The 84,566-nt window shown below is 52.7% G+C and carries 73 protein-coding genes, 4 tRNA genes, 1 other RNA gene and 2 riboswitches; of the genes, 24 read left to right on the forward strand and 54 right to left on the reverse strand.

The features are described from left to right. Positions 1-179: 179 nt before the first annotated feature. The 25 genes from AC52W5_RS01900 to AC52W5_RS02020 all read right to left on the reverse strand — a co-directional run bounded on the left by AC52W5_RS01900 (position 180) and on the right by AC52W5_RS02020 (position 28,178). On the reverse strand, positions 180-1,016 hold the full coding sequence (locus AC52W5_RS01900) for a WecB/TagA/CpsF family glycosyltransferase (protein ID WP_495669761.1): 837 nt from the start codon (positions 1,014-1,016) through the stop codon (positions 180-182). A 4-nt stretch (positions 1,017-1,020) separates the two neighbouring features. Continuing rightward, complete coding sequence (locus AC52W5_RS01905; RefSeq protein ID WP_495669814.1) at positions 1,021-2,274, reverse strand: glycosyltransferase; 1,254 nt, start codon at positions 2,272-2,274, stop codon at positions 1,021-1,023. 115 nt (positions 2,275-2,389) lie between these two features. Then, on the reverse strand, positions 2,390-4,618 hold the full coding sequence (locus tag AC52W5_RS01910) for a beta-galactosidase (RefSeq protein WP_495669762.1): 2,229 nt from the start codon (positions 4,616-4,618) through the stop codon (positions 2,390-2,392). Between the two features lie 133 nt (positions 4,619-4,751). Continuing rightward, positions 4,752-5,978, reverse strand: a complete 1,227-nt coding sequence (locus AC52W5_RS01915) for a polysaccharide pyruvyl transferase family protein (protein ID WP_495669763.1) — start codon at positions 5,976-5,978, stop codon at positions 4,752-4,754. Between the two features lie 72 nt (positions 5,979-6,050). Then, entirely contained in the window at positions 6,051-7,322 is a 1,272-nt protein-coding gene (locus AC52W5_RS01920) for a hypothetical protein (RefSeq protein WP_495669764.1), read from the reverse strand. Positions 7,323-7,343: 21 nt separating this feature from the next. After that, positions 7,344-8,891, reverse strand: coding sequence for a lipopolysaccharide biosynthesis protein (locus tag AC52W5_RS01925; protein WP_495669765.1), 1,548 nt, complete (start codon positions 8,889-8,891; stop codon positions 7,344-7,346). Positions 8,892-9,012: 121 nt separating this feature from the next. Beyond that, positions 9,013-10,455, reverse strand: a complete 1,443-nt coding sequence (locus AC52W5_RS01930) for a hypothetical protein (RefSeq protein ID WP_495669766.1) — start codon at positions 10,453-10,455, stop codon at positions 9,013-9,015. 205 nt (positions 10,456-10,660) lie between these two features. Then, on the reverse strand, positions 10,661-11,668 hold the full coding sequence (locus AC52W5_RS01935; RefSeq protein WP_495669767.1) for a GDP-L-fucose synthase family protein: 1,008 nt from the start codon (positions 11,666-11,668) through the stop codon (positions 10,661-10,663). A gap of 7 nt (positions 11,669-11,675) precedes the next feature. After that, entirely contained in the window at positions 11,676-12,779 is a 1,104-nt protein-coding gene (gmd, locus tag AC52W5_RS01940) for a GDP-mannose 4,6-dehydratase (protein ID WP_495669815.1), read from the reverse strand. Between the two features lie 4 nt (positions 12,780-12,783). Beyond that, positions 12,784-13,470, reverse strand: a complete 687-nt coding sequence (epsI, locus tag AC52W5_RS01945; RefSeq protein ID WP_495669768.1) for an exosortase-associated protein EpsI, B-type — start codon at positions 13,468-13,470, stop codon at positions 12,784-12,786. Then, positions 13,467-14,387, reverse strand: coding sequence for an exosortase B (xrtB, locus tag AC52W5_RS01950; RefSeq protein ID WP_495669769.1), 921 nt, complete (start codon positions 14,385-14,387; stop codon positions 13,467-13,469). Before xrtB ends, epsI begins: the two co-directional genes overlap by 4 nt. A 257-nt stretch (positions 14,388-14,644) precedes the next feature. Further along, positions 14,645-15,502: a chain length determinant protein tyrosine kinase EpsG gene (gene epsG, locus AC52W5_RS01955; protein ID WP_495669770.1), complete on the reverse strand. Its 858-nt coding sequence runs from the start codon at positions 15,500-15,502 to the stop codon at positions 14,645-14,647. 90 nt (positions 15,503-15,592) lie between these two features. Further along, positions 15,593-16,981 carry a chain length determinant protein EpsF gene (gene epsF, locus AC52W5_RS01960; RefSeq protein WP_495669771.1) on the reverse strand — a complete coding sequence of 463 codons (1,389 nt, stop codon included), beginning with the start codon at positions 16,979-16,981 and terminating at the stop codon, positions 15,593-15,595. 12 nt (positions 16,982-16,993) lie between these two features. After that, positions 16,994-17,794, reverse strand: a complete 801-nt coding sequence (gene epsE, locus AC52W5_RS01965; protein ID WP_495669772.1) for a polysaccharide export protein EpsE — start codon at positions 17,792-17,794, stop codon at positions 16,994-16,996. Positions 17,795-17,822: 28 nt separating this feature from the next. Next, the gene (locus tag AC52W5_RS01970) at positions 17,823-18,794 is read right to left on the reverse strand and encodes an EpsD family peptidyl-prolyl cis-trans isomerase (RefSeq protein ID WP_495669773.1); all 972 of its coding nucleotides are present in this window, start codon (positions 18,792-18,794) and stop codon (positions 17,823-17,825) included. 275 nt (positions 18,795-19,069) lie between these two features. Further along, the gene (gene epsL, locus AC52W5_RS01975; RefSeq protein ID WP_495669774.1) at positions 19,070-20,290 is read right to left on the reverse strand and encodes an XrtB/PEP-CTERM-associated polysaccharide biosynthesis outer membrane protein EpsL; all 1,221 of its coding nucleotides are present in this window, start codon (positions 20,288-20,290) and stop codon (positions 19,070-19,072) included. Between the two features lie 242 nt (positions 20,291-20,532). Next, positions 20,533-22,002, reverse strand: a complete 1,470-nt coding sequence (locus AC52W5_RS01980; protein WP_495669775.1) for an undecaprenyl-phosphate glucose phosphotransferase — start codon at positions 22,000-22,002, stop codon at positions 20,533-20,535. Continuing rightward, positions 21,944-22,747, reverse strand: coding sequence for an XrtB/PEP-CTERM-associated transcriptional regulator EpsA (gene epsA, locus AC52W5_RS01985; protein WP_495669776.1), 804 nt, complete (start codon positions 22,745-22,747; stop codon positions 21,944-21,946). Before epsA ends, AC52W5_RS01980 begins: the two co-directional genes overlap by 59 nt. A 1,053-nt stretch (positions 22,748-23,800) precedes the next feature. Next, positions 23,801-23,875: transfer RNA gene (locus AC52W5_RS01990), tRNA-His, on the reverse strand. A 65-nt stretch (positions 23,876-23,940) separates the two neighbouring features. Further along, positions 23,941-24,017: transfer RNA gene (locus tag AC52W5_RS01995), tRNA-Arg, on the reverse strand. Positions 24,018-24,052: 35 nt separating this feature from the next. Continuing rightward, positions 24,053-24,129 (reverse strand) — tRNA-Pro (locus tag AC52W5_RS02000). A 164-nt stretch (positions 24,130-24,293) separates the two neighbouring features. Further along, entirely contained in the window at positions 24,294-25,085 is a 792-nt protein-coding gene (gene folE2 / locus AC52W5_RS02005) for a GTP cyclohydrolase FolE2 (RefSeq protein WP_495669777.1), read from the reverse strand. 61 nt (positions 25,086-25,146) lie between these two features. Continuing rightward, a complete protein-coding gene (gene dxs, locus AC52W5_RS02010; RefSeq protein ID WP_495669778.1) occupies positions 25,147-26,991 on the reverse strand; it encodes a 1-deoxy-D-xylulose-5-phosphate synthase in 1,845 nt (614 codons plus the stop codon). Positions 26,992-27,040: 49 nt separating this feature from the next. Next, positions 27,041-27,934, reverse strand: coding sequence for a polyprenyl synthetase family protein (locus tag AC52W5_RS02015; protein WP_495669779.1), 894 nt, complete (start codon positions 27,932-27,934; stop codon positions 27,041-27,043). Then, positions 27,924-28,178 (reverse strand): exodeoxyribonuclease VII small subunit, encoded by a 255-nt coding sequence (locus AC52W5_RS02020; protein ID WP_074704743.1) that lies wholly within the window; start codon positions 28,176-28,178, stop codon positions 27,924-27,926. The genes AC52W5_RS02015 and AC52W5_RS02020 overlap by 11 nt, the downstream gene beginning before the upstream one ends. A 228-nt stretch (positions 28,179-28,406) precedes the next feature. Here AC52W5_RS02020 and AC52W5_RS02025 point away from each other — a divergent pair, with 228 nt between their 5' ends. From AC52W5_RS02025 to spt, 6 genes are all read left to right on the forward strand, one after another. Next, complete coding sequence (locus AC52W5_RS02025) at positions 28,407-29,504, forward strand: aromatic ring-hydroxylating oxygenase subunit alpha (RefSeq protein WP_495669780.1); 1,098 nt, start codon at positions 28,407-28,409, stop codon at positions 29,502-29,504. Positions 29,505-29,611: 107 nt separating this feature from the next. Continuing rightward, on the forward strand, positions 29,612-29,956 hold the full coding sequence (locus tag AC52W5_RS02030) for a SpoIIAA family protein (protein WP_107762220.1): 345 nt from the start codon (positions 29,612-29,614) through the stop codon (positions 29,954-29,956). Positions 29,957-30,633: 677 nt separating this feature from the next. After that, positions 30,634-32,463, forward strand: coding sequence for a fatty acyl-AMP ligase (locus AC52W5_RS02035; RefSeq protein WP_495669781.1), 1,830 nt, complete (start codon positions 30,634-30,636; stop codon positions 32,461-32,463). 7 nt (positions 32,464-32,470) lie between these two features. Beyond that, the gene (locus AC52W5_RS02040; RefSeq protein WP_495669782.1) at positions 32,471-33,385 is read left to right on the forward strand and encodes an NAD-dependent epimerase/dehydratase family protein; all 915 of its coding nucleotides are present in this window, start codon (positions 32,471-32,473) and stop codon (positions 33,383-33,385) included. Positions 33,386-33,414: 29 nt separating this feature from the next. After that, positions 33,415-33,669 carry an acyl carrier protein gene (locus AC52W5_RS02045; protein WP_495669783.1) on the forward strand — a complete coding sequence of 85 codons (255 nt, stop codon included), beginning with the start codon at positions 33,415-33,417 and terminating at the stop codon, positions 33,667-33,669. Next, positions 33,666-34,853, forward strand: coding sequence for a serine palmitoyltransferase (gene spt / locus AC52W5_RS02050; protein WP_081363499.1), 1,188 nt, complete (start codon positions 33,666-33,668; stop codon positions 34,851-34,853). The genes AC52W5_RS02045 and spt overlap by 4 nt, the downstream gene beginning before the upstream one ends. Before the next feature lie 291 nt (positions 34,854-35,144). Here the strand turns inward: spt and AC52W5_RS02055 are convergent, their stop codons facing one another. Further along, positions 35,145-35,741: a hypothetical protein gene (locus AC52W5_RS02055; RefSeq protein WP_074973803.1), complete on the reverse strand. Its 597-nt coding sequence runs from the start codon at positions 35,739-35,741 to the stop codon at positions 35,145-35,147. A gap of 229 nt (positions 35,742-35,970) precedes the next feature. Then, positions 35,971-36,271, reverse strand: an RNA gene (rnpB, locus tag AC52W5_RS02060) — RNase P RNA component class A. Between the two features lie 99 nt (positions 36,272-36,370). Between rnpB and AC52W5_RS02065 the strand changes: the two genes are divergently transcribed. Continuing rightward, positions 36,371-36,901 carry an LEA/WHy family protein gene (locus tag AC52W5_RS02065; protein WP_495669784.1) on the forward strand — a complete coding sequence of 177 codons (531 nt, stop codon included), beginning with the start codon at positions 36,371-36,373 and terminating at the stop codon, positions 36,899-36,901. Between the two features lie 11 nt (positions 36,902-36,912). Here AC52W5_RS02065 and pyrE read toward each other — a convergent pair whose 3' ends face one another. Next, complete coding sequence (pyrE, locus tag AC52W5_RS02070; protein WP_495669785.1) at positions 36,913-37,596, reverse strand: orotate phosphoribosyltransferase; 684 nt, start codon at positions 37,594-37,596, stop codon at positions 36,913-36,915. Between the two features lie 23 nt (positions 37,597-37,619). On the opposite strand from pyrE, the gene AC52W5_RS02075 reads away from it, so the two are divergent. Together AC52W5_RS02075 and AC52W5_RS02080 are read left to right on the forward strand one after the other, a co-directional pair. Further along, positions 37,620-38,399 (forward strand): exodeoxyribonuclease III, encoded by a 780-nt coding sequence (locus tag AC52W5_RS02075; protein WP_495669786.1) that lies wholly within the window; start codon positions 37,620-37,622, stop codon positions 38,397-38,399. 68 nt (positions 38,400-38,467) lie between these two features. Continuing rightward, the gene (locus AC52W5_RS02080; protein WP_495669787.1) at positions 38,468-39,883 is read left to right on the forward strand and encodes an AmpG family muropeptide MFS transporter; all 1,416 of its coding nucleotides are present in this window, start codon (positions 38,468-38,470) and stop codon (positions 39,881-39,883) included. Here the strand turns inward: AC52W5_RS02080 and metW are convergent, their stop codons facing one another. The 8 genes from metW to AC52W5_RS02120 form a co-directional block, all read right to left on the reverse strand. After that, complete coding sequence (metW, locus tag AC52W5_RS02085) at positions 39,884-40,486, reverse strand: methionine biosynthesis protein MetW (RefSeq protein ID WP_371265862.1); 603 nt, start codon at positions 40,484-40,486, stop codon at positions 39,884-39,886. It abuts the gene before it with no gap. A gap of 14 nt (positions 40,487-40,500) precedes the next feature. Then, complete coding sequence (gene metX / locus AC52W5_RS02090; RefSeq protein ID WP_074973792.1) at positions 40,501-41,634, reverse strand: homoserine O-succinyltransferase MetX; 1,134 nt, start codon at positions 41,632-41,634, stop codon at positions 40,501-40,503. A gap of 191 nt (positions 41,635-41,825) precedes the next feature. Continuing rightward, positions 41,826-43,553 carry a phosphoenolpyruvate--protein phosphotransferase gene (ptsP, locus tag AC52W5_RS02095; RefSeq protein WP_495669788.1) on the reverse strand — a complete coding sequence of 576 codons (1,728 nt, stop codon included), beginning with the start codon at positions 43,551-43,553 and terminating at the stop codon, positions 41,826-41,828. Then, a complete protein-coding gene (locus AC52W5_RS02100; RefSeq protein ID WP_113068115.1) occupies positions 43,550-43,819 on the reverse strand; it encodes an HPr family phosphocarrier protein in 270 nt (89 codons plus the stop codon). Before AC52W5_RS02100 ends, ptsP begins: the two co-directional genes overlap by 4 nt. Before the next feature lie 3 nt (positions 43,820-43,822). Then, a complete protein-coding gene (locus AC52W5_RS02105; protein ID WP_495669789.1) occupies positions 43,823-44,215 on the reverse strand; it encodes a PTS sugar transporter subunit IIA in 393 nt (130 codons plus the stop codon). 54 nt (positions 44,216-44,269) lie between these two features. Beyond that, entirely contained in the window at positions 44,270-45,220 is a 951-nt protein-coding gene (gene gshB / locus AC52W5_RS02110; protein ID WP_495669790.1) for a glutathione synthase, read from the reverse strand. A 263-nt stretch (positions 45,221-45,483) separates the two neighbouring features. Then, positions 45,484-46,779, reverse strand: a complete 1,296-nt coding sequence (gshA, locus tag AC52W5_RS02115) for a glutamate--cysteine ligase (protein ID WP_495669791.1) — start codon at positions 46,777-46,779, stop codon at positions 45,484-45,486. A 115-nt stretch (positions 46,780-46,894) separates the two neighbouring features. Then, positions 46,895-48,685 (reverse strand): AAA family ATPase, encoded by a 1,791-nt coding sequence (locus AC52W5_RS02120; RefSeq protein WP_495669792.1) that lies wholly within the window; start codon positions 48,683-48,685, stop codon positions 46,895-46,897. 329 nt (positions 48,686-49,014) lie between these two features. Further along, positions 49,015-49,101, forward strand: a riboswitch (glycine riboswitch). A gap of 21 nt (positions 49,102-49,122) precedes the next feature. Continuing rightward, a riboswitch (glycine riboswitch) is annotated at positions 49,123-49,230 on the forward strand. Between the two features lie 42 nt (positions 49,231-49,272). Here AC52W5_RS02120 and gcvT point away from each other — a divergent pair. The 8 genes from gcvT to AC52W5_RS02160 all read left to right on the forward strand — a co-directional run bounded on the left by gcvT (position 49,273) and on the right by AC52W5_RS02160 (position 56,796). Further along, positions 49,273-50,355: a glycine cleavage system aminomethyltransferase GcvT gene (gene gcvT, locus AC52W5_RS02125; protein WP_495669793.1), complete on the forward strand. Its 1,083-nt coding sequence runs from the start codon at positions 49,273-49,275 to the stop codon at positions 50,353-50,355. 41 nt (positions 50,356-50,396) lie between these two features. Beyond that, complete coding sequence (gcvH, locus tag AC52W5_RS02130; protein ID WP_074973774.1) at positions 50,397-50,786, forward strand: glycine cleavage system protein GcvH; 390 nt, start codon at positions 50,397-50,399, stop codon at positions 50,784-50,786. A 92-nt stretch (positions 50,787-50,878) separates the two neighbouring features. Then, entirely contained in the window at positions 50,879-52,237 is a 1,359-nt protein-coding gene (gene gcvPA / locus AC52W5_RS02135; RefSeq protein WP_495669794.1) for an aminomethyl-transferring glycine dehydrogenase subunit GcvPA, read from the forward strand. A 55-nt stretch (positions 52,238-52,292) separates the two neighbouring features. Then, on the forward strand, positions 52,293-52,790 hold the full coding sequence (tpx, locus tag AC52W5_RS02140) for a thiol peroxidase (protein ID WP_495669795.1): 498 nt from the start codon (positions 52,293-52,295) through the stop codon (positions 52,788-52,790). 154 nt (positions 52,791-52,944) lie between these two features. Next, positions 52,945-54,462, forward strand: a complete 1,518-nt coding sequence (gene gcvPB / locus AC52W5_RS02145) for an aminomethyl-transferring glycine dehydrogenase subunit GcvPB (protein WP_256210354.1) — start codon at positions 52,945-52,947, stop codon at positions 54,460-54,462. Positions 54,463-54,489: 27 nt separating this feature from the next. Beyond that, positions 54,490-55,425, forward strand: a complete 936-nt coding sequence (locus AC52W5_RS02150; protein WP_074973766.1) for a carbohydrate kinase family protein — start codon at positions 54,490-54,492, stop codon at positions 55,423-55,425. Between the two features lie 14 nt (positions 55,426-55,439). Continuing rightward, positions 55,440-55,898 (forward strand): outer membrane lipoprotein, encoded by a 459-nt coding sequence (locus AC52W5_RS02155; protein ID WP_074973764.1) that lies wholly within the window; start codon positions 55,440-55,442, stop codon positions 55,896-55,898. An 82-nt stretch (positions 55,899-55,980) separates the two neighbouring features. Then, positions 55,981-56,796 (forward strand): lysophospholipid acyltransferase family protein, encoded by an 816-nt coding sequence (locus AC52W5_RS02160; protein ID WP_495669796.1) that lies wholly within the window; start codon positions 55,981-55,983, stop codon positions 56,794-56,796. Here AC52W5_RS02160 and AC52W5_RS02165 read toward each other — a convergent pair. Both AC52W5_RS02165 and AC52W5_RS02170 read right to left on the reverse strand, forming a co-directional pair. Continuing rightward, positions 56,717-57,544, reverse strand: a complete 828-nt coding sequence (locus AC52W5_RS02165) for a symmetrical bis(5'-nucleosyl)-tetraphosphatase (RefSeq protein WP_074973760.1) — start codon at positions 57,542-57,544, stop codon at positions 56,717-56,719. The two genes, AC52W5_RS02160 and AC52W5_RS02165, sit on opposite strands and share 80 nt — an antisense overlap. A 128-nt stretch (positions 57,545-57,672) precedes the next feature. After that, positions 57,673-58,227: a c-type cytochrome gene (locus tag AC52W5_RS02170; protein ID WP_495669797.1), complete on the reverse strand. Its 555-nt coding sequence runs from the start codon at positions 58,225-58,227 to the stop codon at positions 57,673-57,675. Positions 58,228-58,365: 138 nt separating this feature from the next. On the opposite strand from AC52W5_RS02170, the gene AC52W5_RS02175 reads away from it, so the two are divergent. Then, positions 58,366-58,442: transfer RNA gene (locus AC52W5_RS02175), tRNA-Arg, on the forward strand. Positions 58,443-58,713: 271 nt separating this feature from the next. Here AC52W5_RS02175 and AC52W5_RS02180 read toward each other — a convergent pair. The 8 genes from AC52W5_RS02180 to AC52W5_RS02215 form a co-directional block, all read right to left on the reverse strand. Further along, on the reverse strand, positions 58,714-59,811 hold the full coding sequence (locus tag AC52W5_RS02180) for a nucleotidyltransferase domain-containing protein (protein WP_495669798.1): 1,098 nt from the start codon (positions 59,809-59,811) through the stop codon (positions 58,714-58,716). After that, positions 59,801-60,709, reverse strand: a complete 909-nt coding sequence (locus tag AC52W5_RS02185; protein WP_495669799.1) for an HprK-related kinase A — start codon at positions 60,707-60,709, stop codon at positions 59,801-59,803. Before AC52W5_RS02185 ends, AC52W5_RS02180 begins: the two co-directional genes overlap by 11 nt. Before the next feature lie 11 nt (positions 60,710-60,720). Next, the gene (locus AC52W5_RS02190; protein WP_074973751.1) at positions 60,721-61,008 is read right to left on the reverse strand and encodes an HPr-rel-A system PqqD family peptide chaperone; all 288 of its coding nucleotides are present in this window, start codon (positions 61,006-61,008) and stop codon (positions 60,721-60,723) included. A 40-nt stretch (positions 61,009-61,048) separates the two neighbouring features. Further along, entirely contained in the window at positions 61,049-61,504 is a 456-nt protein-coding gene (locus AC52W5_RS02195) for a hypothetical protein (RefSeq protein WP_074973749.1), read from the reverse strand. Between the two features lie 425 nt (positions 61,505-61,929). Then, positions 61,930-65,223: an AAA family ATPase gene (locus AC52W5_RS02200; protein ID WP_495669800.1), complete on the reverse strand. Its 3,294-nt coding sequence runs from the start codon at positions 65,221-65,223 to the stop codon at positions 61,930-61,932. An 11-nt stretch (positions 65,224-65,234) separates the two neighbouring features. Next, positions 65,235-66,464, reverse strand: coding sequence for an exonuclease SbcCD subunit D C-terminal domain-containing protein (locus AC52W5_RS02205; protein WP_495669801.1), 1,230 nt, complete (start codon positions 66,462-66,464; stop codon positions 65,235-65,237). A 173-nt stretch (positions 66,465-66,637) separates the two neighbouring features. Next, positions 66,638-69,802, reverse strand: coding sequence for a bifunctional diguanylate cyclase/phosphodiesterase (locus AC52W5_RS02210; protein ID WP_495669802.1), 3,165 nt, complete (start codon positions 69,800-69,802; stop codon positions 66,638-66,640). A gap of 246 nt (positions 69,803-70,048) precedes the next feature. Then, positions 70,049-71,947: a potassium transporter Kup gene (locus AC52W5_RS02215; RefSeq protein WP_495669803.1), complete on the reverse strand. Its 1,899-nt coding sequence runs from the start codon at positions 71,945-71,947 to the stop codon at positions 70,049-70,051. Between the two features lie 404 nt (positions 71,948-72,351). Here AC52W5_RS02215 and AC52W5_RS02220 point away from each other — a divergent pair, with 404 nt between their 5' ends. Together AC52W5_RS02220 and AC52W5_RS02225 are read left to right on the forward strand one after the other, a co-directional pair. Continuing rightward, positions 72,352-72,867: a PRC-barrel domain-containing protein gene (locus tag AC52W5_RS02220; RefSeq protein ID WP_495669804.1), complete on the forward strand. Its 516-nt coding sequence runs from the start codon at positions 72,352-72,354 to the stop codon at positions 72,865-72,867. Positions 72,868-73,105: 238 nt separating this feature from the next. Next, the gene (locus tag AC52W5_RS02225) at positions 73,106-75,640 is read left to right on the forward strand and encodes an NAD-dependent epimerase/dehydratase family protein (RefSeq protein WP_495669805.1); all 2,535 of its coding nucleotides are present in this window, start codon (positions 73,106-73,108) and stop codon (positions 75,638-75,640) included. A gap of 64 nt (positions 75,641-75,704) precedes the next feature. On the opposite strand, the gene sixA is transcribed toward AC52W5_RS02225, so the two are convergent. The 3 genes from sixA to rsmI all read right to left on the reverse strand — a co-directional run bounded on the left by sixA (position 75,705) and on the right by rsmI (position 77,757). After that, positions 75,705-76,175: a phosphohistidine phosphatase SixA gene (gene sixA, locus AC52W5_RS02230; protein WP_495669806.1), complete on the reverse strand. Its 471-nt coding sequence runs from the start codon at positions 76,173-76,175 to the stop codon at positions 75,705-75,707. A 311-nt stretch (positions 76,176-76,486) separates the two neighbouring features. Further along, on the reverse strand, positions 76,487-76,726 hold the full coding sequence (locus AC52W5_RS02235) for a thioredoxin family protein (RefSeq protein ID WP_074748058.1): 240 nt from the start codon (positions 76,724-76,726) through the stop codon (positions 76,487-76,489). A 158-nt stretch (positions 76,727-76,884) separates the two neighbouring features. Next, the gene (gene rsmI, locus AC52W5_RS02240; protein WP_495669807.1) at positions 76,885-77,757 is read right to left on the reverse strand and encodes a 16S rRNA (cytidine(1402)-2'-O)-methyltransferase; all 873 of its coding nucleotides are present in this window, start codon (positions 77,755-77,757) and stop codon (positions 76,885-76,887) included. 127 nt (positions 77,758-77,884) lie between these two features. Between rsmI and AC52W5_RS02245 the strand changes: the two genes are divergently transcribed. The 3 genes from AC52W5_RS02245 (at position 77,885) to AC52W5_RS02255 (ending at position 80,451) form a co-directional block, all read left to right on the forward strand. Beyond that, entirely contained in the window at positions 77,885-78,244 is a 360-nt protein-coding gene (locus tag AC52W5_RS02245) for a YraN family protein (protein WP_495669808.1), read from the forward strand. A 214-nt stretch (positions 78,245-78,458) separates the two neighbouring features. Continuing rightward, complete coding sequence (locus AC52W5_RS02250; RefSeq protein ID WP_495669809.1) at positions 78,459-79,061, forward strand: BON domain-containing protein; 603 nt, start codon at positions 78,459-78,461, stop codon at positions 79,059-79,061. Between the two features lie 22 nt (positions 79,062-79,083). Then, entirely contained in the window at positions 79,084-80,451 is a 1,368-nt protein-coding gene (locus AC52W5_RS02255) for an FAD-binding oxidoreductase (protein WP_495669810.1), read from the forward strand. Between the two features lie 81 nt (positions 80,452-80,532). Here AC52W5_RS02255 and AC52W5_RS02260 read toward each other — a convergent pair whose 3' ends face one another. From AC52W5_RS02260 to AC52W5_RS02275, 4 genes are all read right to left on the reverse strand, one after another. Further along, positions 80,533-81,150, reverse strand: coding sequence for an SCO family protein (locus AC52W5_RS02260; protein ID WP_074973723.1), 618 nt, complete (start codon positions 81,148-81,150; stop codon positions 80,533-80,535). Between the two features lie 9 nt (positions 81,151-81,159). Then, complete coding sequence (gene cyoE / locus AC52W5_RS02265) at positions 81,160-82,056, reverse strand: heme o synthase (RefSeq protein WP_074973721.1); 897 nt, start codon at positions 82,054-82,056, stop codon at positions 81,160-81,162. A 128-nt stretch (positions 82,057-82,184) separates the two neighbouring features. Continuing rightward, positions 82,185-82,790, reverse strand: a complete 606-nt coding sequence (locus tag AC52W5_RS02270; protein ID WP_495669811.1) for an SCO family protein — start codon at positions 82,788-82,790, stop codon at positions 82,185-82,187. Continuing rightward, entirely contained in the window at positions 82,768-83,481 is a 714-nt protein-coding gene (locus AC52W5_RS02275; protein WP_495669812.1) for an SURF1 family protein, read from the reverse strand. Before AC52W5_RS02275 ends, AC52W5_RS02270 begins: the two co-directional genes overlap by 23 nt. Positions 83,482-83,544: 63 nt before the next feature. Here AC52W5_RS02275 and AC52W5_RS02280 point away from each other — a divergent pair, with 63 nt between their 5' ends. Further along, on the forward strand, positions 83,545-83,733 hold the full coding sequence (locus AC52W5_RS02280) for a twin transmembrane helix small protein (RefSeq protein WP_074973715.1): 189 nt from the start codon (positions 83,545-83,547) through the stop codon (positions 83,731-83,733). Between the two features lie 39 nt (positions 83,734-83,772). Here the strand turns inward: AC52W5_RS02280 and AC52W5_RS02285 are convergent. After that, positions 83,773-84,566, reverse strand: a 794-nt coding sequence (locus tag AC52W5_RS02285) for a cytochrome c oxidase subunit 3 (protein WP_495669813.1), incomplete at its 5' end; no start/stop codon positions are given.

Genomic DNA, 84,566 nt, shown 5'->3' on the forward strand with positions numbered 1-84,566 from the left:
TCGTCACTGAGCAGCAATCGGGGCATCGAAAACTCGTGTTGTTACTGTATGAGAGCTTTAACAATACGAGTTTTCTTCCTAATGACAAAACCTCAGATTGAAACGTCAACAGACCCTAGCATTCAAAAATACCTGTGGACTGGCCAGCAGAAAGATGGTTAGCGCCTTTCTAATGGAAGTTACTTTCCGGCCCTGCGCTCTGCCTCTGAGTGAACTCTGTTTGAAGTAGCTTTTGCCTTATCAAATTCTCCGGAAAGCCAGTCATACATGCTTCTAATAATAAATAAGGAGTTATTTATCAAATAGCGCTTCCATAACCGTCGCGGTTCGAATATGAGCCGATGGAACCACTCCAAACCGCTCGATTGCATCCAGACTGGGGCACGCGAAACAGTACCGGCATGGTAATCAAAAGCAGCACCGACTCCGATCATTACAGCACGTATTCTGCCGCGGTGTTCGGAAATCCATTTTTCCTGCTTTGGGCACCCCAGACCAACAAATAAAAGACCCACGCCATTCCTATTAATACTCTCGCAAATTTCATTATCCTCGTCAGGGGAGAGCTGGCGAAATGGGGGTGAGACACAATACGATATATTGAGTTGCGGAAAGGTCTTCGCCATAAATGCTCGCAGGCGTTCTAGCGTTTCTGGCGCAGCTCCGAAGAGTCCGACCTTGACGCCGTGCCGAGTCGCGTCCTCGCATAGATGCCACATCAAATCTGGACCATTGATTCGAGTTTGACCTGAGAAACCTTTGCTCCGCAAAGTCCAGGCAACCGGAGCTCCATCCGCTGTCACCATATCCGCCTCTTCAATGGCTTTGTAATGGCTTCTATTTCGGGTGGCAGTAATCACTGAATGAACGTCACAAACGCATACATGACGCGATTCCCGGGCTGTAGCCCAGTTACAAAGCACCTCTCGCACTGTCGACCAATCGACCAAATCAATCGGAACACCGGTGACCAACGCGCGTTGTCTGCCGGGATAGGTAGGTTTCAATTCTTCCAAATTCTTACCCTTTTGTTGGACGAAAGCTCGAATTAAGCTCCCGGTAGTTCTGATAAACCGGGGCTAACACTTCACTCGGACGGAACGGCTGGACCGCTCGTATTGCGGGCGCCCCCCGGTAATGGTTGAGATTATCAAGTACATCTTCGAGACACACGGAAAACTCTTCCATGCTTTGATTCGCAGAGATAGCACCGTTCACTTTGGGGCACACTACCTTGCGTACTTCCCCAACATCCGTGGTCGCGACGGGGAGGCCTGTCCCCAGCGCTTCTAGAACCGCCATCGGCATACCCTCATAAGTCGAGGAAAGAGCGAAGATATCGGCTGTCGCGAGTATGGTAGCAATTTCAGCAGGTCCCTTCAGCCCCAGAAATCGTACCTGCGCCGAAAGTCCTTCTTTAACGACTCTTTTCTCGAGCCCAGTCCTTAAAACGCCATCCCCTATGAAAAGAAGCACAACGTGCCGCCCCTTGGATACAAGTCGCCCAAAAGCAGATAGCAGGAGTTCAGGATTTTTTGTTATATCAAGCCGACCCACGGAAATAATCCACGATGCGGCCATATCGATATTTAAAGCTGCAGCGAGACGTTGCCGCTGTTCTGCCCGGAGATCCTCCCGTAGAGGGAAAAACACTTCCGTATCAACCCAGGTTGGGATGAATCGAATTATCGTAGAACATGCCGGATATCGGTTTTGAAGCGACTTGGTGACCTGCTTACTAACGCACCAGGCTGAGGAAAGCCCGGGTACAATTTTTCGTTCGATCAAATCGTAAATACCTGGTAAATACTTCCAGAGGACATCGGTTTTTGTCGACGTGTGAATAACCGACATGTCGGTATGGAAAAATGCATTTTTGGGTCGCGATTCTCCGCGAAACAACAGTCCGGGCTCGATGCGATGCAATTCAAATATATCAAAATCCTGACACGTAATCTCCGGTGTTCGTGCCACTGCGGTGGTATAACGCAGCGAAAGTGGCAAGTAGGAGCGATCACCGGCATCCACGACCCGGACCACCGGAAAAAAATCGAACTCGCGCCGTCCAAGGCTACCGCGAGTCCAACGCCCAACGGGCCGTGCAACTGGATCGGTCGTCATTCCGACCAGACTGAATTCGATGTCCTCCGGAGCCCATTTAAGAAGGCCACGAATGAATGTATCAATACCGCCGGGAACAATGCCAATTGGATCAGCAGGGTAAAAGATGCGAACGCGTGTAGTACCTCGCATATGCTCATTATTTTTTATCATCAATCAAGGTTGGAGTTTGAGTTTGATCCCGCCAAAGCTCCCGAGACGTTATAACATGCGGTCCATGGACAGGAAAGGAAACAACACCGAGACTCAGGTCCACATCGAGAGGTACTCATTCTGCAGCAATCTCGAAAAAAAGTGCAGGACCATCTGGCAATGCAGACGTGTCCAATCGCAGTTCAATAGCATTCCCTTCCGAAACAAGGGAAATCGCCTCACGTCGCGCGCCACTGAGAGAGAGCGGCCACGCCTTCAGCTTAGCCCCACCTTCAGTTTCGATTTTAAGGGTCGCAGAAACGGTCTGTATTTGTGGAGGAAAGCCCCCAAGAGTCTTGATTGTCGTCCGCTCATCATCCGTGAACTTCATCCCACTGTTGATTGCGTCAGTCAATACCCACAAAAGCAGCCGTTTACTTTTTGCGATTGGCTGATCGTCCAATGCTGAAAGCGCGAAAAGGGCAGGGCCGCTGGTATCCTTTACTGTGAGCGGCCCTGTCGTGTCTGCCCCCCCTCTAAGGACCACCGCCACTGTTTTGTCTGTTACAACCTTTATCCGTTTGGTCTGATTATTAAACACGACTTCGCCTGTATCGGACTCGAATACACCCGCACTCAACCGGGTTCGATTTGAGGCTTCGACAATGCCTGCATCACGTAAGACGTTTAATTGACTTTCTTCGCCTGGGCCCAACCCGGAGCGGGTCAGCGCTGTACTGAGTTTATCAGCCCATATAGGTGCGCTCGTTGCCATCTCGAACCAGACCTCATGCTGGTGACTTTTTACTGGTTCCGCGCGAAAATCAAGCCCGATGCCAGACACGAAGGCTAGACGAGAAAGATTCTCCGGCACTTGTTCCCATCCGGCACTACGCGTTAGCGCTCGTTCGGCGTCCATATGCAGATGAATGCGGCCCCTTGCCGGAGCCACGTCACCGCGTAAAAACAGCAGTGCAGCGAGGCGCTCCGCTGCCCTGGATATTGGATCGGCACCCACGTTGAATGGATAAATCGCTTGTCGACGGACGAACGGCGAGGTCCCATAATCGAACTGGATAGGGGTTTCGGCGAATTGACAGATAGCGTCCCAGCCTTGGTAAGCGGCCATCGCAGGCATCAGTGCAGCTGACTCATGACGCCAGCGGTTCCAGAAAGGTTGACCGTACTCTGTCACCGTAAAGGGCTTACCCCATTGGCGCGTAGTGGTGAGCTCACGGATATAACGTGCGGCATTATCATGCAAACTCGATTGCGAAATCTTAGAGCCTGGCTGCCCGACAGCGCTAGGCAAGGTGTGGTAAGAGTGCATATCGACCCACTCCACAGCAGTACGGGTAATGTCTGCACCAAAAAATGGCCAATTGTCGAAGGCTGTTACCAACCCCTTGAAGCCGAGTTTTCGGATATGCGCTTCCATCGCCTTATATCTGTTACGTTGCAATTCGCTTATAAAACGGGCAAAATCAATACCTCGCGAATCTTTTTCGCGAACCTTTTCAGGCACGTCCACAACCCCATCAACAGATTCTTTCGCTTTCAAGTGGCCACGCCACGCGCTCTTTAGCGTTTCATCGTTGCGGTAGCGAGCTTTCAGCCAGTCGCGGAAGAGCGGGGTCAGACTATCTGGATACCGATTACCCTCAAGGCTGGCGAGATAACCAAGGCTGCCTTCATTTACCAAGATCACGCCCAGCATTGCCGGATCCTGCAGCGGCGCAATGCCAGTATAGGGATTCTTCCTGCCCCAGAGGCGCTCGACCAATGATTCCCAATGTGCAAAGCCATCGGGCTTGGTAAGCACGTCCACCTTCGCCTGGTGTTTTTTCACCCAGCGGTGCGGTCGAACGTCACCCCATGCGGCATTATCGGATGTCAGGCCATCAACGATCCAATAGAGACCCCCTGCCTTGAGTTGCGCAAGCAGGTAATGCAGGCGGTCAAATTGTTCCGGGTCAAAATCAAAATCCTTGAAGCGGCCCGTCATGAGATGAGCGTCCATAAAGTGGAAGCGCACTACGTTGTAGCCGGTACGTTTGAGCTCCTGGACCAGATGCTCGCTCCTGCTTTTATCAGGCAATTCCCCGGTCAGTTTACTGAACACTATAGACGCGATCAGAAATCGTTGGGGCATGTCGCGGCGTTCGAAGCCGATATGCCCGTCCTCAAGCACCTTCGCCCAGCCATGCTTGCCAGCGCGGCCTGCCTCAACCAGTCGGGAAAAATCAAGTGCGCTGCCAGGAACGACGCTTAGCTCTTGGTCCGTAAGCGGCTTCCATTCCCCAGCTACGCCTGGCTTTGAGATCACATACAATACGAGTAAGAGAAAACGGAAAGTCTTCAACATTTTCAGCCTGTTTCCTTTCGCCCGTCGCGTGCAAGGGTGACTGGCAATAGTGTCAGATACCGCTGGGAGTGCGCTTACCCCTTCCTCAATAAGCTGATTTGGAGTAACCTTATTAATTGTCCAATTAATATTTTCATTTCTTCAGATGCTCGGCTAGAACATTCGCGCTCAACGACGATTTGCGCTTCCATTCGGGAATGCGTTGCACAAGCAACGATCGGATAAAGTTCTCGCTCTCTGTCAGTTCGACAAACATTTTCCAGAGGCTCTCGCGGGATATCCTCGGGGTTTGCAAGACAAAATCAAGTGTTCCGAATAAATCCTTGTTCAAGCCGTAAGCTTTAGTGCTATAGGCAAAAGATATCGTTGGAATGCATTGTGACCATGCCGCAATAGTGGCGTGCGTGCGACCTCCCATAAAGTAGCGGCAGCGTCCGATCAGATATTTTAACTGGGCAGCATTTAAATTTCTCTGGATCAGTGCTACGCGGGGTGAGGATCCACCCAAAGCAGTATGGATACTATCGAGAATTGAAGTGTCACTGTTAACGTGACTGCCATCAAGTGAATCTACGTGTGGTATAAGGGCCACGCTTAATTCAGTCTCCGCCAGCACTTTTTTTAGAAATGCTACCGATTCTTCCACAAGATCGCCGGAGTTCCCTTCTTGCCGCCAACTTTCCTCGATTACCGGGCTGATATTAAAACCTAACGCGTTTCCTTGTTGATGAAAAGGCCACGCCCAGTCGACTGTCTCCGGCTCGAGCTGAAAAGCAGGATCGGTCACCAGCACGGCATTCTCCAACCCCAAGCCATGCAGGTAAGCAAGGGTTTCTGTTTCGCGTATGGTAATTACGGAATATCGCTTAAGATGGCGAACCATGTAGCGCTCGAATATGGGATCCTTTAATGGACTTATCGATGCAGCAACCAGCATGGTTACATATCCTGACCGAGCGGCAGCATCCATGAAACCGGCGGCCATAAAAAATGAAGCTGGTCCGTAGTCCAAAGAAATTGTATCGCCCCCGATCATCAGTATTGCATCGCACCCCGCCATGTCCTGGACGACGAAATTCGGCAGCTCGTAAGACGGCTCCCAAAGCGGTTTGATCCAAGGCGCTAACCGGATCGCCCGATTCCACCACTTTATTGTAGGAGGGATACTGTTTGTTGGCACAAATGTCGCTCGATATGTGGCCATTTCTGGCCATTGCCCGGCATCAGCTTCGGGATCAGTTGCAGGAACAAGGAAAGAGGCGTCGTCGAACCGCTCTGAGAGGCTACTGATAACAGTGCGTGTAAGCGCCTCACAGCCTCGGTTGCCAAAGTTAGTTTGCCCAGCCAAGTAGAACTTCATGCTAAAACTCCAGAAGCATTAAGAGAAGGCATTCGATGAATCTCTGGCCTTTTTTCGTTATCAAGGCACGGGTTACACTTTGCCGGTGGCCTTACGAAATATCCGGTATACGGCTCCTTGGGTAAAGTCCTGATCCAGCCTCCATATGAGGTGGCGCACTCGCCTTGCATCGGTCCACTTGGACCATCGGTTCCGCTTGGATCGCTCGTACGCCCGCAGGGCAGTGCGAATCGCTTCGGCGAGCCGGCGGTCACCCGCCATGTCTAGCAGGGGAAGACATTCCTCATAGCAAAAGGCTTGATAGGGAGTATGCATCACGGCTCTCTTTAACAGTAGTTTGGGGTCAACATCCTGCTGCAAAAAAATGCCGCAGCCCTGCAAGCGGCCAAGCGAGTGAAGCGCAAGCATAGTACGGAGGCATTTTTCGCAAGTTCCGCAATTGAGGTGATCGTCATATTCGCCGCGAGTGCAGACTCGGAGATTGGCAAGTCCTGCTGGCCAGTCGGCCACAATCCTTGTTTTCTCAAGCCGCGTATACTCGATTCCGTGATGCGCAATCTTCATCAATGCGGATCCATAATAGGGGTCGAGCAGCGGATGGGAACCATGGGGGTCAGTTGTAGTAATATCGGGACCGGAACTGACTATCATAGTTCTAAGCTTCTGATCGAGTTGATGCGCCACCGAACTCAGAAACGCCCCAAAATAGTAATCCAGCCAAAAATCGTCGTCGTCCTTCAAATGACGGATATTTGTGTGGATCGATATAAGTTCGAGGTCGCTATCCTCTGCAATTGCCCGAGCTGAGTGCAATGCAAGCTCGAAACGCTTGTGATCGGCATTAGTAATACGATCGGCAAACGCCCCTATGTCATAGCCAAAAACAAGCACTCCGTGGGTTACAGAGGACGGGTGACTCCGTGGCACCTGGAGCCGATTGGCACGAAGTGATGCAGAGGAGTCGATACCTCCCGATAGAAAGATTCCGACATGGCGCCGCTCGGAAACGAGCGGCAGAAATTCTTGTACATCTGCTTCTATCTCGGGAGGAGGCCGCTTATGCTGATACCAGTGGGAAAGAATGCGGAAGGCGACATGCAGATTCTGCTTCAGCTCCGGACACACCGGAGCATCAACCGCTACTCGCTGCTCACCTAGCCGGAATGCGGGTATGCCGGCTCCCACCAGGAAAGAGTTGGCGGAACCGGACAAGAAGGCTTCATGGCGGATGTCCGTTTCAAACCAGACGGTCTGGGGCGGACGGTCATTATTTTCCCAAACGATATCGGCTGCCTTACGAATTCGGCTTCCGACGATTTCTGAGCGAATATTTTCTATACGCATATACGGTCACATGAAATTAAGTTATGGCTTGCGCGGGCTCAAGCGAAATGATTGCGGTATTAGCTTCACTATTATCAAACGGTCTTTGTAATCAAACGGCTTGAAAATCAAAACAGCTACGACGTACCCTCCTGTTACAACAAAACCTGCCAAAATAATCCCAAACAAGTTCTCGCTATAGGGTGCTAGCATGTTAGCGAGCACTGCCGCCACGACCGCTGCAGCCACGAGCTTGGCAATTCCTTTTCCATCAGGAACATAGGGCCGCTCAGCCATTCGAAGCCTAACGGCGACAATCGTGACCCAGATGACATCACTCACCAGAGTTCCGCCAAGAACACCAACAGCGCCGAACTCCCGACCGAGAAATATGGAAAGTGGCAAAGCAATCACCGATGCCACCGTTGCCGCAAAACTGGTACCGAGAAACGTATAAACCGAAGCAAGCATAGTATATACAAGCCTTTGTGCCTGGGTGGCAATAAGTGCAGCCATTATAGTCAACAACACTCCCGCCGACTGATACTTCCCCGCAGAAATCCAAGTCCCGAAAGCATCTCCGGAAATCGCCATGAACGCAATTATTGGAGCAAGAACGAAGAGGTTTAGCTTGAACACGAGATTGCAGAGATGATTCTGCTGTTCATAGCTTGGATTCTCCGTATAACGCGCAACGAGGGATGGTCGGATGACTCCATGGAATAAAAACAGGGGGAGATATTTTCTTATGGTTTCGGTAACGGCTGCAGCCATCCCATAAGAAGCCGCCTCTGCCGCGCCCAGCAATCGGGACACGACCAGTTTTAGCGTATCGGAACCGTAAACCTGGTACAGGCACCTCGTCAAGTAACCAAATACGCCATGACGTATCATCCGCCGCCACTCCAACGAGGCCTCATCTGAAGTAGCAGTATTTTGCTGTTGCAGCACTGCTTTAATTTGGTTCACCTCGGGGAATGCAAAGATCAGGGCGAACATTGCGGAAATGAGTTCAATCCATAAGATTGTATCGAGGGTTAAAGTATGAGACAGGCCTAACAGAGCCAGCACCGCAGCAAGGCGAAGCGAACTCTTGACGATCTGATTTAGTTGCGCAGTTTTTTGTGCAAGCAATGCTCCGAGCAGATGATCATTGAAAAAACGAAGTAAAGACTCAACGACGAAAAAGCCAGCAAACACCTGGGCCAGGCCCTCGGGCGGATGAAGTCCAGCGAATGCGGTTATCGCGTCAAAAGCTACCCACAGTCCTATACCCGACAGCACGGCGCTAAGTACCCGGATTTGAAGGATCCTCAAAAGCAGTGCTACAAATTGTGAGTTATTCCCGCGAACACGTGCTTCTGGCAGAAAGCGTTGAACAATATCCGGAAGACCAAGCTCGCTGACGACGTTCGTGATCTCAAAGACTGCGAGTAAAACTACGTAGACTCCATACTCCGGCGGAGATAAGTGACGTAGCAAAACGATGAGCCAAATAACGGCAAGGCTGCCGGCAACGGTTTTTCCAGCAAAAAAGTATGCTGCTGCATCGCGGATATTACCGGCAGAATAATAGCGGTCGTTGTTCATCTTCCTACGATTTATCGCAGTAGCATCAAGAATAGCTTTATGCGCCAGGCGCATCTAAGCAGTGTTGCGAGCTTTGCCCATAACGTGCGAATTACCTCTCATGCGGAACTTGATTCAGCTTTTATATCACCGAAGTTCGAGTGGTTTGGGCTTTGGCATGCGTGAGGATAGCGAGGAAAAAGAACATTATAAACTGGACAGAAGCGGCATCTATGACGTCGCGGTTATAAATGAGTCCACTTAGAATGATTAGCAGACCGATGCTCGCGCACTCAACGCTAGCCTGCAAATCGGACGGCATGTTCTTTCGTCGCATTAAGCGGAACCCTTCAAGGACGCCGAAAACAAAAACTCCGGCAAAAGACACGGCGCCGAGTAACCCGAGATCCCAGAGCAACGTGGTTAAAGTTGAGGTGTCAATAAGAAAACTGTACGCGCGTGCTACTTCACCTACTGCAAACGAACTGTTGCCTCGACTGGCGCCTAGCCCATGTCCTACCACCAACCGTACGGGGTCAGATAAATCGTGCTGATTCCACCAGAAGACTATGGAAGCCGTTCGCCCCAACTCGCGCGTCTCCATACCGAATTTATCAGGATCAAAAAAATATCTGATTTGGGTCTCGTATAGCTGAATATAGTCCATAGATCTGCCGCTCCCGTCGTAATACATTGCTTTATAAGCCGCGAGGATGCCGACAGCGACGGCCAACAGCATAAGCACAGCAACTAGAAATCCAAGCGGACGAGTGCGAATCTGACGTGAAAAAATAAGGGTACCGGCCAAAAGAAACCAGACGACGACAGCTTTAACCTCGGCGAGAGCTATCGATGGGAGCAGGAGTAAGCAAATCAGTCTCAAACGAGAAAGGCTGAGTTTGTGATTGCGCCATGCGACCAAAGAAACTACAAGTGCCATGATGATAAAGAACCCCATAGCAGCGGAGTTTCCCCCGAGCACGCTGCCCCCAAAAGTGCCGGATATGGCATCCCAACTTAAGCCGGCAGTACCTCCGGCGTTGGACAAGCTGCTCGCTATAAAAAATTTCTGATACAGCACCACCGGTAGTTGGACACAAGCAACAACGATGATCGCTTTCCAGATGGCTGCTACAGTGGTGTCGAAAGTTCGGAGAGCGAGGATGGCGAAAAGCACGCCAAACATAAACACGTAGTTTTTGAGGCCCACAAGAAGTTGCGCGAGAGGCGACAAGTTGAAGCCGACAGAAGCGATTATCGTGAGGACGTATATGATCAAGGGCAGAAAAAACCATGGCCGGACAGGAATTTTCTTTTCATGCGGCGTTTTCCGTTCCATTAACGCACGCAAGCCTAGCAGGAGTGCTAGCAAATAGGGTATCCAGTTAGCTTGGGGTATACCCAGGAAATACTCCACGAAGCCCGCAATCACAGTTGCAAGAACAAGTTCCAGGATTACGATCCAGTGCAGGGGTGCTATCAAAACCGCGAGTGCGCCTAATACTGCGACCACAAGCAGGATGGCAGCCAAAGGCAATACCGCGCATAATAATCCTACAAACAGGGCAAAAATACCGAACAGCAAAGATATCGATACAGTGCTGTATGCTGGAGCGCGGATTTGTAGCATTAGGAACTAAAACTTGAGATTGGAATAAAGTAATTTAAGGATAAGAAATATTGTTGAACTGAGTAATATCATAAGGAGGTGCACAAAGTTCTGTCCCGCTATTCTCGGTTCAGGACTGGATAATCGCAATCAAACCTTTGAACTTCACATTAAATTAACATTACGATTGGGAATTGATGCTACATCGTGTAGCACGAAAGTCGGTATAGGCTCGCATCAGCCCTTCTTCCAATCCTAAAGTAGCCCTGAAGCCGAGAGCATGCAATCGGGAAACATCCATGAGCCTGCGAGGAGCTCCGTCGGGTCTGGATGAGTCAAATTCAACGCAGCCTTGGTAACCTACGACCTTACCTATCGTCTCAGCCAACTCACATATGGAGATGTCTTCACCCACGCCAACGTTTATCAGAGGCGCGAGGCCCAAAGCATCCGATTCGAGTGCTGTCCCGGCCGGCCAGAGGAGCCGGGAATACTCCTGATCTTTCAAATTCATCAAAAATATGCACGCCTCAGCCATATCCTCGCTGTAGAGAAATTCGCGGCGGGATGCGCCTGTTCCCCAAACAGTGACCGTAGGGGAACCATTAACCTTGGCCTCGTGATACTTCCGTATCAATGCTGGAATGACGTGACTGGTGTTGAGATCATAGTTATCCCCGGGGCCATAGAGATTTGTCGGTATCGCAGCGAGATATTGCGTTCCATACTGCCGGTTATAGCTCCAACACATTTCGATCCCCGCAATCTTTGCCAATGCATAGGGCCGAGTAGTCGGCTCCAGCGGACCTGTGAGGAGGTGTTCTTCCTTCACGGGCTGCGGGGAAAGCTTGGGGTAGATGGCACTGGAGGCTAGAAAGATTAATCGCTGAACGCCGTTACGATACGCCTCGTGAATTACGTTAGTCTGAATGGCGAGATTGTCACGGACAAACTCGGCACGATATGTATTGTTGGCATAAATGCCCCCTACCTTTGCAGCCGCAAGGAAAACGTAATCAGGCTTTTCCGCAGCGAAAAAAAACGCTGTTGCTTTCTGATCTGTCAGGTCCAGTTCAGCATGGGTTCGGGTCAAAAGGTTGCTGTATCCCTTATGCTTTAAGCTCCGCATGATAGCCGAACCGACCAGTCCCTTATGGCCCGCCACATAGATTTTGTCATTCTTCTCCATTGGTTGCCTATTCGTGGTAGTCGTAGCTGGCAAATCCGTGTCTCTTGACGAGTTCATCTCGCTCGGCGCTCTTGAGGTCCTCTCGAACCATTTCGCTGACGAGTTCCCTGAAAGCAATCCTTGGCGCCCAACCGAGCTTTTTTCTTGCCTTGGTGGAATCACCCAGCAGAGTCTCGACCTCGGTCGGGCGAAAGTATCGTGGATCTATACGAACGACGACATGGAACTCCCGATTCGAGGATGTTTGTTCGATGAACCCTATTTCGTCGACGCCGTGTCCGCTCCAGCTTATGCGCATGCCAAGCTCTTCCGCTGCCGCGATTACAAAATCGCGAACACTATGCTGAACACCAGTGGCGATGACGAAGTCTTCCGGCTCGTTCTGCTGTAGCATCAGCCATTGCATCTCGACATAATCACGCGCGTGACCCCAGTCACGCCGCGAGTCCAGGTTACCGAGATAGAGGCAGTCCTGAAGACCAAGTTTAATCCGGGCGAGCGCACGGGTAATCTTGCGGGTAACGAAAGTTTCACCCCGAATGGGACTCTCGTGATTGAAGAGGATGCCATTACACGCATAAAGGCCATAGGCTTCGCGGTAGTTAACCGTGATCCAATATCCATATAGCTTTGCTACTGCATAAGGGCTGCGCGGATAGAAAGGCGTTGTTTCTGTCTGGGGGGTTTCCCGCACCAATCCATAGAGCTCGGATGTGCTGGCTTGATAAAAGCGTGTCTTTTTTTCCAGGCCGAGGATACGTATGGCTTCCAGTATACGCAAGGTTCCAATGGCATCAGCATTGGCGGAGTATTCAGGGGTTTCGAAGCTGACCGCGACGTGGCTCATTGCGGCAAGATTGTAGATCTCATCAGGTTGAACCTGTTGTATGATCCGGATCAGGTTCGTTGAATCGCTCAGATCTCCGTAATGCAAAATGAAATTGCGTTCTGAAACGTGCGGGTCTTGATACAGATGATCAATGCGATCGGTATTAAACAGCGACGTGCGGCGCTTTATTCCATGGACGATATAATTCTTCCTGAGCAAAAATTCCGCTAAATAAGCACCATCCTGCCCGGTTATGCCCGTGATGAGCGCTATCTTTTTCACTTTATCAGTTGACTTGAACACCGCCATTAAACTTTTTCCTGTATTCCGGCGCTAAAGCACGAAGCATCTGATCGGCAAACTGAGTCTGCATTTCGTAAGCGTTCGCTGCTTCGCTATCGATAGACGAAACCCGGACCAGCATGCCGTCAGGAATTTTACCGCTGAGGCCATGCCTCATTTCGGCGATTTTCTTTTGAAATCCGCCTTGAAATACCCGATCACCAACTATTGTCCAGTAGGTGACGGGCTCGGTGCGCTGACCGAGATTGGTCAGAATCCGAGTAACAGGAATTAAGCCGCTTTGGGTTGTCAGGAGACCCGCTTCTTTCCTCTGGAGCAAAAATCCTTGGGCGGGATAGCAGACTTCGGGATAGTGCATTTGCATTGAATCTCTCTGGTCGTCGCCATACGCTATCGATAGCATGACGCGATATCCGCGGCTATTCATGTAGGTACGGCTGAGTGTTTGTGTGTAGATTCTGTCTATCATTTCCTTCTGCCGGGGATCAACGATTTGTATTGAATCTCGATGCTCTTCGTGCCAGTCCCCAAACGTACGCGGAATGACAGTTTCAAGGTCGATCCCCGGTTCATGATCCGCAACTTTTTCCGTCGGCCTCAGGGCTAACGCAAGCCCTGAGGCAGCGAGCATGAGTAAAAGAAGCGCTAAATTTCTGAGCCAGAGATTCATGCCTGAGCCCCGCTCGCCCCACCGCTACTCTGGCGCAGTTTAATACCGAATTGCAACAGCGAATCTACCCCAATAATCAGCAGAAGCGCGCTGAGGAAGAGCACCATTCCTGCAAAACCGTGTAAAAAGCCCTGTCCCGCCTCGTCACCGAAATGATAGGTAATCAGGGTTAATACCATTACACGAATGACGTTGGCGGTAAAGGATATTGGAACTATAAAAATAGCAAGCGCGACGTTTCGGAATAATGAGTCATGGCGGATGAGATTAAGGTAGAGCAGACCTAAAGCTTCAAGCGTAAAGAGAGTGTGCAAGCCAGCGCAAGCATCGGCTACCAGCAGTTTGTATTGCCCAATCTGCAGGATGACGCCTGTGCGAGCGATGGGGTATCCGGCCCAGAAAAGAATGTGTTCGGCGACATAGGAGACGGCCATCTTCATCGGCATGGTCAGCGTATCCACTATCATACTTGGCAGCGGTATCATGAAAAGCATGAAGAAAAGGGGAAACCACTGCGCCTTGAGTGCCGCGCTGCCGCGCATAAGTAAGAGAATTGCAGCAAGCAGCAAGATAGCCGATCCGATCTCGAAAATAAGGATGTCTTGAGAGCGGCCGATAACATACAAGATCAGCCCGAAAACGAAAATGGGCCAGCCGACTGCGGAGACCGGAGATTGGCCTTCGCTCATACGCCACATCTCGGGCCACTTTCGGTAGATAAGCCAGCATGCGATGCTCAGAACAATCGGGCCATGAGCTTGCTGATCGGTAGACCAGATGCCGCGAAAGAGATCGACCAGACTAGGTAAATAAAGTACGATTAACCCGACAATGATGGGTAGCCATACGAGCAGACGGGTGCCCGATTCACCAAGCAATTTTTTTTTTGTAAAAATAATTGAAGAATTAATAGCCATCTTGCTTTCACCACAACGCGGATTATTTCGCCATCTCATCTTTTGCTCTACGCAGATGCCCTGATGCAGGAATTCTGCTTGAATTGCTTGCCGTGGAGTAGGGCGTGCTGTAATAAATCTCGTATTCAACCTTCAGATAAAGTTACCTATAAAGTTACCTACGCTGTCATTCGCTGGCACCCGCTTTTGTGCTTACGGAACCTTCATTGAATTAGACTAAGCTTCTGTAGGACTACGGCGGACTTGCGCTTTTATTATCAGAAGTCATTCAATACCGACCCTACCACTGAAGCATCTGTCTGCCGGAATCGCCGCGCCAGTTCGACCGTTTGTGAGATAGAAGTATGGTCTTTGCGAGCCACGAGCAAAGTAGAGGACGCTTCGGTTGCTATGATTTGCGCTTCCGCATATTCACTTGCTGCCGGCGTATCCAAAATAACAATATCGAACTGGCAACTGAGCGATTGCACCAAGTCAGGGAAAACTTTGCGGCCGATCAGCTCTTGTGGATTTGGCGGCACTGCCCCTGACGGTAGCAGGGAGAGTCCGAGTAATGGCGGAATCCTGACAATGCAATCCAACCCACCCCGCCCCGCAAGAAAACCGGACAAACCAGCCTCCCCACGCACCTTAAAGAACTCGTGTTGACGAGGGGCACGAAGATTTGCATCAATGAGGAGTGTGCTCTTGCCCAACTGTGAAAACATAATAGCCAAGTTCGCGGCGATGAAGCTACGGCCCTCCCCCACGCAGGGACTGGCAATGGCAAGCACGTTTTGGTCCGCATCCGGCTGAAACCAGCGTAACATGAGCTGACTCCGCAGACCACGCAGGTGTTCAACAATGGGACTGAATGGCTTATATGCTGCGATTAAATGATGACTAAGACTCTTGTCTCCTGCTGGGAGGTAGAGATTGTTAAACTGGCGCGAAAGGGCAAAGCGTACATCATCCTCCGTAAGAAAACCAAGGTTAATGGCGATGTCCCCAAAACGCTGCCCCTGCTGCGCCTGGGTCTCCAGTATGCGATTTATATTTTCTTCGGACAGCCTTCCTGCACTGACCAGAATCGCTCCAATCGAACTGCTGTTTCCCACAGTCTGAGTCCGTCCCATGAAGGACTCATGGGCACTTGAGGTCTGACTGCGTTTAATAGTGGGTAGATTTGCGCTGACGGGATTCATGGCGTAGTTCCGTTTAAGATATCAGCTGGATTCCGGTTTGAGTAGTTTCGGAATTCGCGAGGGAAGTTTTCGAGGTGGACCTGAAAGGACCGCGAGGATGGGAATATCTATAGCCTCAAGTAGATCATCCGCTGAGCGAACGCGGCGGTCCAAGATCTCCAGCATCAACGCCATTCCCACACCGAGTAAGGCACCTAGAAAAGTGGCAATCAGCATATTGAGCAGTATTTTGGGCCGAGAGTGGCTCGTTGGTATCGTAGCAGGGTTCAATGTAGCAATGTTCGTTTGCACAGAAAGGCTCTCCAGTCTGGTTAGAGCCGAACGTTGGCTTACGGCCTCGAAATCACGCTGTGCGGCCTCGACATCGCCCTTAAGCACGCTCAATTGGTCACGTTGCCTGTTGAGCTCAAGCACTCGCTCTTTCTGCTTTTCCATCGCTTCGAGCAACTCCTGCTCCCTCCGCTTTCCCACCTCGTAAGAGGTACCGATACTGCTATGAATCTTGCGTGTTTCCGCAGCAAGCCTGTTTTTGAGGGATGCGAGTTCAGATTGCGTGCGTTTGGTTTGCGGATGATTTGGCCCCAGATAGGCACTGCTTTCCTGCAGCTTCGCATCGAGGCGCGCAATGTCCGACTTGAGGCTATTTATCAGCGGACTCTGTATGACCTCGGCCAATGTGTCCGGATCTTCAGCAGCTTTCCGTTTGCTGCTGCTGTCAGACGTCTGCGCCTGGATGAGGGTAAGCTGTGCAGAAAGATCGTTGAGCTTCGCAATTTCATAATCAAGACGTTCATCGGTACCAACCAGACCGGTATTCTGCTGATAAGCCGAGAGCGCTCCCTTGGCTTTCTCAAGTCTGTCACGCATCGCCCGGGTCTGATCTTTAAACCACTCGGCATATTGGCGAGCGGGAGCAACTTTCAGATCGAGGTTGACGTCGATATATGCCTGAGCGAAGGCGTTTGCAACAGCTGCCGCAAAGTTTGGTTCTTTTCCGGTGTACTCTATTTGTATGACGTTGCTTTCGCGTGACGGTTTAACGTCCAGTGTCTGTTTAAGCAAGTCTGCCAGCCAAGTCACGAGCTCACCCTTCTCGCCATCCTCGACCCATTGCTCTTTGATAAGCTCGTTTTCATCCATTCGCAGCATTTTTACAACACGGTGAGCTACACGGCTGCTATTGATTATGTCTACCTGAGTGGCCATATACGCAGGAGCAGCCAACCCCGGCAAAACCATGCCAGCGACTGGATCGGGTGATTTGATATCTACCACTACGGCTGCTCTTGCCGTATATTGCTTCGGCAGCAACAAGCTGACCAGAAGTGTAACGAAGACAACAAACAACAAAGTGAAGAACACCACTTTGCGGCGTGCTTGGAGGATAAGCAGGAATTGATGGAGTGTCATATTAGGTTAGCGTCAAAAAATGCTCTCACGTACATAGATGATGTCATTAGGCTGCACTGCATCCGTCATCTTGGGCGAAAGCCGCTCAACGACTCCATCGGCATTTCTGCGGTCAAGACGCAACCACCATTCGCTGCCTCGCGGAGTGGGTCCACCCCCCTGAGCCAGAGCCTGCATTACGGTCATACCCCGCTCGATACGATATGCACCCGGCCGCTGTGCCTCACCGTATATATAGAAAACGGGAGCCCGGTGAACGTAAATCGTGTCTCCTCCAGCAAGGATGATATCTTCCTCTGACCTCTCTTCCAGATAGAGTGCAGGAATATCGATCATCTTGCGGAAAGGTTGTCCATTGCGGGTCCCGGTGACGATTGCGAAATCATCCCCAAGCGCCGTAGTACCGCCGGCGGCAGCCAGCATGTCGCTCACCCTGCTTAGCGTTTCCAGGGGAAAACGTCCCGGGCGGTTGACCTGGCCAAGCACGCTCACCTGATTGCCTCGCATCTGCAGGAGGACAATGGTCACCTGGGGTTGCTTTATGAAACCCCCTTTCTTTAAGGCCGATGCAAGCTTGTTCTCGGCGGAAGCAACAGAAAGCCCTCCGACCTCGACAGCGCCAACCAGCGGAAACGTGATGGAACCACTTTCTGAAACCCGGGTTTCAGTAGTAAGGTCAGGGTTTTGGAAAACCTGAATGCGCAGAATATCCCCTGGGCCCAATGGATAGTCAGGACTCTCGGCAAAAGCTTTAGCCGAAAACAACACTGACACTGATAAAAGGATCAAGGTACGAACCAAAATTTGGAACATATTGTCGGACTTCCTCTTGGTAATTGCGTTATCTCAACAAACCAGCCGCACCCTTTTCAAGGCCGGTATTATCGATCTGCGGCGAACTCTTATCCGTAGCACTGGCGACCGATGAAACGGAATGTCCTTCGCCGGATGCATTTTTATCCGGAGCAGCGAATTCGCCCATATAGGTGATTTCGGCTTTTGCCTTGAGCGCCTTTATTTCCCCTCTCGCGGCTTCTGCCGCGCGCTGATTTCCAAGAAACTGCTGGATACGCGGTAACGCCGCTGCTTCGGTAATCGGGGCTGTTTGTGCGGCAGCAATCCGCATGAGGGTAATCGATTGCGGACCCTGGATGAGCAGGCCCTGGCCGGGTTTCAGGGGATGTATCTTGGGCAGGAGCTCAAGAGGAATCTGTTCAGCAGAACGAGTTGCGCTGCCGGCGGCAAACTTTATCTCCTTGCCTTGCAGCCATTTTGCAATGTCTTCCATGGGCTTGCCTGAGTCGAGCATTTGCTGCAGCTCGTCCGTGACACCGCTTGATGAAGGAAGCACAATTTCCTGTATGTTATAAATGCGGCGTTCTGCGAAAAGCTGAGGATGCTCTGAATAGTAGGCTTTTGCTTCTTCGATGGTTGGTTTTGGAGTGGCCGCAGTGATCTGCTCGAGATAGGCGCGCGCAAGAATCTCTCTACGGGCGTTATCCAGGGCCATGAGAACCTCCGGTGAACGATCAAGCTTTTTATTGATAGCCTGTTCTACCGCAAGTTCCTGATCGACCAGGCGGTCAAGAACCTCCTGTCGAATCCTGGATGCGTTTTCCGGAGAATTTGCGCTATTGCGCGTGGCTCTGGCCAGAACATAATTGAGTTGATGCACGGAGATTTCACCGGAATTTACTTTGGCCGCTACCTGACTCGCTGGTTGCTGTGATTCTTTTTTGTCGCAAGCCACGAGTCCTAAAGCAAGCAACGGAAGTAATAGTGGCATTATGAATTTCTGACGATCCATTTTCATATAATCAAGTTTATTGAGCCATTGGCTTTTCGGTTAAAAAAACAGGACAAATAATTTAAAACAACCCGGTGTTTTCAAGTATTTTTCACTTCCCGCCAGTACAGATTCCCATCAATACAGGCGTGTAATTCAGGTGCCTGACAACCACGGTAGCCGAGGTGGCATTCGGCCGCAATAGTCCATTCGTACTACCAGTACTCCCATTGTAAATCACTTCTTGCCAACTCTTCTCAACTTGTCTCGATAGTAATAATAGTGAAGCATGGTTGCGATTATCAGAAATTAAGCGTGGCCGAGACGCTTCCTGCGGTGCTGTCAAAATCAAAGCCGCGATGGTTGGAACTGCGATGATCCCGATGAAAAGCGGCACTGAGATAGAGTACATTAAGTGGCCGCCACTCCAGGGCAACTAAACCGGAATGCATTTGATCGCTCCGATTACCTGTAGGAAGGGAAACAACAGCACCATGAAAATCACTGAGAATATAGTCATAGCGGACCCTCAATGCAGTCTTTTCCGTGATTTGCCAGACAGGAGCAAACGAGAAGCGATTGGTGGCAATGTAACTGCTCGAGAAACGCTCAAAGATAGAACTCTGAAAGGCAAATGGCGCAGTCTGATAATTGGATAATTGCCTGGACCATCCTCCCGTCAACTGCAGTTTGCTGGTCAGCAGCCAATTTATATTGAGATCGCCCACGAAGCCGGCGAAGTCGCGCTGGGGAAAATGAGCATGCTGACGGTCGAGGTAGCCAACTCGTCCCTCTATGGAGGTCTTGGCCGTGATGGGCCAATGCATGCGGAGTTCGTGCTCCATTTCATCGAAGCGAGTATCGAAGAGGGCACTGAGGATAGGCTCCGGTCGATTGATGAACTCCCCGCGCCCGCTTCTCACTTTGTAAGTGAGCGTGCTGCCGGAACTTGAGACATAGCGTATTCCCCCCTCCACCGAGGAAACCTTGTTGTTAAAATCCTGAACGGTCAGGCGGCTGTTCTTCATGACGCTATGGTCAAGACCGCCAATGAGATGCCAGGCCCTGTTAAGCTCAAGAATTCCATCAAAATGATAGTTGTCAAAGGTGCGCAGGTTGCGGTTTGTGGCATTCAGAAAACCGGTGAGGTTTGCAAAATTGTTAAGCGCTTCACTGTGGCGGCTAGTCAATCTGCCATGAAGGTAAGGGGTTGCATACCAGTGCCAGGCCGCGTTGTAATTTTTTCCGAGAAAATCAAGGAAATCAAAATTCATGTAACGATTATCAACCAGGGTACCGGTTACCTCGAAGCGTTGCATGGAATATGTTTTATTAAAACCAAGAGTTGCAGACGTGATGATGATCTGATCGGCTCTCCGCGGTTGGCCGGTGAATGCAACCGGGTTAACGAGGGGAGAGAAACGAAAGACGTTGCTGTCGTACGTAAAGGTGGTGCCTGCGGTTACGCTGAAAGTCTTGTCGGGAACCTTCCTGGGGGGATGTGGCATCGACTGTTGGGCCATTATCTGTTGCGCATTCATCAAAAAAAAACCTAAAGAAGCAATTACTGCAATCCAACGACGGCGGCCAAGGGAAAGATTTAACGGCAATCTTTTTTTCATTTTAGATATCTCTATCTTTCCGATATAAAGGAGGCTGCAAGAGTATCACCTTGACTAACGGGAGGATAGCGGAAGTATTATTCGCGTTAACGGATGCTGAGAGGTTTTGCGGCGCATGAGGGAAGCACTTAATGGGGAAGCACTTAATATGCCGCCCGATCTTTCAGTACTACCAGAATAGTCTTGCAGATGATGTGCAAATCGAGCCGCAACGACCAGTTGCGTAAATAATCGAGATCATGATCGATCCGCGCCTGCATCTTGTCCAGGGTTCGCGTCTCGCCACGGTAGCCGTTGACCTGCGCCCAACCTGTAATTCCCGGCTTTACCTTGTGCCGGATCATGTAGCCTTTTATAAGATTGCGATATATCTCGTTGTGCGCCACCGCATGAGGCCTGGGACCGACAATGCTCATGCGCCCCTGCAATACGTTGATGAACTGCGGCAATTCGTCCAGTGAATTCTTTCTCAGGAAAGCCCCGATGCGGGTTATGCGGGAATCATCTCTTTGTGCTTGCCGGATGGTATTCCCATCTTCGCAGACGCTCATCGAGCGAAACTTGTAAACGAGGATTTCCTCGCCGTCCAGCCCATAGCGTCGCTGCTTGAAAATGATGGGGCCTGGCGAATCCAGTCGGATGGCAGTCGCGATGAGCAGCAGAAGTGGCGAGATGAGTAGAAGGATCAGTAGCGAGAGGATAATGTCGCTGGCCCGCTTAATGATTCCATTGGAACCCGCAAAGGGGGATTCGCAGACGGCGATAACCGGCGTACCGCACACCGTCCCGCTTCGCGCCTGGATAAGATCAGTAATAAACATGTCAGGCACGAAATAGATTGAAGCAGTCGTATCCTTCAACTCGTCGAGAACGTGCAGAATGCGTGGCTGCGAGGCCATCGGCAACGACAGATAAATGAACTGAATGCGGTGCTCCTTGACAAATTCAGGGAGTTCTCGAAGTCTTCCGAGCAAGGGATTATGGCGCGTGTGTGGAAGTCGGCTCTCATTCCGATCATCAAAAAAACCGGCCAGTTCCATATTGGAATAACGCGTTTCATGGATACGACTGGCGAACGCTGCCCCCTGCTCGTTCATGCCAACGATGATGGCGCGCTGTGGCGGACCTTGGAGCATGAGGAGATAGGGTGCAGCGATACGGAACAGCAGATGGACGCCGATTTGACTTAAGGGCGCAGCCCATAGCCATGTGATGAGCACCTGGCTGGAGAATTGTGCGATATAACCGGTGGCAAAACCGAGAAAAAACAGTAGCAAAGCCATCCAGAACCAGGTGTAGAGCACGTCGAAGATAAGGACTTTGACGGATGACCGGAGATGTGACGCACCTGGAAAGGAGATAGAGAATACGATCACCGACAGGATCAAGTAAGGCGGGAGCAACTCGCCTTCAAAACTGGTGCTTATCAGCCATAACGAAAGTGTCAGTATTGCCGGATCAAGCACTGACTCGACCGCGCTCAGCATATTGTTAGCCAACGGGCCTTTCACCTGGCGGGTGGTAACAGTTGAAGCGGAAAATGTGGGATTTGCCTCAGCCATGACCAGCACGTTGCTCAATTTTGGAAATGGCTTGCACTCGGTTGTAGACATCGAGTTTCCGGAATATCTGGTGCAGGTGGTTTTTGACAGTGTAAGAACTGATGCGCAGGATACTGCCGATTTCGGCATTTGTTTTGCCCTTTCTTACCCAGGTCATTATTTCGACCTCTCGCTCGCTCAACCCATGGATATCGAACTCCGGCGCATCTGTGAGGAGGGAGGGCCGGCAGGAGTGCTGCGGCAAGGGTGTTACGCGGCGCAAAGCCGTATCAAGGTAGGGCAGCAGAATTTCCATTGCGATCAATGTTGAATCGTCAAGCTTATCCTTCGAACTGAAGACGACATAAAGGCAGTCATGATGTCCCCGCTCATCACTGATACCATGGAACAGTGACGAGCGCATGTTGCGTAACGCTCTTCCGAAAGAGCAGTGCGCCCCCCCATCCCCCTGAAGAATCTCCGACACGCCTAACTGCGCTTCGCAAACCCGGGATACACAAGGAATGCGTCCCCTCTCAATCCACCGGTTGTAGGATACGCTCAGCAATGGAGAAAGCCGGTCCAACTGCAATTGGGCCGTTCTGAGACCGGGCAGCGGAGAAATGATGTCGTATCGAACATTATTCGAGCTGAAATCCCCCCAAGCCGCAAGCAGGATCTCGTGAGGTAAATAATGCTGCACTTCCCCTTGCAGCCATTTTAATAGGTCAAAATGGCGGCGAACTGCTGTTCCTTCCTGAATGATCCGAAAGTAACGCTGAAGATGATCATCAGTGAACGGAGGGAAGAAACCCATTTTATTTTGTGAGTAATTGGTTTATTGAATGGGTTAAATAACTCAGGCTTTGATACTATCGATAAAACGAATGTAAATTGTGGGCGGACGCTGCCGTTAAATTCCGTAGTTGGTTGTTCTTTCTCTGATACAGCACAAATGCCCCTGGTTTCCCCTTCAGCCTTTCCAATGTTGGACGCTGTGAATTCTGCTCGACACTGTGCTTCATTTTGGGCTTCCGCCTTATCGGGAGTATTTGAAATAATGACTCACTACACTCACTACTAATGACTCACTACACTCACTACAAATAATGGCTTACTACTGTTACCAAAGTATTTCGACCAGGGATAACAGGTGAAAAGTCTTCCCTGCTAACGACTGCTACCTGCAAAAGAGCAAAAACGAGAACGAGAACGAGAACGACAATAGGCTAAGGACCAAATATTACCGGTAATAAAAATACTGTCTGTTCGCTAATTCACATAACCTCAATAAATATGAATTTGCCGCTCGGGAGGGAATTTGATAATCGGAGCGTCAAGACCAGAAACAGGTATGACGAAGAGCATATGCGGGAGATTTCCCGGACAGAGGACCGTTTTATGGGCTGCTACCGGCAAATCCATATGCTTCTCAAGCGTGCAGGCTGGCAGCCGGGTAAAAACCAGGCATACCGACTAAGAACGAACCCTCTTGCGCTGCCGCGTACATAAGTCTGTTATGCAAAATTGCTGACAATAGAAGCAGACCCGGCAGTTGTGAAGGAATCATTATGTGAATTTACGGGGAGGTAGCATAGGAGAGGAGGCTTTTGACTCCCAAACAGGAAAAGGGTGAAATCCTGACTCTGATAAAGTTCCTTGTTTCGTCGCACTTTACCCATAGCCCACCCGCTTTTAAAACTCTACTACAAAAGATTTCAAACTGAAAGATTGTGTACGTCATGCTGTGCACAACTGGTGGACATATGGGTTATGCCGTTTACTTCACGCTGCGCAGGGTAAGTTCAAATAGCGAGGATCTCGCGGTGCGCAAAGTCTCGCACTGAATGAAATAGATGGGTAGATGTTTTGGGGTGGCTGATGGGGATCGAACCCACGACAACCGGAATCACAATCCGGGACTCTACCACTGAGCTACAGCCACCATCCGAGAAAATCGCAATACACAATTCCGAAACCTGCCGCAAGGCTACGATTAGAGGTAGCTTGTGGCGTGCCCGACAGGAATCGAACCTGTAACCCCCAGCTTAGAAGGCTGGTGCTCTATCCGGTTGAGCTACGGGCACCACTCAAATCGGATTTCGCCTCGAATTAGCATGAATGGTCGGGGTGGAGAGATTTGAACTCCCGACATCCTGGTCCCAAACCAGGCGCGCTACCAGGCTACGCTACACCCCGGAAAGGGCGATAATATACCTTTCCGCCGCTAAAAGGTCAATTTTGGTTCCCTGGGAAAAATCAGATCGAGCGTAGGATTGCGCTTATTACTGTACCTTATCCCCGAAGCGGGGACACTGGATCAAGGAGTCGGGCGCAGGAAACAGATCGAGACGGGAGGGAGCTCAATTCTTCAATTTGTCGCACTCGATCAGTGCATATGCGGAATGATTATGAATGGACTCGAAATTTTCCGCTTCCACCGTGTAAGCATCTATCCGCTCGTCACGATTGAGCACTGATGCGATATCCCGCACTGCATCCTCGACGAACTTGGGATTCCCGTAAGCCTTCTCGGTGACATACTTTTCATCTGAGCGTTTAAGCAATCCATAGAGCTCACAGGAGGCCTGGTCTTCCGCAATGCGGATCAGATCTTCTATCCATACAAAATGGTTTGTCCGGATTGATATGGACATATGGGATCGCTGGTTGTGCGCTCCATAGTCCGATACCTCTTTGGAGCATGGGCAAAGGCTGGTTACGGGCACGACCACTTTCAAAGTGAAGCGGGATTCTCCGTTCCTGATTTGTCCGATGAAGGCAACGTCATAGTCCATCAGACTCTTTATGCCGGAAACCGGAGCGGTTTTGCCGATGAAATACGGAAAGCGCATTTCGATATCGCCGGATTCCGCCTCGAGCTTCCTCACCATCGAAATCAGCAGCTTTTCAAACGTTTCTACCGAGATTACCGAATCATGCTCATTCAGCATCTCGACAAAACGAGACATGTGCACGCCTTTGAGGTGATGTGCCAGGTTCACATACATGTTGAATACGGCCACTGTATGCTGAACGCCAGCCTTATCCATTATCCTTACCGGATGGCGGAGAGCCCTGATCCCCGCCTTGTCGATGGCAATGCGTCTCGTATCGGCCACCCTTTGCACATCTGCAATGAGCATTTTGTTCATCGTGTACCATTGCAAGGAAGAACATCGCACATCAAAGGCATGCGATGCAAAAGCGGGCGGTTTACTTTGGGAATCTCGCTCTTATGGCGTGTACGATCCCTTCCCTATCCAGCCCGCACTCGCTCAACATCTGAGAAGGGTCGCCCTGGTCGAGGAAAGTATCCGGCAGGCCCAGCTGTAATACTGGAACTGCGCGACCTCGTGCAGATAGCGATTCCAGAACCGCGCTGCCTGCGCCGCCCATCACAGTGTTTTCCTCCACCGTAACGAGCAATTCGTGATTGGCCGCCAGCGATGCGATGAGATCATCGTCCAGCGGTTTGACAAAACGCATATTGGCAACTGTCGCATTCAATTCTTCCGCTGCCTCAAGGCAAGGCTGGAGCATGCTGCCGAACGCGAGCAGTGCAATTTTTACTCCCTCCCGCCGTATTTCCCCACGCCCGATCGGCAGCATCTGCATCTCTTTCTGCGGCGCCACACCGCTACCTGAACCTCGAGGGTAGCGCACAGCGGCAGGTGTATTCATCTGAAAAGCGGTGTACAGCATCTGGCGGCACTCGTTCTCATCCGCAGGGGCCATTACGGTAATGTTCGGAATACAGCGCAGGTAAGTCAGATCGAAACTACCCGCATGGGTAGGTCCGTCTGCTCCCACCAGTCCGGCACGGTCTATGGCAAACACGACAGGAAGATTCTGAATGGCGACGTCATGAATCAACTGGTCATATGCGCGTTGGAGAAAGGTTGAATAGATCGCCACCACCGGCTTCAACCCGTCGCACGCGAGGCCGGCTGCAAAGGTGACGGCATGCTGCTCGGCGATGCCCACGTCAAAATAACGATCGGGATACTCGTGGGAAAACCTCACCATACCAGATCCCTCCCGCATGGCTGGAGTGATCCCTACCAGACGCTGGTCCAAGGCCGCCATATCGCACAACCAGTCCCCGAAAATCTGGGTATAGGACGGTTTGGCTGAAGCTTTGGGAATGATGCCCGCATCGGGATTGAACCTGGTTACGCCGTGATAAAGAATCGGATCGTCTTCCGCCGCCTTGTATCCCGCTCCTTTACGGGTGACCACGTGCAGAAACTGGGGACCGCGAAGATGCCTGATGTTGTTGAGCGTGCTGACAAGCACGTCAAGATCATGGCCATCAATAGGCCCGATATAATTGAAACCGAATTCTTCAAACAGCGTGCTTGGCGTCACCATGCCTTTTACATGCTCCTCGGCACGCTTGGCAAGTTCCAGCACATGTGGAACCACTCCCAGCATTTTCTCGCCGGCGCGGCGCGCGGTCGCATAGAACTGGCCGGACATGAGCCGCGCCAGATAATTGTTGAGCGCTCCCACTGGCCGGGAAATCGACATATCGTTGTCGTTCAGAATGACCAGCAGGTTGGTATCCATGGCACCGGCATTATTCAAAGCCTCGAACGCCATGCCGGCGCTCATTGCGCCATCACCGATCACTGCGACCACGGACCGCTTCTTGCCCTCCCGCTGCGATGCTACTGCCATCCCAAGCGCAGCGCTGATGGAGGTGCTGGAGTGGGCGGTGCCGAAAGCGTCATATTCACTTTCATCCCGGCGCGGAAAGCCGGCGATACCGCCGCGCATGCGCAATTTGCCCATGCCTTCGCGCCGTCCGGTCAGAATCTTATGGACATAGGTCTGGTGACCCACATCCCAGACCAGGCGGTCGTAGGGTGTATTGAAAACGTAGTGCAGTGCGATGGTCAGTTCGACTGTGCCCAGATTGGAGGACAGATGACCGCCGGTTTTGGCTACCGATTCAACCAGGAATTGGCGCAACTCGTCTGCAAGCTGCGGCAGCAACTTGCGTTCCAGTGTCCGCAGCTTGGCAGGATCGGTAATGGTATTGAGCAATGGGTGCATTTAAACCTTGAAAATTACAAAATCCTTTTTCCGGGAAACACGCCGGCCTTCAAAATTCCCGGTGAATGATAAAATCAGTTACCTGCCTCAATCGTCCCGCGGCTGCCTCAAACATCTCCAGGGATGCATATGCCTCCTGCCGCAACTCCTCCGCGAGCTCGCGCGCCCGTTTGCTCCCCAGAATACTCACATAGGTAGGCTTATTGTTTTCGGCATCCTTGCCGGCGGTCTTGCCGAGGGTGGCAGTGGTTGCCTCGGCGTCGAGAACGTCATCGACAACCTGAAATGCAAGACCGATGCATTTGGCAAAATGATCAAGGGCTGCCAACTGGGCTTCGCCCAACCTGCTGCCACAATAGGCACCGAGCATTACCGCGGCTCGAATAAGCGCGCCCGTCTTGTGAATATGCATGAATTCCAGTTCGGGGAGACTTAATGCCCTGCCGACGCTGGCAAGATCGACAGCCTGCCCTCCCGCCATGCCGCGCGAACCGGCCGCTTGTGCCAGACGTCTGATCATTTCGAGTTGCATCTTCGGAGTGTCAGCCAGGGAATATTCGGCCAGCAACTGAAAAGCGAGACTCTGCAAGCTGTCCCCCGTCAGTAGCGCGATTGCTTCCCCATACTCGATATGACAGGTAGGTTTTCCCCGACGCAATACATCGTCATCCATGCAGGGCAAATCATCGTGCACGAGTGAATAGGCATGAATGAGTTCCACTGCGACAGCAGCAATCGTCACCCTCTCCTCATTCGCATTGTTCAGCTCGCCGGCTGCGAAAGCGAGCAAGGGCCGTACGCGCTTGCCCCCACCCAGAACGGTGTAGCGCATCGCTTCATGCAAGCGCTCAGGCGCGACGTCTGCGGCAGGAAGCAAGGTCTGCAGGGAATTTTCGATGCGTACCTGGTGGCTTCTCGCCCAATCCTGGAAATCAGCGGTCATCAATACCGGAAGGGGAGAAATTTTTCAGTGTGTTGGCTTCAAGGAGGCGTACCTGTTGCTGCGCATCCTGCAACTTGGAGTGGCAATATTGTAGCAATTCCGTCCCACGTTTGTGAGCTTCGAGGGATTCTTCAAGCGGCATCTGGCCTGCTTCCATTTCCAGAACGATGCTTTCCAGCTCAGCCAGCGCAGCTTCAAAACCTTCCGGAGGGGAAAATTTGACGGGGTCGGCGGGCTTTGTCATGATAAACACGCTGTCAGAATGGGTGTATTGCGGACAAACGGCAAAAATAACGCAATAAGTGGTGTCAGGTCAATTAAATCCACGAAACTTTCCCATGAAAGAGGTTTCTTAGTCGGATTATAAGCATTTCAGGGCAAGGACATGAGGACATGCTCATTCTCTTCCTGCCTTCCCTGCCGTTCCTGGTTTTGATAATCCAGTCATCTTTTGAAAGGTGAAAAGTAGCATATGGTCGATCTGATTGATGTTTGCCAATTGGCTCCAACGCAACTGCCGGTTGACTGGTATCTCGACTCTCGAATCCTTGAACTGGAAAAACGCATTCTGTTCGACCAGGGACCGGGTTATGTCGGCCATGAGATCATGGTGCCAAACATTGGGGACTATTATGTGCCTGAATGGATGGATAATGCGAAAATGCTGGTGCGCAATAAGGATGGTATCGAGTTGCTGTCCAACGTCTGCCGCCACAGGCAGTCGCTGCTGCTCAAAGGGAGTGGCAACACCAGAAACATCGTTTGTCCCGTGCATCGCTGGACGTATGACTTGAAGGGCACGCTGCTCGGTGCGCCCCATTTCCCCGAAAACCCTTGCCTCAATCTTTCCAATACGCCTTTGCAGAGCTGGAACGGGCTCCTGTTTCAAGGCAGGCGGAACGTTGCGCGCGATCTAGGCAACGTGCAAATCCTGAAGAATTTCGACTTCTCGGGTCATGTGCTGGAACGCCTTCAGATAGATGAATACGCCTGCAACTGGAAAACCTTCATAGAGGTTTATCTGGAGGACTACCACGTCGAGCCATACCATCCAGGGCTGGGCAACTTTGTTGACACGACTGCGCTGGAATGGGAGTTCGGGGAGTGGTACAACGTTCAGACTGTGGGGATCAATAACGCCCTGACCCGCCCGGGGACGCCTGTCTATGCAAAATGGCACGAGCAACTGTTGCTGCAGACAGCGGGCGAAATACCGAGGCATGGTGCAATCTGGATGCTGTACTATCCCAACATCATGATGGAATGGTACCCCCATGTATTGGTCATCAGCACGGTGCTTCCTGCCGGAGCGGAGCGTTGCACCAACGTAGTGGAGTTCTATTATCCTGAAGATATCGCTTTGTTTGAGCGTGAATTCATTGAAGCGGAACAGTCCGCCTATCGTGAAACCGCTGCTGAGGATGATGAAATCTGCAAGCTGATGACAGAAGGGCGCCGTGCGCTGTACAGACAAGGCGTGAGCGAGGCCGGACCGTACCAATCGCCGATGGAAGATGGCATGGTGCACTTCCACAAGTTTCTGCGGCGAGAAATTGAACCGCACATCTGAGCGATAAGTGATATCCTTTTGCTGAGCGTATTTTCTTCGGTAGCCCGAATTTTTTGGGCTACCCGGATTTTTTCCCTGCCCGCGCAATTTTATATTGTGGGTAACACATGATAACCATTGAGGAAACAGAAAATCTGATCAGTATCGCTGTTTTCGGTGAATTCACATTGGCCGATTACCGCGAATTCGAGGACAAGGTACTTCGCAAGGCTGCCCCCGGCGGCAAGGTGAACGTACTGTTCGATTGGCGGGATATGCTGAGCTACACCATCGATGTCGCTTGGGAGGACATCAAATTCGTGCGGGAACATGGCAGCGAATTCAACCGCATCGCGATAATCACTGAAAACCAGTGGCGCGCCTGGGCGGCCTGGGTATCCAATCTATTTGTCAATGCCGATATACGGGTATTTCGGGATTATGCTGAGGCAACGGCATGGCTCGAGGCATGAAGTGACGGTACTGAGTGAGTGTAAATCCGGCCTTGCGCCTTTGGCGTCAGCGGAAGCCTCATTCCAGGGGAGGAATTTTTTCAAGGATTCCGCGTGGTGTATAGTGCGATTCCGGAAGACTGCGCTCGGGCCCTGCAATAATCTGCTTCGAAAATAAAAGAAGAGTTGATCCCTCGAGAGATGGATTCCTGTAAAAAATGGCGCGCGGCCGCGAAAGAGATTGAGATCAGATCTAACGCAAAGCTGAAGGGTCCGGTTCCGGCAAGTGTTGCAAAAAAGACACACATTTCCCTTCCATTCTCCAAAACCTCTTTATATCGTCTGCCAACTCGTACAGAATGGAGCTTATCGCCTATCCTGTAAGTATCGAAAGCAGACTGCGAGCGCGAGAAACAGCCTCTTGCACGTGAAAGGAGCGTGATCCGGTAATGCCGAAGTACATGCCCTGTTACGATAATGAGAGCTGAATATAAGAAGGTTCGTTAATTTTACGGATTAGCGCATTTATTTTTTGTTTTTCGAGCTACTGCCTTTACCGGGAGCCAGGTAGAGTCGATATTTTCAAGCAGCAACTCGAACGACGCGACAGCGGATGACGGCCAAAACAACGATTGCCCGACTGGAATCCTTTATATTATAAAAAGATGACTAGTACGATTAATTTGGAGGGGAAGACCTTGAGTTCAACAATAGCGAAGTTGAACGCTCCGTTAACGCAAGCGTTTAATCCTCAATTATTATCAAGCGAGCAGCCGGCAACTGCGATCCCCACACCTACGTATAACACTCAATCTCAGAGATTAGCCGACTTCGACACCTTGATCGCTGCACTCGAGTATGCCGCGGCCGGTACAGCCGGGTATAACTTTTATGATGCCAAGGGTAATCTCCGCTCCGTTCTTTCCTATCAGGCATTAAGGCAAAATGCCCAAGCAGCGGCGCGTCAGTTGCTCGGGCTTGGATTGGCGAGAGGGGACCGTGTTGCGGTTATTGCCGACACGACGCCGGAGTTCATGGAAATCTTTTATGCATGCCGCTATGCAGGACTGGTACCTTATGCAATGCCTGTTCCTGTCAACCTCGGCAGCCATGCGGTTTATGTTCGGCAGCTGCGCGGAATGCTGGAGGCGGGTCAGGCAAGCGCTGCCCTGGCGAACGTTGACTATGTCGGTTTTTTGAAAGAGGCAGCCGAGGGGTCGCAATATCTGCGCTGGGTGGGAACGCCGGAGCAGCTCGGGGAACTGCCGGCGCTGAACACCGAGCTCGCGGCAAATAGTCCGGATGAAATCGCGTACCTGCAATTTACTTCGGGAAGCACGCGCATGCCACGTGGAGTGGTAATTACCGAAGGCGCACTGATGAGCAATCTCCAGGGCATTGTCCGTCACGGCCTGAATATTCGGGCAGGAGACCGCTGTGCGTCCTGGCTGCCGTTTTATCATGACATGGGTCTGGTCGGCATGGTAATGGCGCCCATGGTGGCGCAGGTTTCCGTCGATTATCTGGCTACCCGTGATTTTGCAATCAGGCCGTTGCAATGGCTGCGCCTGATCAGCAGAAATCGCGCCACCGTCGCGTTCAGTCAACCCTTCGGGCTCAAGCTCTGCACGCTTCGCGTACGCGATTCCGACCTGGAAGATCTTGATCTCAGCAGTTGGCGTGCAGCGGGAGTCGGCGCGGAAATGATCCGCCCCGACACTTTGAGGAATTTTGCGGAAAAATTTGCGCCCGCCGGTTTTGACGCGCGCGCATTCCTCCCCTGCTATGGGCTGGCTGAGTCGACGCTCGCCGTTACTTTCTCCCAGGTTGGCGAAGGCTTTCAGAGTTTGCGAGTCGACGCGGCAACCCTCGTTGACAGGAAAATGGCAGTACGGTTACAGGTGGAAGGTCGGAAGTACAGTGAATTCGTCAATTGCGGCCGCGCGTTGCCGGAGCATACCGTCAAGGTGGTCGACGAGGCCGGCCAGCAACTCCCTGATTTGCGCGTAGGCAGCGTACTCGTGCAGGGCAGCAGTATCATGACAGGTTATTTCAACAATCCGGAAGATACCTGCAAGACGCTCAAACCTGGAAACTGGCTGGATACCGGTGACCTGGGATTCCTCTTTGAAGGTGATCTATACATCACCGGGCGTCGCACCGATGTAATCATCGTCAATGGGCGTAATATCCGCGCCCAAGATATCGAGGAGCTTGCTGAACAGCAACCCGAGGTGAGAACGCGTGAAGCGTCTGCCTTCGGGATTACTGACGCCAATGGCATCACGACCATTGTCCTGGTCATCGAATGCCGACTTACCTCGGTCACGGATCGCCAGTCCCTTACCAGTCGCCTGCAACGTCTGGTCTACATGGCGTTTGGCGTGAATTGTCTGGTGGAGCTGGTTCCACCGCACACCCTGCCGCGTACTTCCTCTGGAAAACTGTCCCGTTTTGCTGCACGCCAAGGCTTCATCCAGCGAACACAGTTGACAGACCAGTTATCTGCCGAGTCCGGGGACAAATAATCGGCGTATGTCGGAGTCCTGGGTCGCCGTTACCGGCGCCACTGGCTTTATCGGGAATGCGCTGTTGCAGTCCCTGATAAAGGAAGGATGGAAAGTCAGGGCTCTGACAAGACACGCGCGAGTAGATGACGAGTCCACGCAATGGATAGAAGGCGATTTACATAACCTTGATGCATTGCGAAAGCTCGTAATCGGCGTCTCCGCTGTTGTACATTGCGCCGGTCAGGTTCGGGGAAGTTCTCTCGAGAGCTTTGTCCGTACCAATGTGGAAGGTACGAGCAACCTGATGCAGGCTTCTCTGGAACAAAACCCGCCTCCACGTTTTCTGCTGATTTCTTCTCTGGCCGCGCGGCAACCCGAGCTTTCCTGGTATGCCCTGAGCAAGCACAGGGCTGAACGGCTGATAAATGAGCGTTCAGCTGGCATGGCTTGTGCCATTTTTCGCCCAACGGCCGTTTATGGTCCCGGAGATAAGGAAATGAGCCCCCTTTTCAGGATAACGCGCCGCGGTATCTTGCCAATGGTGGGACAACCTGACATGCGGTTTGGATTACTGCATGTCGCCGATCTGGTAGCCGCCATCACCTGCTGGCTTTCGACTGCGGTGCCTGTGCAAGGCACCTACGAGCTTGATGATGGCAGGCTGGGAGGTTACGACAGCCAAGCGGTAGCCACTATTGCGCAGGAAGTGTGGAAACGCCCCGTACACTGCGTCTTTTTCCCCGCACCACTGGTTTCATTGATCGCAAACGTCAACTTGTGGTCTGCCAGATTGCTAAGCTATTCACCTATGCTGACACCGGGAAAAGTGAGAGAATTGCGCCACCCCGACTGGGTTTGTGATATTGATCCCCTGACCCGGGCGCTCCCTGACTGGCGACCCTGCATCCACCTTCGCGACGCTTTGCCACAAGCGGTCTAATTTCAATCATCGAATCATTTTGAATCCAGATGTTGAACGATTATAACGACGTTCTGCAAAAACTTTGCCATCACCTCAAACAGCTTGCCGGTCCGGAGGTGGAAATCACACCGCAGACCGATCTTATTAATGGGCTGGCAATCGATTCTGTAAAATTGCTGAACCTGATCATGGAAATCGAGGACGAGTTCGACATTTCCGTACCGATCAATGCTCTTGCGGATGTACAGACCGTTCATGAGCTCGCCAACTTGATCCACCAGATAAAGTCTCAAAAACAATGAGTTTGCTAGATAAGCTGGATGCCGTGGCAGCAGCGAGAAAAGCCTTGCTGCCTGAGGGTGTTGAGGTTTTTGGAACGCCCATAGAAGAAGTTTATTCCTCGACCGAAGCCAGGATCGGGGATCACCGGATATTGTTTCTGGGAACAAATAATTATCTGGGCCTTACCTTTGCACAGGAGTGCCGGGATGCAGCGCAGGAAGCGATTCACAGTGAAGGGACGGGTACAACCGGCTCGCGCATGGCCAATGGCAGTTACAGTGGCCATCGTGCCCTCGAGCGCGAGTTTGCCGAGTTTTATCAATACCGGTCCTGCATCGTATTTACCACAGGGTATCAGGCCAACCTTGCGACCATCTCAGGCTTGGCCGGGCCCGGCGACATCGTTCTTATTGACGGCGATTCCCACGCAAGCATCTACGATGGCTGCCGTTTGAGCGGCGCCGAAATAATCCGCTTCAGACATAATGATGCAGCAGATCTGGAGAAACGTCTCCGCCGCCTGGGAGAACGATCGCGCTCCACCCTCATCATTGCCGAGGGCATCTACAGTATGCTTGGAGACCGCGCCCCGCTGGCGGATATCGTCAAGGTAAAGGATGCGTATAACAGCATGCTTCTTCTTGATGAAGCGCATTCCCTGGGGGTGCTGGGTGAGACCGGACAAGGTCTGGTAGAAGAAACAGGCCTCCTCGATAGAGTAGACTTCATCACAGGCACCTTTAGTAAAAGCCTGGGCGGGATCGGCGGCTACTGTGTGAGCAATCATCCGCAACTGGATCAGTTGCGCTACGTGAGCCGGCCTTATATTTTTACTGCCTCACCTACGCCTGCCACCATCGCCTCAACCCGCGCAGCTCTCAGGCTGCTGAGGGAGGGGGTCGAATTACGCCGGCAGCTCTGGAAGAATGTGCACCAACTCTACTCGCAACTCAAGGAACTGGGTTATCGACTGGGACCGGAGCCCAGCCCTGTTATCGCAACAATCCTTGAAACGCCGCAACAGGCGCTGGCACTGTGGAAAGGACTGCTTGAACATGGTATCTATGTGAATCTGGTTTTGCCACCCGCCACGCCGGAGGGCAATTCGTTGGTGCGTTGCAGTGTAAGCGCTGTCCATACCAGCGAGCAGATGAATCATGTCGGCAAAACTTTCGCCAGGCTGCGCGAGATTATTTTCCAGTAAGGATTTTTCGTTTCTCAGACGCATGCGCGTTGAAAGCCGGCCTGGGAGGAGGATTCTCGCCTTGCTACCCTGCCTTACACCGCCCACTCCACGTTACGGTAGTCACAGGAGTATGCTGTAAGGTGCGGAGCAGACCCAATGACGAATAAAAGAAACGGCGCCGGGTCAAGAAGGGAAAATATGACAATCCCTTAAAACCCGCCGCCGTTCGTTCAGGAGGATTCGCGGAAGTGCGTGCCTTTGATTTCGCGAATCGAGAGTTGAATAGCGCTGATTCTGCTCAGACGTTGGTCAGGACATTTTGGCGCTCGTCCGCCGACGCAGCAGAAAGAAGGCTGCTACGCCACCTACACCCAGTATCAGCGCAATCTCTGTCATGCCGATCCCACCACCGTGTCCATCATGGCCGCCACCTCCGCCCACGTGTACTGGAATGCGTACCGCCGGAGTCATCTTGCCGTCCTTCTCGGTTTCCAGCAGCAACGCGTACTGCCCCAGTTCTTCCAGGTTTACGGTAAATGTAATGCTTCCGGAAGGATAGGGTTTGGCGGGTATCGACATGATTTCATGCCCTCCCTCTCCATGACCTTCCATCACCAGGCGCATCGCGATGGGAATTTCGCGGGATTCAGGATCGGTCAGATCCACCGTGAAATACAGCTCCCCGGTCTCAGGAACATGGTCGCAATAGGCATGAGTGGGTGGAAGCTCGCCCTTGGGCTTCTCATAGGCAGTGAAGGATACAGGAAAGGCGCCCGATTTGATGGCGCAGTCGCCTGAATGGTGACCTTCATGCGCAAGCATGAGTTGTGCATGGATGGGGGCAGCCGCGAAAGCTATCAACGCAGCCGATGCCAGCCCAGCAACCCACTCAAAAATTTTCTTCATAATATCTCCGGTTTTGTGTCCGCAATTTAATCTGTCGCCCCGCGCGAGCGGGAATAATTTTCGATTGTATAACAAACCTGTCTGGAAAAGGAAACAGAGAATATTCATGCAACAGGCTACGGAAGAACAGCAAGAGGTCTATTTTTGCGCTTTATGCTGCTCCGAGAGTGCGGACGGCTTGCGATCGGCATGGCGTCGCTTTCGCCTTTGTGGAATCATAATTTAGAAGAGAAGAAGCTGGCCGATAAGCCGGGTTCTGTCAAGGACAGTCATTCCTCTAGGCGTGCAGTCACCCGCACGCTCAAGCAACCTACCCGCAGGCTCAGCGAGCAGCATCATCGCCTGCCTATTTGGTCTTGCTCCGGATGGAGGTTACCGCGTTTCACCGTAACTTAATACGCTCGTCTCTGTGGCCCTATTCCTCGCCTTACGGCGGCCGGCCGTTAACCGGCATCCTGCTCTGCGGAGCCCGGACTTTCCTCTCCCTGCCTTCGTCATCGAGGACAGGCAGCGACTGCCTGGCCAGCTTCGGCCCAATGATAGCCTAAAGCCCGGCTGCACCGCAAACCTCCGCACTCCCCTACCACCAATGACCACGCTCAATAGAAGAATAAAAATGGATGCAGGCAGTGAACTCGCAAAATGAAATATTCGGGTATGATCTCCCCGTTGCCACCGGTGAAATCATGATACGAAGCATACTGGTCATATCCGCCCTGATTTTTTTCCTTTCCGCGTGTGCGGCTCTCAGGCCGCAGGAGCCGTTGCGAATTTCCGTTGCCGGGCTTGAGCCGCTTGAAGGAAAAGGCATGGAGGCCCGTTTTGCAGTCAGCCTGAGAATCCAGAACCATGGCGCGATTCCGCTGGACTATGATGGCGTTGCGCTCGACCTGGACCTGCGTGGAATGAGCTTTGCCAGCGGAGTGAGCGATCAGCAGGGCACGATTCCCCGCTTTGGCGAAACGGTCATCATTGTTCCGGTAACGGTTCCTGCCAGCGCAATCATCCGGCATGTATTCCGCCTGACCACGGGGGATCATGGAAGGACCGACTACGAACTGCGTGGTCAGCTGGGTGCGCCGGGCTTTGCCATTGGGCGCTATTTTGATGCAAAGGGTGAAATCACACTCCCTGACCTGCCGGCTGAGGAGGCCCGGTAAATACTACCTCCTCAGCCGGCGCGATAAATGCCGCCGCGTTCAATCGGTTCTATCATTCTAGCCGAATACCGGGTGCGATATTCCTCCACTGCCAGGAGGTGATTTGCCAGATCCCGACTCTGGCGCAGGTAATCGACGATGCTTTCCAGGTTGACGATGCTCATGACAGGAATTCCATACATGCGGCGCACTTCCTGCACGGCGGAAAGCTCGCCCTTACCCCGCTCCATGCGGTCCAAGGCTATGGCCACCCCCGCGGGAGTGGCACCTGCGGCATGAATATACTCGACCGATTCCCGCACCGACGTGCCGGCGGAAATCACATCATCCACAATCAGCACCCGCCCGGCAAGAGGCGCGCCCACGAGATTCCCCCCTTCTCCATGGTCTTTCGCCTCTTTGCGGTTGAAACAGAAAGGGTAGTTGTTGCCCTCGGCAGCCAGGGCAATGGCAATGGAACTTACGAGCGGAATACCCTTGTAGGCGGGACCGAAAAGCATGTCAAACGGAAGCTGGGCAGCAAGAATGGCTTTGGCGTAAAATTGCCCCAGCTTTCCGAGAGATGCCCCATCGTTGAACAGTCCCGCATTAAAAAAGTAGGGTGAAAGACGTCCTGCTTTGGTCTGGAATTCGCCAAAGCACAGGACATTCCGGCTGATGGCGAACTCGATGAACTCCTTTCGGAAATCGGGCATGATAATGGCTTCGGGAAATTGACGTGCGAATTATAACGCTTAACCTCAACGGAATACGCTCCGCTGCCAGCAAGGGTTTTTTCCGCTGGCTGCCTTTGCAGGACGCAGATATCGTCTGTGTTCAGGAACTCAAGGCTCAGGTGAGCGATATTACCGAGGAAGTGCTCTCCCCTGATGGCTACCACGGCCACTTCCACTGCGCTGAAAAAAGAGGATACAGTGGAGTAGGCATTTACACACGGTATGAGCCGGGCAACGTGACCGAAGGCGTCGGCATGCCGGAGATCGATGCGGAGGGACGCTACCTGCGCGTCGATTTCGGGCAGCTGAGCGTCATATCGATCTATTTTCCATCCGGTTCCGCGGGTGAACATCGGCAGGCCGTCAAATATTTCTTCATGGAGCAATTTTTTCCCATGCTTAAGAAATTGGCAGCATGCGGCAGCGAGATTATTTTGTGCGGAGACTGGAACATCGCCCACAAGGAGATCGATCTCAGAAACTGGCGTTCCAACCAGAAGAATTCCGGCTTCCTGCCGCAGGAGCGCGCCTGGCTTACCGATGTATTTCAGGAGCTTGGATTCGTAGACGTCTTCCGCCAGATAAATCCGGACCCGGACCAGTATACCTGGTGGTCCAATCGCGGGCAGGCCTGGGCGAAGAACGTCGGCTGGCGCATCGATTATCAGATCGCCACCCCCGGTATCGCAGCCAAGGCCAAGGCGGTTTCGATTTACAAGACCGAGCGTTTTTCTGATCATTCCCCACTTATCATTGACTACGATTACAGCTTATCCGCCTGATCCGGTAATTTACCGCGAACCGCCGATAATGTCCGGAAATGGCCCGCCAGAATGACTGATCCAGAATAATGCCAGTTACCCTTTCGAGTTGGCTGCACGCTTTTCGCATCTATACCCACCCAAGAGTGCTGGGCATGCTGTCTCTTGGCTTCTCGGCGGGATTGCCCCTGCTCCTGGTGATGGGCACACTTTCCTTCTGGCTGCGGGAAGCGGGAATCGACCGTTCCACCATAGGCCACCTGAGCTGGATCGGTCTGGCTTACGGCTTCAAATGGATGTGGTCTCCACTGGTGGATCGCCTGCCTCTGCCATTATTGACACGATGGCTGGGCCGGCGCCGCTCATGGCTTTTACTGTCACAAATCGTTATCGCGCTTGCCCTCGTCGGCATCGCGCTTACCGATCCACTCCAGAATCTTTCGCATACAGTCTTTTTTGCTCTGGCGGCCGCCTTCGCTTCCGCAACCCAGGACATCGCTCTGGATGCATACCGGATCGAGGCGGTCGCGCCCAGGCTCCAGGGGGCGATGGCCGCCACCTATCAGGCAGGATATCGTCTGGCGATGATCCTGGCTTCCGCAGGTGCGCTGTGGATAGCCGCCGCCGCAGGCTCATCAGCAGACATCTACGACTACGTGACCTGGCGTATCGCTTACCTGAGCATGGCTGCCTGCATGTCGGTAGGAATCATCACTACGCTCATCATCCGCGAACCGGAGGTTCCTCTCACCCGTCTGATTTCAGAAAATGAGGATCGCGCGAGGGCCGCCATTGCACATTGGCCAATCAGCACGACGCTCAAGCAGATGCTGGCGTGGCTGTATGGAGCCGTAATCGCCCCTTTCCGCGACTTCATTGTCCGTTATGGTGGACAAGCCTTGCTGATTCTCGCCCTGATCGCGGTCTACCGCATTTCCGACGTAGTAATGGGTGTCATGAGCAATCCTTTCTACGTCGACATGGGTTATACGAAAGATGAAGTGGCAACGGTTTCCAAGGTCTATGGAGTCCTCATGACGATCGCAGGCGCAGCGCTGGGGGGCGTTCTGACAGCCAAAATCGGCATCATGCGTACGCTGTTTCTGGGAGCGGTTTTGTCCGCGGTAACCAACCTGCTGTTTGTCTGGCTGGCAGGACGCGGGCATGACTTGACGGGCCTGATCTTCACCGTATCGGCGGACAATCTCTCAGCCGGGATAGCGTCCTCCGCTTTTATCGCTTATCTTTCCGGCCTGACCAATTCCGCCTATTCCGCTACTCAATATGCGCTATTCAGTTCAGTAATGCTGTTGTTGCCGAAATTTATCGCCGGATTCAGCGGAGACTTCGTGGATGCGTACGGTTATGCCAGTTTCTTTACCGGCACGGCGCTGCTCGGCCTCCCGGTGCTGGTTCTGGTCTGGCTGGCTGGCCGTGCAAGATTCGAGCGCGCAGAACTCCAGAAGATTGAGGCTTTTCCGGGGAAACAGCTCTCGCAAAAATAGCTATTTCTGCTGCTCAAACCGGTAAAAGGCTAGCATTCCCAGCAAATTGGGCATGAACGTGATCTGGTAATTTCCACTCATTACCCTGCGTTCGAGAATACGTGCCCCGTGCTGGCCGCAGAATTCCTCGAAATCGCCCAGAGTGCAGTTATGAATATTGGGAGTATCGAACCATTGGTAAGGCAGGGCTTCGGAAACCGGCATATGGCCGGAAAGCACCTGCAAACGGTTCTTCCAGTAACCGAAATTGGGAAATGACACGATGCCTTCCTTGCTTACACGAAGCATTTCCTTGATGATGTTCTCGGTATTTTTTACAGCCTGCAGGGTTTGCGAGAGCACCACGTAATCAAACGATCCCGATTCAAAACTCTGCAAACCAGACTCCAGGTCGCTCTGGATCACATTCACGCCATTATTGAAACAGGCCAGGACGTTGACATCATCAATTTCCACCCCGTAGCCACGCGACCCCCGGGAATCCCGCAAAAAACGTATAAGCGAACCGTCGCCGCAACCCAGATCGAGCACCTTGGATCCCGGTTTGACCCATGCTGCAATCAGGGCAAAATCGGGCCGGGCAACCTTAAACGATGAATTCATGGCAGGGGACTTCGTCATACGACAATGTTATCCATGTAAGCCCGCACCAACCTGTGATAATGGCGATCCTCCATGAGGAACGAGTCGTGGCCGTGGCTGGATGTAATTTCGGCATAACTGACGTTCAATTCGTTGTCCAGCAGTGCCCTTACGATGGCGCGCGAACGCTCCGGGGAAAAACGCCAGTCGGTAGTAAACGACAGTACCAGGAAATTCGCCCTGGCGAATCGGAACGCGGCGCTCAGGTCGTTGTTGTGCGGGAAGGCCGGGTCAAAATAGTCCAATGCCTTCGTCATCAGCAGATAGGTATTCGCATCGAACTGGCTGGCGAATTTATCTCCCTGATAACGAAGATACGATTCGATTTCGAACTCCACCTCGTAGCCGAAGGCAAGTGCCCCGTTCCGCAGTTCCCGTCCGAATTTGGCGGCCATCGAGTCGTCCGAAAGGTAGGTGATATGTCCCAGCATTCGCGCCAGGCGTAATCCCCTCCGCGGAATGACGCCGTGTGAATAATAGTCGCCACCGTGAAAATCAGGATCGGTAATGATAGCCTGGCGGGCCACGTCATTGAATGCGATGTTCTGCGCAGTTAATTTTGCAGCCGCGGCGATGACCAGCGCGTGGCGCACCCTCTCGGGAAAATCAAGTGTCCACTGCAAAGCCTGCATTCCGCCAAGACTGCCGCCAGCCACAGCGGCAAACTGGTCGATGCCCAGATAATCGGCAAGGCGGACCTGTGTCTGTATCCAGTCTTCCACGGTCACAACCGGAAAATTCGGGCCGTAACACTTTCCGGCCCTGGCATCGATACTCGCGGGACCGGTGGATCCATGACAACCGCCCAGATTGTTTACCCCGATTACGAAAAATTTCTGGGTATCGATCGATTTGCCCGGCCCGATCATATTGTTCCACCAGCCGGCACTCTTGGGGTTATCGTCGTAAAGACCTGCCAGATGATGGTTCCCGGATAGGGCGTGACATACCAGTACGGCATTCGACCGCGCCGCGTTGAGCTCCCCGTATGTTTCGTACACCAGCTCGTAGCTGTCGAGCACCGCACCGCTCTTCAAATGCAAAGGCGTGTCAAAACGCGCCACCTGCGGAGTAACAGTACTGAATGAATTCGAATCTTGCATGAGCATGAAAAAGGTCAGGAGGCTGATGTCACGATTGGTTCCTTCCCGAGCCCGGTCTCCAGAAAATTAAAACCGGCTTTGTGCAGGAATTCCCATTCTGCCAAATAATCGCATCGCCTGATTGTAACCGGCAATTATAGTCGTACACGCTGCTCATATGCATTGGCATTCTGTGAAATGGAGCAGGGAACGATCGTTCAACCGTTGAGCTTCGCCAGCAGTACGTGAATTTTCTCCGGATCAGCGGTTTTCAGTATTTTTTGGGTGATCGGAATGAGGTCGGGCAGATTTGCGCGCAAGACTTCACGTTTTACGGTCAGCAGTTGGGCGGGGTGCATGGAAAACACCCGTAAGCCGAAACCGAGCAGCAGACGGGTAAATACCACATCCCCTGCGATCTCGCCGCACACGGACACGGGTATGCCCACCCGGTTGGCACTGCGTATGACATGCGCTACCAACCGCAGCACTGCAGGATGCAGCGAGTCATAGAGATGCGCAACACTGTCATCGGCGCGATCTATCGCCAGCGTATACTGAATGAGATCATTGGTGCCAATTGACAGGAAATCGAGCTTGCGCATGAAAATGTCAAGACTCAGCGCAGCGGCTGGAATTTCTATCATTCCTCCCACCTGCACTTTTTCGTCAAAAGGAATTTTTTCATTGCGCAGGCTTTGTTTGGCACTCTCGATCAAATGCAGCGTCTGCGTTATTTCAGCAACGTTGGAAAGCATCGGCACCAGAATCCGGATCTGCCCATAGCGCGAGGCGCGTAGAATAGCGCGCAGCTGGATATTGAACATCTGGGGTTCGGCCAGGCTCAGCCGGATGGCGCGCAGTCCCAGGGCGGGATTCGCGGCTACCCGTTTGGCATGATCCAGGTTCTTGTCCGCGCCAAGATCGAACGTGCGCACCGTTACCGGCATTCCCCGCATTTTTCGCGCCACGGTTCGATAAGCTTCGAATTGCTCTTCCTCGTCGGGCAAGCTATCCCGATTGAGGAACAGGAATTCGCTCCGAAACAGGCCGACCCCGGTCGCTCCATTTTCTTTTACCTGATCGACGTCCTGCGGCAACTCGATATTTGCATACAACTCCACTACCGTACCATCCAGCGTCGCCGCTATCGTCGTCCTCAAGCGTTTGAGCTTCTGTTTTTCCAGTTCCAGTTCGCTCTGGCGCAGTCGATATTCCGCAAGCACATGCTCGTCCGGATCCACGATGACCACACCCTGCTTGCCATCCACGATCAGAACATCATTTTCCCGGATAATTCGGCGGGCATGGTGAAGCGCGACGACAGAGGGGATGTTCAGGCTGCGGGCGACAATGGCCGTATGCGAAGTCAGGCCGCCAAGATCCGTCAGGAATGCAGTAAACGAATGCTGCTTGTATTGAAGCACATCGGCCGGACTCAAGTCGTGCGCTATCAGGACACTGTTGCCATCCAGCTTTTGCGAAGGGGGGATATATCCGGGATGCCCCAGCAATACCTTGAGAACGCGCTCCACCACCTGGATGACGTCCGTTTTACGTTCTCGCAGATAGGGGTCTTCTATTTCCTCGAACTGCGCCATCAATACCCCCATCTGCTGGGTAATGGCCCACTCGGCATTGCACTGATTCTGGGCAATGTACGCTTTTGCCGCAGTCGAGAGCGTGGGATCATCCAGAATCATCCGGTGCAGATCGAGGAACGCTTCGTATTCGGCGGACGCAGGTCCGCTGACGATCGTGTCGTGCAATGCCTGAAGCTCTTCGCGAACGGTTGTGAAAGCGGTGTCCAGCCGGGAGATTTCATGGGTGACCTGATCCTCGGGCACGACGTGATGGGCGACCTCGAGCGCGGCATGAGACGCAAGATGAGCATGGCCTATGGCGATACCTTCCGAAACGCCCACGCCATGCAGTACAAAGCTCATTCGCTTTCTCCGAAGCGATCCTCGATCAGTTGTATCAAGGCCTGCATTGCCTCAATCTCGTCCTCACCCGTGGTTTCGATGACCAGGGTCGCACCCTGGTTCGCCGCCAGCATCATGACGCCCATGATACTTTTTGCGTTGACTTTGCGATCGTTTCGGGTCAACCATACATCGCTGCGGTATCGACTGGCCAACTGGGTGAATTTGGCGGAGGCACGGGCGTGCATCCCCAGTTTGTTCAGGATCTTGATCTCTTTATGTTGCATTTATCAACCTGGGCTTATACGAAAAATGCCGTCCCATCCGCCTGCCAGCGCCTTCTCCGCCACCGATTCCAACGGCTCGGCGCGATAAGTAAGCGCCCGCACCAGCATGGGCAGATTCACTCCCGCAAGGCATATCACCCGTTCTGTGGAAGCAGCGAGCCGGGTGGCTATATTGCACGGGGTTGCGCCGCAGATGTCGCTCAATACCAGCGCACCCTCGCCGCTATCCAGCTCTCTTACCCATTCCACTGCTTTTGAAAGGATAACGTCAGGATCATCCTGAGGGTGAATGGCAATGTGTGCCAGATCTGGCAATTTCTTTCCCATCACGTGGTTGGCGCTCTCAACGAGGCTTTCGCCCAGATTGCCGTGAGAAATAATCAAAATCCCGATCATGGTATTGTCAGCACCCAGACAACAAAGAAGGCAACAAGAAGGCAACGGAATGGATCAACGGGGCATCTTTTCAAGGGCATCCACCATCATTCCAGCCACATTGAAGCCGGTCTGGTCTGAAATTTCCCTCATACCCGTAGGACTGGTGACATTGATCTCGGTAAGATAATCCCCGATGACATCCAGTCCCACCAGCATCAAACCTTCATTGAACAATGCGGGACCGAGTGCTTCGGCAATTTCACGATCCCGCGGGCTGAGTGGCTGAGCGATGCCGGTAGCACCCACATTCAGATTACCCCGGAATTCTCCGGGCCGCGGGATGCGGGCAAGTGTATAAGGGACTGGTTCCCCCGCGATCAACAGGATGCGCTTGTCCCCCTCGGTGATTTCGTGGATATACCGTTGAGCCATGATGGTCTTTGTGCCATAGTGCGTCAATGTTTCTATTATCACCCCGATATTGTGGTCCCCCTGGTGAACGCGAAACACACTTGCTCCGCCCATGCCGTCAAGCGGCTTGAGAATGATGTCGTCGTGCTCTGCAAGAAAATGACGAAGTAGACTTTCGCTTCGCGTCACCAGCGTTTCCACGGCATATTCGGGAAACTTCGCCACCGCGAGCTTCTCGTTATGGTCCCGGATTGCGCGCGCGCTGTTGATGACACGGGCACCGCGCGTTTCAGCCAGTTCCAGCAAGTAAGTGCTGTAGATATACTCCATATCAAACGGCGGATCTTTGCGCATCAGTACGGCATCGAATTCCTGTAGTGGTATTTCTTCCGGCTCGTCCACCCGGTACCACAGCCGTCCCTGAGGATCCTCGCCGGTCAATTCGAGTGTGCGCGCGAAACCGACCGTATCCCCCCGCTGCCAGGCCAGGTCTCCCTGTTGCATCGAGAATAACGTGTGACCCCTTGCTGCCGCCGCGCGCATGATGGCGACGCTCGAATCCTTGCGCGTTTTGATTGAATCGAGGTGATCAAGAACAAAGGCAAGTCTCATGTTATCAGGGGGATTATATGGAGAATGGAATGAAGATGAGGCATCAGAGGTGGGAGAGTGAACAAAACGCGCATTATCAAACCAAAATGTGCGGGAGGCTGTTATCAGCATAGCATCTGAGTCAGATTGCTCGTCCCCTTTCATCAGAGAGGATGGTTTTAGCGGATTCACCCCCTGCAGATGAGCGACGGCCCATTTTCGGGATTCATTTTCAGGGAAACTTCCCGAGGAAAATCCGGAGAGAATGGATGGATAAGGCTGCGCTAAGCCACGATGGCTTCGGTTCTCGCCTCACTTTTTTCCAGTTCTTGTGCAGCAGCCAGCAGAGCCAGCCGGGCTATGACACCATAAGCATAAAACCGGTTGGTGCTGCAACCCGGCTGCGCTTCCCGATCCGGCAGAAGGCAGGTATCCTCGAATGCCAGCGGCACGAAATGCATACCGGGAGCATTGAGGTTCTCGTCGACCCCCCGCTCGGTATGCACTCGATAGAAACCACCGACGACATAGCGGTCTATCATATAGATGACGGGCTCCGCTACGGCATCGTCGACATTCTCAAACGTATAAACCCCTTCCTGCACCATGATGTCGGTCACCTGCAATCCTTCTTTTACGACCGCCATCTTGTTGCGCTGTTTCCGGCTGAGCGTGCGCACTTCTGCGCCATCTTTTACGGTCATTATCCCCATTCCGTACGTACCGGCATTGGCCTTCACAATCACGAAGGCGTCTTTCCTGACTCCATATTCGGCATATTTCTCCCGGATCTGGCCCAGGATCTCATCCACTGTGTTGGCTACGCAGTCTTCACCCTTTTTTTCGCGAAAGTTGATTTTTCCGCAGGAAGCGAAATAAGGATTGATAAGCCACGGATCAATACCGATCAAGCTTGCAAACTGCTGCGAGACATTATCATAGGCGGTGAAGTGATGGGATTTCCGCCGGCTGGTCCATCCCGCATGCAGGGGAGGAATGACCGTCTGCTCGAGATTCCGCAGGATAGCCGGTGTGCCGGTGGAAAGATCGTTGTTGAGAAGCACGACGCAGGGATCGAAATCTTCCAGAACGACCCGATTGCCCTTCCGCTGGATCGGCTCGAGCGTGAGTTTGTTCCCATCGGGCAGGTCGAGCGCAGTGGGTGCGGTGATCTCAGGGAGCAGCGTACCAATACGGACTTGAATGCCGGCATGCCGCATGATTGCGTGCAAGGTCGCCAGATTTTGCAAGTAAAAAATATTGCGCGTGTGACTTTCCGGAATCAGCAGCACGCTGCGTGCACCGGTACAGATTTTATCGATGGCCGCCATCATCGCCTGAACGCATAAAGGCATGAATTCGCGGTTGAGATTATTGAAGCCTCCGGGGAACAGGTTGGTATCGACGGGCGCCAGCTTGAACCCGCTATTGCGCAAATCCACGGAGCAGTAAAAAGGCGCCGCATGCGTCTGCCATTCATTGCGCAACCATTGCTCGATCGAAGGCATGGCATTGAGGATGCATTTTTCAAGATCAAGAATGGGACCGCTCAGGGCAGTATCAAGATGGGGCGTAGGCATGAAGAAAGCGGGTATCAACAGGAAACGGCGATTGTAACATCAGGAAAGCAGGCAATAAGCTGCTCCTCCCACAAAGCTGCGGCGTCTGGACAATGGGGGCAATGTTTGGCGCAGATTATTTCAGTTCACCCAGGGTACGCAATTCCGGATCGAAAGCGGTCTGGTATTTCTCGGGAAGTCCAGCCACCGCCATGCTCGCTTCGTACTCGTCCGGATATAGGCCGTAGGTGACGACAAACCCGCTCTTGCCCCTGGAGAAGGGATAAACATAAATATTCGACAAATCGACGAGCGCGCGGGCTCGCACTAGAAACCGCTCTATACGATCAGGCTGGACATTGCTGGTAGTGTATAGCAAGATGGTGTACAGATTCCGGTCCACCTTGGAGAAAGCTCCGCGGGTCGCCTCGACCCGTTGTTTCAGCAGCTTGTACTCCGCCAGATCGACTCCTGCAATAGGGTCTGCCGCATCTCCGGCGGACTGACCTTCGGCAGAAAGGCCGCTTCGTGCAGCCGTGCCTGTCGCCACCGCCTTTCCACTTCCAGAGGGTGTTTTATCAGTTCCGACGTTGGCGGCAGTTTCCTTATTTGCCTTGTCCGTAGCGGCCTTATCCGTAGCAGTCTTGGCCGGGGTGTTGCTGGCAGATGGTATCTTTCCCCCGGATTCCTTGTTGCTCCCCCCGGGGGGAAGCGGAGTGGCGGCGGAAATGGAAGAGGAAGATGGAGCGTTTGCAAGAACGCTTGGGGGAGGGGTCGCGATCGTTGTGGGATAAATCGTGGCAGCGGGAGCAGACAATGTCCCCGGCGCCGCCGCTTCAAGCGACAAGGAAGCAGAGGCGTTGCCGATGCCTGCCGGTTGAGGGTGCGAGACCTGCCAACCGGCGACACCCAGCACTATTACGACTGCCGCACAGGATGCGGCGCCCGCGCCGGCTATGAGATGTCCCACGAAATCGGGGCGATTGCGCTTGTCCCTCCAATCGGGATGCGGTTTGAGCCCGAGATCCGTTATCACTTTTCTGACATGAACCGCCTCCACGCTCGAAGCTTGCGCAAGAAACGCTGCTATCAGCGACTTGTCGGCGATCATATTCAGCTGGCGCAACAGTCCACCGGCGGCAACGTCGATCAATCGCAGCGCAGCAGGCGAAAAAATGTCCGGTCCTTCATAGCCTGCGATCGTCCTCATCCGATAGAGCAGATATTCGCTCGCGGCTTCGCGATCCAGTAGCTGCAAAACATATCGATGGCGAACCGCTGTTCTGATCTGGATAAACTGCTGTGAAGCCAGTGTACGTTCCAGCTCCGGCTCGCCCACCAGAACGATCTGCAGCAATTTATGGTGGGACGATGCCCACTTGTATAACAGCCACAGCGCTTCCAGCGTTTCTGCTGGCAGAGTATGCGCTTCATCTATCAGTAACACGACTTGCCTGTCGCCAGCCTGCACGGCGGCGAGAATTTCCTGCAGTTCATCGACATCAGCCGGCGCGGGTGGAAGGACCAGGCCTTCTTTCTCCGATTGAAACTTCAATTCGTCCATTATGGAATTCAGTAAAGCTTTCTTCGACGAATCTTTCTTTGCAGAATAAATAACCCGCATGCTATCAGACAGCCATTTCATCAACGCCTGGCATAGCACGGTTTTGCCGCTCCCCACTTCGCCGGTGAGAGCAATCATGCCCTCTTCGCCTTCGCCGTGCGTCAATACATAGATAAGGGCATCCAGAGTTGCGCCTCGCCCTCCTCCTTCATAGAAACAGTCACCATCAGTTGCTGACGATTGAGAAAATGGCTGCCTGGATAAACCGAAATGATCAAGATACATTGGTGCCTCGTTGTCCGATCCGCCTGGAGGATGTGTTTCGTAATTGATCCGGTCAGAAAATACTATGAATGCCGTCATTCCGGGCCTGGCCCGGAATCCAGCAAACCGGAATCCAGTCCAAACCAATAATGGCGTGCTTTAAACGTCACTGGATACCGGCTTCCGCCGGCATACGCTTGTACTGTTTGCCCGCTGACTCAATGGGTCGCTTGCTGCTGTCAGGAACTCTAATCAAGGATTCTGAATAAGATACACTATGGAACATAAAATTCCTTGATGAACCAGATATCCCATCTATACAAACCTGAATGAAACCATCCGCGAGCTTAGCTTCTAAAGGAGTTCCAAAGGCGCTTTAAACCTTGTATTGATCCCGCATGCTAGGGTATAGTTCGAATTTCGCCATTTATATCCAAGCGGAAGAGCGCGAACTAATCGTCGCCGCCGAAGGCGCAACCCCCCGGAATCGCTCAGGCGCAGATCATGTCGATCTTGATCCCTGATAACCGCTTGCGAAAAGGCAATCTGGAGAGTGCCGGCATTGGGCTGGCCACCGAAGGGGCAGACGGAGCAGGGGAAACCCTGTCCGTAATCTCTCAGGTAAAAAGGACAGAGGGGTGAGGTCATCAGGCGTGACCTCACCTTTTTTTTTGGGACATCGATCTGTGAAAACAACTCCTCTAAATCAAACCCACCGCGATATGAACGCCAAGATGGTGGATTTTGGCGGCTGGGACATGCCCCTGCATTACGGTTCGCAGCTTGATGAGCACCACAAGGTGCGCAGCGATGCGGGAATGTTCGATGTGTCCCATATGCTCGCCGTCGACATCGAAGGAGAGGACGCACGCGCATTCCTGCGGCAACTGGTCGCCAACAATATAGACAAACTGACGCAGCCAGGCAAGGCGCTTTACTCCTGCATGCTCAACCCCGATGGCGGAGTAATAGATGATCTTATCATCTATTTTCTGACGGAATCGCATTTCCGGATGGTGGTCAATGCAGGAACCGCCGATAAGGATATGGCATGGATGCTTTTGCAACGCGACCGGCTAGCCCCCGCTCTCGAAATCACGCCGCGCAGGGATCTGGCGATGATCGCAGTGCAAGGCCCCAATGCCCGCGCCAAGGTGTGGCAGGTACTTCCCGGCTCGCAGACGGACACTGAGAATCTGAAGCTGTTCCAGGCGGCCTTTTTTGACAAGTATTTTATTGCCCGCACAGGTTACACCGGCGAGGATGGTTTCGAGATTACGCTTCCGGCAGTCGACGCCGCGAGTTTCTGGAATAAGCTCCACGCGGCAGGAGTGGCCCCTGCAGGCCTGGGTGCAAGAGATACCTTGCGGCTCGAAGCAGGCATGAACCTTTACGGGCAGGATATGGACGAAACCATCAACCCCCTGGAAGCGGGGCTGGGCTGGACGGTGGATTTGAAGAGCGATCGGGACTTCATCGGCAAGCAGGCTCTTCTGGACAAGCCGGCCATCCAGCAACTGACCGGCCTGGTGTTGCTGGATCGCGGAGTATTGCGCAGCCATCAGAAGGTGGTTACACAAAACGGCGGAGGCGAGGGCGAAATTACCAGCGGAGGCTTTTCGCCCACACTCAATCAGTCGATCGCTCTGGCGCGCCTCCCCCTGGAGGTATCTCCCGGAGACGAAGTTCAGGTCGTCGTTCGGGATAAACAGTTGAAAGCGAAGGTCGTGAAATATCCTTTCGTCCGCAATGGCAAGATTCTCGTTTGATGAAACGGCAAAGCAATATCATTTAATTCTGGAGCAAAAACATGAGTATTCCGAATGATTTGAAATACACGAAATCCCACGAATGGGTGCGTCTCGAAGATGACGGCACGGCAACTATCGGTATTACCCCGCATGCTCAGGAGTTGCTTGGGGACATGGTATTCGTTGAAACTCCCGCAGTCGGTCGCCAACTCAAGCAAGGCGATGAATGTGCCGTAGTTGAATCGGTAAAGGCGGCGGCCGATGTTTACGCGCCGATTACGGGGGAAGTCACTGCCGCCAATCAGGAGCTCGCCTCCGCTCCGGAAAAAATCAACCAGGATGCTTATGCCGCCTGGCTTTTCAGACTGAAGCCGGCAAACACTGCTGACCTGGAAAAATTGCTCGATTCCGCCGGATACCAGAAACTGCTCGAAAGCGAAGATCATTAATCAAATCACTTGAGGGAAATGAAACGGGACTGTTTCTCCCGCCGTCATTTCGCCTGCCTTTTACGCCTCACCGATGATTCCCGGAACAAATCATGCCGTTCATTCCACATACTGAAGAAGATATACAAGCCATGCTCGCGAGCATCGGCGCAAACAGCATCGATGAGCTGTTCGATGAGATTCCACCCGCGCTGAAAACCGGCAGCTTGAAGCGGGTGCCGCCCGGTTTGAGCGAAATGGAAATATCGCGTTTGATGCTGGAGCGCGCCGAGCAGGATGGGCGCTACCTGAACTTCATCGGCGCGGGCGCTTATGAGCACCATATTCCTGCGGCTGTCTGGCAGATTGCCACGCGTGGCGAGTTTTACTCCTCTTATACGCCCTATCAGGCGGAGGCCAGCCAGGGTACCCTGCAACTGCTCTATGAGTACCAGACCATGATGGCGTCGCTGACGGGGATGGATGTTTCCAACGCCAGCATGTACGACGGCGCTTCGGCCCTGGCGGAAGCCGCTCTGATGGCCGTGCGTTCGCACCGGACCTCGCGGCGGATTCTGATCCCGCAGACCGTTCACCCGGTCTATCGCAGCGTGGTTCGCGCCATTGTCAAAAACCAGGGAATCGAGGTGGTGGAGATTCCCTACGACAAGCTGTCCGGACAGACTTCCCTGGACGGGCTGAAAAACTTCGGCAGCGAAGAATTTGCAGCGCTCGTGATTCCCCAGCCAAACTTTTTCGGCGTGCTCGAAGATGTCGATGCCCTCACCCACTGGGCTCAGAGCAGGGATGCTTTTGCCATTGCCGTCGTGAACCCCATGGCCCTGGCAATGCTGACTCCGCCCGGCGAATGGGGGGAGAAAGGGGCAGACATTGCTGTCGGCGAAGGACAGCCATTGGGCATTCCCTTGTCCAGCGGGGGACCGTATTTCGGTTTTATGGCCTGCAAGCAGCCCTTGGTGCGCCAGATGCCGGGCCGCATTATCGGTCGCACGACGGATCAGGAGGGCAGCGATGGCTTCGTGCTTACGCTCCAGGCGCGGGAACAGCACATCCGGCGGTCCAAGGCCACCTCCAATATTTGTACCAATCAGGGACTCATGGTCACGGCGGCAACCATCTATCTGGCCTTGCTGGGTCCGGAAGGCTTGCGTCGGACTGCTGCCCAATCGCATGCAAACACGGCAGCGTTACTGGAAAAACTCGAAAGACTGAAGGGGGTGAAAAGAATGTTCAACGGCCCTCTGTTCCATGAAGCGGTTATCTCCCTGCCCCGTCCCGCTGCCAGCGTATTGCAGGCGCTCGAGGCCCGGCGGATATTGGGTGGACTCAATCTCAGGGAGTACTATCCGGAACTGGGAGATGCCGTGCTGGTATGCGCAACCGAAACGAAGACGTCTGCGGACATGGAGAATTACGTCACGCAACTGGGCGATGTCATCATAAATTCATAGCACCCATTTTCCATCGACGTTTAACAACCATCCCATATCATAAAGGAGAAACAGTATGGTCACTCTAGCCGGCAACCCCATCAAAGTTGAAGGCACCTTTCCCAAGGTAGGCGACAAGGCACCCGATTTTTCTCTGGTAAACAGGGATTTGAAAGATGTCACCCTGGCCGATTTTGCGGGCAAGAAAAAAGTGCTCAACATTGTTCCCAGTCTTGATACCCCGGTCTGCGCCATGTCCACGCGCAAGTTCAACGAGCAGGCCAGCAGCATGGAAAACACGGTGGTGTTGATCATTGCTGCCGATCTGCCCTTCGCGATGAGCCGCTTCTGCGACATGGAAGGACTCGACAAGGTGGTACCGCTTTCCACGATGCGCGGCTCGGAATTCATGGAAAACTACGGGGTGGCGATTACGGACAGCCCTCTTGCGGGTATCACGGCCCGGGCTGTCGTGGTCCTGGATGAAAACGACAAGGTCATCCATGCGCAGCTCGTGCCGGAAATCAAGGACGAGCCGGATTATGACGCGGCGCTGAAGGCACTGGAATCCTGAGCAGGACAGGATGGAATGCGTCGCGACAGTCGATGACATCGGTATCCGGCGCCTGCGGAATGCGCGGCGCCTTCCTTCTCTCAAGCTCTGAGGTACAGGAAGGCGGACGCCTGCCTGTCAATATCTTTCAACACATTCACTTAGCAAACACCGGATTGAACCCATGCTGATATTTGAACATTCTCGCCCTGGCCGGCGTAATTATTCCCAATCTCCGAAAGCTGCGGAAGCAACGGATATTCCGGAGAAGCTGTTGCGCAAAACCCTGCCGCTGCTGCCGGAAGTGTCCGAGATGGACGCGGTGCGCCACTACACACGGCTGTCGCAAAAGAATTTTTCGATAGACACGCATTTTTATCCGTTGGGTTCCTGCACGATGAAGTACAACCCGAGGGCGTGCAATTCAATTGCGATGCTGCCCCAGTTTCTGGCCCGCCATCCCAGATCGCCGGAAAGCACAGGTCAAGGATTTCTTGCGTGCATGTACGAGCTGCAGGAAATTCTGAAAGATGTAACCGGTATGGCCGGGGTAAGCCTTACGCCAATGGCGGGCGCACAGGGCGAGCTGATCGGGATCGCGATGATACGCGCCTATCATGAGTCGCGGGGGGACACCGCCCGAACCGAAATCATCGTTCCGGACGCGGCGCATGGCACTAATCCTGCCACAGCGGTCATGTGCGGCTACAAGGTCGTGGAGATTGCCACCGACAAGGAAGGTAATGTGGACATGGCTGCCCTGAAAGCAGCGGTCGGTCCGAAGACAGCCGGGCTGATGCTGACCAATCCTTCCACGCTCGGTGTATTCGAAGAGAATGTCGCCGAGATGAGCAGGATAGTCCATCAGGCAGGCGGATTGCTCTATTACGATGGCGCAAACCTGAACGCCATACTTGGCAAGGTCAAGCCAGGCGACATGGGCTTTGACGTCATTCACATCAATCTTCACAAGACGTTTTCCACCCCGCATGGCGGCGGAGGCCCCGGCTCGGCTCCGGTTGGTGTCGCACCGCGGCTGTTGCCGTTTATGCCTGTGCCTATCGTGGCATTTGAAAACGGGAACTATCGCTGGCAAACGGAGAAGGAGATACCACAATCGATCGGAAGACTTTCGGCGCACATGGGGAACGCAGGTGTTCTGTTGCGCGCCTATGTGTACGTACGCCTGCTCGGGGCGGAAGGCATGCATCGAGTGGCCGAGTTTGCGGCGCTCAACGCCAACTACCTGATGGCGGAACTGCGAAAGGCGGGTTTCGAGATCGCCTATCCCAACCGCAGGGCCAGCCATGAATTTATCGTTACCCTGAAGGATCTGAAGGAAAAAACCGGCATCACCGCGATGAACCTCGCCAAGCGTCTGCTTGATAAGGGTTACCATGCCCCAACGACCTATTTTCCGCTCCTCGTGCCGGAATGCCTGCTGATTGAACCGGCCGAAACCGAATCGAAGGAGACGCTGGACGCCTTCGTAACAGCAATGAAGGAAATCCTGGAGGAAGCCCATACGCAGCCGGACTTGGTGAAAAACGCCCCTCATACCACGCCCGTCCGCCGGCTGGATGACGTAAAGGCCGCGCGCGAGCCGGATCTGGCCTGGAAAGCACCCACGCGCAACATAAGCGTAACCAGGACTGAAACCCTCACTGCGATTCCAAGCGTAAGCGTAGCTTAACAGCTCAGGCTTTTCAGGCACTTCCCCATGCATACACTCATTTGCGGCTCCATCGCCTATGACACCATTATGGTGTTCGGCGATCATTTCAGGAACCATATCCTGCCGGAAAAAATTCATATACTGAACGTTGCTTTCCTGGTGCCGGATATGCGCAGGGAATTTGGCGGCTGTGCCGGCAATATCGCCTACAATTTACAGATGATGGGAGGTTCTCCCCTCATCATGGCAACGGTGGGGGATGATTATCAGCCGTATGCGGAACGCCTTTCAGGTCTGAATCTGGCGCAAACACATATACGGCACGTGCAAGGCTCGTTCACTGCCCAGGCGTTCATCACCACGGATCTGGCCGACAACCAGATAACCGCTTTTCATCCGGGAGCAATGAACAGTTCGCATGAAAATCACATCGCTGCTGCGGAAAACGTGAGCCTCGGCATCGTGGCGCCTGATGGGCGTGACGGCATGTTGCAGCATGCACGCGAGTTTCATGAAGCAGGTGTTCCCTTCATGTTCGACCCGGGCCAGGGACTGCCCATGTTCAATGGCGAGGAGTTGATCGATTTCATCCATAAGGCGGACTATGTCGCCACCAACGATTATGAGGGGCAGTTGCTGCAGGAACGAACCGGCATCACGATGGAGGCGCTGGCGAAACTTGTAAAGGGATTGATTGTCACAAAGGGCGCACAAGGATCGACAGTTTACGCGGACGGTCAACAGATCGAGATCCCGTGCGTTAAGCCGGATAGAGTGGTCGATCCCACCGGCTGTGGCGATGCATATCGGGCAGGCTTGCTTTATGGAATCGCCAAGGGAATGGATTGGCAAAGTGCTGGGCAGCTCGGTTCACTCATGGGGGCACTGAAAATTGGCCAGCGTGGTGGACAGAACCACCGCTTCACCCGGGATGAGATCGACCAGCGCTACTTTGAGGTTTTCGGCAACCGCATTCTATAGAATGAGAGGTCGCAATGAAACAGCACATTTTAGCCATAACCTTCCTCTGCTCAGGTGCGGTGCTTTTGAACGGCTGCGTTGCAGGACAAGGGGGAAGCGACTATGCTCGCGGCGAGGCGCGGCAGGAGCAGAGCGTGCGAACGGGTGTGGTCGAAAGCGTGCGTGAAGTAAGACTGGAAGGCACGCGCAGCGGCATCGGGACAGTAGCAGGGGGTGTCGCCGGTGGAATCGGTGGCGCTCAGATTGCACATGGGTGGCTCGGCGCCCTGGGAGCCCTTGCCGGAGCAGTGGGCGGAGGTCTGCTCGGCCAGGTGGCGGAGGAAGGTGTAACCGGCCGGAAGGGAGTTGAAATTACGGTGAGACTCGACAACGGTTCCCTTGTTGCCATCACGCAGGCAGCCGACGAAGAATTCAGGCCGGGCGAACGGGTAAGGATTTTATCGGGTGGCGGAGTCTCCCGCGTTACCCATTAGATGACCTTGGTACTAGGCAGGATGTGAACCCCAGCTTCCGGTTGCTTGGATTCCCGCGTCCGGAATGCGCTAATATTACGGCATGCCCAACGTTACAACCAGTCTCACCGCCAGCCGGCTGACAAGAGCAGTACGCTGGACTCGCCTTCTGCTTCACATCGCTTCCGGATTGATTCAATCCGCGATCTATCCGCATGTCGGTCAAAGGACCCAGGGACGTATGGCGCAAAAATGGTCAGCGCAGCTTCTTTCAATTCTGGGAGTCAGAGTGCGCCATCAAGGCATATTGCCTGCCGCGGAAACACAGCGCGTAATGCTGGCGGCCAATCATGTATCCTGGCTGGATGTGTATTCGATTATCAGCGTATGCCCGGCCCGGTTTGTCGCAAAATCTGAAATCCGGGGCTGGCCCCTGTTTGGTTGGCTGAGCAATAATGTGGGTACCTTGTTCATCGAGCGCACGAAGCGCAGAGACACGGCCAGAATAAACGACCACATTGCAGAGGCGCTCAACAACGGCGATCGGGTAGCGGTATTTCCTGAGGGCGGCACCAGCGACGGCACCATACTCCATCATTTCCATGCCTCGTTGCTGCAACCCGCGGTGAGCGTGTCGGCGATGCTGCATCCGGTGGCAATCCGCTATACCGACATGGCCGGTAACATCAGCAAGGCTGCGGCATACTTTCGTATTTCATTACTTGAATCGGTAAGGCAAGTATTGAGTCAGCCGCACATCGATGTCGAACTCGTCTTTACGGAGGCGATCGATAGTCATGGGAAAAATCGCCGCGAGCTTGCACGAAGCGCGGAGCACGCTATTGCCAACGCCTTGTCGCTCCCCCTGCCCCACAAGCCGTCTGGAAAACCTTCCGATCCTCCAGACGAACAGCCGTAAGGCTGCCTCCCCATAAGCACCCGGTATCGAGGGCCATCAGATTGCTCCTGATCTCAAGACCCAGTGCTGACCAGTGACCGCAGATGACGGTTGCCTTCCGGCTGGCTCGCTCCGGAGCATCGAACCAGGGCAAATAGCCGGAAGGAATGTCCTTGACCGAACCCTTATGGGCAAAATCCATTCTTCCATGGGGAGTACAAACTCGCATGCGTGTCATGGCATTGACGATTACACGCAGCCGTTCATACCCGTTGAGGGTTTCATTCCAATGATCCGGCCGGTTCCCGTACATCTGACGGCAAAATTCATGGAATTCGCTTCCCCGTAAGGCGCTCTCTACCAGCGCAGCAAGCGCTTGCGCCTGTTCGACACTCCAGGAAGGCAACAGGCCAGCGTGCACCATGACGTAGTTTCCATCCACATGCAACAGCTTCTGTTGCCGCAGCCAATCGAGCAGTTCATCCCGATCGGGGGCATCAAGGATGTTCTGCAAGGTATCGCTTCGGTTTAGCTCCGCGCACCCTTCCGCAACCATGAGCAGATGCAGATCATGATTGCCCAGTACCATTATTGCGGAATCGTTCAGCTCTTTTATGAAGCGCAATACCGAGAGCGAGTCCGGACCGCGGTTGACCAGGTCTCCCACCAGCCACAGCTTGTCTTTCGTTTCGTCGAAACGGACCAGGTCGAGGAGTTCCCGGAATTCCCGATAGCAACCTTGCAAGTCACCGATTGCGTAAATGGCCATGAGATGGAAAGACGATTGCCAACAGGCTGAAGGCAACGAAATAAACTGAGTTACCTTGAAAAAAAAGGGCGATATGAAATTCTCCTATCGCCCGCCGCATCCCGCTCCGCCTTCAACTTCTCGGCAGGTCATTTGGACTGGCTGACCATGTAGTCGACCACCGCTTTGACGTCGTCATCAGACAGTCCCGCGTTTCCACCTTTGGGCGGCATGGCATTCTTGCCTTTCAATGCGCTGGTATAAAGCGTCTCCGTGCCTGTCTTGATGCGGGGCGCCCATGCTGCATTGTCTCCCAGCTTGGGTGCGCCGGCGGCACCGGTGGCGTGACAGGCGGCGCAACTGGCGGTATAAATTCTCTTGGCTTTTTCCCCCGGGTCTTCCGCCACGGGAGCGGCGCTGGCGGTTACCGGAGGGGCCGTGGCCACGACTGCGCCTTCCCCTGTTTGCGCCTGGGGCTGGGTGGAATCGCCTGCAACCGCCAGCTTGCCCACCGGATGAAGACGCTTCGCTACGGCTTCTTCCGAAAAAGCAGGACTGTTTGGATCCACCGAGCTTTCAACGGCAAATCGTCCGATGAGTGATAAAACAACGACTGGAACTATGAAAGCGGCCAGGACGACAACAATCAACTGGCCCGGTGTCTGGATAGGCGTGGAATGCCCTTCATCTTCAACGTCGCTCACAATAACTCCCGAGTAATAAACGTTAAAAACGTTTATTGTATAGATTCACGTATTCAAGCAAAAGCGGTTTTATTCAGGTTGGACGGAGCGGTTAAAAAGCGTTATCCTATGCGCCCGATTCAAAAATGCCTTTCATCCGCGCCCATAGCTCAGCTGGATAGAGTACCGCCCTCCGAAGGCGGGGGTCACACGTTCGAATCGTGTTGGGCGCGCCATTTCTCCTGTTTCAACCATAGAAAAATCCGGTAAGACCTTGAAGGGCCGTCAAGCAGATGAGCAGAGAAATACCAATGTTCGGCTGCGGCATGATTCCTATAATCTGGTTTGCCTCACCTCCAAATATATCGGTGAGAGCGAAGCGGCGAGACGCTCCGAGAAATGACGAATGTACGGTCCAGTAGTTCGCTCGATCCGTGTTTAATTCCACGCTCCGGATTTCACCTTCGCGGGTTTCATCGTTCGGTATCAACTTTTCAGCGGAGGTGCCTACTGCTTTGCTCGGAATATTGATAAATAAGTTTTATACGCGAGATGCGGGACTAAAAGGTGAATTGGCATCCGTATCCAGTGACTGCGCAGATACAGCAATGAACGAGCTACCAGGGCATGCCTGGAATGTTTGTCCGGATGCAATGGAAATAACGCTTGTGGAACGAGGTAATGCATGATCCTTCGTGAAAGCGGATTGGGCTTTTCATTCAGATCGTTTTCCAGATTTTCAGGAATCGGCGTTTGAAAAATGAAACGGCTGAAGTACAGCCCATAAAAAAGGAACCTGCCAAGACTCAACTGATTTGCACGTTCTATTAATTTTTTCCAGAAGTCCTTTTCATTTTTACTGAAAAACAGCAATAGGTCGTGAATATCGAGTAAATCGCGCAAATCATCTGCAAGCTCATTATTCTGGAACAAGTTAACAGCGCAGTGGAGCACCATGTCGGCCGGGCAGAGGATCCTGTAGCCGGAATTGCCGACCGCCACAGCAGCGCTGAATAGCAAACCGGTATTTATTTCCAATCTGCTTGTCGGCGGGGAGAGCGTGTGATGGATATCGACTTCCGTTTCTCGCTCAGAATGAACCAGGGGTGGTATTTCATGGCTCCATACCCGATAGTAATGTTCATCATAGGCGGAAAGCTTATGATGATGCACCCATCCTTTCTTCGTCAGTGTTGATTCAACGTCTGATAACCGATCTTTTGGAACCATGATGTCCAGATCAACATAAATTCGACCGTCTGATTCAGGCACTCCAGCAAGAGAATAAGCAACTCCCTTCAGGGCGACGACCGGTGCGCCCGTATCCTTTAGTGCCCACGAAATCCGGTTCAATTCCCAGTGTGTGATTTGCTGTAGTCTCTTTACCTGGATGAGGCTTGATTGCAGTAGATTGGCTGCCCGTAATGGAATATGATCCAAAAGCTCTCTATCTTTGAGATCTATCGCAAGGCGACCCAGTAGTTTCACCTTTCTCGCCAATCGTAATAACAGTTCCCATTTTGTCGCATTGTATTCAACCAGAGACGCTGGGCTAATAAGCGCGTTCAATAATAGCGAGTGGTGCGCTGGGGGCTTATATGTCATCAGTCAACGCATCTATAGCAGTTAATGCGGCGTCAAAATCCGAATAGATCAGCTTATAGCAGCGGCAGCTTCTTATGAGGCGGGTGACAGCCTGGAAACTCGTCTCGCCCAAAACTTCATAATTGAATGAGTTACTGGCTAAAAGGAGAAAAGCTTCTGAGTCAGAAAGAGGATCCAATCTGAGCGGGGCATCAGACACCCATTTAGGGAATATAATCCACTTTGCCTTTGCAGTTTCGTCGGAGCGCGCGATACTTTCAGTGGGAGGACGAACATGCGCAATTGTACCTTTGTGCGTATTTCTTATTTCAGGTCCGAGAGTTGCTTCCGGCAGGTAATTTCTTATGGCACGGATAGACTCATTCTTGAGTGGCATCAGTCTTGGAATAGGTAAAAAAATTTCACGACCGGGATCCATCAGTCCAAATTCATCCGAGAACAACCGATATCCCCGATGCACCAAGGCTGTACATAACGTGGTTTTGCCACTGCCTGGCCATGCAGGAAGTATTACTGCGTAACCATTTCTCTCAACTATGGCTGAATGGAATAATAATAAATGGTTGATCCTTGCCGCAATCGCGAGATTAATGCCCCACTCAAGTGCCGCAAGTGCCTGCTCCGCGGGAAACGGCGGAAATAACGAGCGCCCGTCAAGAAAAAAACGGGCATACGGAGAGAATGGCTTTTTTATGAGCCGTACTGGACTGATCTGCACGTGAAACTCGACGAGATCACGCTCCACCAGTTCGTAATTCCCATAGAGACTGTATAAATGCTCTGCAAGCGTTGAAGACGCTGTGCGGATTTGCACATTGAAGGGACCCATCTTGGCTCTGAGTCCCTGATTTGAGAGCAGCGAAAAAAATTCGCTGAACGGGATCTGTCCCACTATCACGTCGACGCTTCCTATCCTGCCTTCTCAATCAGGCCAAGCTCGTCAAGGTGATGAAGAGTCTTTATGATCTGCTGGAAAAAATTCTGGTCTTGCGGCAACTGAAATTGCTCAGCCAGTAAAATGCAGACGTCATCTGCCGACGCAGGAGATTGGTCAAGAGTCGAAAGAATCTGCATTCCCATTTGATTCAGAAAATGGGTTTTTCCCGAATCAGGTTGGAATACGGTGAATTCCTCATTCCATTCCTGGATCTGCAGGAATGAGAAGCTGACCGACCGCCAGCAAACTTTTGAAGGCACGCTCTTGTTGCTAGAGAGTCCGCTATCGGACCGATGCGATTTACGTCGTGATGGTTGAGATACTGCTTAACTTTGGCCCGACAGAACTCCAGGCGGTCGCAGATACCAGAATTCCACCTTCGCTTTTGCATCTTGTAGCTTGAGCCTGTAGATCCGGAGCGCCATTTGCATCGTTTATCGGATAGACGGTGGCGGTTGGACTGTTTCCAAGATCAACAGGACCAGTGCCGGTATATTTCTCCTCTACGTCTGAGCTTGGATGGACACAATATAAATCTCCGGTTCCATCCTCCTTCATCGCGCTATTTATATCTTCAGTCGGTCCCACGAGATTGCTCGTACGCGCCAGCGCAGCACCACTGTGCAGAGTCATGATTATGGGAATTGCTACCGTACCCTTGAGTAGGCGCCTCCTGCTCGATTCAGGCAAATTGCCGGCCTGTTCTTTCAAACTGAGTGGTTCTGATTCTTGTTTATTTGATTGCTTTTCAGACATGATATTGGCCTCTCGCGGTATGTAGAGTGCGTTTGAACCATATGCTTGTACTCATCAATTCCTGAACTTGCCATTTATTGATAAATAACAGTATACCTAATTCGAAGGAAACAATAGCACATACTGGATAAGTTCGAATTACTATAACCATCTTTATTTGTCAAGATAAAATATTCCGAGGTCGAAATTCTCATGGCGCCCTCGGCGCCCTCCATGCTTTCGCATAACTTGAACTCCTCGCTTAATCTCTAGGAAGCAAAATCTATACCTATTATATTAATGACCAATTTTCATCATGTTATAAAGATATGCATGGAATGGACAACTGCTTTTGGAAATATTTTCGACACGATCACAAGGAAAAGCAATGGAGGGACGACTAGCCTGAAGCAAAAATCTATCAGGCCAAGCCCCTCACCAAAACGTTATGATGGAATACGCAAGCTGTACGGCTGAATAGAAGTTTGACCGGTTAAGTTTCTTCTGCAGCCTGGTCCAGATATCTCGCTCCTTCCACCGGATTGGGGAATGACCAGAATCTGTGTGCTGATGCGCTCCTTGAGAGTTGGAACATGCGAGATCACGCCGATCAACTTACCGTCCTGCTGCAGGCTCGCAAGAGTTTCCAGGGCAGTATCCAATGCTTCTTCATCCAGCGTGCCGAAGCCTTCATCGAGAAAAAGCGAGTCCACGCGAACATTTTTGCTGGCCATATGAGACAGCCCCAACGCCAGCGACAAACTGACGATGAAACTCTCGCCACCTGAAAGGTTTTTCGTGGATCGAATCTCACCCGCTTGATAGTTGTCAACCACGTTGAGTTCCAAGGGCTGGGTATCATCGCGCACCAGCAGATAGCGATCGGTCATTTTCTGCAGTTGCCGGTTCGCATGGCCAATCATCATCTCGAAGGTCAGCCCCTGGGCAAAATTTCGGTATTTCTTTCCATCCGCTGAGCCAATCAATTCGTGCAGATTTTCCCATCGGCGGCATTCCATTTTTTGCGCCTCGATAGCCGTTTGCTTTGCCTCCAGCCGTTCCTTGGCAGCAGCATTCTCGTTCAGCCTGTGTTTGAGGCGGATAATAGTATCCCGTAGCTGTTTCAGGGACTCCTCGCAATCCTTGAATTGCGGTTCCAGTTCCTCAAGAGATTTGTCGGTAATCTTCCTGGCGGCTTCCGTGGCCAAATGCGATTCTCGATCCTTTTGCCTGGCCTTGAGAGCTATTTGGTGATCGTCCAGCTTCCTTGCCTTTGCAGACAGCGCATCCCTTTGCCCAACAGTGAGTCTGGCCTCAAGAAACTGCTTTTCATCCGAAAAGTCGGCTAGTTCAAGCGCTTCTGTAAATTCGGCTTCCAGCTCCTTCAGTTCCGGGTCTCTTTGACCAATGCGCTTTTTCAGAGAATCAATTTGAGCCTTCGCAGTATTCAATTTCTGTTGCAGATCAGCATACAGGACGCTGGCTTTCTTTTCGGCTTCCTCTGAAATAGAAATACTCTCCTTCAAGCGAAGCTCTTCATCATCAGGATTTTTATCACCGTACAATTCTTTCCGCTCTTTACATCCAGTGGCGTAATCCTTTTTGAGGGATTCCAGATATTCCCGTTTTTCATTCAATGCATTGCTTTGGGTTTCAATGACTGCCTCCAACCTTTTCAACTGGCTATCGAAATCTCCAATCTGCTTCTCAATATCAGTCTTTCTCTTGACCTGTGTCTGCCATGCTTTAACGCGCTCTCGAAGTGATTCCAGCAACGACAAAACATTGGGATCTCGGATTTCCACAATGCCGAGCGGTTGGAGTTTGGCTGATACAGCCTGCTTCAGCGCAGTAATATCAGTTTGGAGTTTTTCCAGGCATTCCTTCAGTTCGGCAAGAGCTTGCTCGGCAGTTTTTTTGTCATTGACTGCTGTTATCTCCTGTTTTTCACCGTCCATCAAATTTTTACGGGCTGTGCCTTCGGCTTCCTCAAAATGTCTGATGGTGGTTTCATGATCCTCAGCCTTGCTTATCAGTTCAGTGAGCGCCCCAATCTTCCGTTCGATTTCATCGGGAATGGGGACGTTGCCCTCCGCAAATGGATGTTCTGTCGCGCCACAAAGCGGACAGGGTTTGCCATCTTCCAATTTAGCCCGGTGATCTTCAAGTTCCGCTATTTTTTTCAGAAGAACCATTTCTCGAAGCAAGGTTTCCTTTTCTGTACGGTATTCACGCAACTGCCGGTCACCCAATAACTGGCTTAATTTATCTTTGCCTTGTTGGAGATTCTTTGATGTGTTCTCCAGCTCCTGTTTCCGAGCCCCACATTGCCTCCGGCAGGCAGCTAGTTTTCTTGTTGCCTGTTCCAGAGCCGTCACTGCCTTCTCTTTATAGGCCTCTTTTTGAGCTATTTCCTTCTGCCTGGAGAACAAATTGTCCAGTTGTTCCTCAACACCGGCTAGACCGCTTATCAGCCACTCATCCTGAGCGTTCTCCTTGAGATAATCTTCAGCAACCTTCAGATTCTTTTCAGCATCGGCGCGTTTTCCCTGTTCTTTCAGCTTGGCCTGTTTGTCAGCATCGATCTTTATCGCGTCCTTTCTGCAGCTGTCTTCATCTTTCGAGATAGCCTTTTTCTGATCGGCAAGCGTCTGATCGAGGGAACGAACCTTCCTGATGAGCGGTAAAGCAGCCTCCAGCTCCGCTTTGGTTCTAGTGGACTGCTGCTCAGCCGATTTCAGGGATTCAGCCTGTTCCTTTTCAGAGAATGCCAGTTCAGGAAGGGCTGCTTCCCCAGTTTTCAGTGCCTTCTGCTCATCCGCATGTTGTGTTCGGATTGCGGTCAGCGTCGCGTAGGATCCCTCCAGTGACACTGCCTGAATTGCCCGGCTGAGTTTGTCACGCTCTGGTTTAAAAATGTCGATGTCGGCTTGCAGCTTGCTCGCTTCCGCTGTCAGGTTGTCGATTTCCTTCCTCAGTCCATTTACGGCCTTCATCCACGTGATGGCTTTATCCGTATCCATTAATTTTCTGGTCAGACCGGACTCTTCTTTCTGTTTTGACTCGAGTTCCTGTTGAATATCTTTTTCCTGTTCTTGCTCCAGAATCAAGATACCGGCTGTTTCAGCCTGAAGCAGATTCAGTTTTTCCCGCTCTTCACGCTGGCGCTCATGGACGCGGATGGATATTTTGCTATAAATCTCCGTGCCCGTTATCTGCTCCAGGATCGGCGCCCGCTCATCAGGTAACGCCTGCAGGAATGCGGCAAAGCCTCCCTGAGCCAGCAACATGGATCGGGTGAATTGGTCAAAATCCATACCGGTAGCCGTCTCGATCTGGTCAGCAACTCCCTTGATCTTGGATTCGAAAATCTCCCCTGAATCGGCATGAGCAATCTCATGCCTCGGGGCCTGAAGTTCGCCATCCGGTTTTTTACGTGCGCGGTGCTGGCTCCAGTGGCAACGGAAACGACCGGTCTGAGTTTCAAATGTCACTTCAGCAAAGCATTCGCCGATCTGACGAGACATTATCTCGTTTCCGCTTTTGGTAACCTTGCTCAGCCGGGGCGTCCGCCCGTAGAGAGCGAGGCAAATGGCATCAAGGATGGTTGTCTTCCCGGCACCCGTCGGACCGGCGATGGCAAAAATACCGTCGGAGGTAAAGGCCGGGTGCGTCAGGTCGATTTCCCATTCACCCACCAGCGAGTTCAGATTCTTGAATCGTACCTGCAATATCTTCATCGACAGCCTCTCTATTCCGCTTGCATGTCGTCCTCATAGAGAGACGAAAGCGCTTCCTGATAAGCACGAAGTAATTCCGGCCGCTGGTCTTCAGGCACTTCATGTACGGTCAGGCATCGCTCGAATACGTCGTTCACACTGAGATCGTCCAGTGTTTCTTCCTCATGGATTTTTCCAAGGACGCGATCCATAATATGGATGTTCTTCACCCGCAGAATTTCCATTTGAGTGCCGGTAATGGCGATTTCCAGACGCTCGCGCAGATCGCCGATTACTTCTTCACCTTCGTAGATGACTTCGAGCCATGCTTGAGAGGCGGTCTCTGACAGTTTACGAATCTGGGTGGAGATACTGCCCCAGTCTCCCTTGATACGTTCGAGCTTCTGAAACACCGGCACATCGATCAGTTGAACAGACGCGGCAGTACTGTGGAATTCAACCTGGCAAACGCTCTTCTGTTGTCTAGCCTCCCCGAACCCCATGGGTAGAGGAGAACCACTGTATCGTATGATTTCGGAACCGTTTACCTTCTGCGGGACATGGAGGTGGCCAAGCGCCAGGTAGTTGAAGGAGGCAGGAAAAATCCCGGCACTCACATGAGCCAGCGAACCGACATAAAGGTCCCGCACACCGTCACCCTCGATAGTTTGCCCTCCAGCGGCGAAAAGGTGGCCCGTGGCAATGATGGGAATATCTACCCCAAGCTCCATGCGCTTCTGTTCGGCCAGGGCGGCTATGGCAGCGTAGTGATCGCGAATACCGGCGAGCAGCTTCCGTTCCTTATCCTCGACACTCTCGCCGGCTTCCGCCACGCGGATGTCTTTGTCACGAAGATACGGCACAGCGCAGACAATCAGTTCGGACACATCTTGCTCATTTCGGAGCACCAGTACTTCATCTTCAAGAGATTCGGAGGTGCTACCGATCACATGGACATCAAGGGCTTTGAGCAGCTCCTTGGGTGCATTGAGAAATGAAGGGGAATCGTGATTACCCGCGACGATGATCACATGGCGGCATGATGAAGCTGCTACCTTCCAGAGGAAACGATAATAGAGTTCCTGGGCACGATTGCTTGGAGCGCTGGTATCAAAGATATCACCGGCTACCAGAAGGGCATCAATTTCGTTCCTCTGAATCATCTCTGCCAGCCAAGTCAGAAATGCCTCGAATTCCTCGTACCGCTTTCTACCATATAAGGTCCGGCCAATGTGCCAGTCGGAGGTATGGAAGAGTTTCATCCTGTTATCCAGTGATCGCAGGGACGAAGCATTCCATGTATTCCCCCCGCCAATTTTTGAGTGCCATCATATCGGCCAGAAGATCGTCCGGCTCAGGTGGCTCTATTGGTAATTCTGCTGGTTGTGAGTGCTCAAACCCCGAGTATGGGTTCACCGGTTCCCCAGATTCTAACTTATACAGCTTTTACTTCAGTCGGCTGCACAAACTGCTCAAACTGATCTAAAGGCAGAGGCCGGCTGAACAGATAACCCTGGTAAGCAGTACAACCATGGCTAGCAAGAAAATCTTTTTGTGCTCCGGTTTCCACTCCCTCGGCAATTACCGCCAACCCCATGCTTTTTGCAAGGAGCAGAATCGCACGGACGATCGTTGCGTCGTTATTATCGGTCAACACGTCTCTTACAAAAGACTGATCAATTTTTACCCAATCCAGCGGCAGACGTTTCAAATAGTAGAGTGAGGAATAGCCGATGCCAAAATCATCCAGGGCGAAGCCCACGCCCCGGGCTTTGAGTGCCATCATTTTTGCAATGGTATCGTCCATGTCGTGGACCAGGATGCTTTCGGTAAGCTCAAGCTTGAGTCTTTGTGGATTGGCGCCAGTATGGTCGAGTATTGAAATTACTTGTTCGACAAAATCGGGCTGACAAAACTGGAGAGAACTGACATTCACCGAGAGATTGAGCTGTGCTGTCTCCGGCTGAAGTGCCCAGCTTGCCAGTTGGCTGCATGCAGTTTCCAGCACCCACTCGCCCAAAGGAAGAATCAGGCCGGTTTCCTCCGCTTGCGGAATGAATTCGGACGGGGGCAAAAGACCCCGGCGTGGATGCTGCCATCGCACCAGTGCTTCAGCACCGATAATCCCGCGGCTGTCCACCTGCAGCTGATAATGGAGAATGAACTCGTTTCTCTCCCAGCTTTTGTATAACTCCGACTCCAAAGTAGCTCGGGCATTCATTACTGCTTGCATGCCCGGATCGAAAAAACGCATGGCATTGCGGCCCGATGCTTTTGCCTGGTACATAGCGAGATCTGCCCGCTTCAATAGTTCGTTTATTGTTTGGGACTGATCGTTAAACAGTGCAATACCGATGCTGGGGGTAATGTAATGGATGTATGGATCGAGATTAAACGGCTGAATGAAGGTGCTGCGTATCCTTTCGCAAATGGTGCTTACCTGGGTAAGAGCCTCATCATGATCTTCGCTAAAGTCACCCATCAATATCACCACAAACTCGTCGCCGCCTAGGCGGGCTACCGTATCGGTCTCGCGTACGCTGGAGATCAAGCGCGGCGCAACCTGCTGCAGCAACAGATCACCCATGTCATGCCCGAGCGTATCATTCAGCAGCTTGAAGTTATCGAGGTCGATAAACAGTAACGCGCCCATACGGTGGTTACGAGCACTCACCGCCAATGCATGCCCGAGGCGATCTAGCAAGAGTCGTCTATTGGGCAAACCCGTCAAAGAATCGTAGAAGGCAAGGTGCAGTATTTCGTTCTCGGCGCTCTTGCGTTGGGTAATATCTGTATTGATCGCGAAGATAGACTGAGGCTCTCCGTCATCATTTCTGACCAACGTCCAATGTGCTTCCACGATCAGCGTACTCTGGTCCTTGCGTCGCTGGGCAAGTTCTCCTCTCCATTCGCCGGCACTGAGCAGCGCCCAGTTTGCTTCATCGAAAACGGCAACATTGTCATATAACATGTCAACCGCTCTTCCCATCACCTCTTCGGACGTCCATCCATAGAGCCGTTCCGCTCCCTGGTTCCAGAATTCAATACAATTATCCATTCCGAAAACAATGATCGCATCCGTTGCCTTGTCGAGCAGGGAAGCTTGCTGGCGGATACGAACGTGGGCTTCCTGCCGCGCCTGCTCAGACTCCTTGCGTTCGGTAATATCGCGGAAATAAACAGTCAAGCCTTCTTCAGATGGATAAGCATGTACCTCGAACCATCTGCCAAAGGGAATGTAGAATTCCTCAAACGTCACTGTCCTGTTTTCCATGAGTGCTCGATGGTATTCGCGATCAAAGGTTGTTCCTGCTGCCTCTTTGAATTCTTCCCAGCACACCCTTCCCAGAAGATCCTCGCGATTACGCTGTAGCAGATTCTCCGCTTCCTTATTCACATAGGTGAAACGCCATTCCCGATCCAGGGTATAAAACGCGTCAGTAACACTTTCCAAAATCCTCTCTGTGCGAAGCTTCGCATTTGAAAGCTCGCATGTTGTTGCCTTCTGCTCCTCCATGGCCAACAGCAGTTTTTTATTTACACGTCCCAGTGCCGCAGCCTTCTCTTTATTCCCCGAAAGGACAAAGGAAACCATTGCAGTCAACATGCTGACCACGAATCCGCCCAGCAGAACGAGGAGTGCCTCGTAATTCTTTATTGCTTTTTCAAATGCAGGACGGGAGGATGCTTCTAGCACCCATGTTTGACCATATAAAGATATAGGTATGACGCGTTTAAATTTAGGTACGGGCAACGGTCCAGATCGATGTTTTACGCTGTCGAAAAGAAGAGAATCTTCTGCCATTGCTTCCCCGTCGAAAATTCTCAGATCGAGGATATCAAGTTCGCTCCCAAGGGTGGCGCGTACGAAGTCAACCATTCTGAACGGAGCATATACATAGCCGCCCAATGATGCGCGCCTTTCTTCCACCGTTTTCGGCAGATTTGCAGCGCCATAGTAGGGGAGATACATAAGGACGCCTGCCTGAATATCCTCACCGGTTTCCTGCACGAGCTTTACCTTGCCGGTAAGCGCGGCTTCTCCGTTATCGCGCGCCCGGGACATGGCGGCGCGTCGGACAGCATTTGAAAACATGTCGTATCCAAATGCACGCAGATTTGATCCCGTAAAGGGTTCGAGATATATAATCGACGTATACTCTTGCCGCAGGGTTTCAGGCCAGACTTTATAGGATGGGAAGCCTTCCGCGCGTACTTCTTCAGTATGGGCGGCAAGCCGTGACGGTGGGATATATTTGGCGAAACCGATACCGTGAATACCCGGATACCGGTCGTTTATTCGCAGCGCGTTCACGTATGTGCGCCATTCGTTCCGGGAAACGGAGGGGGAGGCAAGCAGGTGTCCCAGCGCCCCTTTCAACACCTGTTCATACCCTGAAAAGTGATGCTCGATCTTGTGGATGACTTCTGCTACCTGCTTATCGAATCGAGTATTTTCATGCCGTTCCTGCAGATCCTGTACGACAGACCAGCTCGCCAGGGTAAGCGACATAAAAATCACGAAAGTGAGAGCGGCGATAGTCGGTCGGGAGGGCGGACGCCCGCCAGGGATATGGGGATTGTGGATTTCTGTATCCATCGCTCAAGGCTGATGCTTCAAGGTCACGCTAAAATTCCTCAAGCTGGCAATCTAACTCACATCGGGTGTTACGGATAAATGGATAAGGGATACTAAAAATGCCAAGTTTTACCTTTTGCGTGGCCCGTCGATTCGTTAGAAATATCGAGCTGGTTGAACAAAAACCCGCCAAAGCGGGTTTTGAGAGGAAGTGGCAGTTACCGTCGCTCGAGGAGGCGGAGATACCCGAAGCGGAGGACAGTCTCTCTAAATCTCTACTCTCGCCCCTAGTTCAAGTACACGGTTTGCCGGCAGTTTGAAGTATTCCGCGGCGTTGCTGGCGTTGCGCACCATTGCCGCGAACAGGCGTTCACGCCACAGTGACATGCCGGCCCCCGGACTGGGCACCACGATCTCGCGGCTCAGGAAGTAGGAGGTCCTCAAGGGTTCGAACACGAGGCCATGCGGTTCACACAATTCGAGTGCGTACGGCAGATTCGCCTCATCCTTGAAGCCGTACCGCACCGTGATCTGGTAACAGTTTTCCATCAGGGGTTTTATCGAGACGCGCTGCTCTACCGGCACCCAGGGGGTTTCCTGGTATGCCACCGTGAGGAAAACCACACGCTCGTGCAGGACCTGGTTATGGGCAAGATTATGCAACAGGGCGTGGGGTACACCGTCGGGATTGGCCGTCAAGAAAACCGAGGTACCGGCGACCCTTGTGGGGGGATGTGCGATAAGCGATTCGAGGAAGGATTGGAGCGGTATGGCAACCGATCGCAGGTGATCGACCAGAATTTGCCGCCCACGACTCCAGGTGATCATAATGAAAAAAATGACGGACCCGATTACGAGCGGGAACCAGCCCCCCTGGGCAACTTTCAGTATGGTGGCGGAAAAGAACGCGCTGTCGATCGTCAGGAAAAATGCAGTTACCAGGATGCCCAGGAGGAATGGATAATTCCAGACATAGCGGAGCACGAAAAAAGTGAGCGTGGTTTCGATAACCATCGTGGTCGTGACCGCTACGCCATATGCCGAGGCAAGATTGGAGGATGAACCGAATCCCAGTACCGCCATGAGGACAACCGACAGCAGAGTCCAGTTGACAAACGGGATGTATATCTGCCCGATCTTACGTTCCGAGGTGTGCCGGATCTGCATGCGCGGCAGGAAGCCCAACTGAATGGCTTGCCTGGTCACCGAGAAAACACCGGAGATGACGGACTGCGAGGCAATCACGGTGGCGGCAGTCGCCAGCCCTACCGCGCCATAAAGCGCCCAGGAGGGAAACAGCAGAAAGAAAGGATTGGAAATTGCGGATGGATTGGACAGCAGCAGTGCGCCTTGCCCCAGATAGTTCAATGTGAGGGCGGGAAGAACGGCCCCATACCAGGCCAACCGGATCGGCTTCGCGCCAAAGTGTCCCATATCCGCATAAAGCGCCTCGCCACCTGTCACTGCCAGCACCACCGCTCCCAGGGCAATAAATGCCAGCCAGCCATTACTGATACAAAAGGCAAAGGCATACATGGGGTTGAATGCGGCGACAATCTGCGGCGCGCCCGCGATATTGATCAAACCTATAAGTCCCAGGCTGACGAACCATATCACCATGACGGGCCCGAACAAGGCACCAATTCCCCCCGTTCCTCGCTGTTGCAGCATGAAAAGCGCGATCAGCACAGCCACGGTGATGGGTAGCACATAAGGCTGGAGCAGCGGTGTTGCAACTTCAAGACCCTCGACTGCGCTCAATACCGAAATGGCAGGCGTGATAACACCGTCGCCAAAAAACAGTGCTGCCCCGAATGCGCCAATGAGAAACAGAATGTTGTGCAAGCGTGGACGGTCTGTGACGGATGAGCTGGCCAGTGATAGCAACGCCATGATCCCGCCTTCACCGTGATTGTCGGCCCGCAGGATCAACGTTACGTATTTGAGCGACACCACGATCATGATCGTCCAGAAAATGAGCGAAATGATGCCGATCACGTTGCTCTCGGTGACAGCAAGTCCATGGATGGGGTCGAAAACCGTCTTCATGACGTATAACGGGCTTGTTCCGATATCCCCGTAAACCACTCCCAGCGCGGCAAGGCACAGCAGACTTAGAGGCTGGCGCTCGAGAGAATGTCCCGATGGCATGTGTTGATTCGTCATGTTGATTAACGTTGACTCAGCCCTTGCCTTGGGCAAGCAGCTGAAAGAAAGGATAAATACTTCGCGGTTGGTAAAACCCCAAGCTTCTTATTTCGGCCTCTAACAAGAAGGCCACGAGTCGGTATCCTTTAATGTGAGCGTTTACTATCTTTCCGTCAGGCGTGGTACTGCATTTGCAATTGATAGGAAACAACGCTGTATACATTTTACACGACCTGCACATGCTGATGGCAAAGCAGTTTTGACGGCTTCCTGCCGGTCCCCCAGCTACCTCTTTTTGGGCTATCTCTTTTTGTTGGCTACCGAACCGACCGAAACCGTTCTCTTCCTTATTGTTGGAGTCATCGTTTTCCGGATTACGATTCCTGCAAATCATGCAATTGGATTAATTATAGGAGAGAACCATGGCCTACACAGATCGTGACACCTACGGCATGTACAAAAACTACGGCAAGGAAGGCAAGGGACCTGGCCCTCGTCTGATGGGCGCTGATACGCTGATCGGAGAGGACGTATATAACACCCGGGACGAAGACCTTGGCGACATCAAGGAAATCATGCTTGATATGAACAACGGCAAAATCGCCTACGCAGTGTTGTCCTTCGGTGGAGTGATGGGAATGGGAGACAAGCTCTTCGCCGTGCCCTGGAGCGCGCTGACGCTCGATACAGAGAACAAGCGCTTCATCCTCAACGTGGACAAGGAACGCCTCGACTCCGCACCGGGATTCGATAAGGACGACTGGCCCGACATGGCGGACACATCCTGGCAGAATACAATCAATTCGTACTACGGAACGAAGACTTATACCGAGTCTTCCAGCACGAAACAGCCGATGGACAGCCCCGACACGCCGTATGAGCAAACGCCTTATACAACAACCCAGTCCTCGGGCATGGATTCGGGCAGGGTCAAATAAACAAGAGTCAGACAATTGTATCCGCTGATGCTCCTTCAATGCCGCACCCCTGCCTGAATTCCAGGTCACATTAAGCGCCACTACGTTCCGCTCCTGTCCTTCACAGCGACAGCGGGCAGAAGCGGAAAAGTGCGCATCTACTCCTGGGTAAGCGTTGCACCGTTTATCAGATGAAAGGTATGACTGAGCGCGGCGGCATAAACCTTTTGTTTTTAGCTCGATTGCTTCCAGAGATTGTATGGAAAAGCAAGATTCCAGCGAAAAACCTCTGATCCTCATCACCGGTTCTGAAGGCAGGATCGGCAGGGCGATTGCAACCGAGCTTGGCGACAAGTTCAGAATAGTGGGCTTTGAACAGAAATGCGGCACCGATGTTGACTGCATCAGTGTCGATATATCTTCTGACGCGGCAGTATTGCGCGCGTTTCAGCAGCTACGGAAAGCCTACGGGCAACGGATTGCCTCTGTCATCCATCTTGCTGCCTTTTACGATTTTTCGGACGAACCTAATCCCTTGTACGAGGAGGTCAATATAAGGGGGACGCGCCGGCTTTTGAAGGCGCTTGAATCGTTCGAAGTGGAGCAATTTATCTACGCAAGCACCATGCTGGTGCATGCGCCAACGGAGCCCGGCCTGCCCATCAATGAGGAGTCACCGCTTGCGCCAAAATGGCCCTACCCGGAATCCAAGGTAGCGGCGGAAAAGGAAGTGCGCGCGTATCATGGACGCATCCCGTTTGTAATATTTCGCCTTGCCGGCGTTTACACCGACTGGTGCGAAGTACCCTCGCTCAGCACCCAGTTCCAGCGTATCTACGAACGCCAGTTGCAAAGCCATGTGTTTCCCGGAGATTCTTCGCATGGCCAATCTTTTTCGCATATCAATGACATTGCTCTCGCTTTCCGGCTGGCGGTGGAGCAGCGCTTGCAGCTGCCCGAAGAAACCACGCTCCTGATCGGCGAGCCGGCGACCGAAAGTTACGAGAGCCTGCAGAACCTGATCGGTCAGTTGATACACGGGACGCCGTGGGTGACGCATGAGATTCCGAAATCCATGGCCGTTGCCGGCGCCTGGCTCCAGCTCCGGATCGAGGATATCGTACCGGATGCCATCGACCGCGGGATTGAACCCTTTGTCAAACCATTCATGGTGGCATTGTCCGATGATCATTTCGAACTCGATTGTTCGCGCGCGAAAAAGCTGTTGAACTGGAGTCCGCGGCATATGCTGCGCGAGTGCCTGCCGAGGATGATTGTCCGGCTGAAACACAATCCAGCCAGCTGGTACAAGCGCAACAAGTTGCCGTTGCCCACCTGGCTGGAAGAAATGGAAAAAAGTAATCTGCCGAGCACAACACTGATTACCCAAAGCCGTGAACAGGAAAAGAACGAGCACAGGCAAAGCCTGTGGTGCCATTTTGCAAACGTGGCTCTCGGGCTATGGCTGATAGCAAGCCCGTTCACTTTCGGGCTGACGGAGTCCTGGATGATAAGTGAGGACATCGTAACGCCGACTCAGCGGGGATCAGCAATGTCTGCAACCTGGATGACGGCAAGCGATATTACTACCGGTCTGCTGATCGTGATATTCGGCTTTCTATCGCTGGCGCGTGACTACGGCTGGGCGCGCTGGATCACGGCGTTGCTGGGGGTCTGGTTGCTGTTTGCACCGCTCGTCTTCTGGACTCCGAGCGCGGCAGTTTATGCCAATGATACCCTGGTAGGCGCCTTTGTCATTTTATTTGCGGTGATCGTGTCACCTCCGCCGGGTATCGGGGCGGTTGCCCGCACCAGTGGGCCGGATACTCCGCCGGGCTGGAGTTACAGCCCTTCCGGAATGACCAATCGTTTTCCCATCGTGGCGCTGGCGTTCGTCGGGTTGTTTCTTTCGCGCTATATGGCTGCCTTTCAATTAGGTCATATTCAAGATGTCTGGGATCCATTTTTTGGCGAAGGTACCGCCCATATCATTACTTCCTATATCTCCGAAGCATGGCCGGTGGCGGATGCCGGCCTGGGTGCGACAGTCTATGTGCTGGAAATCCTCACGGGCGTGATCGGCGACAAGCGCAGGTGGCGGACGATGCCCTGGATAGTGCTGTTCTTTGGGATATTGATTGTTCCACTCGGGGCCGTCAGTATTTATTTCATCATCATCCAGCCGATTCTGCTGGATACCTGGTGCACGCTTTGCCTTATTGCCGCAGCTGCCATGCTGCTACAGATTCCGTATTCCTTCGATGAGATTCTTGCCACGCTGCAATTCCTCAAGGATCGAAGAAGGAAAGGTAAATCGTTATGGCACGTATTATGGCACGGAGATACGATGGAAGGCGGTGGACCGGATTACTCGGGCGGTTTCGAAGGGCCACCCCTGGCTGTGCTGCATGAAATCATGGCTACCGGCGTGCGCTTCACCTGGGGCATGTGGGCGAGCGTCCTCATCGGCGTCGCGCTGATGTTTTCCCGCGTCACCTTCGATACCGCTGGCGCCGCCGCCAATGGGGATCATCTGATCGGTGCCCTCGTTGTCACCTTCTCGATCATGGCCCTGAGCGAAGTGGGCCGTCCGCTGCGTTTGGCCAACATCATATTCGGCGCCTGGCTGATTCCGGCGCCCCTTCTGCTGAGCGGCTATACCGGACTGGGAGCGGTAGCCAGCATCACCGCGGGCGTATTGCTGATTCTGCTCGCACTGCCGGTGGGTCCGATCAGGAGCCATTATGGCGCTTGGGATCGCTGGAATTCCATCGGAGCAGTACGGCGTAATTGATGAGGCTGAGCCGGTACCAAGTACAAGTACCAGGTAGGACCCCGAAACCTTGCGAAGACAGCGCTTATCGATCTCCTGCTTGCAGCGTGTCGGGAGAAACGACGGCTTGGAGCAGTAACTCCCCGAGATTATGGTTCCCTTTTTTCTGCGCGAACCACCATATCGAACCTTTCCGGATGGTCCATTGCGCGGGATCACCTGACATGAGCAAAGCGGCAACTTCTCCGAGCGTAGGCTGATGACCTACCACGAGCACCGCACCTTTCGCATCGGGCCATCCTGCTGCCTTCAGAACCGCCTTCGGGGAAACACCGGGACCGATTTCACTGACCGTCTCAAAATCTTTGTCGAGTGCGGAAGCCGTCTGCTGGGTACGCTGGGTTGGGCTGACGACGATGCGGGTGTTCTTCGGCAGCCGGGGCTTGAGCCAGGCGGCCACGAGGTCAGCCTGTTTTCGCCCTTTATCGGTAAGTTCCCGTGCACTATCGGGAATGCCCTCCTCAGCCTCGGCATGACGCCACAATATGAGCTCCATGAGCTTCTCCTGAGAGCTGTTGTAATATTTGGAAGTATAGAGGAGATTCAGTGCTTGTCGCGTTCATATTAGGAGTAGCATCTGAATCAGAACAAGATGAGGTTCTGTTACCGTCACCCCTGGGCACGTACCGAAGCGGAATGCGAGGCGAATCGAACCGGTTGTTTGACGAACTGATTGTAACGCGGCGATTGCCGCGGATCGGAACCCAATCGGGACAGACACGGGAGTAGCAGATATTACTCCCTGGGTTACCGGCAGCTATAGGGCGGGCGGTTTGTTGGCGGGCATAGTGCCCGCCGTCTTCTCGATTAGGACTTCAACGCCGACATGGGGGCGCCAAAGTTGATGTGGAAAGGTGCTCCGTTGATTACCAGGGCGGGAACAGACTTAACGCCAGCCGCTTCGGCAGCCGCGATCTTGTCCTTTTGCTCGCCAAGATGTACGAGTTCAACCTCGTAGCGATCGGGATCCAAGGCTTCAGCAATCTGATGCTCGGCCTCGACACATACGGGACAGCCAGCGTGATAGAAGGTAGCAGGTGTTTTCATAGTCGATCTCTCCAAAAAAATAAATATCGATGGGGAACTGCCCCACTCGCACCACCAATGACGGTGGTCATGCGAGCCCGACATTATAAACGCGGGCTCATCCTTGTGCCAGCGCTCACCCATTGAGGAACCGGAAGTAACTGTACCATATCGATCTTTCAGGAATCTGGATGAGGCTGAAGTGAGAGTGCCAGTGAATAAAGTCTGTTTTTACTTTCGCCGCTGATTTCCGCAGCCAGTCTCACCGCCTGCTTGAGGGGCAATTCGTGCATCAGCAGCTGAAGTGTGCTGCGTGCCTGCTCGCTCAACTCGGCCTCCTTCGGAGGTTCAGCCCCCGTCAAAATGAGTACGAACTCGCCCTTGCGGCGATCGGAATCAGCCTCCAGCCAGGCAAGTGCATCACCCAGGTCGCAGCCATGAATGGTCTCGAACACCTTTGTCAGTTCCCTGGCAAATATAATCCTGCGATCCCTTTCGAATACCTCCGTCATATCCGCTATACACTCTAGAATACGATGTGGCGCTTCGTAAAATATGAGGCTGTAGGGATGCGGCTTCAGGTTGGCAAGCGTCCGGCGCCGCGGGCCACTGCTGGTCGGGAGGAAACCGTAAAACAGAAAATGCGGATTGGATATGCCCGCAACGGACAGGGCGCATGTTGCCGCGTTGGGGCCTGGAATCGGCACGACTTTGAAACCCTGCTCCCGCACAAACCTGACGATAAGCCCACCTGGATCCGAGATTGCCGGAGTGCCCGCGTCGGTGACCATGGCGATCGTTTTGCCTTGCGAAAGAAGCCCGGCAACTTTTGTAAATAACGCACTTTCGTTGTGGCGGTGCAGGGCGAATAGCGTTTTTGAGATGGCGTAGCGTGTAAGCAGATGCTTTGTCGTACGGGTGTCCTCCGCCGCAACGACATCAACCGCTGCAAGCACATCAAGGGCTCTCAATGTGATATCGCGCAGGTTGCCTATGGGTGTAGCGACAACGTATAACGTAGCGGGGATTACAGTTGCTTTAGATTGGTCCATGCAAGCGATTTCCACAGGCTCTGTTCTGAGGATGATTACCAATGACTGGATTTTAAAATATCCATGGCGTTTGATTCCCCATGCAAAATGGGGTTGGAATTGATGCATTTTGCAAGGATAGCGGGAAATGAACCTTAGGTTGAAGGGGAATCAGGCCGAGCGGAACGCGGAAGCGTTTCTTGCTGGGCACAAGCTTGTGCTGGTACAAAGAAACTACCGGTGCCGTTTTGGTGAAATTGATCTCATCATGCGCGATGGGGAAACTCTCGTGTTTGTCGAAGTGCGGATGCGTACGAACCAGAATTTTGGGGACGCAGGCTCCAGTATCACTTTATCGAAACAACGCAAGGTGGTGCGTGCAGCCCGGCATTATCTGCTCTCGCTGAGAACCGAGCCCTGTTGCCGCTTCGACGCCGTGTTGTTATCCGGCACTGATGGGAGTGACATCGAATGGATCAGGAACGCTTTTGATGGTAACTATCCATAATAACTGGTTGCGACGTTAGACGCATGACCTCGCTGGCATGGGCGCTCATTCCGTTTGAAATATTCTTTTTTTAAAGGCATCATTTTACTGGTTTCCCGAGATGCCTGTGGCGTGACCCTGAGCTTTCAACGCGCCGCTTGCCGTAGCCGGGATCCCGATATATCTTTAGTGGAGATGCATATTATTGTACGTTTATCGTTTATTGGGGAAATCGATGCAATATCTTGATTTGAAATCGCTCTTGCTGGTTTTTTTCCTGCTTCCGTTTTTGTCTGCCTGCGGCCTGATAGCCGCCGGGGGGATGGCCGCCGGGATCGGAACCGGAGTTGCAATGTCGCAGGACCGCCGTACAAGTGGTATGTTTGTAGAGGATGAGAGTATCGAGTTTAGAAGCGGGCAGCGTATCAGTGAGAAATTCAGCTCGGACGTTCATGTGAACATCACCAGTTTCAACCGGAACGTCCTGCTCACCGGCGAGGCGCCTTCTGAAACAATAAAAGAAGAAATTGGCAATCTCGTGAGCAATGTTGAAAACGTGCGTGATGTAACCAATGAAATTACCGTCGGCAGCCCAAGCTCGTTTACCTCTCGTGGCAATGACACACTGACCACTTCTCTGGTGAAGGGGCACTTTATGGATTCGGGTCGGTTTCAGGCCAACCACGTCAAGGTTGTCACCGAGGACGGCATTGTCTATTTGCTTGGACTTGTAAAGGGAGAGGAAGCGGAGAATGCTGAAGATCTGGCCAAGCGGGTCGACGGTGTCAAGAAGGTGGTGAAGGTGTTCGAGTATATGGATTCCGCACCCGTGGAATGATCTGTCTTTTCGCACATCCTTGATGCTTTCTGCCACACATATTGCGCAGCTCGGCAAGCTGTTTCCACCAGATCGGGTCTATACCGATCCGGTGGATTGTTATGCGTATGCGTACGATAATACTCGGAAGGTTTTTCCGCCCGATGCCGTGGTATTTCCGTTGTCTGCCCTGGAAGTTCAGGCAGCAGTGAGATTCTGTAACGAGACCAGGATCCCGCTTGTACCTCGGGGGCGAGGCACCGGCACCTCGGGCGGCAGCCTTCCGGAATCCGGTGGAATTGCGTTATCGATGGAACGGATGGTGCACATCATCAAGGCTGATCCTGCCAATCGCGTACTCGTTGCTGAGCCGGGGGTCATCAACCAGACAGTGCAGGATATTGCAAGAACGCATGGTTTCTTCTGGCCCCCGGACCCTTCCAGTGCGGCTTTTTCGAGTATAGGGGGAAACCTTGCGACCTCCGCCGGTGGACCGCACGCGGTAAAGTACGGAACCACCCGCGATCATGTACTGGGAGTGGAGGCAGTTACCGGCAAGGGCGAAGTGATCCGGACGGGCTGCTATACGACCAAGGGCGTCGTGGGATACGACCTCACCCGGCTTCTGATTGGCTCCGAAGGTACACTGGCAGTTATTACCGAAGCCACCCTCAAGCTCACCCCGCTTCCCCAGGCACTGGGAGGCGTGACAGCCTATTATAGCGACCTTGCCGGCTGCACCAACGCCATTGTCCGGATCATGGCGCTTCCGCAGACTCCCAGTGCGCTGGAGTTTCTCGATGCCGGCTCCCTGAATCTGATCAGGGGACGCTTCCCCGGTATGCTTCCTGCCGATGCGCGGGCCATGCTGATGATCGAAGTGGATGGTACCGAGCACTCAGTCGTAGAGTCACGTGACGCTGTTCTCAGGGCTTGCGGGGGCAACGGATTAATTCAGGCCACCCCAACGGCAGATGCTACAACGCTGTGGCGAGCCAGAAAAACATTATCGCCGTTATTGAGAGATATTGCGCCAAAAAAAATCAATGAGGACGTAGTCGTGCCAGTTTCGGCTCTGCCAGAGTTTCTGCTGGGACTCACCAAATTGAGCGCGAAGCATCGCCTTTCCAACGTCAATTTTGGTCATGCCGGAAACGGCAATATTCATGTCAACTTGCTGGTGAATCCGGAGTCCGCGGACGAGATGCAGCGGGCGGAAATGTGCCTGAACGAGATATTCGACCTTGTAATCGAACTCAATGGCACCTTGTCAGGAGAGCACGGTGTGGGCAGCGAGAAAAGAGCTTATATCGGAAAAGAAATCGATCCTGCCACCATGGAGCTCATGAAGGAAATCAAACGCGTGTTTGATCCCAATAACATTCTTAATCCCGGGAAATTGTTTCCATAGGGATGTCTGGCTTGCGGATCGGCAACGAGAACATCGCCGTATTTGTTCAATTATTCAATTCGATACCAGCAAAACGCCTTTCTAATCCGAAGTTTTCAGGAGTTGGGAGATATCATGTGCGAAGACATCAGCGCCTTTGTCATTGCTGACGTATAGTCGCAATTTCCCCTTTGTATCGTAGATGTAGGTTCCGGTGGAGTGGTCCACGCTGTCATGCTGGTGGGCGCCGCCTTGCTGTTTCTGGTAGACGACGTTAAATTCTTTCGTGGTCTTCTTTATCGCGCGTTCGTCGCCATACAGGCCGAGGAAGCTGGGATTGAAGGCAGACAGGTAGGCCTTGAGAACTTCAGGGCGGTCGCGCTCGGGATCGACTGTAATAAACAGTACCTGCACACGCGCTGCATCAGCGCCCAGCATATCCATCGCCGCCGCAAGATTGGCCATAGTCGCAGGGCAGGCATCAGGACAGTGAGTGTAGCCGAAAAATACCGTGACGACCTGGCCCTTGAAGTCGGCAAGGGCTCGCATCTTCCCGTTGTGATCGGTGAGGTTGAAATCCTTGCCGAAATCGGCGCCGGTGATGTCCGTCGAAAGAAACGCCGGCTTTTCCGTCTTGCTACATGCTGAAAGGAGCGGCGCCATCAATAGCGCCGCTGCCAACCATACTACAAGGTTGTAATAGTGCGGCCAATGCCTCACGCATGCCCCTTAGAAACGTATGTAATGGTCTACCAGCAGTACGGCAAACAACGCTGCCAGATAAATGATCGAGTAGCGAAACGCGCTTCGGGCCAATTGATCACTGTAGCTGAGGTAGATTTTTATTGCATAGTATAAAAATATCGCATCCAGCACTATCGCGCCGACCAGATAGATAAGCCCGCTCATTTGGGTGGCATAGGGCATCAATGTCACCGCGATGAGTATCAGCGTGTACAGCAGAACATGCAGGCGCGTAAATTTGTCGCCGTGGGTTACCGGCAGCATCGGCATGCCGACCTTTGCATATTCCAGTTTCCGATAGAGTGCAAGCGCCCAGAAATGAGGCGGCGTCCATGCAAAAATAATCAGAAATAAAAGCAGGGCGTCAGCCGACACTTCACCCGTTACCGCAGCCCAGCCCAGAACTGGCGGCATTGCGCCGGAAGCCCCGCCGATGACGATATTTTGCGGGGTCATCGGCTTCAAGATCACAGTGTAGATAATCGCATAGCCGACAAAGGTCCCAAGCGTGAGCCACATGGTCAGCGGATTGACCAGTTGATGCAGTATCAGCAGACCCGCGCCGCCGACAAGCGCCAGGAACACAAAGGTTTCAGGCGAGGTAACGGTGCCGCGAGGCAGCGGACGCCCACGCGTGCGGGCCATGACCGCATCGATTTTCTGCTCGACAAGGCAGTTGACCGCTGCGGCAGCGCCGGCAACGAACGCTATCCCCACGGTGGCAAAGATGAGCGTATCCAGGGGTACAACGCCCGGAACGGCCAGAAACATGCCTATAACGGCTGTAAAAACAATAAGCGATACAACTCGCGGCTTGGTTAACCGGTAAAACTGCTGCACACGCGAAGCAGTTTGCTGCCAAGCAATACTCGTTGTAGCCATAACGTTTCGTCTCCTAATTATCGCGGGTTCGGCGCCCGCCGTTTCGACAAATCAATGTGAATCATGACTGGTCTATGTGCAGGAGCAGTCTCTGCTGCTCACACCCATTCAGTTGCCGCATCTTTCATTCAGTGTTTCATATCCGTACCCATTGCGTGTTCCAGTTGGGATACCTTGAGCAGCCGCTTGATGTCTTTCGCCATCTTTCCAGGGTCAGGATCCTTTGGAAACCGCATCATCAGGTTTCCAATGGGGTCTATCAGATAAATATGATCATGCTGTGAACCGGGGGCCGGAACCTCCTTGAGCAACTCACTGTTTTTCGCCAGGATGACATGCATTCCCTCGTAGTCGCTCAGCACTTCGGGGGAAGGCTTCTGCTCGTCATCGATCAGCCACAACCGCTCGATGCGATCCATTTCGGTGTTTTGATAGGTACGCACCTGACGCATGTAATAGAGCTTCTTCTGGCATTGCTCGTCACAAGCACCCGAGTCGATCGACATCAGCACCCACTTGCCGCGAAGGTCGCGCATGCGAAAAATTGTCCGGTCCGCGTCGTTCAGCCCTGTCCCTTTCAATTGCCTGACCTCGATCAGATCCCCGTAATTTACGGACTGAGGCCGCACATTCCAGAAATACAGTGTATAGGAGGCTATAAAGGGCGCGCTCAATACCAGCGCCAGCAGTATCAGCGTCCGTCTATTCTTTCTAGTAACGCTCTCGTTTGACACTTAGCACCAGATAAATAATCAATACGGCGAGAGCCATCGCAAACCATTGGAAGGCATACCCGATATTTTTGGCCGAGCCGGAATCAGGCCGAACCCATTCCCGCACCAAACCATCATTCGTTTGATCTTTCTGCAGGATCATCACCGGCTGTAGTTTCAAGCCAGTGCTGCTTCGATAACGTTCGAGGTCCAGATTTTCCCATACCTGGCCTGCTACCTGATCGGGAGACAATTCCAGGGTTTTTTGCATTGCTGTCGTTGCAATGCCCGAAACGAAAATCTTTCCACTTGGTGTAGCCACTTCCGGCAATTTACTCCGATCGCGGCTTGCCGCTATCCATCCCCGGTTTACCAGAACGTGCATCTCACTGTTGCCGATTCTCAATGGAGTTACAATCTGATAGCCCGCGATACCCTTGTATATCTTGTTATCAAGATAAATCGTGTGTCCCGGCACGTATTCGCCCCGTGCTTCAACCTGATGATATTGAAAATCTTCAAGCTTTACCGGGTGATCAGGGAGCGTAATTGCCGGCTCCTGTGAAAGACGGTCGAGCCGCTCCTGCCGGGATTCCTTTTCCTGCGCTCGCGAGAGCTGCCAGTTACCGAGTTGCACCATAACCGTTATCACAGCTATTGCAGCTACTGTTGACCATAATCGTGGCGTAAAACGCCAGCCTGAAATAGTCATTGGATAGGATGCGAAACTCGGCTAAACTTCTTCCTGAAGACCTAACAATTCCGGGATAAAGCCTTGAAAATCGTTATCGTACTGCTTCTGTTTCTCATATTTGCCAGCTTGGGATCCGCGCTCTATTATCTGGTCAAGGACAAGGGAAATGACACACGTGTTGTCAAGTCCCTGACCTTGCGTATTGGATTGTCGCTTTTTCTGTTCACCCTTCTGATGGTTGGAACCTACTTCGGCTTTATTCCACTTTGAACCAGGATGCTCTTCATCCTGGTTATCTGGCTGCCCTTCTTATATCAGCCAGTATACAAAAATGAACAGTCCCAACCAGACTACGTCCACGAAGTGCCAGTACCAGGCGACGCCTTCAAAGCCGAAGTGATTCTCGGGTGAAAAATGGCCCTTCAGCACGCGGCACCAGATGACGAACAACATAATGGAGCCGACCGTCACGTGGAAGCCGTGGAAACCGGTCAGCATGAAGAATGAGGCGCCATAGGCTCCGGTGGAGAGCTTGAGGTTCATCTCCGAATAGGCGTGGCTGTATTCGTAAGCCTGCAGGCCCACGAACAGAAACCCTAGGGCGAACGTGAGGAACAACCCCAGTTTGAGCTGCCCGCGCTTGTTCAGCTTCAGTGCCCAATGCGCCCACGTGACTGTCACGCCCGAGGTCAGCAGGAGCAGGGTATTGATCGCGGGGAGACCCCAGGGTCCCATGGGCATGAATTTCTCCTGGATGCCAGGACCGGCTGTGGGCCAGTCGGCGGTAAAGTCCGGCCACAGTATTTTGTTATCCAGGTCGCCGAGGTCGGGGATGGAATGCATGCGCATATAGTATAGCGCGCCAAAAAAAGCGCCGAAAAACATGACTTCCGAGAAAATAAACCAGCTCATCCCCCAGCGGAAGGATTTATCGACCTGCTTGTTGAATTTGCCACTCTCGCTTTCACCGGCCACGGTACCAAACCATCCAAACATCATGTAGACGAGTATGGCAAAGCCTGTCGCCAGCAATCCGTAACCCAGGGGAATCCGGTTGACCGACAAGGCCGCACCGAATCCCATGAATAACAGCGCTAGTGACC

The organism is Nitrosospira sp. CT (genome assembly GCF_059489795.1).

Bases quoted from the DNA above. Each gene is read 5' to 3' on its own strand.
- gcvH (WP_074973774.1), top strand. From the start codon at position 50,397: ATGAGTATTCCGAATGATTTGAAATACACGAAATCCCACGAATGGGTG.
- AC52W5_RS02210 (WP_495669802.1), bottom strand. From the start codon at position 69,802: ATGGATACAGAAATCCACAATCCCCATATCCCTGGCGGGCGTCCGCCC.
- epsE (WP_495669772.1), bottom strand. From the start codon at position 17,794: ATGTTCCAAATTTTGGTTCGTACCTTGATCCTTTTATCAGTGTCAGTG.
- AC52W5_RS02105 (WP_495669789.1), bottom strand. From the start codon at position 44,215: ATGATCGGGATTTTGATTATTTCTCACGGCAATCTGGGCGAAAGCCTC.
- sixA (WP_495669806.1), bottom strand. From the start codon at position 76,175: ATGGAGCTCATATTGTGGCGTCATGCCGAGGCTGAGGAGGGCATTCCC.
- AC52W5_RS01925 (WP_495669765.1), bottom strand. From the start codon at position 8,891: ATGAACAACGACCGCTATTATTCTGCCGGTAATATCCGCGATGCAGCA.
- gcvPA (WP_495669794.1), top strand. From the start codon at position 50,879: ATGCCGTTCATTCCACATACTGAAGAAGATATACAAGCCATGCTCGCG.
- cyoE (WP_074973721.1), bottom strand. From the start codon at position 82,056: ATGGCTACAACGAGTATTGCTTGGCAGCAAACTGCTTCGCGTGTGCAG.
- epsL (WP_495669774.1), bottom strand. From the start codon at position 20,290: ATGGCCCAACAGTCGATGCCACATCCCCCCAGGAAGGTTCCCGACAAG.
- AC52W5_RS02225 (WP_495669805.1), top strand. From the start codon at position 73,106: ATGGAAAAGCAAGATTCCAGCGAAAAACCTCTGATCCTCATCACCGGT.
- AC52W5_RS02180 (WP_495669798.1), bottom strand. From the start codon at position 59,811: ATGACATATAAGCCCCCAGCGCACCACTCGCTATTATTGAACGCGCTT.
- ptsP (WP_495669788.1), bottom strand. From the start codon at position 43,553: ATGAGCTTTGTACTGCATGGCGTGGGCGTTTCGGAAGGTATCGCCATA.
- AC52W5_RS02025 (WP_495669780.1), top strand. From the start codon at position 28,407: ATGGTCGATCTGATTGATGTTTGCCAATTGGCTCCAACGCAACTGCCG.
- AC52W5_RS01935 (WP_495669767.1), bottom strand. From the start codon at position 11,668: ATGGAGAAGAATGACAAAATCTATGTGGCGGGCCATAAGGGACTGGTC.
- AC52W5_RS02275 (WP_495669812.1), bottom strand. From the start codon at position 83,481: ATGACTATTTCAGGCTGGCGTTTTACGCCACGATTATGGTCAACAGTA.
- metW (WP_371265862.1), bottom strand. From the start codon at position 40,486: ATGAATTCATCGTTTAAGGTTGCCCGGCCCGATTTTGCCCTGATTGCA.
- AC52W5_RS02100 (WP_113068115.1), bottom strand. From the start codon at position 43,819: ATGCAACATAAAGAGATCAAGATCCTGAACAAACTGGGGATGCACGCC.
- AC52W5_RS02015 (WP_495669779.1), bottom strand. From the start codon at position 27,934: ATGACCGCTGATTTCCAGGATTGGGCGAGAAGCCACCAGGTACGCATC.
- gshB (WP_495669790.1), bottom strand. From the start codon at position 45,220: ATGAGACTTGCCTTTGTTCTTGATCACCTCGATTCAATCAAAACGCGC.
- AC52W5_RS02045 (WP_495669783.1), top strand. From the start codon at position 33,415: ATGTTGAACGATTATAACGACGTTCTGCAAAAACTTTGCCATCACCTC.
- dxs (WP_495669778.1), bottom strand. From the start codon at position 26,991: ATGCACCCATTGCTCAATACCATTACCGATCCTGCCAAGCTGCGGACA.
- AC52W5_RS02120 (WP_495669792.1), bottom strand. From the start codon at position 48,685: ATGACGGCATTCATAGTATTTTCTGACCGGATCAATTACGAAACACAT.
- gshA (WP_495669791.1), bottom strand. From the start codon at position 46,779: ATGCCTACGCCCCATCTTGATACTGCCCTGAGCGGTCCCATTCTTGAT.
- AC52W5_RS02030 (WP_107762220.1), top strand. From the start codon at position 29,612: ATGATAACCATTGAGGAAACAGAAAATCTGATCAGTATCGCTGTTTTC.
- AC52W5_RS02200 (WP_495669800.1), bottom strand. From the start codon at position 65,223: ATGAAGATATTGCAGGTACGATTCAAGAATCTGAACTCGCTGGTGGGT.
- AC52W5_RS02250 (WP_495669809.1), top strand. From the start codon at position 78,459: ATGCAATATCTTGATTTGAAATCGCTCTTGCTGGTTTTTTTCCTGCTT.
- xrtB (WP_495669769.1), bottom strand. From the start codon at position 14,387: ATGGCTATTAATTCTTCAATTATTTTTACAAAAAAAAAATTGCTTGGT.
- rsmI (WP_495669807.1), bottom strand. From the start codon at position 77,757: ATGGACCAATCTAAAGCAACTGTAATCCCCGCTACGTTATACGTTGTC.
- AC52W5_RS02160 (WP_495669796.1), top strand. From the start codon at position 55,981: ATGCCCAACGTTACAACCAGTCTCACCGCCAGCCGGCTGACAAGAGCA.
- AC52W5_RS02255 (WP_495669810.1), top strand. From the start codon at position 79,084: ATGCTTTCTGCCACACATATTGCGCAGCTCGGCAAGCTGTTTCCACCA.
- AC52W5_RS01970 (WP_495669773.1), bottom strand. From the start codon at position 18,794: ATGAAAATGGATCGTCAGAAATTCATAATGCCACTATTACTTCCGTTG.
- AC52W5_RS02055 (WP_074973803.1), bottom strand. From the start codon at position 35,741: ATGAAGAAAATTTTTGAGTGGGTTGCTGGGCTGGCATCGGCTGCGTTG.
- spt (WP_081363499.1), top strand. From the start codon at position 33,666: ATGAGTTTGCTAGATAAGCTGGATGCCGTGGCAGCAGCGAGAAAAGCC.
- AC52W5_RS02165 (WP_074973760.1), bottom strand. From the start codon at position 57,544: ATGGCCATTTACGCAATCGGTGACTTGCAAGGTTGCTATCGGGAATTC.
- tpx (WP_495669795.1), top strand. From the start codon at position 52,293: ATGGTCACTCTAGCCGGCAACCCCATCAAAGTTGAAGGCACCTTTCCC.
- epsI (WP_495669768.1), bottom strand. From the start codon at position 13,470: ATGAATCTCTGGCTCAGAAATTTAGCGCTTCTTTTACTCATGCTCGCT.
- AC52W5_RS01910 (WP_495669762.1), bottom strand. From the start codon at position 4,618: ATGTTGAAGACTTTCCGTTTTCTCTTACTCGTATTGTATGTGATCTCA.
- AC52W5_RS02235 (WP_074748058.1), bottom strand. From the start codon at position 76,726: ATGAAAACACCTGCTACCTTCTATCACGCTGGCTGTCCCGTATGTGTC.
- folE2 (WP_495669777.1), bottom strand. From the start codon at position 25,085: ATGAACAAAATGCTCATTGCAGATGTGCAAAGGGTGGCCGATACGAGA.
- AC52W5_RS02020 (WP_074704743.1), bottom strand. From the start codon at position 28,178: ATGACAAAGCCCGCCGACCCCGTCAAATTTTCCCCTCCGGAAGGTTTT.
- AC52W5_RS01980 (WP_495669775.1), bottom strand. From the start codon at position 22,002: ATGTCTACAACCGAGTGCAAGCCATTTCCAAAATTGAGCAACGTGCTG.
- epsG (WP_495669770.1), bottom strand. From the start codon at position 15,502: ATGGGACGGACTCAGACTGTGGGAAACAGCAGTTCGATTGGAGCGATT.
- AC52W5_RS01915 (WP_495669763.1), bottom strand. From the start codon at position 5,978: ATGAAGTTCTACTTGGCTGGGCAAACTAACTTTGGCAACCGAGGCTGT.
- metX (WP_074973792.1), bottom strand. From the start codon at position 41,634: ATGCTCATGCAAGATTCGAATTCATTCAGTACTGTTACTCCGCAGGTG.
- AC52W5_RS01905 (WP_495669814.1), bottom strand. From the start codon at position 2,274: ATGATAAAAAATAATGAGCATATGCGAGGTACTACACGCGTTCGCATC.
- epsA (WP_495669776.1), bottom strand. From the start codon at position 22,747: ATGGGTTTCTTCCCTCCGTTCACTGATGATCATCTTCAGCGTTACTTT.
- AC52W5_RS02040 (WP_495669782.1), top strand. From the start codon at position 32,471: ATGTCGGAGTCCTGGGTCGCCGTTACCGGCGCCACTGGCTTTATCGGG.
- AC52W5_RS02155 (WP_074973764.1), top strand. From the start codon at position 55,440: ATGAAACAGCACATTTTAGCCATAACCTTCCTCTGCTCAGGTGCGGTG.
- AC52W5_RS02080 (WP_495669787.1), top strand. From the start codon at position 38,468: ATGCCAGTTACCCTTTCGAGTTGGCTGCACGCTTTTCGCATCTATACC.
- pyrE (WP_495669785.1), bottom strand. From the start codon at position 37,596: ATGCCCGATTTCCGAAAGGAGTTCATCGAGTTCGCCATCAGCCGGAAT.
- AC52W5_RS02245 (WP_495669808.1), top strand. From the start codon at position 77,885: ATGAACCTTAGGTTGAAGGGGAATCAGGCCGAGCGGAACGCGGAAGCG.
- AC52W5_RS02205 (WP_495669801.1), bottom strand. From the start codon at position 66,464: ATGAAACTCTTCCATACCTCCGACTGGCACATTGGCCGGACCTTATAT.
- AC52W5_RS02215 (WP_495669803.1), bottom strand. From the start codon at position 71,947: ATGACGAATCAACACATGCCATCGGGACATTCTCTCGAGCGCCAGCCT.
- epsF (WP_495669771.1), bottom strand. From the start codon at position 16,981: ATGACACTCCATCAATTCCTGCTTATCCTCCAAGCACGCCGCAAAGTG.
- AC52W5_RS02195 (WP_074973749.1), bottom strand. From the start codon at position 61,504: ATGTCTGAAAAGCAATCAAATAAACAAGAATCAGAACCACTCAGTTTG.
- AC52W5_RS02220 (WP_495669804.1), top strand. From the start codon at position 72,352: ATGGCCTACACAGATCGTGACACCTACGGCATGTACAAAAACTACGGC.
- AC52W5_RS02150 (WP_074973766.1), top strand. From the start codon at position 54,490: ATGCATACACTCATTTGCGGCTCCATCGCCTATGACACCATTATGGTG.
- AC52W5_RS01920 (WP_495669764.1), bottom strand. From the start codon at position 7,322: ATGCGTATAGAAAATATTCGCTCAGAAATCGTCGGAAGCCGAATTCGT.